Origin of the sequence: Flectobacillus major DSM 103, from assembly GCF_000427405.1 — a bacterium.
In the GTDB taxonomy this organism is placed as follows: domain Bacteria; phylum Bacteroidota; class Bacteroidia; order Cytophagales; family Spirosomataceae; genus Flectobacillus; species Flectobacillus major.
The window spans coordinates 4,783,967-4,899,309 of the sequence record NZ_KE386491.1; the positions used below are offsets into that span (position 1 = coordinate 4,783,967).

The following is a 115,343-nucleotide window of genomic DNA, read 5'->3' on the forward strand; positions in this document are numbered from 1 at the left end:
AAGCGTGCAACTACTTGATATTTAGGAGCTAAAACATCTACGATTTTGCCCTTGCCTTCATCGCCCCACTGCAAACCCAACAATACATCTACTGCCATTTTTATTACTTTGTATCACAGGCTAAGGCCCGTATTTTAGAGTTACGAAAAATTACAGGCCATAGCCTGCGGTACGAAATGAGTGGCAAAGATAAGTAAACTTAAAAGAAAAACCCTGCAAGATTAGGGAAATTTGATAAAAGCTATATGCCTTATCGTTTCTTGACTAGGGGTGTTTGCTTGTTTGCCAAGGTTATTCGTTATTGACAGACAACTGCTGTTGCAAGGCTTTTTTGTGTTCGCAATCAGTTTTGGTACACGACCCATAAAAAATTAATGAGTGGTGCATCACATTAAATTGAAGCATTTCGCCTACCATAGATTGTATCGTTTGGACACGTGGGTCGCAAAACTCAGTAACATGGTGGCAGTCGGTACAAATAAGGTGGTCGTGTTGACGACGGCCATAAGATTTTTCGTACTGGGCTATATTTCTTCCAAACTGATGTTTTGTAACAAGGTCACACTCAACCAATACGTCGAGGGTATTATAGACCGTTGCACGCGAAACCTGATATTTCTTGTTTTTCATAGAAATATAAAGCTCTTCCACATCGAAGTGGTCGTCGCGTGAATAGATTTCTTCCAAAATCGCAAAGCGTTCTGGTGTCTTTCTCAATCCTTTATTTTCAAGATATGCCGTAAAAATTTTCTTTACAGACTCTAAATTGGCGTTTGATGGCATTGTTCAAGTGCTTCTGTGCTTAGTAATTTTTTTAACAAATAAATGTTAATATTTTAATAAACACTCAATAATTCGTGAAGATTCATTTTTAGACTAAATCCATTTAATCTTACAAATTAACTGAATTTCAGATAAAAATGGAAATTTAGTTTTATGTGATTTGTGGGAAGATAATCTATCTGCTTGCTCTAAGCCTTAGGTAGTTTCTGACATTTGTTACCGAACCTAGTGCTAGGAGGCTTTGCTGGAAAGGAGGCTTATTAGAGAGTTTGGTTAAAATAAGCCTCCTTGGGTATTATTCGCCACGTACAATTTCGACTACACCACTTACCTGTTCAAGCGATACAACGAGTTTTTCAAGATGAACGGTATCGTTGACCATTAGAGCGATTTTCCCTTCAAAAATACCATCTTTTACTCCAATCGAAAGGTTTTGGATATTCACTTGGAGTTCTTGCGAAATCACCCGTGTAACATCGTTCATAAGCCCCATACGATCGGTACCTTTGATAATAAGGTGAGCCACAAACGACATATTGACTTTTGATGCCCAAACTGCCTTTAGTACACGGTCGCCGTGTCGTGACAACAGCTCTGAGGCATTCGGGCAAGAGGTTCTATGGATTTTGATACCTTCGTTGATAGTGACAAAGCCAAATACATCGTCGCCTGCAATAGGATTACAGCATTTGGCCAATGTATAGTCGATTTTGTCCATATCCTCGCCAATCAAAATAGCATCGGCATCCTTGCGGTCGCCATGAAGTTTTTTGAGTTCCTTTACAACATTTTTGGTGTTGGTTAATGGCTCTTGAATAGCTTTGGCTGCTTGTTTGCGTTCATGAGCCTCACGGTCGGACTTCCATTTTTTGAGTTCGTCGAGTTGGATATAGCCTTTTCCAAAACGATAAAATAAGTCGTTGGCATCTTTGGCATTGAAATAGGCTCGGAGCTGGTTGGTCACTTCCAATGTAAGAGTATTGACACCAATAATCTTGAGGCGGTGCTCAATCATATCACGCCCCATTACCACGTGTTGTTTGTTGGCCTCCTTGATATAATCCTTAATTCTGGATTTGGCTTTTGTTGTAACAACATAATTGAGCCAATCTTCAGAAGGCTTTTGTTTCGACGAAGTGATACACTCAATAATATCTCCCGTTTTTAGCTTATAACTGAGTGGTACTAGTTTGGTATTTACTTTAGCTCCTATACATCGAGCCCCCACTTCTGTGTGGATTTCAAAGGCAAAGTCTAAGGCTGTAGCACCATCTTTGAGTACAATAAGCTTTCCTTTTGGTGTATAAACAAATACCTCTTCGTTGTACAAGCTACTACGAATGTCGTCGACAAGTTCGACAGCCGATTGTTGTGATTTATCTGAATTGTCTAAGGCTTCACGAATTTGCGAAAGCCACGATTCAAAAGCTTTATTGGTACGAGTATCGTTACCCTTGTATTTCCAGTGGGCGGCAAAGCCTTTTTCAGCAATTTCGTCCATCCGTGTGGTACGGATTTGTACCTCTACCCATCGTCCTCGTTTGCCAGAACTCATTACAGTAGTGTGCAACGATTCGTAGCCATTTGATTTAGGGTTTGAAATCCAGTCTTTAAGGCGGTCGGGATTGGGTTTATAATGGTCGGTAACCATAGAATAAACAGCCCAGCAAGCCGATTTTTCTTGTTCTTTGGGTACTTCCAAAATTACCCGAACGGCAAAAAGGTCATAGATTTCGTCAAAAGGAACATGGTTCTTTTTGAGTTTATTATAAATAGAAAAAATGGATTTAGGTCGCCCTTTGATCACATGCTTGAGTCCAAGGTCTTGTAAGCTTTTTTCGATTGGTCTGATAAAGTTCTGGATGAATTTTTCACGAGACGCTTTCGTTTCTTTGAGCTTTTTGGCAATGTCTTTATATACCTCTGGCTCGGTATATTTGAGGCACAAATCTTCTAGTTCCGACTTAATGGCATGAAGCCCCAAACGGTGAGCGAGTGGTGCATAAAGGTAAAAAGTTTCTGAACTAATTTTGAGTTGCTTGTCACGAGCCATGCTTACCAAAGTACGCATATTGTGCAGGCGGTCGGCTAGTTTGATGAGAATAACCCTAATATCGTCTGATAGGGTCAAAAGCATCTTTCTAAAGTTTTCGGCTTGTTGCGATGAGCCATATTCAAAAACACCTGATATTTTGGTGAGGCCATCTATAATTTTAGCTACTTTTTTGCCAAATTTTTCTTCAATTTCATCAAGAGTTATTTCGGTATCTTCTACAACATCATGCAAGAGGGCACAGATAATCGAGGTGGCCCCTAGTCCAATTTCGTCTATACAAATTTGAGCAACAGCAATAGGGTGGTAAATATAAGGTTCACCCGACTTACGACGCATATCTTTGTGTGCGTCCATTGATATCAAAAATGCTTGTTTGATTAATTTGGCATCGTTATCTTGTAGATAAGGTTTTGCGGATAAAAGCAATTTCCTGTACCGTTTCAGAATTTCTTTTCTTTCTAGTTCTAAGTCTATCGCTACTGCTTCTACGGACATATCGGCTTAATGGGGACTAAGTGATCAGTATATATTTAGATTGTTTTTTGTGAGTAAAACGGCCAATTTTAGCGTGGTCTAGGCTCAAAATAAGGGCTAATTACATATACTAAGTTAAGAATTTTAAGAGCAAAAACAAATAAAAAAGCTCGTATTTGCGGTACGAGCGTTATGAAAGTAAGTTTTCAGGACTTATTTAAGTTTGGGGCACTTGATAGATGGCGTGATATGATATACCAGTTTGATAGTTGTTAATAAATAGCTATCATTGATTTTAGCCGTAGAATTACGGGTAAAGTTTCGGTCAAATCCATCTGGATTAACAATGCTGTTTAATGGAAAATTTGGGTCGGCATAAAGGGGATTACCTACTGCGGCAAACCATGCTCGAATACCGGGCTCTCGGTCATTCCCTGTTCTGATAGCATACTTTTCTAGTTCTCGGTGGCCAAAAGCAAAAGCGGTCAGATTACTGTTCTGTAGGTCATCAGGATTGGCATACGCTCCCCCAATGTCGTCGAGGTAGTCGGTAAAACTGTATCGTAAACTTACTTCAAAGCCAATGTCCCATGTTTTATTTAGTTTGTACGAAACCCCCGCACCTAATGGAATACTTGCCGAAATAAGGCTATAGGGTTGTGCATATCCTGGCAAGCCCTGTCCTTCTGTACCAAGTGGCTGTAGGCTTACCCATTCTTTGGGTTGTATGTCGTTGAGGCCACTTGGAGCCATGGCTACGGGGTTATGGTGAAAAATAGCCAAGCCACCAAACAAATAGGGTATCCATTGAGGGCGGTTGTACGAATTTCGGTTTTCTTTAATGATATTATAAACTCCCATTACCGATAATTCTTGGAGGTCGTTTCTAAAATGAGCATTTCGCATAAATAGCTGTTCAAAACCTGCCTTTCCTTGAAAATGGTTGTCATCGCCAGCAATTCTTACCCAAGTAAATCCAAGGCGTAATGCCCAATGGGGTGACAAATGGCGTTGAAAAGCAACACCTGCATTCCAGCGAATATCTTGAATAAGCGAAGGTACAACATTGGTGTATGGAGCAATGTCGCCAAAATAATGAGAAGTACCCAGCCCAAAAGCTAAGGACGAATGCTTTTCGTATAGTTTTTTTCTTTGCGGCTCTCTGTTCTTTTTGAACGAAAAGAAAGACTGCGAATGAACGTCTAATATAGCGATTACACTTAGAATGACGCTAAAAAGGTAAAGTTTTCTCATTATTATAGGATTTGCTATAACATATTAAACGAGGTTGTTTCTTTTTTATGTTAAGCTTAATACTAATTTTCTGAAAACAAGTTCAGAAAAGAGTATGTGGTTTATTTATAGTTCAAGTAAGTATGCAAAATAAAATATGATGCTTTCTGAGGCAACGCTAGAAGGCATAAGGTGTTTTTTATCACTTAATAAATGGAGGTGCTTGGAATATTGGGGTAAAGGTGCTGGTAAGCATCGCGAATTTTTGTCAAAAATAACAAAAAAGTTGTTTAGACAAATTGGGGTTTATGATAAGGCTATAATACAAAAACAAAAAATGTATGTTTGTATAGACGCTCGTTTTTCCAATGAAATTGTTCAAACTTGTTTCAGGATAAGTTTGAAATCTCTGAAACACTACTCGTAATCAGGATATTACGATTAATTAATTTTCAGAATCCCTACCCTCTCAAACGTATTTACCTATTATCTGGCAATTATTCTTACCAGATAATAGGTAAATTGTATTTCATGGAGTTTTTGATTCAGTTTTATAAAACGTAGCCATTCTCTTTATCCACCGATATTTTTGAGGTTTTGTTTAGCAGCTTCGTTGTTGGGCTGGAGGCTAAGTACTTGCTTGAAGTCGCGAATAGCCCCTTGGCGGTCGCCAAGTTGTTGGCGAGCTAGGGCACGGTTAAACCACAAAAGGGGGTCGTTGATACCTTCTTTATCGATAAGGTTGTTATAGGCATCAAGAGATTTTTGTACATTGCCTGTTGCCAAATAAGCCGCTGCCAAGAAAGTACGACTTTGAAGGATTTTTTTATTGGGCAAAGTCAAAGATTTTTCAAAATCAGGTAATGCTTTTTGAGGTTGCTGAAGGGTAAAGTAAGCAATCCCTCGGTTCATATAGGCTTCGCCAGTTTTAGCTCCTCGGCGAATTGCCTCATCAAAATATTTTAGGGCAGTTGGTGTATCGCCTTTCATACCATAAGCTGTACCGAGGTTTTCCCAAGGCCCCGAATCGTCTTTATAGCCTAATTCAATAGCTTTGAGGTTATTTTGAATCGACTCATCAAGTCGCCCTTCTTTTTCACCTAAGTATTTACCCAAAGTATGGTAGGCACGGTAGTCGTTGGGATATACCCGAATAATTTGTCCGAATAGAGTTCCTGTATTTTGCCAAATAGCTACTTGTGATTTGGTCTGGAAAAAGCAAAAACCTACAAAGGCAAAGCCCATAATCCAAACAGCTTGTTTGAGTGACGCATTTTTTTCGGCAATGGTTTGTAGTCCCATGCCTAGTAAAAAAAATAAGCCTATATAAGGAATATAAGTGTAGCGGTCGGCCATAATAGCAGCTCCCACCGAAATAAATTGTAACACCAATGCTACTGTAACAGCAAAAAAGCCGATGCTAAAAAATACCAATTTTGAGCGTTTGTATAACAAAACTGTGGCCACCAAGGTAATAAGCATAATAACCAAGCCAATTGAATAGAATTTGACATTGGGGCCTGTGGATTCGTAAGGATAAAAGGCTGATAAATTTAGGGGCAAAAACAAATGATAAAAATACATCAAGAAACCATAGCCAGCGTATTGTAAACGTTGAAACAAACTAAATACTTGTAAATTGAGGGCTGTGCGTTGTTCGCCAATAATATGAATAGTGCCATGAAAATCGCCTCCACTCTGAATGTTTGTAGCAATAAGCCCAAAAAGCAAGGAACAAATGAAAAATGGAGCTTTTTCGAGGACAGATTTCAGGTCAAATTTACGGTTTCGCCAGTAGTCAAGTAAAAGTAATACAACAGGTAATACCACTGCCTGAGCCTTAGAAAGGCACGATAAAAAGAATAGGATAAAACTCCATATAAGGTATTTTTTCTGATAACCTTTATCTATGTAATACAAATAAGCAATACTCGATGCAATAAAAAACAAGCCGTATAGTACATCTTTTCGTTCTGAAACCCACGTTACTGACTCGACCCTCATAGGATGTATCGCAAATAGAAGAGCCGCAAAAAAGGAAGGGAGGAGTTGGCGACCTGATAGTAATAATACCAACCAAAAAACCAATAAAACATTGACAGAATGAATCAGATAATTGGTTACAATAAAAGCCTTGGCCGATTCAACCCCTGAAAGGCTAGCGTTTACCATGAGCGACCAAATTGTAAGTGGGTGATAGTTGAGGGCTACATGGCTTTTGAAGGCTTCGGCCCAATGTCCTTTAGGCTGAGTAACAAGGTAGTTGTTTTCGATATAAACGTGGTCGTCCCAATCTACAAATTGATTTTTGAATCCTCCCGAAAAAGCGGCGAATACCACAACAAGAAGTATCACAATAGCGAACCATTTGGCTATAGGCTGTGCTTCAAAGGCTATTGATGTGCTGGCAGGAGAAGGTTTTTCTTGAGCAAAGGCTTTAGGCGACAAACTGTTAGGCTTGCTTGTTTTTTGTTTTTTTGACATAATAGATAAATAATTGTATGGTTTTCAGCTAAGTAAGTGTTGTCGGGTTTCTCTACAATAAAGCAGTAATTATGCAAAAATTCTGGATTCGGCCTAATAAATCATGATGAGTCCTCAAAATTTCACATTAGCACTTCTACTTATATAGGCTTTGCCCCTAATCATTTTACAGCATGAGGTATCAACTACCATTAGGCCATGTACTAGGTTTTAAATCTACTTCAAATAGCATTCCAAAATACAAAAAGTAGAAAAATTTTAGAGGTAAGATATCGGCTTTCAGATTTATTCGGTTTGTTCTACTTGTATAAAGGAAGCAAAGCCATTTTAGCTCTATTCCGAAATTCTCAACCTGAAAAAGCATTTAAACTTTCGTGTACATTTATTTTAAAAAAACAGGAATAATTTTTTACTTTTCATGTAAAGTAACCATCTTTTTCAAGATTTTTGTTGCCAACACTTCATCAAATAACTCAAATGAAATTTACACTAAGAGCTTTTCGGTATGGCGATGAAGAATCTATCGCTTTTTATGCCAATAACTCCAAAATAGCCCAAAATGTCCGAGACAGCTTCCCCAATCCTTACACCATCGACGATGCTACTTGGTGGGTGAGTTTCAACCAAACGATAGCTCCACCACTAGCATCTTTGGCTATTGATGTCGATGGACAAGTAATAGGAGGAATCGGTATTATAGTGGGTACAGACGTACATCGCTGTTCGGCCGAAATTGGCTATTGGCTAGGAGAGCCGTATTGGGGCATGGGTATTATGACCGAGGCCGTTAGGCAAATGGTAACCTATACATTTACACATTTTCAGGAAATAGAGCGGATTTATGCAGGTGTATTTGATTATAACAAGTCTTCTATGAAAGTGCTAGAAAAGGCAGGCTTTACCTTAGAATCTATTCAGAAAAAAGCGATTATCAAAAATGGCCTTGTATTTGATAGTTGGGTTTTTGTGCAGTTGAGGCAATAACCATACTAAAAAACAGATAGTGCATTAGGCCAATATATACTACCTAATGCACCAACAAAACCGCAATTATTTATATATCAAGGCCACACACTGAGCCGCAATACCTTCTCCACGGCCTACAAAACCAATATGTTCGGAAGTAGTAGCTTTTATAGCAAGGTCTTCTTCGTCGATATTCATTACTTGGGCAAGTACAGTTTTCATCTGAGGAATATGTGGGTTCAGTTTGGGTACTTGCAAAATAATCGTTACATCGACATTGTTTACTTCCCAACCTGCTTCACGAATCATTTCCATGACCTTTTTGAGCAAAATCTTAGAATCCACGCCTTTCCATTGAGGGTCTTTATCAGAAAAATGGTAACCAATATTTCGCATATTGGCGGCCCCCAATAAGGCATCACAAATTACGTGGCAAACAATGTCAGCGTCCGAATGACCGACAGCCCCATGCGTATGAGGTACTAAAATACCCCCAAGCCAAAAATCTCGTCCTTCTTCCAGACGATGTACGTCGTAGCCTTGTCCTACTCTAATCTTCATAATAATATCCAATTCTTAATTGATGTAATGGCCTATTTGATAGGCTATTGAACTGCACGGTAATACATAGTTGAGCAATGGTTAGGGTCAAAAATTGCCTTAGCTTGTTGGCTGAGTTCGTCGAGTGTTACCGCCTGAATTTTTTCAGCCTCTTGATTTACCCATTCAACATTGCCAGCATTGGCCGCCATAGCCAAATTCATAGCCCTATTGAGCAGCTCTACCTCCGAAAATACCAAAGTTGACTCAGCTTGGTTTCTAACTTTATTTAGTTCTGTTTCGTTAATAGCATTTTGGGTAAAATCTTGTAATAAATCATTGATAGCGGCATCGCCTTCTTCAATACTTATACCTTGGTTGAGATTACCCTGTATTACTACCAAGCCGGGGTCGAGCGAAGATGTAACATAGGCATTGATAGAGTTGAAAATAGAATGTTCTTTTACCAACTTATTATACAACCTCGATGACTTGCTACGCCCTAAAATATCGCTTGCCAAGTCGACAGCATGAAAGCCCTCGGCATAACGAGCAGGCGTATGATATACCTTGTATAGGGCATCTAAAGGTACTGGTGCTTGGGTTTCGAGAAAACGAGCAGCCGTTTGCTTGGGTTCTTGAGGCAGATTTCTGACAGGAGCATTCCCAGCAGGAATAGGCTCAAACCACTTTTTACACAATTGCTTGACTTGTTCAACCGTGACATCGCCAGCTACCACCAATACGGCATTGTTAGGCAAATAGTGTTTATAGAAAAACGCCTTTACGTCGTCCATGGTAGCATTTTCTATATGCGAAATCTCCTTGCCAATCGTTGCCCACTTGTAGGGGTGAGTGGTATACGCCAAAGGACGAAGTTTGAGCCAAACATCGCCATAAGGCTGATTGAGGTAACGTTGTTTGAACTCTTCAATAACTACTTTTTGTTGTACTTCCAAAACCTTTGGGTCAAAAGACAGCGACAGCATTCGGTCAGATTCCAACCAAAAAGCTGTTTCTAAATTGGCCGACGGAAGTGTAATATAATAGTTGGTAATATCGGGCGAGGTAAAAGCATTGTTTTCGCCCCCAACCAATTGGAGATGAGTATCGTAGGAAGCAATATTTTTTGAACCTCCAAACATCAAATGTTCAAATAAATGAGCAAAGCCTGTTTTATTTTCATCTTCATCGCGCGAGCCAACATTATATAATATATTTACCGCCGCAATGGGCGTAGAGTGGTCTTCATGAACATACACCTTGAGGCCATTGTTCAACATAAAATGTGAGTAGCTTATCATATTTCTATTGGGCTAAAACTATCTGACATCCTGAATGTTAGTAAACCTCAGGAATGGTATTCAGATAAGTTTTGGAAAAAAAGTTCATCAATAAGTGGTGAAAAGTACTGGTTCAAGACAATAATAACAACAAATGTACATAATAAGGTTTGATTTGTATTAAAACACTTATCCTCATATATTGCTAATAGTATAGACTCCATTATAAATTGCATCAAGCCATAATGTATAACATGAAAAAACTTTTTTTTTCTCTACTTCTCCTCAATACGCTGTTTGTTTTAAAAATACATGCACAGATTTTATCAGACCCACAAGCCCGCCAGCAAATTCAAATAGGGTTAGAAAAAATGTATTCCTACGATTTTAAGGAATCGGCTGATACTTTTTTGAGGTTAAAAACCAAGTACCCTCAGCACCCTGTGTATTATACACTTATGGCTATCCAAACCGAATTACAGTATTTTCCTTTAAAAGAATACCCATCTCACCAAAAAACATACTTGGCGTATCTCAACCAAAGCAGGGCATTGGCAGAGGCAATGCTCGACAAAAATGAAGATGACATTGAAGCCAATTTTTTTGAATTAGCCACATTGGGTTACTTGGCTGCTTACGATGCCGATAATCAGGAATTTATGAAGGCCGTTGGGGTTGCTAAAAAAGCTTATACATACCTGAAAAGAGGCTTGGAGTGGACAGAAAAACAGCCAGAGTTTTTGTACTCGTCGGGTATTTATAACTATTATCGAATAGAATACCCCGAAACCCATTCGTTAATTAAGCCATTTATGTTCTTTTTTGCAGATGGTAACAAAAAGTTAGGTTTACAACAATTGGATTTAGCAACACGAAAAACCATTTTTGTAAAAAATGAAGCTACTTTTTATGCGGGTTATGTTTATATGAAATATGAATCGAACCCCCATAAAGCATTGACTTACAATAATATTTTGATAGAAAAATATCCTGATAATTTATTGTACCAAATGCAACGAGCCGAAATTTTGACCGCAGTAGGCAAATATGAAGAAGCAGAGGTATATGTAGATAAACTCATGAAGCAAAAAGGAGTGATGTTTCAATGTGCCGCCCACATATTTAAGGGTATACAAGCCGAAAAAGAACATAAAGACGACCGTTTGGCAGAAAGCTATTTGTTAAAAGCCCTAAAAATGCCTTACGACGAACGTTTTACCAAAGACTATCACGCAGTAGCATATTTGAGTTTAGCAAGAATAGCGAAGCGAGCAGGACAACCCGACAAGATGAAGGAATATGCCAAAAAGGCCAGTAAATTAGCCGAATACAAATCGACGCTAGCCGAAGCCAAGAGTTTATTAAAATAAATCATCCCTACTATCTATTGAAAAAGGTAGTGGGGATGATGGTTTATGGGCATACTATTTTAGTATTGCTAAAATAACCGTCATTATTCACTGTTACTCTCCAACAAGACCCATCTGGAGATTTTAGGATAATACCTTTGGATGGATTATCAATGTAAACATCGCCATTGGTTATTTGAAGTTTACTGGAGGGGGTAGATGTTCCGATACCAACGTAACCGTTACTATCGATAAGCATTCGTTCATTGGAGTCGCCATTTTGAGCTGTACCTGTCATGAATTTAATAACACCTTCAGGAGTATTACTAGAACCTGCACGAAGAATTAATCCCGACCCTGTAGACCATAGCTGTCCAAAATTAGCATATTTTAATCCATAATAGTCGGTACCATAACTTGCCGAAGCATGATTCAAGAAAGTCGAAGAATTACTAATTCCAGCTTTGATTTGAATATTAGTTACAGAAGCAGTACTTTCTTGTGTATTTTTAAGGAATAAATAGGTTCGATTATCATTTAAAGGGTCACCGCCACTATTACTACCTTCTAGGGTAAGTTTGTAGTCGGGGGTAAATGTGCCAATACCTACGTAATTTGAGAAAGAAATTTTGTCTGAACTTTGACTAAATGCCGAAGAGGATAATGATAATAATAACCCTAGTACGATTATTCTGGGTAAAGTTTTCATTTTTGTAACTAAATATTAAAGTATATACTTATATTATAATACCCCTAAATTATTCATATAAATTGAATATTTTTGTAAAAAAACTACAAAATTTCATGCGTATGAAATGTAGAATTTGTGAAAATTCTAAAGAAAATAAATCATATCAGGTTAGAGAGATGATGTTTGGTACACGAGATACTTTTGAGTATGTTGCCTGTGCCAATTGTGGCTGTGTTCAAATAAAAGATTATCCATTAGATGTAGGAAAATATTATGCTCCTCATGGCAAAGCCTATTATTCCTTCCAGCCAAGGCATAAGTCGAGCTGGGATAAATGGATAGAGCGTAAGCATTTTGAGCAGGGTATAGGTAAAACCTCTATTGTTGGAGCTTTATTACAGTGGAAAAGAGGAACATACCAAGTAAGTGACTGGATGCGGCTGTCGGAAACGAAGCCTGAAAGTAAAATCTTAGATATTGGTTCTGGGGTAGGCAATTTGTTACTAACCTTGGCAGGGTTAGGTTATCAAAACTTATTAGGAATTGACCCTTTCGTAGATAAAGATATCGAATACCCTCAAGCGAATATTAAGGTGCTGAAAAAGAGTATCGAAGAGCTTGATGGCGAGTATGATACCATTATGCTACATCATGTATTCGAGCATCTACCCAATCCACAGGCAGCTTTAGTACATATAGCTAAATTATTGCCCAAAGGAGGAAAGTTGATTATTCGTATTCCTGTGGCAGGAGCATACGCTTGGCGTACTTATCAAGAAAATTGGGTACAGCTAGATGCTCCTCGCCATTTTTATTTGCATACCGAAAAGAGCTTGGGATTATTGTTACAACAAACAGGGTTTGTCATAGACCAAGTTGTTTTTGACTCAGGAACTTTTCAATTCTGGGGTAGCGAGCAGTTCAAAAATAACGTAGCTACCAATAGCCCCGATTCATTGAATAAGCTATCTAATCGTTTGAAAGTAATCCCCATTTTGCGAAAATATAAGAAGCAAGCCCAATTATTGAATGAGGCAAAAGATGGCGACCAAGCGTGTTTTTATATTCGTAAACTTTAATAATACGCTTTTTTATGCTAGAAAATATTTGGGTAATTGTAGTGCATTATAATGGAGAACAGTGGATAACGCAATGTTTGGACAGCTTAAAAATATACGCTCATGAGGCTCGGGTTGTGGTGGTAGACAATAATTCTCCGATAAAAATAGGAGTAGATATTATTAAAAAGCAATATCCAGAAGTACACTTACTAGAGAGTAAAGAAAATATAGGTTTTGGACGTGCCAATAACCTTGGAATAGCACTAGCTTTGCAAAATAATGCCTCTCATGTCTTTTTATTAAACCAAGATGCGTGGATTTTACCCAACTGTTTAGAACAACTCTATCATGTGGCTCAGGAGTACCCAGAGTATGGTTTAATTAGTCCTATTCACTTCGATTCAACTCAACAAGAGCTTGATGGAGGGTTTGCCCATTATGTTTGGCAGAGTACTGGATTGTCAACCAAAGAGGCTGTTTGTGCAACTACTCACCAAAAATTATATGAATTAGCTTTTGTTAATGCAGCAGGATGGTTTATTTCTCAAAAATGTCTTGATATTGTGGGCGGATTCGACGAGCTATTTTTTATGTATGGTGAAGACGTAGACTATATCAATCGGGTTAAATATCATCAATTTAAAGTTGGGTTTACACCTTTGGCTCATATTTGCCACGATAGAGAAAATCGTAGCAAAAAAGTAAACCCCAAAGAGTTGTCTATTTCAGAGCAATTTCAGGTAAAGGGTCAGCTTTTAGCATTACTAAAAAACATTAACTACTCATTTGTTCAAGCAATGTTTATGTTTGGCTTTCATAGCCATCGGCTAATTTGGACAGAAATAAAAAGAGGGTATTTTAAAAGAGCTGTTTTGGTATTCAAACAAGTGTGGAGATTGCTAGCTGGGTATCCAGCCATAGCTAAGTCCAATCGCCAGAATAGGCAAAAAACAAGATTATTTAAAAATTAGTATTCAACAAAATAGAATAAACCCTCAAGGTTATTCTTTCCTTCATGGGCATTATCATTCGTCAAGGATTAAAAAATTCGGTCGTAACGTATGCGGGTACGGCGGTTGGCGTTTTAAACGTACTTGTTATTTATAACAAATTTCTGACACAAGAGCAGTTTGGGTTGTATGCTTCTGCTATGGTGAGTTTCACAACGGTATTTGCGTCTTTTGCTCAGATTGGTCTTCCTCATATTACAACTCGGTATTTCAATCGGTTTTGTAATGATGATACTCGGCACAATGGTTTTTTAGGTTTTTTGTTGGTAACACCGCTTATTGGCTTATTCATATTTACTATTCTGTACCTTTCGTTGCAGGGTGTTTTTAATAGTATTTATGAAAGTAAATCGCCTTTGCTGATTCAGTATTATTATTATATGCTTCCTCTTACTTTTTGTATAGCGTATATTTCGGTATTGGAGTCGTATTCAAAAGTTCACCTTCGTATTGTTGTTCCTGCTATTATTCGCGAGTTGGGGCTTCGGCTATCCAATGGGGCGTTGGTGATAGCCTTTGGTTTAGGCTATATTTCTTTTGAGCAGCTCATTGCTATTACCATTTTTACATACGTTTTGGGTATTGTAGCTTTGTTATTGTATATCAAGCTATTGGGCAAGTTGTATTTGACCATTGACTGGCAGATTTACAAAAACCCTCTCTTCAAAGAGATGTATCAGTATGGTTTGTGGGTTTTGCTGGCAGGGGCAAGTTTTACGTTGATTCAGCATGTCGAAAAAATTATGTTGCCTGCTTATGATGGAGGGCTCAATACTACGGCTATTTTTGATATAGCCTCACGCATAGCCTTGGTAATTGCTATTCCTCGCAATGCCATTGCTTCTATTAGCTTACCTCTTTTGGCCGAATCTTGGCAGAAAAATGATATTGCACACATAGAAGAACTCTACAAGAAATCCTCCTTGATTTTGTTTATTGTTGGGGCCTTTTTATTCTTGGGGATTTGGTGCAATGTCGATGAAATTTTTGAGTTATTACCCAAAGCTGATATTTATTCGCAAGGTCGTTGGGTAGTGTTTTTCTTTGGTCTTAGCAAAGTCATCGATATGGCTACGGGGCTTAATTCCGAAATTTTAATCAATTCTAAATACTATCGTTACGATTTGGCATTTTATGTACTTTTGGCCATCTTGATAGTTATTACCAACCTGATATTGATTCCGATTTATAGCTTCAATGGAGCAGCTTTGGCGGCTCTTACGTCGGTAGTGGTGTACAACGGAACGAAATTCCTTTTTATCAAAATCAAACTTGATTTACAGCCCTTTACTTGGGATACCGTCAAAGTATTGGCCTTATTTTTGGGGACATATTTTTTAGTATTGCTTGTTCCTCGAATAGGCACTGGTTTTGTTGGAAATGTAACTACTATCGTGATTCGTTCGGTGATTATTTGTGTAATATTTGGTGGAGGTGTTTTGTATTTTAATATCTCGGACGATGCTACCAAGACAGTAAAAAGTATTTTGCGAAAATTAAGAATTATGAAAAAATAGTAGTAATTGTTTTAGCAGAAGGTATAGAGTGGTAAATAAGGGTATTTAAGGTGTTGATAATGAGAGCGAAACCCTTGTTTTCCCGATAATAAAAAGTATTATGAAGGTTTTATTCACATTTGGCGGACTGCCACATTATTATAATTTGGTACTTAATCGACTCAACCAAGTTGAGGGGCAAGAAATTGTTGTGATTGCTCCTAAAAGCGACGGCAAAAGTGTTGGGGCAGGGGTACATCAAACTTTGGAAGGAATAGCGTTCAAAGTGCATTTTTTGGAAGAATACAAAACTCCTTGGGGAAAGCCTTTTTTTAAGAACTTTCTCGCAACAATAGAACAGGAAAAGCCCGACGTTATTGTTACTATTTGGCCTTATATTCTCACTTTTGTATATAACCCTTGGCTGTTATGGAAAATTAGAAGAATGGGTATCAAATTGATTTTGAAGGAAATACCTTTTAATATTCCTAAGTTTCAAGAGGCTTTGGACTATTATGCCAAGGGTGGAGCCGTAACCGAAACCCTCAAAACTGAGCTGAATCCCAATAGCCTAGCATTTAAGTTGAAATATACTTTGCTGAAATATACCTATCAACGGGCGTTTAATTTGGTAGATGCTCATGTGGATTATACTGAGGAGGCTTTCGAGATTTTTGGAAGTTATGGTGTACCCAAAGAAAAAATCTTTATCATTTACAACTCTCCTGATACGGATATAATCTTTAGAGAAAAAGCCAAAATAGAAGGTGTAAATACCGTTTTGCCAGACAATCCACTACGGCTTTTACATGTTGGGCGTTTGGTGAAATGGAAACGAGTAGATATGCTGATAGAGGTTTTTGCCAAGCTTTTACAGCAATTTCCGACGGCCAAACTCGCCATTGTTGGTACAGGGCCAGAACTTGAAAACTTACAAAAACAAGCTTACAGTTTGGGTATTCAGGAGCAGGTTGAGTTTGTTGGTGCAGTTTATGAAATGACTCAGCTTGGACAATACTTCAATGCTTCGTTGGTGTATGTGTTGGCAGGAATGGGCGGCTTGTCTATCAACGATGCTATGTGTTTTGATAAACCAATCGTGTGTTCGGTGGCCGATGGAACAGAGAAAAAGTTGGTTCGAGATGGTTACAATGGTTATATTTTCAAGGATGGCGATGCCGAAGATTTGTACACCAAGCTAGCATCGATGTTGGCTAATCCTGAAAAAACACGGGAAATGGGTCGGAATTCGGGTAATATTATCAACAAAGAGGTGAATATCAATGTGGTTATCAACAACTACGGGAAAGCCTTCAGGTATGTTACCAATCAGCCCACAAAATAATTAAGAAAGTTACAAAACAGCAAACCTCAAATGAGTAGTATTGGCCTGATTATCATAGTATTATTTATTAGCCCACTCATTTGTTCAATAACTTATCAGGTATGTTATTTGCCCTAAAATATTTTTTAAAATATCCTTATCATTATTTGCGTACGCCCGAAGCCAGAGAAATGCTGACATTGATGGCCAAAATTGGTACTGTGCCACGTTATCAGGCTCGAACAGTACGTTTTCAGGGATGTACCTTTACTGTACCCGACTGTATGTCGTTTTTGTTTCAGTACGAAGAAATATTCTTTTCACAGAGTTATCGCTTTGCCAGCAAAAACCCTCGCCCAGTTATATTAGACTGCGGGGCAAATATTGGTACAAGTTGTTTGTTTTTCAAAAAAATATATCCACAAGCTCAAATTACAGCTTTTGAGGCCGACCCACAGATAGCCGCTATTTTGACCCAAAACTTAACCTCTAATGGTATTCAAGATATTAATATTGTCAGTAAAGCCGTTTGGACACACAGCGACGGCATCGACTTTGTAACCGAAGGTTCAGACGGAGCGTCGATTTATGGCGAAGGCGAAAAGCAGCATATCGAATCGGTTCGGCTAAAGGGTTATCTACAACAATATGCCCAAATAGATATGCTAAAAATGGATATTGAAGGAGCAGAAGTAGAGGTTTTTAAAGACTGTCAAGACGATTTAGGCCATATTAATCATATTTTTATTGAGTACCATTCGTTTCCGAACAGACCACAGGATTTGGATGTATTATTGAGTATTTTGACTAAAAATGGCTTTCGTTATTTTATCAGAGATGCCCAAGACCGCCCAATTCCTTTTATTAATCGTACCTATAGCAATAGCCCATCGATGGATTTACAATTAAATATATTTGCTGTTAAATCATAACATGGTTTAAATAGTATGTTGTTGATTATTATCAGGATTTACAAGATTTTAGCGTTAATGGAATGTAGAAAACAATCTTTTAGCCTTGATGTTGCGGCTATTTAAACTTTATTTTATCAGGCCGAAATAAGATTAAATAGCCTTATTGTTGACGTTTATTTATTACGAATATATATTTCCTCTGCTTTTAGCAATCCATTTCAACAATAATTCTCTTTTCTATGAAAGTATCCGTTAATAGTAATCTACAATCAGCGTACAGCAATCAGTACCTCAACGAAACAGCACAATGGCGAGGCTTGGGGGCTATTCAAAAAGCCCAAAATATCAAAGATATTACCCAAGGATATACTTTCAATAAGGTATTGGAAGTAGGAGCAGGCGATGGCAGTGTATTACTAGAACTTAGCAAGGTATCGTTTGCCAAAGAGTTTTCAGCTTTAGAAATTTCGGAAAGTGGTGTGGACAAAATCAAAGAAAAGCAGATTCCCAATTTGGTATCGGTAATGTTATTTGATGGGTATTCATTACCTTTTGCAGACAAATCCTTTGATTTGGTGATACTGACGCACGTTCTAGAGCACGTAGAACACGAACGCCTCTTACTAAAAGAACTGCATCGGGTAGCAAAGTATTTGGTCATAGAAGTACCTAAAGACTATAGGTTTGGGGCAGACAAAAAGGTAAAACACTTTTTGTCGTATGGTCATATCAACCTTTATACACCTACATCGTTGAAGTTTTTACTAAAAACCGAAAACTTTATTATCCATCGCGAGCTTACCCGCCTTTATAACAAAGGTACTTTCTTGTTTGGCAAAACCTCTTTTATACATCGGCTAAAGGCTTATCTGGTTTATTATTTCAAGTATGTTTTTATCAATACGCCTTTTCCGTATATCAATCATAAATTTATTAATACCATTACCTTGCTGGTAGAAGCCGAAAATACCAGTATCTCTATTTTCTAAACGCTATGGAAACAAAGAATGCCTTTATTGAGCAAGCCAACCTTGGAGAAAACAAACTTTGGCAATATATAGTAGGCTTTGTGGTGGTACTATTGGGTTTAATCCTATTTTCGTATCCACAAGTACTTGTTACCGACCTTCATACCCAAAAACCTACGGTGGCTTCTCACTGGTATTTGATGATAGCTATTTTGAGCTTTATTGGAGGTATTTTGGCATTATGGTTTTGGCTTTCGCAAATGCACCGCAGGCCATTAGTATCGCTAATAACTCCCAATAGTAGCGTGAATTGGACACGGGTGCTGTATTCGGGCTTGTTGTGGTTTGGGTGTACTGTTGTTATAGAAATGGTTTTTTATGGTTTTGACCCAAGTATGTATCGTTTTAGCCTAAACTTAGAGCAATGGATACCTACATTTGTGGTAGGAATAATATTTATTCCTATTCAATCATCGTGCGAAGAGTTGATTTTCAGAGGGTATTTATTGCAAGGTATTGGTTCTCGAAATATTGTGGTGGGGGTACTCGTAAGTTCTATCCTGTTTGGGCTTATGCACAGTTTTAACCCCGAAACCCAGAAGGTGGGTTTTGCTTTGGCCATGAGTTATTACATAAGTGTAGGGTTATTTTTTGCCCTATTAACCTATTTTGACCAAAAAATGGAACTTGCTTTAGGGATTCATGCTTCTAATAATATCTATTCGTTTCTGTTTGTTTCGTATCCCGATAGTGCTTTGCCTTCACCATCTGTGTTTTCGTTAACGTCGCTTAATTTTTCTTTGATGATTTTGGGCTGGGGTATTGCTGTTGTATTATATGTGCTGATTGCCAGAAAGGTGTTTCATTTGAAGTTTGGGACAAACTAAAAATCACTAAGCAGAGTAGATACAAACCAGAGGATTATTCTACTATTTGGCAAAATTTAAAATTGAGTAGAAGCCCCATTTTAATCGCTCAGTTACCTCTAAAATTACATATTATTTTATATCGTCATTATCAGTAGCTATGCAACTATCAGAAATCTGGATTTATCCTATAAAATCATTGGGTGGTATTCGTCTAACACAAGCAAACATTTTGGAAAGAGGTTTGGAAAATGACCGCAGGTGGATGCTTGTTGATGAAAAAGGTGTTTTTTTGACACAACGACAGTTTGCTCAATTGGCCTTATTTCAGCCAAGTATTCAACATGGGCAAGTAACCGTTGTCCATCGTCCTAGTAATGAGGCTATTATTTTTGGTATCAACGAATATTTGGCCGAGCAATTTGATGTAATAGTGTGGGACGATACCATGCCTGCCAACGAGGTGAATACAAAGGTGAGTGATTGGTTTTCAAAAAAACTAGATATGTCGGTACGTTTGGTATATATGCCCGATACCACAGAGCGAAAAGTAGACCCTCAGTATGCCTTGAATACAGCCGATATTACGTCTTTTTCAGATGGTTATCCTATCCTTATTATAGGCCAAGCCTCTTTGGACGACCTCAATAATAAACTTTCTTCGCCTATTCCGATTAATCGCTTTCGTCCAAATTTTGTCTTTACTAGTGGACAGCCATTTGAGGAAGAAACATGGCATGAATTTACGATAGGCACAACTACCTTTTGGGGAGTAAAACCCTGTTCAAGGTGTATTATGACGACAGTCGACCATGAGAAGGGAGAAAAAACAGGGAAAGACCCACTTTACACTTTGTCGAAATACCGAAAAGTAGGTAACAAAATATTATTTGGTCAAAACCTTTTGATTGGAAACACAGGAACTGTAACTGTTGGTGATGCTATTGTGGTACAATCAACTAGAGTTTTACCAAAGTTTAAAATAGATTAACCCCTATTCAAAACAGAAGAAGTCTGGATATTTACCAATATCCTCTGTGGCGTTAGGGCAACTGAATGAGGAATACCAATATCTTGAAAATATTGAATTATTTAAGCTTAGACGTAGCTCTGGGTGCAATGGTTTGTCATGCCACATTCACGAAGCTACCCGATGGGCATCATTATATAGACAGCATTAGTACCTATTTGTTGGGCGTGTCGGTTTTTATTATTTATACCCTCGACCGCCTGCTTGACAATAAGAAAATCGGGCAAATTCCTACACAACGCCATTTGTTTCATAAACAGTTTGAGAAACCCCTCAAGTTGGCAGTGGTGTTGAGCCTTTTGGCAGGATTATTATTACTAAGCAAAATTTCGTACCCAACGCTAATGCTTGGTTTTAGTATTAGCTTTATTACAATAATCTATTTGTCTATTGTCAGTAAGCTCTCGATAGATAGCATTCTACAAGCTTATAAAGAACCAATTACAGCCCTAGTATATGCAGCAGGTGTATGGGGTACAGCTATGGTGCAACACCCACACGAATTATCGCTGGCAGATTGGATGATTGGACTAGTTTTTTTGTTAATTGCTTTTCAAAACCTATTATTGTTTTCTACTTACGAGCAAAAAAACTTTCCTCAAGTACATTCGTTGGCATCGGTGTGGGGCTTTGAGAGGTCTAAAAATATCATTCGATTATTGTTTGGATTGGTGTTATCAATAGCCCTGTGGAATTATTATGGTATAACGTCTAGTTTTCAGAAAAACATATTTGTCATTGAAACGGCCATGAGCTTAGTGCTGTTTGTGGTGTGCAATATAGAGTCTTTTTTTATCAAAAATGAACGGTATCGTTGGATTGGCGATGCCATCTTCTTTTTTCCTATCTTACTTTTAATATGATGAGTAAACCACCACCACCCCATGAAATAAAGGTTAGGCAGTCGCCGTATATTGCCTTAAAATATCCACAGTTTGTGGCATACATGTTTGCCAATAGTCTTTTTACTATGGCTTTATTGATTCAGGAAGTAATTCTTGGATACGAGCTTTACAAAATTACGCACGACCCTCTTGCTTTGGGGCTTATAGGTTTAGCAGAGGCTTTACCCTATATTTCACTGGCATTATTTGGCGGGCATTTTGCCGATCGTCGCAACAAAAAAACCATCTTGATGGTAAGCTTATCGGTGATTATATTGGGGTCAGTCATTTTGGTATGGGCTACACATTCTAGTGCAAAGCTAGCACATGAGCAAATGCTCTTTTTGATTTATAGCGTTATCTTTTTGATTGGTTTGGCTAAAGGGTTTTATAGCCCAGCGTCGTCGTCGCTCAATCCCTTTTTAGTACCTATCGAAGTATTTGCCAATGCAACAACGTGGTCGAGTTCTTTTTGGCAGGCAGGGGCTATTTTAGGGCCAGGGTTGGCAGGGTTTCTTTATGCGTATTTGGGTTTAACGCATTCTCTTTGGGTAGTTACGGGGTTGCTGTTGGTAGTGATGATTCTTATTAGTACAATCACCGCACCGCCAATTCCTGAGCAAAAGGAAGAAAAAGTTAATATTTTCAAGAGCCTGAAAGAAGGTATCGTGTTTGTTTTCAAAACCAAAATAATATTATATTCTATTTCATTAGACTTGTTTTCGGTATTATTTGGTGGGGTAATAGCCTTGCTACCTATTTTTGCCGAAGATATTCTAAAAGTAGGAGCAGAGGGCTTGGGTATTTTGCGGGCTGCTCCATCGGTTGGGGCTATACTTACTATGTTTGTTATGGTATATTTCCCTCCATTAAACAACGCTTGGCGAAACTTATTGCTAGCAGTAGTAGGCTTTGGCTTAGCTACATTGGTATTTGCATTATCTACCAATTTTTGGTTATCGGTCATAGCTCTATTTCTTACGGGAGCATTTGATAGTGTTAGCGTTATTATTCGTCAAACAGTACTACGCTTTTTTACACCCGACGAAATGCGAGGAAGGGTATCGGCTGTAAATGGTATTTTTGTAAGTTCATCCAACGAGCTAGGAGCATTTGAGTCGGGCTTATTGGCCAAGCTGATGGGTACAATACCATCGGTGGTATTTGGCGGAGCTATGACTGTCATCATCGTTTCGGTGGTGTGGCTTCGTTCAAAAGAACTTTTCAAAATGAAAATAGCCCATTGATAAAACGAAGGAATATTTTGTACGGTTTTCTTCTAAGATTCTAAAAGCTGTTTAAATCAAGAAGAAAAGTTTTTGATTCAAAATATTATCTTTTTGCTAATTCATTCTTGTTCTTTGCCAACGAACTCACGCTTTTATAAAGGGGAAGGTTGAGTAACTTCCTTCTAAATATGGTGAAAATTGGCACGTTATTTGTTTTTTAACTAACAATTTCATTGCTCTTGATGAAAGACAAATACCCATAAAGTAGTTAAATATAAAGTATATAATTGTTTGTTGGTGAGGCTCAAACAATTTTTGTCGCCACTAAATGCCATTATTGTTAGGGCTAAATAATCTTATTAATATGTCAACTTTATGTCTTACTTACTTTGTAAAAACGATTTAGCCTAAGAAATCCCATCATGAAAAAACAATTTAAAATATCTTATTATGTATCGTTGTTGTTTCTTTTGTCGAGCCAACTGTCGTTTGGTCAGGCAAAATTGAAAGCTGCCAACAAGGAATACGAGCAGTTGAGTTATGTCAGTGCTATTAAGTTGTATGAGGAAGTGCTAAGCGATACCAAGCTAGATGCCAACATAAAGAAAGAAGCCCTCAAAAAACTGGCCTATAGCTACAGAAGAGTTCAAGACGCTAAAAATGCAGAACGAGCTTATGCCGATTTATTGAAGAATTATCCTGATGTAGAATCAGAGAATTATTTGTATTATGCCCAAGCTTTGGCTTCAAATGGCAAATACCGTGATTCACAAAAATACTATTCTATTTATGGCGAAAAGCAAACTGCCGATATGCGAAGCAAACGCTTTACGGTATCTTATATGGACATGAGTCGCTTTTACCGAGACTCATCGTCGTATCAGCTTGAATTTTTGCCTATTAATTCCCCACAGGCCGATTTTAGCCCAATGTATTACAAAGGTGGTTTGGTGTTTTGTTCGGCTCGTGATGAATCGGGGGCTATTAAACGTGTTTATAGTTGGAATCAAACGCCTTTTTTAGATTTGTATTTTGTACCCGACACCGCACAGCTTACTAGCTCCACTGTAGTACAGAAGGCCGCGGCATTGGGTGGGCTGTCGGCAAGTAATAGCAACAAAACCCTAAAAGCCGACGGAACAGCCTCTAACAAAGTAGAAGAGTTTAGCCGTGTTATCAATACCAAATATCACGAAGGGCCTTTGGCTTTTTTTAAAGGCGAACAAAAAGCTATTTTTACCAGAAATAACTTTAACAAAGGCCGAGCAAAGGAGTCGAAAGATGGCACTACCAAATTGAAACTCTATATTGCCGATTATGTAAAAGAATCTTGGGCTAATATTAAAGAACTTCCTTTCAACTCTGATGAATATTCGTGCGGACACCCTGCCTTAGCTCCAGACAATACCAAGCTTTATTTTGTGTCGGATATGCCAGGAGGATATGGTGGTACTGATATTTATGTGGTCGAATACAACGATGGCAATTGGGGTACACCTGTCAATATGGGCAAAGAAATCAATACCGAAGGTAATGAGATGTTTCCTTTTGTGGATGCCAATGGAAATCTCTATTTTGCTTCTGACGGCCATGAGGGCTTGGGTGGGCTAGATGTATTTTATGCCGAAATGAAAGATGGTATCGCTTACAAAGGCATCAATAATTTAGGAGCTCCTATCAATTCTGAAAAAGATGATTTTGGTATTATTACCGATACGGGTCGTAATACAGGCTTTTTTGCCTCAAACCGTAAAGGTGGTATGAGCGATGACAATATTTATAGCTTCAAACGCATCTGCCGTCCGTTAACTTTGATAGTGTATGATGCGGCTTCAAAACAACCTCTCGAAAATGTAGATGTTCGTTTGGCCGTCAATGCCGAAAATCGTGAGTTACGGGTAACAGGTATCGACGGTGCTACAACGATTTGCTTGGAGTCTAATTCTGAATACGAATTCAAGGCTATCAAAGAAGGTTATCAAATGAACTCGGTGGCGTATTCTACCAAAAGCAATAGTGTTCAGAAAACTACCTTAGAACTATACCTCGAAAAAGCACCAGTTTCTATACTAAAAGGTGTTGTAAAATCGGAGGTAAACCAGCAGCCAATAGCAGGGGTACAGGTTACGCTTGAAAATGAAAACGATAAAACGAAGCAAACAGTAGTAACAGGAGCAGATGGTGGATACGAGTTTCAGGTAAAACCTGGTGCCGAACATAAGCTTACAGCTAAAAAAGACAAATATGCTACCAACAGAGAAAATATTGCAAAAGTGAAAAAAGGTAACCCTACTATCGAGAATATACAAGGAATGTACGGTGAAGGCGATATTTTTAAGTTGAATAATATCTACTACGACTATGGAAAGTTCTTTATTCGTCCAGATGCGGCTCGTGAGTTAGAAAAAACGCTTTTGCCGTTATTAGTAAAATATCCAGAGATGAAAATAGAGATTCGTTCACATACAGACGCCCGTTCTAGCGATAACTTCAATATGCAACTTTCGGCTAATAGAGCCAGAGCAGTAGTTGATTATCTTAGCCAACGAGGGATTTCTCCAAGTCGTATGATTTCAAATGGCTATGGCGAAACAGAATTGGTAAATGAATGTGTCGATGGTGTAGTATGCGATGAAAAGCAACATCAAGAAAACCGAAGAACAGAATTTAAAATTATTTCGGTAAAATAACAAAAAGAAAGGCTGTAATTACTACAGCCTTTCTTTTTGTTATTTGAACAATACTAATATTACAAGCCTTGTGCAGTGCGTTGAATAAATGCGGTAAGGTCGGCACCAGTCAATAAATTTTGAGATAACAACGCCAAATCGTACACTTGTTTAGCCAAACGTTTTTGCTCGTCGGACTCTGTTGTTTGCAAAATTTTGCTAATAGATGGGTGGTTGGCATTAATCGCAATTACATAGTTGTTTGGCATTGCACCAAACATACCCATGCCACCGCCACCAACACGAGACATGTCGCTCATACGACGCATAAACTCATTTTGTGTAACAATTGCAGGGAGTTCATCTACCGACATAGCTTCTACCTGTACTGATTTGGTTTTATCATTGATAACCTCTTCAAATACCTTTTTCACGTCTTCTTTTTGGCTATCAGATAATACAGCTTCAAGGGTAATCCCTTTATCGATAAGCTTTTCAATTGTATCGGCATCTACACGTTTTAGGCTTGTTTTTACCAACTTGGTTTCTAACATATTGATAAAATGGCCATCCAAAACGAGGTCAAGCTTCAGTACATCATAGCCTCTTTTAGTAGCAGATTGAATGTAGCCATCCTGAGCCTTGATGTCGGTAGCATACAAATATACCACCTCGTCGTTTTTATCTTTCTGGTTTTCCTGAGCAAACTCAGCGTATTCATTAAAAGTATAATACTTACCTGTAGTACTTTGCAACAAACAGAAATCTTTGGCTTTGTCATAGAACTTTTCGTCTGAAATCATACCATATTTCACAAAAAGGCCAATATTTTCAAATTTCTCCTCAAATCCAGCTCTATCATTTTTGAATAAGTCGCTCAATTTTTCAGCTACTTTTCTAGTAATATAACTGTTGATTTTTTTCACATTTGAATCAGCCTGCAAGAAGCTTCTCGAAACGTTCAAAGGAATATCTGGTGAATCAATCACACCATGTAACAACATCAAGAATTCTGGAACAACATCTTTTACCTCGTCGGTAATAAATACTTGACGGCTATATAATTGGATTTTTTCACGTTGAAGCTGAAGTTCATTTTTTACTTTAGGGAAGTAAAGAATACCTGTTAAGTTGAAAGGGTAGTCAACATTGAGATGAATCCAGAACAACGGTTTTTCCGACATCGGGTACAGCTCTTCGTAGAATTTCAGATAATCTTCATCCGTTAATTCAGAAGGAGCTTTGGCCCAAATTGGATTAGGATTATTGATAGTTTTCTCCTCAAATTCGATTTCGATAGGGAGGAATTTACAGTATTTATCAAGAATTTGCTGTAATCTGAAGTTTTCGAGGAACTCTAGTGAATCTTCGGCAATATGCAGAACAATGTCAGTACCTCGGTCTTCACGAGTACCTTCCGACAATTCAAATTCGGTAGATCCATCGCAAGTCCATTTGATAGCTTGGCTACCTTCTTTAAACGATTTGGAAATAATATCCACTCGTTCAGCTACCATAAATGCCGAATAAAACCCTAGTCCAAAGTGTCCAATAATAGCTTTTTCGTCGCCTTTATCTTTGTACTTTTCAATGAATTCGGTTGCACCAGAGAATGCAATTTGGTTGATATATTTTTTTACCTCATCGGCGGTCATACCTATTCCCGAATCTGAAATAGTAATAGTTTTTTCGTCTTTATTGAGGTTAACTTTAACTTTTAATTCGCCCAATTCGCCAGCATATTCGCCAATAGCCGAAAGGCGTTTGAGTTTTTGAGAAGCATCGACAGCATTAGAAACTAATTCACGAAGAAAGATTTCATGGTCAGAATAGAGGAACTTTTTAATAATCGGAAAAATGTTCTCGGTATGAATCGAGATATTACCTTTCTCTTGCATAGTCATTTTGTCATTGTTTAAGTGTTACTAAACGCTACTGAGTGTTGCAAAACCCCACGGTTTTTATGGCAACGATATACCTAACACTTTAACAAATTCAATTCCACAAGAGGATACTGTGTCAAATTGGCAGAAATAAAATCGTAGAAAGCGACATAATATTTTGGGTACATATCCTTGATAATATGCAAAATGTTGATTTACTTTGCTGGCATTAAGCTAATATCGAATAAGATAGGTGCTTCGCTCGCAAATTGAATTTATATATATTCCTTTCATTAACCAATTGGTATTCCTTTCGGATAACATAACTACTTTTGTAGGTTGTTTTTCGTGTCTTATCTGTTTCATGTATTTTCAAAAGTACCATTGTTCTTGAATACTTTGGCACAGTTTTCGCTATACGGCAAAACCTTTTTGAGTTTTGTAAAAATTAGTGAAGTGTGTTCGGTAGTAACCAAGAAATAAATTATTCTAAATGATTAAATTTAGAGTAAATACCTGTATATAGGTTGTTTGGAGGTGTTTGTATATTGACATACTTTAATAGAGAAAAAAAGTAGCCTTTTTGGCACAATTTTGGAGGATTTCTGGAATAAATCATTGTGTTGAAAGACATTGATGTTATTTAATCTTGAGCGTCCAAAGTTTTATAAAAAAGTGGTTGACAAAACAAGATTTTATATCCTCCTAAGTAATTAGTTGAAAAATTTTAACAAGAAAGCAGATGAAAAGAACTTCTACGTTCTCGAATAGCCTTTTGGGTCAGTCGAACATTACTTTTTCATCCTATGCTGAAGACCAGAAATTACAAAATTGTGGATTCAGTGATTGCAATACAACATTAATAACATTGACACAAGCCAAACCTGTGTTGGTAAGTGAATATTTGCTATTACTGAAAAAATCACAGCCTATAGGTACAAATTTTGCGTCAGATCTTGTTAATAGTACTCCTTCCAATTGCTCAGCCCTTATCAGCAGTGAACATAGTCCTAGTAGTGAATATTATCAATTAAACATACAGCAAATGAATCTTTTTACTTATCTGACACGAGCGGCAAGTTTTTTCGTTCGACCTCATGTAGGGAAGTTCATGAACACAGTTCATTCCTTCTACAATATGGTGTTGAATACCGCTTTTGATTTGAACGCTTTTGGAGGGTTTACTCCAAACCAAAATAGCGTTTTATCAAATAAGGGCAATTTGTTTTCCTTCGGTCGCACTTTGAACGGATATTTTTCTACACTTCGCTTTACCCTAGCGTTATTATTTCTTACCATATTTACTGTATTTGGAGCAAAGGCTGGCTTGCCCGACCTTTCGCTGACTAATTCTGTAAGCAATGCAAACCCTAGCCCTGGCGATGTAATTACTTATACTATTAAATTAAAGAATAGTAATCCAGACAAAGCAACTAATGTCATTGTAAAAGATTCTTTACCATCGACTGTATCATTTGTGAGTGCCAATCCTGTTTCGGGTGTAGGTACTTATAATAGTACAACGCAGCGGTGGACAATCGGTCAGGTGGCAGGTAATTCCGAAATTATCCTTGAAGTTAAAGTGAGAGTTAAGGATGGCGATGCTGGTAGAGGTGTTGCCTATTCGAGTGCAGAGGTAATTCAGCAAGGAGAAGCCGATAGTGATTCGACCCCCAACAATCATAACCTAAATGAGGATGACCAAGCTGCTGTATGCTTCTCAGTCCCGATTTATTTTTATACGGGCAACCTTTTTACTCTTTCAGTGCCTAGAGGATATACTAATGTAGTTTGGACTAAAAAAGTAGGGGAGTCGGGTGTCTCTGTGCCTATTACCAGTGCTACAGCAGGTGTTTATGTTAAAAATGATTCTTTGTTTATAGAAGGAGGCATTACTCAGTATACCGAGTTTGCCTTTACGGCTATGAATGCCACTTGCCCTATTTCAGGATGCTGCCCTGTAAAATTCCTTCCTGGGGCTATGGGTTCTATTGGTGACTTGGTTTGGCGTGATGATAACGGTAATGGTGTCAAAGACTCAGCCGAGCCGGGTATTGCTGGTGTAAAAGTAGATTTATATTCAAGCACAAATACTTTTATTAAAACAGTAACTACCAACGCTTCGGGTATTTATACTTTCGACAGCCTTCAGTCAGGTACTTATCAAGTAAGAGTTACAGCTCCAACAAAAAGTCAGTTTACAAAAGCTAATCAAGGTACTGATGATAAGCTCGACAGTGATTTTGATTTCCTAGGGCGTAGTCATTTGATTACTATCAATGTTAATTTGGCTGTAACTGATACTTTACGCAATAACCCTCATGTAGATGCAGGTATTATACCACTGGGTTCTATTGGCGACTATGTATTTAACGATAATAATAAAGATGGAATCCAAAATACAGGTGATACACCTGTAGCAGGCTTGAAAGTAATCTTGCTAGATAAAAATGGTAATGAAATTTCATCTACCAATACCGATAACAATGGTAAATACGAATTTATCGTTCCTAGTGGAGAATACTACGTGAAGTTTGATAAACCTGCAGGTTCTTCTTTTACACAAACGGGTAAAGGTACACCTTCAACAGACTCCGATGCGGGTGCTGATGGAAAGAGCTCGTTGATTGTAATAGATGCAACTAAGCCTGTCAATGATCCAGCACGCGATAATAAAGACATCGATGCAGGTATTATTCCTGTATGTAATGTTGGTGCGGGTACATTGTTGGCATCTGGTGGCGGAACACCACTTTGCTTACCAACAGGAGGCTCGTTGACCTTAACGGCAACTGTAGGCACATCGCCTGTAGTGCCAGCAGGGTTTAGTATCAAATATTTATTGACAAAAGGCTCGAATTTGGTAATTCAGCAAACAGCTAATTCTCCTTCGTTCTCTGTCAATGCTGCTGATACATATAAGATTCATACTATAGTATATAATGCTACAGAACTGAACTTGCCAACTTATATTTTCAACGGCGTTACCAGACTTTCTGATTTGCAAGCCACAATAACGACACTTGGTACTTGTGCTGCCGTGGATGTAACAGGAGCTAGCTTCAATATTAATTCAAATCCAGCCGCCCCAACAGTGTCAGGAAGTACTATCTGTGCAGGGGAGAATGTTAGCTTGACAGCTTCGGGTGGTACGTCTTTTAGTTGGTATACATTGCCAACAGGCGGCACTGCATTTGCAAGCACATCTACAGTACAAGTAACCCCAACGCAAACTACCAACTATTATGTTGAGTCGACAAGCAATGGATGTGTGAGTTCACGTACGAGCGTGACAGTAACCGTTAATCCAAAGCCAGCTCAACCAACCGTCTTGGCGAGTTTGACGAATGCTTGTAGCCCAGTAGCCAAAACCACTGCCAACTTGAATGATGCCTTGAAGAGTACAGCATCAACTACGAATGGTGTATTTGAATGGCGAACAGGCAATAGCCCAAGCTCTGCCTTGGTGATAGACCCAAGCTCAGTAGTAGCAGGGACTTATTATGTTTTTGAAAAATCTACATCAAATTGCTACAGTGTAGCAGGAGTAGTAACAGTTACAATTACTAATTGTGACTGTCCAAATCCAGCGTCAGTACAGTTAGCGAGTTTGGTATCACAATGTTCGGGTACTTTCACTCAGTTGCAATTAGGAGCGACCTTGGGTGGTGGAGCAACCAGTGGAACATGGACAACCAATGGAACAGGAACCTTTGACAATGCCAATAGTCTTACTGCTAAATATACTCCAACAGTAGCAGACGAAAATAGAGGTTCAATCGAATTTACATTCACAACCAACGACCCAGATGGTAGTGCGACAGCATGTTCTGCAATTTCAGCCAAAACAATTTTCACTTACAAAGCGAAGCCAGCTGCCCCAACAGTATCAGGAAGTACTATCTGTGCAGGGGAGAATGTTAGCTTGACAGCTTCGGGTGGTACGTCTTTTAGTTGGTATACATTGCCAACAGGCGGCACTGCATTTGCAAGCACATCTACAGTACAAGTAACCCCAACACAAACTACCAACTATTATGTTGAGTCGACAAGCAATGGATGTGTGAGTTCACGTACGAGCGTGACAGTAACCGTTAATCCAAAGCCAGCTCAACCAACCGTCTTGGCGAGTTTGACGAATGNTTGTAGCCCAGTAGCCAAAACCACTGCCAACTTGAATGATGCCTTGAAGAGTACAGCATCAACTACGAATTGTGTATTTGAATGGCGAACAGGCAATAGCCCAAGCTCTGCCTTGGTGATAGACCCAAGCTCAGTAGTAGCAGGGACTTATTATGTTTTTGAAAAATCTACATCAAATTGCTACAGTGTAGCAGGAGTAGTAACAGTTACAATTACTAATTGTGACTGTCCAAATCCAGCGTCAGTACAGTTAGCGAGTTTGGTATCACAATGTTCGGGTACTTTCACTCAGTTGCAATTAGGAGCGACCTTGGGTGGTGGAGCAACCAGTGGAACATGGACAACCAATGGAACAGGAACTTTTGATAATGCCAATAGTCTTACTGCTAAATATACTCCAACAGTAGCAGACGAAAATAGAGGTTCAATCGAATTTACATTCACAACCAACGACCCAGATGGTAGTGCGACAGCATGTTCTGCAATTTCAGCAAAAACAATCTTCACTTACAAAGCGAAGCCAGCCGCCCCAACCAACCTATTTGCTTTAGCTAAAATATGTTTGGGTGAGTCAAATAAATTGACAGCAGCGAGTCCAGGTAATACAATTAAATGGTATACAACATCTTCGGGTGGCACAGCATTAGGAACAGCTACCGATGCAGGGTTTGTTGTAACGCCAAATAATATTGGAACATATACTTATTATGCTGAAGCAACTAATTCAGAAGGATGTACCAGTAATCGTGTATCAATAAGCTTCTTAGTAGAACAGTGTGCTACAGAATTGGCGGATTTAACGGTATTGAAAACAGTAGTCGAATCACCAACATCTCCATCGGCACCGTCATATTTATTAGGCCAAAAAATTACATATTCTATTGTTGCTAAAAATATAAGTACTGTAAATGCAACAGAGGTAAAAGTTAAAGACATCTTACCTTCAAGCCTAACATTTGTGAGTGCGTCACTTCCTGAATTTAGCAATACTACAGGAGAGTGGACTATCGGTAGCTTGGCAGCAGGAGCACAAAAAACACTTACTATTGAGGCAACTATCAATAAGGTTGGTTCAATCGTTAATGAAGCTAAGGTGTCGGGAGCTAATGAAGACCCAACCAAATTAGCCAATAACAGCTCTACTATAACCATCAATGCTATTGATTTAGCCGATTTGAGCTTAGTTAAAACAGTATTGAATAGTACGCCAAACTTGAATGAGGTTATCGACTATAAAATAGTAGTGGCTAACGCTGGGCCAAATGCAGCTACTAATGTAGCAATTCAAGATGTTTTACCAGCAGGTTTAGAGTTTGTATCAAGTACAACATTGACCAATAATGCAGGAACGCTTACAGGAACTATTGCTAAAATTGAAAAAGATGCTAAAGTAGAATTTACTTTCAAGGCAAAAGTAACCACGGTAGGTAAAATCATTAATGCTGCTCAAATTACTAAGTCGGACACCAAAGACCCTGATTCAACCCCGGGCAATGGTACAGATAAAAATGAAGATGATGATGATAGTGTAGAAATCAATTCTTCAAATGCTTGTAATATAGCTGCACCTGTATTGGCATTTAGCAAAACACAATTATGTGCAGGCGATGTACTAACAATCACAGCAACAGGATGTACTAATGGCAATATCGTATTACAACCAACAGGCGAATCCAAAGCGGGCGGTTCTAATGCTGTATTCACTGTTTCTCCAACCTTAACAACAAGCTATTTTGCTTATTGTCAAGAAGGGTCTTGTAAGAGTCCGCAGTCGGTAGCAACTACTGTAAATGTAACGAATATAGTATCACCAACATTGACTGCTTCGACAAGCAAAATTTGTTTGGGTGAGTCTACAACATTAACAGCAACTGGTTGTACAGGTGGTACTATCGAATGGCAAACAACTGCTAAAGAAACAGCAGCATCAATTACCGTATCGCCTAGCATAACAACAACCTATAAAGCTGTTTGTAAACAAGCAAGTTGTACAAGTGCTTTGGCATCGATAGATATAGTAGTAACGCCTAAACCAACATCTCCAGTAGTAGAAGCCGATAAGTCTTCAATTTGTGCTGGACAGTCAGTTGTGCTTACGGCTATTAATTGTAATGGTAATATTAAATGGAACTCTGGCGAAACTACCGCTACTATTACAGTAACACCTACAGCTACAACTAGCTACACAGCTACTTGTACTGTAAACGGATGTACCAGTGTAGTGTCTACTCCAGTAAGTGTTACTGTAGCTCCAATTGTAACACCAGATGTTACAGCTTCTACAACAGGTATTTGTGGGGCAGGTTCTGCAACCCTCACCGCAACAGGTTGCACAAGTGGAACAGTTAAGTGGTATGGTGGTGCACAAGTATTGACAGGAAGTACAATAACTGTTACTCCAACCATTACAACAATCTATACAGCTACTTGTACGCAAGGAGCTTGTGAGTCACCAAGGTCAAAAGCATTAACAATAACAATAGGAACACCAGCTCCTCCTGCGATTTCACCAGCTTTGACAGCTACATGCTTAGGAGGCTCTGTTGTATTAAAAGCGTCAGGCTGTACAGGAGGTACAATTTTGTGGTCGAATGGTGCCACAGGAGCTGAGATTACGGTGTCACCTACAACAAATACTGTTTATACAGCTATTTGTAAGCAAGGTACTTGTGAAAGCGTTGTGTCAAATACAGCAAGTGTAACAGTTTCTGATTTTGCAAAACCTTCTATTGCAGCTAATAAAACAAATATTTGTCTTGGTGAGTCTGTTACCTTAACAGCTACTGGTTGTAATGGTACAGTGAAGTGGTCTGATGGCCAAACGGGTGCATCGGTAACAGTAAAACCAACTACAAATACTAATTATACCGCTACTTGTGAGTCGTCGTCTTGTAAATCTGATGTGTCAAATGCTGTAGCTATTCGAGTAAATACCAACATCAATGCTCCAATTATTGTGTGTGGTGATGAAGAAATTTGTACAGGTCAAGAAGTATTATTCATTGCATTAGGCTGTACAAATGGTACTGTGAAATGGTCGGATGGACAAACAGGAGCAAACATTACCGTAAAACCATCCCTTACAACAACCTATTCAGCAACGTGTTCTTCTGGAACTTGTGAAAGTCCTAAGTCTAACGAGAAAATAATTGTTGTGAAACCAACGGTTGCTCTAGCACTTACAGCTCTTGCTGATAAAAGCAACATCTGTACAGGTGCAGAGGTTACTTTGACTGCAACAGGATGTATCGGTGGTAATGTAACTTGGACAGGTGGCCTAACGGGGGCATCTATCAAAGTGAAGCCTTTGGTATCAACAACTTATACGGCTGTTTGTACTGATGTACCATGTGCAACAGATGCCAAAGCAAGTGTAACAGTGAATGTTGCTTCTGATATTACAAAACCAACTATTATAGCTAGCACTACTTCGACTATCTGTGCTGGTTCAGAAGTAACACTTACTGCAAGCAACTGTGCTTTAGGAGTATTATGGAGTACTGGCGATAGTACTAAGGCTATCACAGTGAAACCAACCGTAACAACAACTTATACAGTTCAATGTAGAGCAACAGGTTGTGGTGATGTAAGTGCAAAAACTTCAGACCCATTGACAGTTAATGTTGGCGTAGGGGGTTCTCCTACTATTACAGCATCAACAACAACGATTTGTGCAGGAGGCCAAGTAACCTTGACCGCTACAGGCTGTACGGGCAATATCGTTTGGTCAAATGGAAAAACAACAGCAACAATAGTAGAAACATTGACCGCCACAACAACTTATTCGGCAACTTGCAAGGGTTCGACCTGTACAGGTGGCGAGTCAAATAAAATAACCGTAACAGTTGCTCCAGCTCCAGTACCAATTATCAATAAAGTATGTGTTTGTCCTGGTGACTTGTTGTGCCCAGGTAGTGCTATGACACTTGTTGCTGAAGGATGTGAAGGTGGTACTTATAAATGGTCAGATGGATTTGTTGGGGCTATTCATACCATTGCTCCAATTGTAACAACGAGTTATACTGTAAAATGTGCAATCGGAACATGTGAATCAGTTGCTTCGGCAGTAACTACTATAAATGTAGGTACACCTTCGGCACCTGTTATTTCAAGCAACTTAACTGCTGCTTGTGCTAGTTCTGCAATTACATTAACAGCCAAAGAATGTGCTGCTACAGTAATTTGGAGTAATGGTCAGATTGGTACATCAATCACTGTAACTCCAACTGTAACAACAACCTATACTGCAATTTGTAAATTAGATAAGTGTGAAAGTAAAAACTCAAATGAAGTAACAATAACCATTGGTACTTCAGCTAGCAAGCCACTTACTCAAAACTTGGTAAATAGCTGTCCTCAGACAACCGTTAATTTGGCCAGTGGAGTGCTTAGTACAGTGTCGAATGGTGGCGTATTTGAGTTCCATACAGGTAATACAATCGCTTCAGCATTGGTAACTAATCCAAGTGCAGTAGCTACAACAGGTACATACTATGTATTTGAAAAATTGAGTTCAGGTTGTATTTCATTACCTGCTACAATCAATGTATTCATCAATCCTGATTGTTCAACAAGAGATTGTTCTCAAAGTCCTGCTACAGTAACAGCTGGAGCTGACGCATCGGTTTGTGATACAAAATCATATAAACTGAATGGAGCATTTGCAGGAGCAGCTTCTAACATTGTTTGGAAATCAACTGGTACAGGTACATTCGACAACCCACTATTACCAAGTGCAACCTATACAGCGTCATTGGCTGATATTACCGCTGGTAAAGTTAAGCTATATCTAACATCGAATGACCCAGACGGAACAGGCCCATGTGTAGCAGCTATTGATACAATGGTTCTTACTATCAATGGTGTGGGTATCAAACCAGTTATTAATGTAAATGGCGACTTGAATGCTTGTGCTGCTGATTCAATTACTTTGACTGCTATAGCTGGTTATCAATACAAATGGTATAAGGTAGGTTCAACTACACCAGTTTCAACAGCTCGTATTATTAAAGTAAAAGGATCTGGTAGCTATTATTATACAGTAAGTAATACAACAGGATGTAACTCTGTGCCTTCAGACACAGCAACAGTAAACCCTGTGGCTACTGATATTACGGCTCCTGTTGTAACAAGTATTAAGATTGGTGCTGGTCAAACTACCGATTTAACCAAACTGGTGCAGTCAACTACACCACAAGGTGCAACATTAGTCTTTAAATTAGGCAATACGCCAACTTCAAGTGACGTACCTTCGCCAACAACGGCTGGGCTAGGCACATACTTTGTGTATTACAAAACAGCACAAGGATGCTTCTCGAAAAGCTCTATCATCACAGTTGGACTCGACGGCCCTATTGTACTTGATCTAGCAGATGCCGCAGTTGTGATTACAACAAATAAAGCTATTTATGCAGTAGGTGATACTGTAACAACAACGATCACTATAACTAATAAAGGCCCAAAAACAGCGAAGAATATCAGTATGACAACGACTATTCCTGGTACGATTACTTATGTAAGCCAAACAGGAGGGTTAACTTTGTCGGGTAATACATTGAAAGGTGTTCTTGATAGTTTGGTAATAAATGGCACTAAAGTGTACACTTACAAATCTGTCGTGAAGAGTCCTGCCGAAACTACAGTTACTGCTTCTATTGTAACTGGTTCGGTTGACCCAGAAGCATTCAACAATAAGAGTAGTGCTGTCTTTAATAAAGGTGTGGTTGACCCTAAAGTTGCCGATGTAGCAATTGCGATGACTACAGATAAATCAACAGCTCCAATTGATGGTTTGGTAACATTTAAGATTACTCTAACCAACAACGGTCCTGCTACTGCAAAAGATTTGTCAGTGTTAAGTGCAATTCCTTTGGCACTAGAGTATGTGTCTGCCAATGGTTTAACAAAAGATGGAAACTACCTGAAAGCAAGCTTTGACTCATTGCAAAAAGGTGCTTCAAAAGAATTTACTTATGTAGCAAAAGTAAAAGTGATACAAGCTGTAACGGCAACATCTTCGGTAACGTCAAGCCTTGACCCTAACCCTACCAACGATGAAGCAAGTGCAACAATTCAAGGTGGTATCGGAACAGATGATTCGGCAGACCTAGTGGTATCACTTAGTGCAAGTAAATACTTGATTGCTAAAAACGATGAGGTAACCTTTACCGTAAAAGTTCAAAATAAAGGGCCGAAAAGTTCAAGCAATATCGAGTTAAGAAGCTTATTGTCGAAAAGCTTATCGTATATCTCAGGTGGATTAACTCAGTCTGCGGACTCGCTCAAATGGGTGATAGCTTCTTTAGCAAGTGGAGCATCAGACAGTATTACTTATCGAGTGAAAGTATTGAAAGACACCACTATTACAAGTACTATTGCAACAACTAAGTACTCAACCATCGACCCTGTTTTAACTAACAACTCGGCTACGGTTACTTTAGTGTCTGCATTAGATACAGCGTATGCCGACTTGAGCGTGTCTAAAACAACATTGACAACAACAGTACTGAAAGATACAGAAGTAACTTACACTATTAAGTTGACTAACAATGGAGCAGGCAATGCTACTAATGTTGTATTGAAAGACTTCCTAGTAAGTAATTTACGATATATAAGTGGAGACTTTACCTCGTTTGGCAAAACCACAGCAGGCGATTCACTGAAGATAGATGTCCCTTCTATTGGCAAAGGTGAAACCAAAACGTTCACTTACAAAGCAAAAGCTATTACAGAAGGTAAGGCTGTCAATACAGTTATCGTAACTAAATCAAGTAAACCAGATGTAGCTACAAGTAATAATACAAGTACTGTGACTGTCGATATTGTGAAAGACATCAATGTAGCTTGTAAACTTGGATTGGCTCTAGCAGTAATAGATACAGCCAAAGTTTCGGATGGTGTCTACAATGTAACGTATCAATTGATTGCTAAAAATGCTTGTAGAGATACATTACGCAATATTAGCTTGATAGATAGTATCGGAAATACCTTTAAGTCTCCTGTAACATTTACGATAAAAAGTAAACCAAATGTAAATGCTGGCTCAAACTTGATTGTGAATGATGCCTTTGGTAAAGACGATCCTAATTTGGTGAAAACAGGAAGTTTCATGGTGCCAAATCGTGTAGATACCTTGAAATACACAGTTACACTAACCTTGGGTGGAAACAAAGGCCCATTCTATAGCCAAGTGGATGGAAAAGGTACACAACCAAATGGTACTGTGCTTACAGCTAAATCAAGTGCTGGAACCAATGTAGATGCCGCTCCAAGTAAAACTGTCTTGAGATTCGACCTACCTCCAACCTTAATTGGGATAGCCAAAGAGGTTGTATTGTCAGGTGTAAAACGTGATTCGGCATACCACTGGACAGTCCCTTATATTATCCGTGTTGTAAATATGGGCTCGAACCGAATTACAAAACTTAGTGTAGTCGACGACCTAGATGCCGTATTTACTTCAAAAGGAGCAACTATCTTGGGCAAACCAACAGTCTCTGTTGCTAGACCGGGCGTAACAGTTAACACTAAATACACAGGTTCAGGCTTAAATATCGACTTATTGATTCCAGATTCTTCAGCTCTAGTGGTTGGCGATACCGCTGAAATATCATTAGTAGTTCGTGTAAATACCACGGCAGCCACCGATACAGTTTTCAGTAACGTCGCCATAGGGGTTGGTACAGGTTCAGACTTGGTGACTTCAAGAGATGTTTCAACTGATGGTAAAAACCCAGATGCAAATGGAGATAAAGACCCTCGTAATGATAATGTCGCAACTTCGGTAACCTTGAAAGACCCAGCTACTCCAGTAACAGGAGGAGTAATAGGCTTAGCCTTATCTGCAGGAAAACCTGAATTACAAGTTGCCGATAGTACTTACAATGTGAAGTTCAAATTGCTAGCTAGAAATTATGGTACAGATACCTTAAAAAATGTTATTTTAGCCAACAATATTGCTTCTAATATTGGTACACAAGTAACATCTTGGAAGTTGGTAGGTAAGCCAACACTCATAAATGGAAAAGTAACAATGGATACCTTATTCAATGGTATAACCGATACAACCATTACTAAAGTTGGCGAAAGATTATTGTTGGCTAAAGGTGATAGCGTAGTAATAGAATATACCTTGAATATCAGAAAACCACTAGCCGATACCATTTATACTCAAGCTAGTGCAAGAGCCCGTACATTGGCCGATAGCTCAGTGTTCGATTTGTCAACAGCAGGTACAAACCCAGATACCAATGGCGATGGTAACCCAAGTGAAAAAGCTAAAACACCAGTTATCTTCGATGCAAGTGCCGTATCTGACGAACTATTTATCCCTGAAGGATTCTCACCAAACGGTGATGGCAATAACGATAAGTTTGTGATTCAGCCATTGAAAGATGAAGAAAGAATCGAATTTAAAGTGTACAACAGATGGGGTAGTTTGGTTTACGCATCTAGCGATTACAAAAACGATTGGGGTGGCGAATCTAACCAAGGTGTGAAAGTAGTAGGACAAGGCGAAGGATTACCAGACGGAACCTACTTCTATAGTTTCACCAGATACAATAGAACAACAGGCGTGGTGATTCCATCAAAAGGTAAAACTACTGTAGTAAGGTACTTCACTATTGCTCGATAAAAATAGAAAATGTAACTACCGAATAGCCGAAAGGCTGTTCGGTACTCTCTAAGAAATTAATATAAGTTCTTTTGATTGACAAAATCTAAGTAGCGGATTGACTCCCTAAGTCATTTGAAGGATTCATCATTTTAAACAAATATCCAATGAGACGCCAAAGTTTGCTTTCGATAGCTAAATACATAAAGGTGCTTACGTTTGCGGTGTGTTTAGCTAGTATTTATACGGCTCAAGCTCAGCAAGAGGTTCAGTATTCACAGTATATGTTTAATATGCTTGCGGTAAACCCTGCGTATGCAGGTAGCCGAGATGTACTCAGTATGACTGGACTATATCGTCAGCAATGGGTCGGCATTGAAGGGGCTCCAACTACACAGTCTTTTACGATAGACCTACCCGTGAAAAGAGAAAAAGTAGGTATTGGTTTGCAAGCCTATCACGACCAAGTCGGTGTTTTTAATAATACAGGCGTTTACCTTTCTTATGCTTATCGTGTAAAAGTATCTCAACGTTCTACTTTGGCTATGGGGGTTCAGGCAGGAGCTACCAACCTTGTGGGTAGTTTGATGGGAGTACAAAGAACACTTGCCAACAACGATATTGACCCTGCATTTGCAGGTAATACCAGCAAATGGTTGCCCAATGCGGGTACAGGGCTTTACTTGAGTAATGACAGAGGCTACATTGGTATTTCAGTACCCAATTTAATTCAAAACCAATTGCGAGATTATACAGGAAATGAGGATACATTGAAAAAAGCTCGTCAAGAACGTCACTATTTCCTTATGATGGGCTTTGTAGTACCATTGGGTAGTTCGTTAGCACTTAAACCATCTTTGTTGGTAAAAGCTACTCGCGATGCGGCGGCCTTCGATTTTAACCTCAATTTGTGGATTAGAGACAGAGTAGCTGTAGGAGCTTCTTGGCGAACCAATAACCAAAAATTTACTTCACCCTTTGCCAACCAAAATGGAGATGCCGCTATTGGTATGCTAGAAATTCAGGCAAGTGACCAGTTCCGTATTGGTTATGCTTACGACTTTATGCTGAATGGTCTACAAAGTGCTCAAAAAGGTAGCCACGAAATCATGTTACGTTATGAATTTGGCTTTAGAAAGGCTAAAATCCTTACACCTCGTTATTTCTAGGATGAATAGCCAAGTATATAGGTTGTTTGTACTTTATATACTGGATAAAATTTTCCGCCCAAATTGTAGTTGTCATAACCGTTTAGAAAAATGATTAATTTCAAGAAAATCGGCCTAATATTTCTTATTGCATTGCTTGTAGTATCAAAATTATCTGCCCAGTCACTGAAAGATGCCGAGGCTGAGTTTGATAGATTGAGCTATTTGAATGCAGCAGAAATGTTTGAACATGTGCTGAAAGGTAAACTTTCTGATACTGAAAAGCAGTCTGCTAAAGTTAAATTAGCTTATTCATATCGTCAGATTCATGATTCGCAAAATGCGGAAAGGGTCTATAAAGAATTGTTGGGTGGTACGGCCGATTTCTCTTCCGACCCCAAAGTATATCTTTATTATGCCCAAGCTTTGGCAACAAACGGAAAATACAAGGAGTCTCAGGAAATATATGAGAAATATAGCAAACTATCGGCCTCCGACAAACGAGGCTCTGGTTTTCAGAAACTCTATAAAAATGTTGAAAGCCTTAACCGAAATGCAGTTTGTTATAAAGTTGAATACCTCAACCTAAATACAGATAAGGCTGACTTTAGCCCGATGTATTACAAAAATGGTTTTGTCTTTAATTCGGGTAGAACCGAAGGCGTAGCTTTTAAAAGGGTATTTGCTTGGGACAATTCAAGATTTTTGGATTTATACTATTTGTCTGATATTAGCAAACTTACTACAACCCAGCCCGCGGGTGTAGGAGGAGCTACTGCCAATAATGAAAAAAAAGTAAAAGCTCCTTCGTATGTAGGCGATGACGAATATACTGCCCCTACACCCAACGACTCCAAAACAATAGGAACTTATGGTGGTGTCATGTACAAAGGGTATGGAGGGTATACCGAAACCCCAGTTACACAAAGCGAAGTATTTAGTAAAACACTCAATACCAAATACCACGAAGGGCCTCTGACTTTTACTAGCGATGCCAAAAAAATCTTGTTTACAAGAAATAATTATAACTCGGGTAGCTTTAAAACTAGTAACGACCGTATAAACAAACTCAAAATCTACACAGCCGAAGATACCAAAGGTGATGGCAAATGGGCAAATGTCAAAGAAGTATCATTCAATAACAACGAATACTCTACAGGACATCCTGCTTTATCAAAGGATGATAAATTACTCTATTTTGTTTCGGATATGCCTGGGGGCTACGGCGGAACAGATATTTATGTAGTAGACTATAACAATGGCAGTTTTGGTGCTCCTGTCAACCTTGGCCCCGAAATCAATACTGAAGGCAACGAAATGTTCCCGTTTGCTGATGAAAAAGGAAATCTCTATTTTTCATCTGATGGACACCCTGGATTAGGGGGATTAGATATTTTTTTTGTAGAACTGACTAATGGTACTAAGGTGAAAAGTAAAATCAAAAATCTTGGTACACCTATGAACTCCAATCAAGATGACTTTGGAATTATTACCGATGGCGAGCGTAAGCAAGGTTTTATTAGCTCAAACCGTAAACGAGGTGGTGCCGACGACGATATATATCGCTTTACACGTGAGTGCGACGAAAAACCTGAATGCCGAGAACTTAAAGTAATTGTATTTGATGCCGAATCAAAACTACCACTTGATAATGCCGATGTGGAGGTGTCTGCAGAAGGAAAATCTGAAATGAAAAAAACAGATTCAAATGGGACATTTAAAATTTGCTTAGATGAAGATAAATCTTATCTATTAAAAGCATCACGAGAAGGATATTTGCCAAATACAGTTGGCTATGCTGCCAAAGACGATAAAAACCAACAGTCAACACTAGATATTCCATTACAGCCACTTAAAGATGTGGAGGCCGATTCTTCATTAGCTAAAATGAATCCATCAGGAACGCCTAACCCAGCTTTACCTTGCAAAGTAACAACACTCCGAGGTCGTGTAACAGCTAGTAAAGATAAACGCCCGATAGAAGGTGTTGTGGTTACATTGAAAAATGAATGTGATGGTACAATTCAGCAAGTTGTTACTGGCCCCGACGGGCGTTACCAGTTTGATATTTGCGAAGGTTGTGATTACGATTTAGAGGCAGCCAAAGAAAACCTTGGTTCAAAAACTAATAAAATTAAAAAAGTTGGTAAAAACCCACCTGATTTTATCAATTCTAACTTGAGTATGTTTGAAGAAGGTGATGTGGTTTCTATCGATAATATTTACTACGACTATGGTCGATACAATATCCGTCCAGATGCAGCCAGAGAACTAGAAAAAGTGGTGGCGTTGATGAAACGTTATAAGAAAATGAGAATCGAACTTCGCTCTCATACCGATAGCCGTTCGTCTGCCGAGTTTAATCAAACTTTATCTGAAAACCGTTCTAAATCTGTGGTAAATTACCTGCGTAAACGTGGTATTGCAACCAATCGCTTAGAAGCCTCTGGCTATGGCGAAACCCAGCTTTTGAATGAATGTGCCGACGGTGTAGAATGTACCGAAGAACAGCATCAAACAAACCGTAGAACTGAATTTAAGGTTATACAGATGCAATAAACAAGCTTGATGCCAAAACGAGAGTCCGTGTTGAAGTTGTGTAACTTTTGCACGGACTTTTGCTATTTAATGACGTTTCAAAATAAGGTTATAACGGCCTCTTCAAGGCCTATATTTAACATAAGTAAGTGTCAAAATATTAATATCTTGATATTTGTTTGTAATTAATTGGTTATGAGTGGGTTGTGTAATTGTTGCTTGGTCGGTACAGTTGTTAGTACTTTGGTAGGGCTATCTATTATTCCAAAGGTATATACTAGACCTATATTTGAATTATTTTAATATTATTTCATGAAAATAGACTTGATATGGCACTTTTTATATAACTTTTCCGTTATATTTGTAACGAAATATAATTAAAATAAGAACAAAAATGGAAACACTCGGATATTTAGCAGGAATATTGACAACCGTTGCATTTATTCCACAAGTAATACAAATTTATAAGACAAAGTCAGCCAAAGATGTGTCGCTGGCCATGTTTTTACTTTTTACCTTAGGCGTTACCATGTGGCTTATTTATGGTATCAAAACAGCCGCATTTCCTGTAATTGCAGCCAATGCCGTTACTTTACTGTTGTCGTTGGTGATTTTGTATTTTAAATTCAAATACAGAAAAACAGTATAAAATAATCAATAGTTTATTGTAGCCAATCCTAGAACTACGATTCCTAATTACAGCAATTTTTGGTCTTGTCGTGAAGCCTTTCTGCCCAGTCGGTAGAGCGGCTTTTGTGTTTTATAAGCTTTTCTTTTGATTTAATAAGCATTGATAGTAATTTTCATTTTCGATTGTTTTTTATGCCAAATGATTCTATCAATAATCTTATTATGAACAAACCATCCTATCTTGTCAAACTCTTGCTATGTTTTATCTGCTTATATTCACTAAGTGCCACAGCACAGCAAGACCAGCTATATCTTACATATCCATTTTTACCTATGACCATCAACCCCGCCTATGCAGGGGCCAAAGAAGTTGTGAGTATGGCAGGTATTTATCGAAAAAGACCCTTATTTAGTGCCAATGGCGTAGCATCTACAACCCAGCAGTATTTTAACTTTGATATGCCGATTGCTCAAGACCGTATGGGAATAGGTTTTCAGGCTTATAATGCCGATCAAGCTGTAGGAATAGGAGGGAATTTGGCTGGTAATTTGGGCTTATACGGCGATTTTGCCTACCGTTTTGATATGCCTTCCGATGCTAAACTGGCCATAGGCTTACAAGCTGGTATAACGCAAGTTCCAGCAATATTTGTAGGTACAAACAACGGTGGTACAAGGTTTCGGTCGAGTTTGGGTTTAGGAGTATATTATAAAAACGATGATTGGTATGCTGGGTTATCAATGCCCAATATCAACGCAAGCGACAATTATGCAAGTCCTATGTTTTTGACATTGGGCTATTTATTTGACATTGGCGATGACCTAAAGCTAAAAGCAGGAACGCTAGTTCGTAGAATATCAAACGATTTGGTAAGTAGTACCGAGGTAGATTTTAATGGTGTGCTTTGGGTAAAAGAACGTGTTGGTATTGGCGTTTGGTATCAAAATACAGGCTCAGAGTTTGTTAATAAAGCTGTATTGGGGGCATTAGAAATCCAATTGAGTAAAATGCGAATAGGCTACTCGTATGATTTTAATGGAGCAAATTCAAATGCTGCCACTGGCTCGCCAGCCAATCAGGGTTTTCATCAAATCATGCTACGTTTTGACTTTGATGCAGGAAATGGTAAATCGGCATCGTTTAAATATTTCTAAATCGGGCTTCTGATGCCTTGGCTTGTATTTCCAACTCCACAAAGGTTTTTCTTCGCGGAGTTGGAAATAAGCCTCCCAAAACTTACTTCATTTTTTCCAGAGCAGAAGTGAATTTCTGGGTATCAATTTTCTCTTTTAAGGCCAACTCATAAGCTTTTTGTTCTATATCTAAAGCTTTTTGTTTATTACCCATCTTGAGCATCAATTGGGCATAAGAATGAAAATAGTCAGGATTTTGTACCAATTCTATAGCACGCTGAATCCAAGGAATAGCCTTTTCTAGTTTTGCGGTATTATCAACTTGCTCATAAAAAGCTTTTACTACATCGTTTAGCTCGTTGGCCGTTAGGCGGGCAAGCGTGTATTTACCATTTTTCTTGATATTTTGGTATAACGGAGCTCCTACACCTACAGAATCTTTGATGCCTAATTGATATGCTTGCATCATTTTCTCATATTCCCACATATCTTGTTTTCGGATACTCTCTACCTGAACAAACATCACATATTGGTCTAGGTAAACTTCAGCTGCATCCACAAACTTAGGAATATCTTTGATAGCCAAGTAAAACGTAAGTTTGTTTTTATCATTGACCCTGTCGGCCGAATTGGGTAATGCCCGCAAATTGGCTTGAAGAGCTTTTTCAAAGAGTTTTGTATTTTTTGTTTCGATAGCCTGATAAAAGAATTCGTTGATACTGGTAGAGAAAGCCTGATTCACCTTTTCTGTACCACCTTCAAACAAACCCTCTGCCTTTTCTCGGTATTTCAATAAGATTTCAAAGGCTTTACCATCAATCTTAAAACCATTGTTAACAATCAGACGGAGTGTTTTGTCGGCAGAATGTTGAATCGGCGTAAGCTCTTTTACATATTCTTCTACCAAATTCATGTTGTCCAAATTGTATCTCGAACGTTTGGCAATGTATTCATACAAAAACTCAGGATCACGTTTGCCCTCGTTATACGTTTTGTCAAGAACATAAATAGGTTTTGCATCCGACTGGTTGAGCAACACAAGGTCGGCTTCCTTCGATAAATCTACAGGCCCCAAATAGCCTTCTTGTTTATAGACCAAATTTTCGGTAGCATCTACAAAGAGGCAAGTAGGGTACGAGGTAATATTGTATCGTCGTGCTAGGGTAACACCAAACCCCTTTTCGGCATCTATTTTATAGTTGATAAATTTTGCGTTGAATTTGTCGCCCACAGATGCTTCCGAGAACGTTTTTTTGTCCATCTCTTTACAAGGTCTACACCAAGTAGTATAAATATCAACAAAGATGAGCTTATTCTGAGCTTTGGCTTGGTTCAGTACATTTTGCCAATCGTCTTGCCGAAAAATAATCCCCTGTGAGAAGGTCTGAGTATTGACCAAAACAAAGGCAATAAAACAGATTTGCGACAGGTAATTTGATTTCATTGTTTTTAATGGGTTAAATAAGGAAAAATCACTGTGGTATCTAAATCCGATATTCTCATGAATGTATGTAAGAACCAACCTATACAGATGTGTTTGGTTCAAGAAATAATATCCGAAAATATTATAATTTCTTCATACTGGCTATATATTCTTCAATAACTTCCAGTGTACTATAATGAAACAAGCTATCTAAACATATCACAACAACTAGATTTGTACCAAAGATAATCTTTGTAAACCAACCTAACTAATATACTGAAAAGTCTTGATAAACAGCTAGTCAGCTTAAAAAAACTTCCATAACGAGCTAGAGTAATGTTATGATTAGATACCCTTGGCCGCACAAATTGAATATTGAGCTATGAGTTTTGTAGTATTTGTGCAAAAATATATAGATAAAACACAACAATGGCCTCAGGAGTCAGGATAGCCCTCCTGATGGTATAATTCGTTTTTGAAAAATAAAATTTTGTATTGGGAATATTCTTTTTTACCAACAAGTTTATTGGACATAAGCGGGTTGGGTCAAAAACCTGTTTGCAAGCCCAATGGCTGGGTAAATAGCCAATACGAAGGTTTTAAAAAATAAGAAATAGTTATTGTATTGGTAAAAGAAGAGCCAAATACGTGCCAAATTTAGCCCAAGGAAGTATCGTTTTGATAAAAAATAAGAAGCATATCTATTTCATAACTAAAATATAATCAAGCCTGCTACAAGCTAAAGTGCTGACCATGTTCATATTTTTCATAAAAAAATGCTAAACAAGACCATCTATGTTTACATTTGCATTATAAAAAAAGTAGGGACTTCGTAGGAGAATAGGCTTTGGACAAAACTAGCAAAAGAGTTGTTATTTAGGGTAAAAATTGTACTTCTCTAAGAAATGAAGAAATTTAGGAGTGTTATTTTGACTACTATATTAATTTGGCAAAATTCCTGCAAAAAACAAATAAATTTTTATGTTTTAATTAGCAGGCATAGCGTAACTTTGCCAAAATTATCCCGATAATTTTGATATATTAAATCCAGCAAACCAATCTCTTTTGTACTTTATTCGTGCACTATGTAAGATACTTTACGAATAAGTTTAACAAATATAACGATTAACGCCAGTTATGGACCAATTTTCATACATTGCCAACGCCGATACTGCGGTAATTTCAGACTTGTACGAGTCGTACCAGCAAGACCCTAATTCGGTTGATGTCAGTTGGCAGAACTTTTTCAAAGGTTTTGATTTTCATGCTTCTTGGAGTGGCAATGCCAGTGCCAATGGAGTAGCGTCGGGGGTAGCCCCAGCAACAGCCGATGCTTCAATGATTCAAAAAGAAATGTCTGTAATCAGCTTGATTAAGGCATTTAGATCAAGAGGACATTTGTTGGCAAAAACCAACCCTGTTCGTGAACGCAAAGACCGTCGTCCACGCCTTGATTTGAAAGATTATGCTCTTTCAGAGGCAGATTTGGACACTGTATTTCAGGCAGGCGGTTTCCTTGGAATAGGCCCTGCTTCGCTCCGTAAAATTGTAGAATCATTACATAAAATTTATGCAGGTTCTATTGGGTTTGAATATTCTTATATCAGAGAGGCAGATGTAAAAGAGTGGCTTCGCAACAAGATTGAGAAAGAAGCTTTGACTTTTAATCCGTCGGTAGAAGAGAAAAAACAAATTCTTCAAAAATTAAACGAAGCGGTTGTTTTTGAAAACTTCCTTGGAACAAAATATTTAGGTCAAAAAAGATTCGGTTTGGAAGGTGGCGAAAGCACCATCCCAGCTCTTGATGCTATCATCAACCGCTCGGCTGAATTAGGCGTAAAAGAAGCAATGATTGGTATGGCTCACCGTGGTCGTTTGAACGTACTAGCCAATATCATGCACAAATCTTACGCGGCTATTTTTGATGGTTTTGAAGGTAATATCCCCGACCAAATTCATGGCGATGGCGACGTAAAATATCACCTTGGATATTCTTCTAAACATATTTCTCCATCGGGTGCCGAAATTTCATTGAAATTAGCTCCTAACCCTTCTCACCTAGAAGCCGTAAACCCATTGGTTGAGGGTTTTTGCCGTGCAAGTGCCGATGCTCATTATGAAAGCGATTACGACAAAGTATTGCCGATTTTGATTCATGGCGATGCGGCTGTAGCAGGCCAGGGGATTGTCTATGAAGTAACTCAAATGGCAAAACTCCGTGGTTATGAAACAGGAGGAACTATTCACTTTGTGATTAACAACCAAGTTGGTTTTACCACCGACTTTGAGGATGCTCGTTCGGCTATCTATTCGACAGACGTTGCTAAAATTATTGACGCACCAGTTTTCCACGTCAATGGCGACGACCCTGAAGCAGTAGTGTTTGTTTCTAAAATGGCTGCCGAGTTCCGTCAACAGTTCAACCGTGATGTGTTTATTGATATGGTTTGTTACCGTAGAAATGGCCACAACGAATCGGATGAACCTAGATTTACACAACCTACATTGTATATGAATATCACGAATCATCCCAACCCTCGTGAAATTTATACGCAAAAATTGATTACTCGTGGCGATATTGATGCTCAGTTGGCTTCACAGATGGATTCTGAATTTAAAGCTGAACTTCAGGCTCGATTAGACCAAGTAAAACAAAAAATTCGTCCAGAATATGTACCTCTAAAATTGGATAATCGTTGGGCCGACCTTCGTTATGCAACACCAGAGGATTTTGAGAAATCGCCTAAAACAGGAATCTCGAAAGAAACAATTGATAAAATTGCTGAAGCTTTAACCAAATTGCCAGCAGGTTTTCATGCCTTAAAGCAAATTGAAAAAGTATTGGCCGACCGTAAGGCATTCTTCCAAAATGGTCAATTAAACTGGGCTACAGCCGAAGCATTGGCGTATGGTTCATTGCTTTTAGAAGGAAAAGTGGTTCGTGTATCGGGTCAGGATGTACAAAGAGGTACGTTCTCGCACCGTCATGCTGTATTGCATGATGCCGAAACCAACGATTCTTATACTTCATTGAACTTTATTGAAGAAGGCCAAGAACAACTTCAGATTTATAACTCATTATTATCTGAATATGGTGTATTAGGGTTCGATTTTGGATACGCCTTGGCCAATCCAGATGCTTTGGTTATTTGGGAAGCTCAGTTTGGTGACTTCTCGAATGGAGCTCAAACCATGATTGACCAGTTTATTTCTTCTTGCGAGTCGAAATGGGGTACAATGAACGGTTTAGTGATGCAGTTGCCGCATGGCTATGAAGGACAAGGCCCAGAACACTCAAATGCTCGTCCAGAACGTTATTTGCAACTAGCAGCCGAAGAAAACATCGTAGTCGCTAACTTGACAACGCCAGCCAATATTTTCCACGCATTGCGTCGTCAGTTGGCATGGGAGTTCCGTAAGCCATTGGTGATTATGTCTCCAAAATCTTTGTTCCGTCATCCAAAAGTAGTTTCTCCAATCGAAGAATTCATAGATGGATCATTCCAAGAGGTTTATCCCGACACATTTGCTGATGCCAAAAAAGTGAAAAAAGTGTTGTTATGTTCGGGTAAAGTATACTTTGATTTGTTGGAAAAACAATTGAAAGACGACCGTAAGGATGTTGCCATTGTTAGAATCGAGCAGTTGCATCCATTCCCAACAACGCAAGTAAACGCCGAATTGGCCAAATATCCTAAAGCAAAAGTATACTGGGTACAAGAAGAACCAGAAAATATGGGATATTGGTCGTTTGTTATTCGTGAATTTGGTTGGAAACCGTTTGAAGGTTTAGTTGCTCGTAAAAAATCAGCATCACCTGCAACAGGCTTCTTGAAAGTTCATAACGAAGAGCAAGCTGCATTAGTAGAAAAAGCATTTGCTTAATAGAATAAAACTTCCCGAAAGTTGAAAACTTTTGGGAAGTTTCCGTTATTTGCCAATAGCTATTGGTACAAAGAATAATACAGAACATTTTACATAAATTGAAGATTGGGTTTGAAAAAACTTCAAAATCTGAATTCTAAAAGATAAATTAAAAAAATGGCAATCGAAATGAAAGTTCCGCCAGTAGGCGAGTCGATAACTGAGGTCACTATTGCCTCATGGAATAAAAAAGATGGGGATGTCGTGAAAATGGATGAGGTGCTATGTGAATTAGAATCAGACAAAGCTACGTTTGAATTACCTGCCGAAGCGGAGGGTGTATTGAGAATCGTAGCAAAAGAAGGTGATACCTTACCTATTGGTGCAGTTATTTGTACTATTGAGGCGGCGGGTGTAGCAACTGTAGCTCCAGTAGCAGCTCCTGCTCCAGTAGTAACGGCGCCTGTTGCTGCTCCAGTGGCTGTGGCTACAGAATCAAAAGTTATCGAAATCAAAGTTCCTGCTGTAGGTGAGTCTATTACTGAAGTAACGGTTTCTTCTTGGAACAAAAAAGAAGGCGATACCATCAATATGGACGAAGTGCTTTGCGAGTTAGAATCGGACAAAGCTACTTTTGAATTACCTGCTGAAGTGGCTGGTGTTCTACATATCGTTGCCGACGCTGGTACAACTTTACCAATTGGAGGCTTAGTAGCTACTATTACAGTGGGTGCTGGTGCAAGTGTTGCAGCCCCTGTGGCGGCAGCTCCTGTAGCTCCTGTAGCTGCGGCTACTTCCGAGGCCAACTATGCTGCTGGACATGCTTCGCCTGCTGCAGCTAAAATTTTGGCTGAAAAAGGTGTTGACGCTGCGGGTGTACAAGGCTCAGGTGTAGGTGGAAGAATTACCAAAGAGGATGCTCAAAATGCTCAGAAAGCTGCTCCTGTGGCTGCTCCAGTAGCTCCAAAAGCAGAAGCTCCAGTGGTAGCGGTTGCTTCGATAGGCTTGAGAGGCGAAAGAAGAGAAAAAATGACTTCGCTTCGTAAAACAGTAGCTCGCCGTTTGGTGCAGGTGAAAAATGAAACAGCTATGTTAACTACCTTCAACGAGGTAGATATGAAGCCAATCATGGATTTACGTGCCAAATACAAAGATAAATTCAAAGAAAAACATGGCGTAGGCTTGGGCTTTATGTCGTTCTTTACAAAGGCTGTTTGCGTTGCTTTAAAAGAATACCCAGCCGTAAATGCTTCTATTGATGGCGATCAAATTGTTTACCACGATTTCTGTGATGTATCTATTGCGGTATCTGCCCCAAAAGGATTAGTTGTGCCTGTAATCCGTAATGCAGAACAGTTGTCGTTGGCAGGTATCGAATCGGAAGTAATCAGATTGGCTACCCGTGCAAGAGACAATAAGTTAACTTTGGAAGAAATGACTGGCGGTACATTCACAATTACCAATGGTGGTGTATTTGGCTCGATGTTGTCTACTCCAATTATCAATGCTCCACAAGTAGCAATTTTGGGTATGCACAATATTGTTGAGCGTGCTGTAGTAGTAGGTGGCCAAGTGGTGGTACGTCCTATTATGTATGTGGCTCTTTCTTACGACCACCGTATTATCGACGGTCGTGAGTCGGTAAGTTTCTTAGTACGTTTAAAACAACTATTAGAAGACCCTACTCGTTTATTATTAGACGTTTAGTTTTTATAGATATTCTTTTGGCAAAGACACGTAATGCGTGTCTTTGCTTTTTTGATTAAAATACTTTGAATAACAATGCTAAGCCAGCAATCGGGCTGGAGGTATATTACAAACAGCTATTCATCAATAACTAATTGTTTTTTACCCATTAAGCCAATTGTTATTAATCAGAATAGTGAACTTTTTTCTGATTACTTCTATTACAAATTTACCAACTATTGATAAAGAGCTATTTGGCTCACAACTAGAAATTAAAATATTATGCAATACGACGTAATAGTTATCGGCTCTGGTCCTGGTGGTTATGTGGCCGCCATTCGTTCAGCTCAATTGGGCTTAAAAACTGCTATCATCGAAAAATACTCGGTATTGGGCGGTACATGTTTGAACGTTGGATGTATTCCTTCAAAAGCATTGTTGGATTCATCAGAGCATTTCTACAATGCAAAGCACTCATTTGCTGAACATGGTATTGAAATAGATACGCCAAAAGTGAATATTGGTCAGATGATTAATCGCAAAAAGGGCGTTGTTGAGAAAATGAACAACGGTATCAACTTTTTGATGAAAAAAAATAAAATTACGGTTTATAATGGTTTAGGTTCATTTGTTGATAAAAATACAGTGAATGTAGCCAAGCTAGACGGTACTTCTGAGCAAATCACTGGTAAAAATGTTATTATTGCTACTGGTTCAAAACCAACTGTTTTACCATTTATTCCTGTTGACAAAAAACGTGTCATTACTTCTACCGAGGCATTGAATTTACAGGAAGTACCAAAACATTTGATTGTAATTGGTGCAGGTGTAATTGGTGCTGAATTGGGTTCGGTATATGCTCGTTTAGGCTCAAAAGTAAGCTTTGTAGAATTTGCTGATTCTATGATTCCTACTATGGACAAAACAATGGGTAAAGAGCTTCAAAAAGCTATCAAAAAATTAGGAGCTGATTACTACTTTAGCCACAAAGTAACGGGGGTTGTCAATAATGGCGACGACGTTACTGTAACAGCTAAAAATGCCAAAGACGAAGACGTTCAAATTACTGGCGATTATGTTTTGGTATGTATTGGTCGTCGCCCTTATACCGACGGACTAAACCTTGCTGCTGCGGGGCTTGCTGCTGACCAAAGAGGTAAATTGGAAGTAGATGAACATACCCTCCAAACCAATGTAGCAGGTATTTATGCTATTGGCGATGTTATTCGTGGAGCTATGTTGGCTCACAAAGCTGAAGAAGAAGGAGTATTTGTTGCAGAAACAATTGCTGGACAAAAACCTCATATCAACTATAATTTGATTCCTGGCGTTGTTTATACTTGGCCAGAAGTGGCTTCGGTAGGACAAACCGAAGAGGAATTAAAAGCATCTGGACGTGCTTATAAAGCTGGTTCGTTCCCATTCAAAGCATTGGGTCGTGCTACTGCTTCTATGGATACCGATGGGCTGGTGAAGGTTTTGGCTGATAAAGCTACTGACGAAATTTTGGGCGTTCACATTATCGGTGCAAGAGCCGCCGATATGATTGCAGAAGCTGTTGTTGCAATGGAATACCGTGCTTCGGCAGAGGACGTAGCTCGTATGTCTCATGCTCACCCAACTTATACCGAAGCAATGAAAGAGGCTTGCTTGGCTGCTACCGAAAATAGAGCTATTCATGCTTAATTGCCTTTGTAGGGGAGTGAAAGTAAGGTGTGGTAAAATAGTTTTAGCATTATTCGTTAATCTCTCGTTACAAAATAAGGTTAAATTTCAGAATTAAAGAGCTGATTGAGTATTAATTACGCTCAAAACTCTGCACTGATATTGATGCCCTCGTCAAGTAATATTGGCGAGGGTATTTTTATGTCAAAAATATTGGGCTCTGATTTAACCCATAAATATTGAGAGACACAGGAATGTATCAGCTTAGAATAATGATGATAAATATCATTATCGCTATATTATTTTTTTGAAACTGATGGGCTTTTTCTTAGCTTTGGGCTTTCGCCACTAGCTTGTCAAGAGCTAAGGTATTAATTCTGTCCAAAAAGCATCATGAAAAAACTAACTATTCTCGCATTATCATTTTCTGTAATTGTAGCGTGTAAATCCAATACAAGTTCTGAAAAACAACAAGATACTACACAGGCGGTTGCTCAAACTGATACCACAGCAATACCCGTAGGTGAAACTTTGTGGCTCGATGATGTAATTGCTTGTGGTGATTATGATGGTTTAGTGAAAAAGTATGGTACCGAAAATATCGAGAAAAAAGCTACCGTTACCACTGGTGAGGGTTCGTTTGAAGTAACCAAGCTTTATCCAAATACAGTAAAAGAAGTAGAGATTTATTGGAAAGATGGTAAAGAGTACAAAAAAATCCAAGATGCCTTAGCAAGGTTACAGCTCAGCGACGACAAACCTTTGTTGGGGTCGCCTTGGGCTTCAAAAAGTGGTATTAGGCTGGGAATGAAGTTATCGGAAGTAATAAAAGCCAACGGAAAAACCTTTACCATTACGGGCTTAGGCTGGGATTTGGGTGGAATGGTTGTTAGTTGGGAAGGAGGTACACTAGGAACAAGAAATATCAATGTTCGTTTTGATGACTATAGTACCAACAATGGTGGCCTTTCGTCTGAGCAATATGCCGATATTTCGGGCGATCGGGAGTTTGATGTAAACCACCCTTCTATCCAAAAGCTTGACCCTATTGTAAGCCAAGTATCGGTGTTTGCTAAACCCGAAATAGATAAGGCTTTGGGAAATAAAATGTTGAAGCAAGTAGAAGAAAAACAAATGCCCAAGCATTAATTATTTGCAGAGCTATCGAGCTTAGTCTCGGTAGCTCTGCAAATATGTTTAAAATACTTGATTGATAGGGTTATTTTCTTGAAATGCCAAGATATTTCTATAGAGAATATCTACAATACGTTGCCGAGCTTCAAAGCTTATCCAAGCATTGTGTGGTGTAATAATACAATTTTTTGCCATTACAAGGGGGTTATTGATGCCAGGAGGTTCTTGAGTTAGCACATCCAAGGCTGCTCCAGCAATAATACCTGTATTAAGGGCATCGGCAAGGTCTTGCTCAATAATAAGCTGTCCACGAGAGGCATTGATAAGATAGGCACTTTTTTTCATGGTAGCGAGCAATTGACTGTTTACAAAGCCAGTATTGTCGGGTGTGGCGGGGCAGCATAAGGTAATAAAGTCACTTTCTGCAAATACTGCTTCCAAACTTTTGGCTTCAAAAGTTACCGTTTTGGGACTTCTCGAATAGTAGATAACTTTCATTCCAAATGCTTCTGCAATACGACCTGTTTGTTCGCCAATACGACCCATCCCAACAATTCCCAATGTTTTATGAGCTAGTTCAATGATAGGGGCATGCGAAAAACACCAGTCTATTGCAGTAGCCCATGCTCCATTTTTTACTGATACACTATTTTTGCCTACATGGTTGCTGAGTTCGAGCAAAAGAGCAAAAATATGTTGAGCTACCGAGGCCGTGCCATAGGCAGGTACATTACACACTACAATTCCCTGTTGCTGTGCCGTTTTTGTATCAATACTATTATAGCCTGTTGCGGCTACTGCAATAAGTTTGAGCGAAGGCAAAGCCCTGAGCGTATTGGCATCAAAAGGCACTTTATTGGTAATCACCACTTCGGCCTCTTTACAACGTTCAAGCACCAAATCTTGAGGTGTTCGGTCATAGTATATTACGTTGCCGAGTGAGTCAAAATAGTGTTTGTCAATATCATTGCTGTGAAGTGTAAAGCCATCAACGATAATAATTTTCATAGCATATTTGTCAAAAAGGTTTATTTCAATTTTTCATTTTCGAGGTGTCGAGTAGCATCTCTTTGAGTTTTTTTATCCAGATTTTTCTGGAGAGCTGCCGTCAAATCTATACCCGTTTGGTTGGCGAGGCATATTAATACAAACAAAACATCGGCCATTTCATCGCCCAAGTCTTTGTTTTTATCTGATTCTTTTTCCGACTGTTCGCCATATCGGCGAGCAATAATTCTGGCTACTTCGCCTACCTCTTCAGTAAGCATAGCCATATTGGTAAGCTCGTTGAAATAGCGAACACCAATAGTTTTTATCCAATTGTCTACTGTATCTTGTGCTTCTTTGATTGTCATGTTGATATTTTTTATGGGGCAAAAATACTAGAACCTTGTTATAAGAAGGTTTTTTTAGTACATATTCTTCTTGAATATAATCGATGCTTAGGCAATATACCAAGAACCTTCAGCAACAAGTTGGGTTTTTCCACCCACATTGATTTCGTACTGATTGTCTTGAGCCGTTCCATTGATATATAGATAAGAATTACGGTTCATTTGGAAACCTTGTTCTACGATAGCATCGAGCGGACTTTGTTGGTATTTGAGAAGATAAGCCAAAAAACATCCATTGGCACTGCCTGTGGCAGCATCTTCCGAAACCCGACCGTTTTCCAGTAAAATCATTCTGGTGTTAAAGTCATGATTGGGTTGGTATGTTTCGGTGGTGAAAAAGAACAAAGACGTAGAATGCCCCGTGGTACTGTTAGTTCGGTATTTGTTTCTTTTAAAAAGAAATTGTTGAATAGTCGCATAGTCAAAGCGGAGGCTTTCCATTGCTTTCAGATGAGCCAAAGGAATAATAATATAAGGCAATCCCGTACTAATCTCTTGAATAGGCAATGACGTGTTGAGGTATTCGGCAGGAATGCCTAGCTCTTGTGTTATGGTTGCATGAGCAAATGTTTCTCTGAATTCGGGTTGAGCCTGACGCATGGCAAGAATACTCGTATCAATATTGTTGGGCTGTGCAATAGTTATTGCTATATCGCTATGTGCCAATTCCAGTGTTAATGTTGAAGGAACATGAGGTAATAGAAATTTAGCAATAATATAGCTTGTACCAATAGAGGGATGTCCTGCAAATGGTACTTCATGTTCAGGCGTAAAAATCCGAACAACAAACCGATTATTACCTTTATCTTTTTTGATAAAAGTAGTTTCGGCAAAGTTGATTTCGGTGGCCATTTGTTGCATCAAGCTATCCGAAATTTGATTTTCTAAATCCATAAACACAGCCAACTGATTTCCTTCGTATTGTTGGGTTGCAAAAACATCGACGATATAATAAGGTATTTTTTTCATGGTATCAAAAGAGGAATAAGTCGGATTATTAAAGTTTTGTTTAAGTTTTTTGGATGTTAACTTGGTGATAGTTAGGTTTTTGTGTTTTGTACTGGGTTTTGGTATTTTTATAGATATTGTTTTTATGCCAAAAGCAAGAGGAGAGGTTCTGAAAGATTGGACGAACGGGCTTATACCCCAATAGTATTACACTACCTTTTTACAAAATTCTATTATGAATATTGCCTAATTCTTCTTTGCGAAAATCGGGTTGAAGATAGTGTAACCTACTACAGTTTTGACGATGATAGATTGGCTTTTGGGACTTATATTCGGTTTTTGCTGTCGATAATAATGGTTACGGGGCCATCGTTGATGAGAGATACCTGCATGTCGGCTCCGAATGTACCTGTTTGGATAGGCTTTCCCAAATCTTTTTGTAATTGTACAATCATTGCCTCGTACAAAGGAATAGCCACATCGGGGCGGGCGGCTTCAATAAAACTTGGCCTATTGCCCTTTTTGGTAGAAGCATGTAGTGTAAACTGGCTAACCAGTAAAATATCGCCTTGAATAGCGGTAATATCGAGGTTCATTTTTCCTTCATCGTCCGAAAAAACACGCATTCCCACAATCTTTTTAGAAAGCCACTCCAAATCTTCTTGGGTATCGTTGTGGGTAATACCCAACAAAACTAAAAAGCCTTGTTTGATAGCACCTTTTAGCTGTTGGTCGATACTCACAGAGGCTTCCGAAACACGTTGTATTACTGCTACCATACTATAGTAAAAATCAAAAAATGGATAAAAAAGCTTTTATAGTAAAAAATAAACAATCATAAAATAAACACCATAACCCAGCAAGTCGTTGGTAGTGGTAATAAATGGCCCAGAAGCTACCGCAGGGTTAATATTGAAGCGGTTGAGTACCAAAGGCGTAATAGTTCCCATGAGCGAGGCCAGCATCACAATCGAGAAAATCGAGAGGGACATCACTAAAGAAATATTGTTTTCGTGTTCTAGTACCAATGTTCCTAAAAAGGCAAATGTAGCGGCAATCAAGCCGTTCATTAAGGCCACTACTAGCATTTTCCGCAGGCGGTCGCCCAAAGAGGTATTAATCCCCGATTTGTCGGCCAAACTCTGAACAATCAAAGCCGAAGATTGAATTCCGACATTGCCCCCTGTAGAGCCTATCAGTGGAATAAATGCTGCCAATGCAGGAGTATTAGATACTTCACCGTCGAAAATACCGATAATTTTGGCCGCCATAAAGCTACCTGTCATACCCGCCAAAAGCCAAGGAAGGCGTGAACGTACCAACATCCATACAGAGTCATCTTCTTCTACATCTTCCGAAATACCAGCCATAGCTTGGACATCTTCTTGGGCTTGTTCGGTAATAAAATCCACCACGTCGTCGATAGTAATACGACCCAAAAGGCGGCCTTGGATATTTACCACAGGTACAGCGTCGAGGTCATATTTCTGCATAATATCGGCTACTTCTTCGCCTTTGGCGGTAGTTTTTACCGAAACAATATCTTCCGTATAAATATCGGCAATTTTAGACCCCCTTTTGGCCAAGATAATTTTCTTCAAAGAAGCCCTTCCCAATAAGGTATTGTCATCGTCGACCACATATACCGAATACACATTTTCAACATCTTCGGCTTGTCGTCTAATTTCTTCTACACATTCAGTAACACTTTGCTTTACATTGATTTTTACCAACTCTTTTTGCATCAAGCCCCCTGCACAATCTTCATCGTAGTGCATAAGGTCGATAATAAAGCGAGCCTGTTCGCGGTCTTTTAAAAAAGCTATTACTTCTTCACGGATATTAACGGGCTGCTCGTTGAGCATATCCACAGCATCGTCCGAGTCGAGGAGGTTGACATATTCCGCAATTTCTTGTGAAGAAAAGTTTTTGAGAAATTTTTTACGGTCGTTGGGGTCAAGGTTTACGATGATTTCGGCGGCCAATTTGGTGTCTAAAAGTGTTACCAAATAGCGAGATTCATCGCCATCTAATTCATATAAAATAGAAGTGATATCAGCCGGGAATAGTTCTTCCATCTCAAGTTTGATAAAAGTATCATCTTGTTGAGAAATTGCTGCCTGTATCTTTTCTAAATACTCTTTCGTTAGCTCAAAAGGCAGATGTTGATTCGTTAATTCCATTGCTGATTAATAGAGATAAATGAGGCTTTGGACAAAAGCATATATCGAGAAATACCAAATTTGAATAGAAAGTCTTATTTTTCAAATAACTTTCAGAGAATATAATGTTTCCTTAATGTTGTGTATCAATAAATTGAGGGAATAAGGTAACTAATGGTTTGATAATCATATAGATAAATTAATTATTACAGTTGTTTTACTGTTCGTCACTGTCTGGGTCTACTATAAACTCTTGATGATAGAATTTTGTTAATAGCAAAAACATTGAAATCAAAATAGGGCCAAAAATCAAGCCCATAAATCCCCAAAGTTGTACGCCAATAATAACCCCAAACAACGTAATAAGTGGGTGGGTATCGCCTAGTTTATTTTGTAGCCAAATCCTGAAAATATTATCGACCGACCCAATCACAAAGAACCCATAAAGGAGCATAATAGTGCCTTTGATAGGCTCATTGTTGGCAAATAACAAAATCGAAACGGGTATATAAGCCAACGCCGACCCCAAAATAGGAATCATCGAAACAATACATGTAACAAAAAACCATAACCAAGCATTAGGTACTCCCAAAATCAGGTATATCAACAGCCCTGTTGCCCCTTGAATAATCCCAATTACTGGAATTCCGATGGCATTAGAAAATACCAGCTTGTTTAATTCTGCCAAAAGAGCCTTGGCATTGTCAAGGTTTAGAGGGGTAATATTCAGTAATGTTTTTTCTAATAGCTCTCGTTCTTTGAGCATAAAATACAACATCAGGTAACTTAAAAATATACCCGTAATGCTATTTAAAGTACCATTGAGTACTTGGGTAGCCCCTTGGGTGAGCCAGCTAGCAACCTTGTCTAACGATTTTTCATCCAAGATATTGAGGTTATATTTTAGTTCCAATTGCTCAATAAAACCTTTTACCGTTTTGAAAAAAGCTCCATATTGGTCGAGAGCCAGCGTATGGCCATCAAATAAAACCTGTGCCACAAAATACAAGGGCAATAGCAAGGTAAGAAACGACCCTACCATAACAATAGCAATAGCCACATTTCTCGAAAGTTGCCAACGTTTTTCCATTGTAATAACCCAGTTGCCTAGCAAAATATTGAGGGTATAAGCTCCCAATAAGGCAGGAATAAAGCTATTGAGATGGAAAACCAAAAGCCCCCCCAACACAAAAATACAGGAAAGCAGGGCTATTTGTCTAAGTAAGGTATTGGAAAGGGCTTGAAATTTCATGTTATTCTTCGTCTTCAGAAGTAGCGGGTTCGTCTTTTATTTCAATAACCTTTGTACCAATCATATTAGTTAATTCAACAAACTCGGCAACGCCCAATTGTTCGGCTCTTTTACTGAGCAATGGATGTTCGGCAATTTGCATAGCCCTGAGGGCATTTCTCAAGGTTTTGCGACGTTGATTAAAGCCCATTTTTACCACTGCAAAAAACTTCTTTTCGTCGCAACCCAAATCGGTAACATTATTTCTTTTTAAGCGAATTACACCCGAATTTACTTTTGGAGGTGGGTCAAAAGCCCCAGGCCCAAGCGAGAAACTATATTCAATATCATAAAATGCCTGTAGCAAAACACTCAAAATACCATAATCTTTATTGCCTGGTTTTGAGGCAATACGCACGGCTACTTCTTTTTGGAGCATTCCCACTATTTCAGGGATTAACTCTTTGTTTTCGAGTACTTTAAAAAATATTTGAGATGAAATATTATACGGAAAGTTACCCACAATGCCAAATATCTGCCCGCCCATTAGTTCACGGAGGTTGATATGCAGAAAGTCTGCCGAATGAATACGAGGAGTGAGGCTTGGGTAATGTACTTTGAGGTATTCGACCGACTCACGGTCGAGTTCTACCACCGATGTTTCGTATTCGGTATGTTGCAACAAATATTGAGTTAAAACGCCCATACCAGGGCCAATCTCTAGGACTTGGTTGTAACCACCATGACAAGACATCAGCTCTACAATTCGCTGTGCTGCCGATAAGTCACGCAAGAAATGCTGACCTAAGTTTTTTTTTGCTCTTACCTTCTCCAAATTATCATTGAATCTTTATGTCATTGGCCATGCTTTTGTACAAAGCTTAGATACCAGACGACGCATCTTTAAATTTATTCCATAAAATTACGCCGAATTTTGTAGTTTTAAGGTATAATCCCTTTGAGAATTGATAAATAGATGTCTCCTCAAAGCAAATACGTGACAAGTTGAGTATGAATCTCGTTTAAACCTAACGAGCAAGCACCTCTTGTCGAGCGGTGTTGCTCAAAACCATATTAAATCCAATCACAATCCTTAATCTCTATTCTGAATAATTATGCGTTGGTCTCATAAAACGAAAGAAGAACTAATTTTAGAAATACGTCACTTAAAGAAAGAATTGAATGTACTGGAAAGTAACGAAAAAGCTACAACCACTGCCAATACAATTCAAGATTTAAGGAAAACCGTAGAAAGTCTCAATCTTTTTGGGATGATTTTAGAGGAAGATGGTACTATTATCTTCTGTAATTCGTATGCCATTAAATTGTTGGGATGGACTTCGGAAGAGCTCGTTGGCGAAAATTTTTTTGAGTTTCTTGTTCCTGAGCAAGAAAAGGATGCCCGTATAGTAGCCTTTAGTACCGCCATGGAAAATGGGGGTATTTTCGACCAAAAAGAGCGTACTATGGTAGCCAAAAATGGGCAACTTAGGCACGTAGAATTGAATTCTGTAATTTTCAATGATTTTGATGATGCCAAATATTTAACCATTATTGGCGAAGATATTACCGAACGCAAGAAAGTAGCCGAGGCTTTGTCTCGCTCCAATTCGCAGCTCCAAGATTTGGTTAATAATACTTCCGATTTAATTCAAATTATTAGTATTTCGGGTCGCTTTTTGTATGTCAATAAGTCTTGGCAAGAAAAAATGGGCTACGAGTCTGACGAGCTGGCTAGTTTGAATCTGCGAGATGTTTTGCACCCTGATTTTGCAGAAGAAACACTTAAAAAGTTTGAAAGAATCAAAAATGGCGAAAAAATCGCCGATTTTGAAACGGTTTTTAGACGAAAAGACGGCCGCCGCTTATACCTTTCGGGTTCGGTAAACTGCCGTTTTGAAGGCGAAAAAGCTACGGCTTTTCGTTGTATTTTCCACAATTCAACGGCCAAAGTACGTGCAGAAAGAGCCTCAAAGCTTTATGCAAGTATTGCACAAGCCGCTATCAACTCAACCGACCTCGACGATTTATATTCTAATATTCATAAGGAATTGGGCGAGGTAATCGATGTAAAAAACTTTTTTATTGCCCAGTACGACCCACAACAAAGCTACTTGTATTTTCCTTATTATGTAGATGAGTATTTTGATAGTAGGGTGCATTTTACCAAACGCAAACTAGGAAATGGCCTTACCGAGTACGCTATTGCAGCCAATCGCCCGCTGATGCTTTACGATGAGCAGATTGAAGAGCTAGGCCGAAGTAAGCAAATTTACTTGTACGGGGTTGTGCCTAAAGTGATGCTTTGTGTTCCTCTCAAAATTGGCGACCGCACTACAGGTATTATTGGGGTGAAGTCGTATGAACGCCAAAATAAGTACGAGCAACGTGACCTTGAATTACTTGACTTTATTTCGGGACAAGTGGCTTTGGCAATTGCCCGTAAGCAAGCCGAAGATGCTTTGGCTCGTGAAACCGCTCGTTTGAATGCTATTTTTGAAGGTAGCTCGCACTTGATGTGGTCGGTAAACCGCAAAATGTTGTTAACGTCTTTCAATCAAGAATATTCGAGGTTATTGGAAAACCGTATCAAGGTGCGTCCACAGTTGACTTTTAGTACCGAGAAGCTTGGTTTTCAAATGGTAAAACGAGATGACCGCAAAATCTTGGAAGAGAAATACAAAGATGCTTTTAGAGGCGAAAAACAGCATTTTGAAATACAACTCGAAACAATGGAAGGCGACGAAAAATGGGTAGAGATTTACCTAAACCCTATTTTGCTGACCAATGGCGTAATCGAGGAGGTTTCGGGTATTGGACGTGATATTACCGACCTCAAAAAATACCAAGAAGATATTGTAAAAGCCAAAGACGAAGCCGAACGCTCGTTGAAGGTAAAAGAACGTTTCTTGGCCAATATGAGCCACGAAATTAGAACGCCAATGAATGGAGTTATTGGGATGATTGACCTCCTGAACGATACCCAATTGGATACAGAACAGAAAGACTATGTGCTGACTATCAAAAAATCGTCGGAAACCCTTTTACATATCCTCAACGATATTTTGGACCTTGCCAAAATTGAAGCAGGGAAAATGGTGCTGCACGAAGCCCCAATTGTGTTTAAGGATGTATTCGACCGATTATTGGCTTTGTTTTCGCAAATCGCTACCAACAAAGGAAACCGTATTCACTGTAATTTTGGCTCGGATATTCCCGAGTTTGTTATTGCCGATGAAACCCGACTGCTACAAATTTTATCAAACTTAACTTCCAATGCCCTGAAATTTACCGAAAATGGTATCGTGGATATCAATGTAAGTTTGGTGAAAAAAAGAGGGAAATTCAATCGTATCAAGGTAGAAGTAAAAGACTCAGGAATAGGTATTACCGAAGAGAACCTCAAAATGCTATTCAATGCATTTCAACAAGTAGATAACTCTACCAAAAAGTCATTTGGGGGTACAGGGCTTGGGCTGGCTATTTCCAAAGAGCTTTGCCGTTTGATGAAAGGCGATATTGGCGTGGCATCAGAGTGGGGGCATGGTAGTACTTTCTGGTTTATTATCGAAATCAAGCAAACCGATATTAGTCCTGTTTCTTTCAAAAAAGCAGAAGAGCAGTTTCAGGTACTCAATCATTTTGTCGACTATCATCCGCATTTGTTGCTGGTAGACGACAACGCCACTAACCGCAAAGTAGCTAGCGAAATCTTGCGTAAATCGGGTTGTGAGGTTATTACAGCCGATAGCGGTAAAAAGGCTATACAGCTAGTAGAAGCCTCGGCTATGGATAGACCTTACGATATGATATTTATGGATATTCAGATGCCCGAAATGGATGGTTTAGAAACAACGGCTTACTTGCGAAGTCTGCCTATGTCTTTACCTCCCATTATAGCCATGACAGCCTATGCCATGAAAGAAGACCGTGACCGTTTCTTGGCTGCAGGCATGAATGATTATGTAGCCAAACCTATTCGAGCCGAAATATTGGTAAGAAAAGTACAAGAATGGATAACGCTCAATAAAGCCAAAAGCCTAAAAACCAAGGTTGAAGCGGTGAAAGTTCCAGAACCTGAACCCATAAAGCAGGTGGAAGAGCCTCTAATAGAGCCTATTCAAACACAAGAATGTCCAACGGTGTCATTGATTTCGGATTTTGTTATTTCTGATATTTTCCCAGTGATAGACACCGAGATTATTAAACAACTTTCAGATAGCGTTGGGGGAGATATGGGTTTTGTTGCTTCTATCTTGGAAGGGTTTGAAGAGGAAGCCGAAGAACAAATCAAAAATGCTATAGAAGGTTATTATGAAAATAATTGTAAAAAAGTACAAGGTGAGTTACATACCCTAAAAGGAAATTCAGGAACACTTGGAGCAGCACGATTGCACGAAATTACAATGCACATAGAAGTAAAAGCCAAGACCTGCAATTTTGATTATTTTGAGTCTGAGATGAAGATATTACATGATGAATTTGAGAAATTTAAAGAAGCATATCGAAAGTTAACAACTTAGATATGAAGTCATCTTGACTTGTTGCTAGGATTGCTCAAAACTAAAAAAGGTTGCTGATATGTGTTTTGCGAACCATATTAAAGCAACCTTTTTATGTACTACCTACTCAGCAAAGATATAATAGACGCTGAGATTTTTTATAAGCTAAAGACAGGTAATCGTACTATGGTATACCGTGGTATTTATTGCCTGTAGATAGCTTATTCGGTACTTTATGTATAGTGGCAGTACCACCCAAAACAAATTATCGCCAATATTGCCCCTAATAAAAGAAACGCTACTGACGATAACTGGTCTAGCATTTTTGACGAAGAACTCTACAAAAAGAGGTAGCCAATAGAAAGCTTTACGTAATTAAAATGCTCTTCAACAACAATATTTTTTGTATCGCTATTTCAAGACAAGACACATATTTTCAAATTAAAAGAGATTTTACGCTTCATATTTTTAATTTGTTAAGAATTTCAACCTCGCATTTGAACCCTGAATAATAGAGCCTTGTAGTTCCAGATTCTTTACAAATCCTGTAGTATTATTGGGTAAACTAACTACGTGACTTTTATTTATAAGAATGTTTTCAGTAATCGTTGGAACTGTTCCACAAGACCATGTAGCAGGATTGTCCCAATTAGCAGTTTTAATACTTTGCTGTTTGTCGCCTACATTGATTTTTATAGGGTCAGATTCTACAGAGCAAGCCTCTTGGGTAATTTGGAGTGTGTAAGTACCAGATTCTGTAATAGGGAAAGAGTAAAGAGAAACATTATTGGTATTGGGAATGTTTACTCCATCTTTTTTCCATTGATAAAAATCAATATTCGACAAAGATGATTTTGGACTTAAGGTTGTATATGTGTGATTACAAACTATTGTACCTTGCTTTGATTCGAGAATTGGTTTTGTTAGATAGTTTCGAGTTATCACATTTACATCTTGCGAATACCCTACACAAGTTCCAACTGTCACTTTTAGCTTATAAACTCCATCAGCATAGGTGTTATAACCGCTTGAAACAGCCCCGCTAATAGGGCTATTATTTTTATACCATTGAAAAGTGGCACCCAGTAAATTATAAGTGTTTAAATAATAATAGTAATTAGGTGTACAAGTAATGGTATCTGCATCAGTAGAAATGGTATAAGTTGGAGTATTACTAGCTACAATATCAATGGAATTTGAATAAGTAATGCTTGTACCATTTGTTATTTTTACCCGATAGCTCCCTGACTGAGAAGGGATGTATCGATAATTTGTTTGAGAAGGAATATCAACTTGGTCTTTCTGCCATTGATAATTTCCACAAGCCAAACCAGAAACATATAAATATGATGCTGTACTACCTGTACAAATATTTGGGCTACCGTAAATTTTGATAAGACTTGAAGGTGTAACACCAGTAGTTACAACCACAGGCTTTGACATAGCAGTACAATTACCTTGCGTTACTTTTAATGAATATATACCAGAACTTGAAGGACTATAATAATCATTAGTAGCATTAAGAATCGGTTCTCCATTTTTTTGCCATTGATAACTATAAAGGTCATTGTTTGGAAAATATGTACTCAAATAGACGCTATAATTAGTGCAAGCAAATGCAGAATCGCTGTTGTTTAGCAAAGTAGGAATTATATTACTGAATGTATATTGGCGAGACTCAATATAATTATAATTACAATTAGTATCTGAGCTTGTTAATGAATATGTACCTGACTGAGACACTGTTAGAGAGTTTGTATTATTGGATAAAGTAACACCATCTTTTTTCCATACATAAGTAGTGCTTTCAGAATTATATCTTGCCTTTAATTCAATAGAACTTCCTGCACATTGAAAAGCACTAATAGAATTAGCAAAGCCTCCTGAATCCTTAGTTAAATATACATTGGTACTTGTTGATGTTGCATTGCCACAGCCCGTTACAGTCGCCTTTACGGTATAAGCACCCAATTGATTGGTAATATAAGTTGCAGCGGTAGCTCCAGCAATTGTGTTTCCGTCTTTCTGCCATTCATAAATTACATTATTAGTAGTAGGTACATTTAGTTTGGCATAGAGTTTTATAGAACTTCCCGAACAAATAGAGAGGAAAGAGCTTCCTACTGCATCTTGTATTAATGCGGTTAAATTATTAAAATATATCACCGCACTCGGAGCACTCACTTGTGTAGGATTCTGAGTATCAACAATTCTTAATTTATAATTATAGGTTGTTCCTGAAGAATAAGAAGGTAATGTAAAATTGATAGGACTACTACTACCTCTTCCCAAAACGGTTGGATTTGTATTAAAAAAACCATCACTATTCGATAGCTGTACAGCGTAAGTTGTTGCAACTCCCGACGGTGTGGTAAAGCTAATTGAGCCAGTTTGCCCAGAACAAAAACTTGTTGCAGATAAACTATTGATGGTTATGCTTGGGGCAACTACTGTTATAGAGGCAACCGCCTGACCAACACAACCTTGTGTGTTGCTTGCAAAGGCGGTATAAGTTCCTGAATTACTCAATCCAATATTAGAGATAATAGGGTTTTCTACAGAAGAAGAATAACCGTTAGGCCCTTGCCATGAAAATGATGAAATAGGCAGATTATAAGTATTAGTTTGTAAAAAAACATTTGAGCCAGTAGTTGTCACAATGGAGGGTTGAACAATATAAAAAGGCACATCATTGGTTACTTTAAGTACAGCAGAATTTGATAAAACCATTCCACAAGTTCCTATTACGGATACGCTGTAATTTCCTGAATCTGAGAATTTTAAACTCCTAATGGTTAAAGTTGAAGTATTTGCTCCATTGATATTTTGTCCATCTTTTTTCCATTGATATGTTAGAGTACCACCACCCGTAGCCACAACCGAGAATGTTACAGTCGACCCCATACATTTTGTCTGTGTTAGTGGCTGATTAGTAATAATGGTTGGCGTATTACAAGTACCAATAGTGACAGTTGCACTACCCGATGTAGTACCTGTACCACATGACCCAATCACGGACGAGATCGTATACGTTTTTGTAGCAGTTGGGCTTACTGTAACCACATGAGGGTTTTTAGAAGTGGTAACTACCGTTCCGTCAGATAAGGTAAATATCCAAGGACTTGCTCCTGTAAAGTTGACATATACATTTGCTGAGCTACCCGCTGAAATTGTACTATTCCCGCTTACTGTTGCAGTGATGGGTTCACCAATGGTTATTTTTAAAGGTTCAGATTCTACAACACAACTGCCTTGTTGGACAGTAGATGTGTAAATGCCTGACTCTAAAATACTTACTTGGCTTGCACAAGTATTGAATGTGATGCCATCTTTCTTCCACACACTACACAAATACGGGTAAAGCCCTTGATTATAATAATCTAGTTTAACTATATTGTTTGCACAAAGGTTGTTTTGAGGCGTTGAGTTTAAACTAAATTTAGGCAAAGTCGTTTCCACAAAAATAGGTTTTGACATAATTACGCATGAGCCAGATGTTACTTGAAACGTATATGAACCTTTTTGAGAAGCATAAAAATAATTTGATGTTGCCCCACTAATCGCTATATTATCTTTATACCATTGATAAGTTCCTGATTGGTAATTTCTGGGGTAAATAGCTTGAGGCGAATCAGAACAAATATAAACTGTATCTTTCTTGTAATCATAATTTCCCGCAAGATAAAGAGAGATTTCTCTATTACTATTTAATGAAACGGTTAAGGGCTTAGAAGTCGTACTACAGCTTCCTTGGGTAAGCGTTAGCGTATAACTACCATCTTGGGTTACCTCATAGCCAAAACTTGTACTCACTGTACTTCCAGATTTTTTCCAATTATAGGTAATATTTTGGAGTCCAGTATTGGGGGACAGATAAATAGAACTTGGATTACAATAACTCGAATAAGATTGAGTAATCTTAACAGAATCTAAAGTAGTAGAAGTTTTTATTTCAAAACCCTGTGAGATCGTTTTGCAACTTGCCTGTGTTACTTCTACATTATAAACGCCAGCTTGAGTTATGGTCAAGTTGTTAAAGGTTGCTCCACTAATATTTACATTATTTCTTTTCCATTGATAAGTTGTTGCCAGATTTGGACTATAAGTAACATTATTTACATAAGCGTTTGTTTGTCCCCCTGTACTACAAATCGTGCTTTCATCAAATGAAGTAGTGAAACTTATTGCAGAACCAAAAGTTAAAAGATCACTTTCTCCTTGGGTACTACAAGTATTTGTACTCGAAGATTTTACAGAATAAGTACCTGATTGTGTTGCAACATAAGTTCTTTGGTTTTCGCCACTGATTAATAAACCATTTCTAAACCATTGATAGGTTTGATTATCTGTCCAATCTGGCAAAGTCAAACTTGCTTGGCCGCCTATACATTGAATAGCACTACCATTCCTTTGTAAGGAATAACTATTCTCTCCTGTTGTGGTACTAACTTGAACACCAGAAGAAATAACCGTAGGGCATCCCCCTTGTGTTATAGCTATACTATAATTCCCGCCTGTAGAAATTGTATATTTAGCATAATTTCCCCCTGAGCTAATATTTACGCCATCTTTTCTCCATTGAAAGGTCACATTTGTAGAATCTGTAATATTCGTTTTTACTGTTGCGGTATTACCAGAACACATAGTAAAATAAGTATTACTGACCGATTCATTGTATTTATTCAAAATAGTTGGGCTATCAATTGTACCAATAGTTATTGCTGAACTTATATTGCTGGTAACAATGGAGTTATAAGAAAATAATCTAATTTTGTAATTCTGTCCATAAGGTAAATTATTGGGCAATGTTACCGAAAACGAGCCAGTATTAGCACTTTGGGTAACCCCTCCAACAAAAGTAGGATTGATGAAGTCTCCATTTTTATTGGATAACTCTACGAAGATATTACCGTAATAATAATTGTTATTGTAATTAATACTTCCTGAATTAAAGTTTCCTGTACGGCTATAATTGATGGTAAGTTGACGGTTGTTTCCACAGAAGGTAGTTCCATTAATACTAGTTAGTGAAAGTGTTGGTGGATTGGTATTACTAACCGCAAAATTACTAAAAGGGGTTTCCGTGGTTTCACTGGAGTTGGTTTGGCTTACGGCACGTACCAACCATGAATAAGTATGCCCTACTACAAGGCTACGAGTCTCAAAAGAGGATAAATCGCCCACGGGAGCATAGTCGTAAAGGATTGTTAAAGTTGTTAAATCCACTACTTTAACAAAATAATTACAAGCATTTGCATTGTTATTTTTGTTCCAATAAAGACTTACCGTAGTACCATAAACCACAGCATTATTGATAGGACTTGATAAACTTGGTGCCGAGATTGCGGCTAAAGTGTTAAAGCCTTTCCCAGTTTCTTTGTTTGCTACTTCTCGGTATTGAAAACCTATGGGTGGTGCAAGAACAGAATCTTTTTGCACACGGATTACTGAATCAGGCTTGTTTTTTATTAAAGAATCAAGTTGGGTAGTATAACTGTTAGCAAATAATTGAGGGAGAATAAGTAGTAAAATGACAATGGAAGTGTAAATTTTTTGCATGGATGTAAATTAAAAGTGATACTTAGGTGAATAATTAAAGTATAAAGTAACAATTTTTTGAGGAGTAGTTTTACTTATCTAATCACAAATATGTTACCGTTTAATAAATCCGATTATGTTTTTTTAAGGTAAAACTAAAGATTAACGATACCTCTTTTGTTATATACTAAGTTTGATTTATAGCCTTCTTATATCTTTTTGCAATAAGAAGAATAGCCCTAACTGCTTAATTCCTAGAATCTATTCAACCACATACAAAGGATATACTATGCTTTAGATAATTAGAATATTCTTCCATAACAATACTTTTGGTATCGCTATTTTAGGACAAGACATGAATATAAAAAAGGAGAAGGTTGTTATTTTCCCTTTTTATTAGAAAAATAGATTATTGTATCATTTTGTTACATTGAATGCTGAAAAGTTATGTTTTGGTATAGCGTATTAAAAGATTGTATATTTCTAATGTTGTATATAAGTGTTAGGGTGTTGTTTTTTGTGTAATAGTTTGATTATTAGTGGCTTGTTGATGAGTGATGTGTTTTTGGATACTATTTTTGATAGGATTTTATTGATAGCCGTTTGAAGGTATAATATTATTGCATGAGATTCGCTTTTGCAAGCCGTACAAAAAAATGGTTTGAGATATGTATATTTGGTTAGTCAATATTATTTAATAAGAGATAATTGGGGTTTTAGGCTCTGATTCAAAATATTCATTAATTATTTTCTAACTAAAAACTATAAAAAATAACCTAATGCGTACAATTACAAAAGTTCAGTTAATGGCAATGATGTTCCTGATGTTTTTTACATGGGGTGCATGGTATGGTCAAATGGGGAAATACCTCTTTACAGGCTTACACGCTAGTGGCGACCAAATCGGTAATGCTTATGCTACATTTTCAATTGCGTCTATTATAGCACCATTCTTTGTGGGTATGATTGCCGACCGATTTTTTGCTGCTCAAAAGGTAATGGGGGTTTTGAATTTGCTTGGAGCTGTTATCTTATATTTCTTGATTCAAACCGATAACCCTGATACGTTCTTTTGGTATATATTAGCTTATACCATGACTTTTGCTCCTAATTTGGCCTTGTCGAGTTCGATTGCCATGAATCAGATGCGAAATCCTGAAAAAGAATTTCCTTCGATTCGTGTATTAGGAACAATCGCTTGGATCATTGTTACCAATATTATTGGTTTTTATACCCTAGGCGACAAAGTGACAATCTTCCAAATTTCGATGGTAACGTCTATTATCTTGGGTGTTTTTGCTTTCTTTTTACCAAATACACCTCCCAAAGCTACAGGCAAAGCTTCTATTGGCGAAATTTTGGGGACAGATGCTTTTGTATTATTCAAAGACAGGTCTTTTTTAATTTTCTTTATTTCTTCTGTTTTGGTGTGTATTCCTTTGTCGTTTTATTATGCTCATGCCAATTTGTCTTTAACCGAGTCGAATATGACGAATGTAGAGAACAAAATGTCGCTTGGACAAGTTTCAGAGGTATTTTTTATGTTATTAATACCATTTGCTTTAAGTAAATTTGGTATCAAAAAAATGCTTATTGTAGGCTTGGTAGCATGGATTATCCGATTTATTTGTTTTGGCTATGGCGATGGTATTTCATCGGAATGGATATTGTACATTGCCATTGTATTGCACGGTGTTTGTTATGATTTCTTCTTTGTTACAGGGCAAATCTATACCGACAATAAGGCAGGCGATAAAATCAAAAACTCAGCTCAGGGGCTTATTACTTTGGCAACTTACGGGATTGGTATGGGGATTGGCTCGAAAATTTCGGGTATTGTACTTGACAAATACACAACTATCGATGCTGCCACTCAGGCTACTATTCATAATTGGACTTCGGTATGGATGGTTCCTGCAGGTATTGCGGCTGTAGTATTGGTATTATTTGTGATTTTCTTCCACGATAATAAGAAAACAGCATAATTTTTCTTGTTGATATAAAATGAAGGCAGGCCTACCAAAGGCCTGCCTTTTTTGATAAAAATCATATTTTAGCGAAATGCTTATCATTCTGATTGTCAGTTTTTTGAACGAAATTTAGGAAGTTAAAAATGATTCGGAAAACAAAACAAATCAATACTATGAAAAAGATACTCGTGCCAACCGACCTTAGTAAAATATCACTTAAAGCCCTTGATGTTGCTGCCGATTTGGCTCGACACAACGGTGCCGAAATAATCCTTTTGCAAGTTAAGGTGTTTCCATCGGCAAGTTTGGGTACTTATTATTCAATGGGGGTAGCAGTGCCATTTGATACAGCATGGAAAGAAGTATTGCAGGAAGCAGAACAACAGCTACAGCAGGTAATAGACCAGCCTAAATATGAAGGAATAAAGATAAAGGGTGTTGTCGAGGAAAGTGTTGAGAATATCGAAACTACTTTGCTCAAACACAAAGCTGATTTGATTGTGATGGGGTCGACAGGAGCAACGGGTATCAAAGAGGTTTTTGGTGGGTCACATTCTGAAGCCGTGGTGCGTCATGCACACTGTCCGGTATTAGTTATCAAAGGAGATATAGAGAACTATACTATCAGACGAGTATTGGTAGCTACCGACTTGGGTAATACCGATTTTATGAAGAAGGCCCTTAAATGGCTCAACCTTACCGATATACAATATCATTTTGTATATATAGACACAGCTATGAAACAGGTAAATTATGTTGAGCTAAAAGCCGAAATGAAAACAATAGCTCACCAGCTCAAGCTAAAAGATTATCATTTTGAAATCTGGAACGCTACCAGTGTAGAAGAAGGAATATTGGATAGTGCACACGAAATAGAAGCCGACTTGATATTGATGTACACTCATGGGCGTACAGGTTTGGCTCATTGGTTGAAGGGAAGTATTGCCGAAGATGTAGTAAATCACTCAGACATACCAGTGATGACAGTGATTTAGATGGCATATCTTAGCAAATAAACATGAGTCATCTCGAATTTTTAGGTCAACGAGGCGGTCGAAAAACTAATTTCGACCGCCTTGTTGATTAATAGCACAATGGTCTACAATAAATACACACAAGAGGGCTCTATTTTAAATTATCCCATAATTCGGGATAATTCATGTTTTTGTGAGGAAAGGTTTGGCGTAAAAAGATTTTTAGCCGAGCCAAAAGGCGTTCTTCATTTACACATAGAATTTGTATACCATTCGTGCAGTGTGTGGCGTTATAAAGAAGAATAGTACAAAAGTGTTATTTTGGGCAAGATAATGTCAAAGAGGAAAGGGCTTTAATAGAAAGGAGTCTGGAATTAATTAGAATTGGATTACTTAAACTTGTTTTTTTAGCGTCTTAGAGTAGCTTGATATATTTTTTTTTTATATTTGTGTTAGTCAAACTACAAAAAGTACCGCCAAGTCTTTTTCTTTATGTTATATTAAAAATGTTTCTTGTTGCAGGGCAAGACTATTTTAGTACTATTTATGTAACTTATTTTTGATACTTATCTTGAAATTTTTAATGAAAACACACAAATTACTATGAAACGAGTTGAAGATAGAATCAGGGTACTAATCGCTGAAAGGGGTATGACTCTTCTTCAATTAGCTATTCAATCGAATATCACTGAGGCTACGCTTCATGCCATCCTTAACCGCAACGATGCGAAATACTCGCAGTTGATTCGTATGGCAAGAACACTCAATGTGACAGTGGCTTATTTAATGGGAGAGTCTGAATTTCAGAATATTTCAGACGTACAAGAAACACAAGCGGGCTATGTTGTATTAAAAACTGAAGAAGTTTTGGATATGCAACGTAAAATTATTGATCTACAAGCTAAACTATTGGCTAAATTCACAGAAAGTGAATCTTAGCTATTAGCTCAAATAAGGAATTATCAATCGTTTGTGTAATTACTTATTGATTAGAGCATTGCTATTAAAAATATTCATTATATGTCAAAGCCTGACCTTAGGGTCAGGCTTTGGTGTTATTATTACCAGTAGATAGGGCCTTTACCAAGGTATTTCTCTGCAATTGGTAAATAATAAGCTTTCATTTCATCTAAGTTGTACAATTTTTGTGATTTTGTATATAAGTCATACTTATTAAAATCCTTGATCCATTCTTTGTATTGGTCGTCTTTGGCATTGGTAATTTTGGTATAACTACCGCCAGTATGCCAAGGATAAAACGAGTGATAACGAACCATTACCATACCTTCTTCGGGAATAGTGTTTTCGGAATGATTTTTGAGTACTTGGTACAAATATTCGTCGTGTCCCCAAGCTAGCTCTACGTTGTCCAAGCCGCATCCTTCTTCATAAATACCCAGTTCGGTATTATATTGCTCTAATTGCATATCAGGGTTCAGTTCATTAAACTCTGGGTATACGCAGCTATCAGGAAGTTTGCATCCTACCACAAATACGTCGCCTACCAAGCCCCATTGTTCAGCCTGAGATGTACCATCTTCGTCGCTTCCCCATAGGTACATCGCTTTACCAAGGTCATGAATCAAACCCACCAGTTGCATCCAGTCGGGGCGGCCTTCTGCACGCATAGCTTCGGCCGACTGCAAAAGGTGTTGTACATTAGGCAAATCCAAATCGGGGTCGCTTACATCAATCAAGGCATTGAGCTTTTCCATTGCATCCCAAAGGAGCATCGGTTTGTCGAATGTCAGATACTTCGCTTTCATTTTTTGTACATAATCGTAGGTCTGGTAAAGCCTCATTTTACGATAATGTTCTTTTACAGCAGCAGTAATATCGCCTTGGTTATAGTTGCGAAATTCGGTTTTTTCTTTTTCCAAAGTTTCCATTATGTACAATTTTTTCTTTTAAAATTACTGATTTTCTTTTAAAATACAATAAGTCGTATTTTCTACTCATTCTGAAAAATAATCACCTCCAGCCGTAACCATGAAAATATGCTTAGGAAGGATAAAATAATATTATTCAATTAGCAAAGAATAGGGGAAAAGTTTGTGCTATTTGTCATACTCAAAACCATCAATTGAAATGCCCTTATCAAAAAATCCGTTGCCCTCAGAGAAAGTAACGAATAACAGCAAGATAAAAGCATAAATGGTTTAAAATAATCTTATAGTCCTTTAAACACTAACAACAATGAACATGAAAGTATCTGTTTTTGTATTATTTTTATTATTAAGCCAAGTATCGTTTGGTCAAGAAAGGGTTGCTACTCCTGTTTTATACGAATTTTCGCAGGTAACAACTATCGAGTCGGTTGTACCCGGAGGGTTGGGGCGTTCACGAATGATTACTTCTGGAAAAGATGGAGCTATGGAAGAAGTAAAACTAGAGAATTTCTTTAGTTTTGTTGGTATTAATTTTGAAAATGTAAGAAACAACGACAAAACTATTACCGATAAAATCACTAGAATGTATGAGGAAGGCTGGGAGCTTATCAATACGGCATCGGGTGTTTATAGTGCCGATAAAAGTACAGGGATTTTTATTACAAGGTATTTGTTTAGAAGAGTAAAGGTATCTTGAAAAATACATAACCAAGGTGCTAGCTGTTGAGTTAGCACCTTGGTTATAAGGTAATTATCTACACATTAATATCGCCAACCATATTTTCAGGTTTAACCCACTCATCAAATTCTTCGGCTGTGAGGTATCCTAAAGCAATAGCGGTTTCTTTCAATGTTGAACCATTTTTGTGGGCAGTCTGAGCAATTTCAGCCGCTTTGTAATACCCAATTTTGGTATTCAAGGCTGTTACCAACATCAAAGAGTTATTCACGTGTTTTTTGATATTTTCGTGAAGTGGTTCAATACCCTCAGCACACTTATCGTTGAAGGCCACACAAACATCGCCAATCAAACGAGCAGAATGTAAGAAGTTGTAAATCATGACAGGCTTGAATACGTTCAATTCAAAGTGACCCATTGAGCCACCAATATTGATAGCCACGTCGTTACCCATTACCTGAGCCGCTACCATTGTCATAGCTTCGCATTGTGTTGGGTTTACTTTGCCAGGCATGATTGAAGACCCTGGCTCGTTGTCAGGAATATATATTTCGCCAATACCCGAACGAGGGCCCGACGACAACATCCTAATATCATTACCGATTTTCATTAAGCTAGCCGCAACTGTTTTTAATGCACCATGAGCTTCTACGATAGCATCGTGAGCAGCCAAAGCTTCAAACTTATTTTCAGCAGTAATAAAAGGGAAACCAGTTAGGTCGGCAATATGTTTGGCTACATTAACATCATATCCTTTTGGGGTATTGATACCAGTACCAACAGCAGTACCACCCAAAGCCAATTCAGAGAGATGAGCAAGTGTATTGTTGATAGCACGTAAGCCGTGGTCGAGCTGTGATACATACCCAGAAAACTCTTGTCCTAGGGTAAGTGGTGTAGCATCCATGAAGTGAGTACGACCAATTTTTACAACATTCTTAAATTCTTTGGCTTTACGGTCGAGTGTATCACGCAATTTTTTGATACCCGGAATAGTCACTTCCAACAAAATTTTATATGCAGCAATGTGCATAGCTGTAGGGAAGGTATCGTTTGAAGACTGTGATTTATTTACGTCATCGTTTGGATGAATAAATTTCTGTTCGTCTAATAGCGAGCCACCATTGATTACGTGAGCACGGTAAGCAATAACCTCATTACAGTTCATATTCGACTGAGTACCTGAGCCAGTTTGCCATACTACCAATGGAAATTGGTCGTCCAATTTCCCTTCCAAAATTTCATCACAAACTTGAGCGATAAGATTCCTTTTTTCTTCGGCCAACACACCTGCATCAAAGTTGGCATAAGCTGCTGCTTTTTTGAGGTATGCAAATGCTTTGATAATCTCCTTTGGCATCTTATTGATGTCTTGGGCGATAGGGAAATTCATGATTGAACGTTGGGTTTGTGCTCCCCAATAAACGTTGGCAGGCACTTGTACCTTACCCATCGTGTCTTTTTCTATTCTGTATTCCATTGTCAAAATTGAGAATTGATAATTGGTTTCGCAAATCTTGCGAATTGGAAATTTTTAAATCACAGCAAAGGTACATTACAAATATGTTGGATGGGAATGATTTTTATTTTTTTGTGGTAAAAATTGATAGGTTATTGCCGAGCTTAACAGAATCGCGAAATCGGTAGACTTTTGTATACTGATAAATAAAAAATACTTAGTTTGGCCTTGATAAAATGGTATAAAATACTTAAATTGTAATAAAACAAAAATCCCAGGTAACCATATATTTACCTGGGATTATAACTCTTGCTTAATGAAAAACAAGAGAGTGGTGTTCCACTTTTTTCACCTTAACTAAATTAGTTCTTTGGGGCTCGATTTTCTTCGAGCTCTTGTATTTTTAGTTGCTTTTGGTCGATTTGTTTTCGCAATTCTACCATTTTTGCATTGTTATCTTCTATTGTTTTTTTAGCATCATCCATGCGTTTTTGAGCCTTCTCTATCGAACGCAATGATTCTGTGATACTTTTTTCAAGCTTAGTATTGGTTGTTTGGAGTTTGTTGAAGTCTTTTTCGGCTTTGCTCAAAGATTTACTTTTCTCTTCAAGAAGCCCCGAAAGGTAATCGTATTGATAGCGTTTTAAGAAACTCTCTAGTTTAAACGATAATTTAGAGAATTCGCTAGGAGCATTATTTTGACCTATAGGACTGTTGTCCGCAAAAGTCGTATGAAAATATACTTTTAAAATATTACTGTCTTCTGCTCCCTTCTCAACATACATCTTACTATTGACAGATACTGTACTAATATCACTCATCACAAAGTCTAACGCCGATACACTATTTCCTCTACGCTTAGTTTTGGCTTTATAGCTATCTTCCAAAAGCTTGCACCACGCTTTTTGGAACGACTTTTTATCCCCTTTTATTACTGAAGAAAGAACTTGATTCCCTTCATAACTTGCTTGGCTTATTTCTTGTGCAAAACCAATGCTACTTTTTAGTATGGCCAAAACTAGGACACACAAAAATGAAAAATGTTTAAAATTCATAGGCTTTATATATGTTTAAGTGCTTGTCCCAACATATTATTAGTAGATAACTATCTATAATAAAGAGACTTATTTTAGCAATATCTACTCATCGATATTGACAATTCGTGGTGTAAATCTTAAATAAAGTACTTGTTGTTAGCTTTAGTTAAAATTTATACTACAAACTTACAAACCGTAGATGATGGAAAAGTTAGAATGAGATTAGAATTTTATTAGAATTCAAAAAGAGCTGTCTGTAAGGAATTTCTAAGGTGGCTGTAATATGACTATAAGTTGCTAGAGGTACTTTTAGTTATAACGTTGTTTATTAACTAAAAGCACTAAAACTATGCAAAATGTTTCAGTAATTATTCCTGCATTGAACGAAGAAGCTACCATTTCGGAGGTAATCCGTAAGGCATTTAACTCACCGTATGTCAAAGAGGTATTTGTGATTGACGATAATTCTCACGACAATACGGTATCGGTGGCTTTACTTTCGGGGGCTTGTGTGATTGGCAGTACTGTGCAAGGCAAGGGTATTTCGATGCAAGATGGCGTAACGATTGCTTCGGGCGAAATACTCGTTTTTCTGGATGCCGATATTCCAACTTACCCTGAAAATATTATAGACCTGTTGGTTCAACCTTTACTAGACAATAAAGCCGACTTTATCAAAACTTGTTTCGACCGTCAGGCGGGGCGTGTTACCGAGATTCTGGCCAAACCTTTACTCGATATTTTCTTTCCCGACCTTACTTCTTTTTCACAGCCGCTTAGCGGAATTGTAGCAGGCAAAAAAAGCTTTTTCGATAATATTGTTTTTGAAAATGATTATGGCGTAGATATTGGCCTATTGATAGATATGAAAAGGCAAAATGCCAGAATCGAGGAGGTGAATATTGGCTATGTCGAGAACAAAATGAAGCCTTTGCAGTCGCTCAGCAAAATGGCCAAACAGGTAACAAAGGCTATACTGAACCGAACTGAGCCCGAAATAACCTATCATTCGGCTGTACAAATGAACGAAACCGAGATGCTGAAAGGTAAAATAGAACAAACAAGGGCTAAAAAGCTAGTGATTTTTGACATGGACAGAACCATTCTGGGCGATAGTTTCATTCAGACAGCCGCCAAACGGTTTGGTTTTGAAAAAGCTTTGCGTAAAGTTGGCCTAGAGTATTCTAATGCTGTTATTCGTACCAAGGAAATCGCTAAGCTTATGAAAGGGCGTACTGTAAAAGAGATTTTGGAAGTAGTAGACTCGATGAAGATTACGCCAGATTTTCAGAAAACAGTAGAAAATCTCAAGGCAAGAGGCTATGTAATAGGTATTATTAGCGATAGCTATTCGCTAGTAACCAATCATATCAAGCATCAGTATAATCTTGATTTTTCGGTGGCAAATGACTTAGAATTTTGGCGAGGGCATACTACTGGTGAGGTCAAAATACCGTCTTTATTTTTTAGACATCATCATTCTTCTTGCAAACATGAATATTGTAAAAGCCATGTAATTGGTCAATTGGCCAAAAAACTTGGCTTACTTCTGGACGATGTAGTAGCCATAGGCGACGGTGAAAACGATGTGTGCATGGTTGAGCAGGCTGGGTTGGGTGTGTCGTTTTGTGCAAGCTATCCCGCACTTGAGCATTCGGCCGACATAGTGTTGCGAGAAAGACTATTTATGCCTGTACTTGAACATATTAGATAATGCAGCTTAAATATATTTGCTTAGAGTCAGGATTCTGAAGGATAATTTGGAATATTAACGGATATTCCAAATAGTGTTAATAACAAAAAGAAAATGCTCCTAAGAATAGGAGCATTTCTGTTTTTAGTGGAATAGGCAATTTAAAATCTGTTAGGTATAAATAGAAGTGTTGAGTTACAAGTATTGTTTTGAAGTTAAAGGGTTAATGGTTTGGTAATTAATTGAAAAAGAGTAGAGCTGTGCAAATTTTGGGGCTAGTGAATAACTTTTGTCGCTAATAAAAAATGACTAAGTTGAAGAATATTCACCATTGGAGAGCTATGCCTCTAAGAAAACTCTTCTAAGCGAAATTTACCTGTGTTGATTTGGCCACTATCGTCGTGTTTACTTACCACTGTTCTGATTGGATACGGAATTTCGATATTTTCCTTTTGGAATCTTTTATGGATATTCTTGATAAACTCATGTCTAATCAAAAACTGGTCTGCAAAGGTTTTTGCCCGCATAATCACCGTCATTTTGATAAAAGAATCTTCAAACGAGTTGAATCGTACAATTGGCGTAAAGTCCTTTACGGCCCCGTCCAATGCCATTAGTGTTTCGCTAGCTACCTCAATCGATAGCTGTTCTATCTTTTCCAAATTGTTGGTATAGGACACATTGAGGCTAACCGTAGCAGGTACTTCAAGGTCGGGGAAATTAAAGTTTTTGAGAATATTGGTCGAAATTTTTGAATTAGGCACAATCACGATATGGTTAGAGATTGCCCTAATTGTGGTATTGCGCCAAGTAATATCTTCGATATAGCCTTCCTCGCCCGACGAAAGCTGTACATAATCTTGAGGTCGTATTTTTTTTGATACCAACAATTGCAAGCCCGCAAATAGGTTAGATAGAGTATCTTGTAAGGCCAAAGCTACTGCCAAGCCACTGACTCCCAGTGCTGTAAGTGCAGGAGCTACCGATACGCCAACACTATGCAGAATAGTTACCAGCGCTCCAATATAAATCGTAACCCTAATAATATTGGTAATAATAGAAGAGGTAGGTACGGCACCATTTACCTGAGGCATTTTTTTGCTTGCAAGTGTAGCAAAAAAATAGGCAGCACCACGAGCTAGCATAAAAATAGATAAAATATGAGCAAAGCGTTCAAAATAAAGCTCATAAGGAGCAAGGCGTATACCTAGGTATTCGACACCAAGTTCAAAAAATATCATTGCCAAAATAGAAGTGGCATATTTATAGACACATTCCAATAATATATCGTTGAAGGTAGGTTCTCCATATTCGTAGATACCCTGTATTCTCCTTTTTAATAATGATTCTATTACTTTGCCAATGAGCCCGCCCGCTAAAATCCAGCCAAGCAAGACTATTAATACTAACCAATCTGTCATAATTTTTAATATTTTTCAATTTTATAAGAATCCAACGGACTAATACCATTGTGTAAACGAATAGCCAAGATTTACTGAATTTGAGGAGAATCGAGAAAAGCAATTGTAGCTTATAAATGAGTAATTTACGACAAGAAAAAATCAGATATTCACAAAATAAACTCCTCAGTACATTGAGCGTGATTGATATACAAAGTGACCACTTTTGCCTTAAATGCTGATTAATTTGGAATTAGAATTGAATTAGAATTGATTTTCAGGAGATTGTGAGACTGGACAGAAGCGAAAGAGGTTGTTAAAGAATTGAAGTTTGGAATAATCTGGAGCTTTACTTTTTTATGACATAGTGCTTTCAATCAAGCTATCGTAACTCAATGTGCATTTGAAAACAGTTTTTTATCTTAAAATTTCTGTTGTTAATGAGTATTTCAAGAAATGGACTATTATGACCAAAGTAGCTTTACAGTAGAGCCACATACCAATATTTTAACACAAATTTATCGAACAAGAAGGCATAAAGTAATAATTAATCCATCAATCCCCATGTCAAAAGGAATCGGTACTTACAAAATCACTTTATACCTTGTATTGCTGTACTAAATCCAATGTTTTCGTCTGAAAAACCAAAGTACGCCCGTCGACGATAGGAGCATCAAGACAAGTGCCAAATAAAACCCATAAGGATGTAATATGGTTGGCATAACTTGGTAGTTCATCCCAAAAATTCCTGCGATCAAAGTAGGAGGCAGAAATACAATGGTTACGACCGTAAAGATTTTGATAATCTGGTTTTGTTCAAGGTTGATTAAACCCGTAAAAGTATCTTGGAGGTATTCGAGCCGTTCAAAGTTGAAAGTTGTATATTCGGTCAATGAGCCAATATCTTTTAGAATAATCCTGAGCCGTTCTCTATAACTGTCTGGAAACAATCGGCTTCGTTGAATACTTGACAATACACGCTGTTTGTCGATAATACTTTCACGAAGCATCATGGTGTTTTCTTGTAAGGTATTGATTTTGAGGAGGATTTCTTGTTTGGGTTTTTTCTCGTTTGACAGCGACTTACTGATGGTTGTGATTTCTCTAGATATATTTTCGAGCAAATCGGCATCGGCTTCTATCCGAGTTTCGAGCAATAATAAAAAGACATCCACCCCTGTTTCAAAGGGTTCTTCATAAACCCTCATTTTCTTGACAGTATCAGCAAATGTTTTGGAGTCTCCTTGTCGATAGGTAAAGAGAATCGAGTTTTTAATCAGGAACGAAACAGGATAACTATGATAGCCATGTTGGTCAATTTTCGAGAAATTGGAGTTGGCCACCATCATATCACCTTGTTCAAAAAAGCGGGCACTGCTTTCAATTTCTACAATTTCTTGTGGCGTTTGGAAGCTCACCAAGCATTTGGTTTCTACCCATTCTTCTTCTTCGGCAGTGGGCGATTGTAAATCTACCCAAATCAAATTAGAAATCTGCGAGAGCATTCTCACATCGTTTTCTTTTCTAATTTGTTTTTTTTCCTTATAAAATATTCTAACCATATCATTTTTATTTGAGCTTACTACCTTTGGGTATTGGGCTTTTGGTAGAAAACCAAGGGCTGAAATATCAAGAGGTTTTTGCCTTTGGTTTTACTAAATAGCTATAATACTAATGGACATTTCTAAGATACCGAGGTTTAAGGCGTATCTTCAGAATAGTCAATTTTTTCTGCTCGATGCTTGGAGGTTACCCGCCAATATTCATCATATACCGATTTATAAATTATCTCGACAGTGGCCTCATTATAAAAGAAATTATGCAAAAACTGGGCATCTTTTTCGGGAAAAGACGACGATAAAAACTCTATAACGTTGCCCGAAGACACAACCATTTGTTCTATATTGCCATAAAAATTTAAGGGGCGGTCTTTGAGTACGCTATTTTCAAAGGTATTAATGAATTTTTCGACACCCTTTTCGTAATATATTCCTTTGTAGTAAATACCGCATTTTACAATAATTGCAGGGCCAATACCATCATTTACGATATTAAATGCGTATTTGCTTTTGCCAGGAATACCCCAAAAAGCAGGCTGAGCAATATGCAAATGCGGCCATACCGAAGCCTTTTGTTCTTTGAGTGTAAGGTGGGTTTGATAAATACAAATAGAAATAGACAAAACGCTGGTAACGATGGCACAAATAGCCATAATTCGGTCGGTGCTCCAAGCTGAGGTCTTTTTTTCCATAAATACCATTTGTTCAGATTTTGCTCAAAATAAGCAACATCATGCACTATTACAAATTCAATGGCACATTTCTAGGTTGGTAAGGCAGGACAATACCACAAAATAATCCAATAAAAATTACCATTTTCGGGTACAATTAGGTAAATTATCTATCCAATCATAACTAAATTATCTCTTTATAATCAGGTACTAAGGCTTGACTTTGGTATTTCATCCTCAAACTATGTCTGCAAAAAACAAACTAAATCTCTTTGATACCACTATGTTGGTGGTAAGTTTAATTATAGGAATGGGTATTTTTAGGAATCCTGTCGAAGTAGCCAAATCGGCACAAACACCTCTGATTTTCTTTCTAGCTTGGATATTGGGCGGTATTGTTAGTTTCTTGGGCGGCCTTACCTATGCCGAAATTGGTTCAAGGTATGCGGTAAAAGGTGGTTTTTACAAAATATTTTCTTATTGTTATCATCCAGCCTTTGCCTTTATGGTCAATTGGATGCTGGTGATTTCCAATGCAGGAGCTACTTCGATTGTAGCCATTGTGGGTGCCGAATATATCAATCCTATCTTGATGCCTGAATCTCTTCAGAACCCTACAGGCATAAAAATCACATCGATTTCTACCATTGTTATTTTGTACATTATCAATTTTATTGGTATTCGTTTATCGGCCAAAACCCAGAATGTTTTGTCGATGATAAAAATTGTACTGATGGCCTTATTGATTCTGACTATTTTTGGGAATCACCCTACACCTCAAAAAACAATGCCCTTATTGGCAAGCGAACCTTGGACACCCATCGATTACCTAAAAGCCTTAGCGGTAAGTTTTATTCCTATCTTTTTCACTTATGGGGGCTATCAACAAACCATTAATTTTGGAACAGACATCGAAAATCCCGTCAAGAATACTCCCAAAGGAATTTTTATTGGCTGTAGTTTGGTAATGGTACTGTATCTAGCTATCAATTTTGCTTATTATAAAGTATTAGGTATAGAAGGAATAGCCCATTCGTCGTCGTTGACTGCCGATTTGGCAAAAGTATTTTTTGGTGAAATAGGCTTTAAGTTTACGTCAGTATTACTCTTTATTTCGGTACTGACGTTTGTTAATTCAGCCATGTTGACCAACCCAAGGGTATATTTTGCTATGGCCGAAGATGGTGTTTTGCCAAGTGTTTTCAAAAAACAAAACGAGCAAACACAAGTACAAGAGTTTGCATTAACGGTATTTGCTTCATTTTTGATATTATTTTTATTTTTTGCTGATTCGTTTAAGGAGCTACTTAATTACGTTATGTTCTGCGACTCTATAGGTATGATTACTTCGGCTTTTACTATATTTCTGCTTCGCAAAAAGGTTAAAAATCTATCGGCCGAGATTTATACGATAGGTTTTGGGAAAGTATTATTTCCTGCCATTTTTATTGTTACTTATACTGTAGTGGCAATCAGTTCGTTGGCCGAAAATAAAGAAAACTTACCCACAGCAATTGGACTATTCTTAGGGGGCTTACCCTTGTATTACATCATCAAAAAGGTACTAGAATTAACCCAAAAATAGCTTTTGATATAATACATCAGTGAATAATTTATGTGCCAAGAATAAACCTTTTTTCATTTTTTTGACTAATACTAATAGAGGCTTGTCTCGCAAGGGCTAAGTCTAGCCGTAAATATGGAAGATTTATCGTATATCATTAACCAACTAGGCGAGGAGCGAGAGCTATACTATAATGCAATAGCACCGCCTATTATTCAAACATCCAATTTTGCCTTCAAAGACTTTGCGAGTATGCGGTCAACATTTGAAGATGAATATGCTGGAGATTATATTTATACAAAAGCTAAAAACCCAACAGTCGATATTCTCCGCAAAAAGCTAGCAGCATTGCAAGGTGCGGAGGATGCCCTGATTACTAATTCAGGAAGTTCGGCTATTTTTTGTTCTATTTTGGCCAACGTGAAGGCTGGTGACCATATTATTTCGGTACGAAAACCCTATTCTTGGGCTGTAAATATGTTGGAGGTAGTATTGCCCAAATTCAATGTGACGCATACTTATGTCGATGGCCGAGATATTAACAATTTTATAACAGCGTGCCAGCCCAATACCACCTTAATTTATCTGGAATCGCCCAATTCGTTTAGTTTTGAATTACAGGATTTAGCAGCAGTTGGTAGCTTTGCTCAGTCGAAAGGTATTACAACTATTATCGACAATAGTTATTGTACACCTTTATTCCAAAATCCACATGCTTTGGGCATAGATTTGTGCTTGCATTCGGCAACAAAATATATTTCGGGGCATTCCGACACTGTGGCAGGTGTGATTACAGGCTCGAAAGCACGCTTAAAAAAGATTTTTGACTCTGAATTATCAAACTCAGGTACAAGTATTTCGCCTTTCAACGCTTGGCTGTTGCTTCGAGGCTTACGAACATTAGAAATTCGATTGCAAAGAATTTCGGAAAGTACTCCTCGGGTAGTACAATTTCTGAAAAATCACCCTTTGGTAGAAAAAGTAATTTTTCCATTCGACAAAGATTTCCCCCAATACGAATTAGCTCGTCAACAAATGACAGGGGCTTGTGGTTTGTTCACAATTGTATTGCCTCCTGTGTCGTACCAACAAATAGAAGCATTTGCTTTGTCGTTGCAGAATTTTTTATTGGCTGTAAGCTGGGGTGGCCACGAGTCGCTGGTGATGCCCAAAGCAGCAGGGATAAAGCCCGAAAATTATGAAATAGATAATCCAGAACATCGTATGGTACGCTTGTATATTGGTCTGGAACAAGTAGAAATATTAATCAAGGATTTGGACAACGCCTTGTCGGTGTTGCAACGTAACTAAACGCCAAAGCCTTTTAGTGTGTACAACAAATTTAGTAGAATGACAGAGAAACAAATTGCCTTTATTTTTGACATGGATGGGGTTTTGGTAGACAACCTCGAATACCATGTAATTGCTTGGTTAGAGTTTTGTGCCAAGAAAAATATTCCGCTAACACGGGAAGAGTTTTTTCAGAATTTGAATGGAAAAAATGCTCAAGATACCATGAATTACTTTTTCAAAAGAGAGGTTGAACCAGAATTGGCTCATACCCTCAACGAAGAGAAAGAAGTAATTTATAAAGAAATTTATCGCCCTCACGTAAAACCTGCCGAAGGATTAGTCACCCTGTTGGAATCGCTCAAAGCCAAAGGTGTAAAATTGGCTGTAGGTACGTCGGCACCGCAAGGGAATATTGATTTTACCTTAGATAATGCAGGGATTCGTCATTATTTCGATGAAATTGTAGACTCATCGATGGTAACAAATGGAAAACCAGCTCCTGATATTTATTTGAAAGCGGCCGAAAAACTGGGTGTTGCTATTGACAATTGTATTGTTGCTGAAGATGCCATGCAGGGTATTCAGGCTGGCCTAAGTGCTGGTATGAAGGTAATTGGTATTACAACATCGCATACAGCCGAAGAGCTGGCTCATACACATTTGCAAGCTCCAAACTTTACGGGTATAACTTACGATACTTTGGTTGAGCTTTTGGCAAGGTAAAGGCAAATCTAAAAGAAAAAAGCCTTGCAATGGTTAACCGTTGCAAGGCTTTTTTGTTGGTAGGAAGTTATTGGATTTCCAAGAACTGTCCGACAATACACTGCTTATTTTGAAAATCATCAAATACTACACTATTACTAACTCTTGTTTTTATTCCAGTACCAATAAAAAGGTAACCCTGTTGCCATAAGGCCTAAACCTATCAGAGCCTCGTGTGGTCGTTCTACCAATGTATTGAATAACAAGGCTATACAAAACAAAATAAAGATGGCAGGAACAAACGGATACGCAATAACCTTGTACGGGCGTGGTGTATCAGGCATTTTTTTACGTAAAATAAATACCCCCAAAGTGGTAGCTCCATAGAAAATAAATGCTGCAAAAATCAACATATCGGTAAGCTGATCGAATGTACCCGACAATACCAATAACGATGACCAAACCGCCTGAATGTATAATGCCCTAGATGGAGTATTGTACACAGGATGAATATAATCTACTTTTTTGAAGAACATATTGTCTTTGGCCATGGCATAAAACAAACGAGATGCCAACAAAATAGTACTACTGGTACAGTTGAAAGTAGTCACTAAAATGAGGCACGAAATAAGAGTACCCCCCCAAGGTCCCAGAAAATGCTTCACTACAGCAACAGCTCCAATGCCATTTTTGGCTTCATAAATATTAATAAACTCGTCGATAGGCAAAATGTACAGATAAACAAAGTTCATCATCAGATACAAAGCCATAATAATGAGTGTGCCAATTGTCAGTGCAAGTGGCAAATTGCGTTGAGGATTCTTGATTTCGCCACCAATATACCCCACGCTATTCCAGCCTTCATAGCCCCAAAAAGCACTCAAACAAGCCAATGCCAATGCTTTGAAAAGCGTTGAGCCTGACATTGATTCTGGATTGTAACGTACACTATTTTGTTGAAGATGCTCCAAACTACCCGAGCTAGAAAGCAATCCCAATGTAATGATTAACAACATGGCCATTACCATCAACGAAACCAAAGTGGTACTTAGTTTTTCGCCCAATTTCATACCCTTATTATTAAAATAGGTCAGGAATACAATCAGGGCAATAGCGATGAGCTTTATGCCAAGGTTATCAAAAAAATGTAAGCCAAAAATACTGATGTCCGAAAGTTCTTGAGAAGAGTTGGGAATAGGAATTAAGCTATTGATAGACTGTGCAAATACATAAGCAATCGAGGCAATAGATGCCGTACGAATTACCGCAAAGTTGGTCCAGCCAAAAAGGAATGCAAAAAAACGGTTATAGATTTTGCGGTAATACACAAAATCACCTCCAGAGTCGGCCAGCATACTGGCTACTTCGGCGTTGCTGAGTGTACCCGCCAAGCTGATTAAGCCAGCGGCTAGCCATGCAAAGAGTACCAAACTAGGCGATTGTAGCTCGTACGACATAGGGGCGATTTTTTTGAAAACGCCTGTGCCTATCACAGAACTAATCACTAAAACGACGGCCGAAGTTAAGCCAATGGAGCGTACAAGTTTACCTTGATTTTCAGGAGGGTTTTGCATAAAATGGGTCTAAATGTTTAGCTTTTAGCATAGTCCTTGCAAAGGCTTGCTAAAATAGAAAAGGTTATGACTGTAATAATCAACTACAATGCAAGGTAAGTAAGCCTACCAGTCAGCTATATACAATAGGAAATAATTATCGGGGTTTTTGTTACTACACACTTATTAACTTACTGAATTAACTCTTTAAATTAAGCATAAACGATTGGACTTACAAATGCCTTATAGCCAAGGTAAGCAATAATGGCTAATAGAATGGCCAAATCGGGGCAATAGGGCATAAAAATGGCTGTAGGGGGCTGTCACGGTACAGACCCCTACAGGTAGTTTGATAAGCATTAGGAATTGTTATAATTTTACTAAATTTTATCATATAAACCCCACTACAGAACAGTGAAGAAAACTTTACTTATACTTTCTTTTTTGATTTTTCATTCAACCTTATTCTTTGCTCAAAAAATCAATGAATCGGTTCAATATCATATCAAACCCACCACTTCTAAAATCGTAATTGATGGAAATCTTGATGATGCCGCCTGGAGTACTACTGAAGTAGGCAATGACTTTTGGATGATTACCCCCAACGATACATCCAAAACAAATGCTCAAACCGAGTTTAGAATGACTTACGATGACCAATTTTTGTATGTGGCCGCTATTTGTCATGAAAAAATAAAAAACAAAACCTTTGTAGTAGAATCGTTAAAACGAGACTTTTCGTTTGGCAATAACGATAACCTTTGGCTTATATTAGAACCATTCAACGACCTTACCAATGGCTTTGTATTTGGGGCCAATGCCGCAGGGGCTCAGTTTGATGGGATTATTTCGGAAGGAACAAACCTCAATGCCAACTGGGATAATAAATGGTATTCTGAAACCAAATATTTGGGTGATAAGTGGATTTTGGAAATGGCTATTCCTTTCAAAACCCTACGCTACAAAGCTGGCGAAACTCGTTGGGGACTTAATTTTAGCCGATTAGATTTAAAATCAAATGAAAAATCAAGTTGGGCTCGTATTCCTCGACAGTTTTTTAGTATTACTTTGGCTTATACAGGTGTTTTGGTATGGGATACGCCACCTCCAACGCCCAAAAATAATATTTCGATAATTCCATACGCTTTGGGTGGTATCAACAAAAACTATAGCCAAAATACCGATGCTTCGTGGAGAAAAGATATTGGGGTAGATGCCAAAGTGGCGGTATCTTCGGCTCTTAATTTGGACTTAACCGTCAATCCCGACTTTTCGCAGGTAGATGTAGACCAGCAAGTAACCAATCTCGACAGATTTGAATTGTTTTTCCCTGAAAGAAGGCAGTTTTTTCTCGAAAATTCTGACCTATTCAACAACTTTGGTTTCAAAAATATTCGTCCTTTCTTTTCTCGACGCATTGGCTTGGGTGTTCCTATTCGTTTTGGGGCTCGTTTGAGCGGTAAAATCAATAACAACCTCCGAATTGGTTTGATGAATATGCAAACAGGAGCAATTGATGACGAAAATCGCCCTGCACAGAATTTTTCAACCTTGGTACTACAACAAAAAGTGTTTTCTCGTTCTAATATTGGGATTATGTTTCTCAACAAAGAGTCTATTAATTTTGACGAAAAAGCAGGAGGCATTTTTACCAAATACAACCGTAATATTGGTTTGGAATATAACCTAGCATCGCCTAGCAACCTGTGGACAGGCAAAGCCCTATTCCTGAAATCCTTTAGCCCACTCAAAACCAATACTAGCGACGAATACGTACAGGCTCTGAATGTGGCTCATAATGGCAAAAACTGGGTATTGCAGTGGCAACACGAATATGTAGGAAAAAGCTATAATCCAGAGGTTGGGTATGTGCCGCGTGTAGGATATTTTAAAATAGACCCTGTGGCTACGTATTTGTTTTATCCTAAAAACTCGACTAGTCCAATATTTGCCCATGGCCCTACCGCCGAATCGGTGAACTACTGGAATATGAATAGCAAATTAACCGATAATACCAATATTTTGGCTTATGCCTTTCAGATGAAAAACAGAAGCTCATTGTCGGTATGGACAGCCACCGATTTTGTGAAGCTTCAGTTTAAGTTCAACCCAATGAACCCTTATTCAAAAGCTCATTATGTAAGCGACCAAAGCGAGCATTCTTGGCGTTCGGCTGGCCTCGACTACCTTTCTACTCCCAAAAAGCTCTTGACCTATTCGGTATCTACACGTGTAGGAGGCTATTATGGCGATGGCAAACGTATGGCTATTACAGGTTTGATAGGTTATCGTTTTCAGCCGTATGTAAGCCTTTCGGTTGGGGCCGACTATAACAATATTAAAGATGTAACCGTTATTGATGCCACTACCGAAGAAACCACCCGACAATCAACAGAGTTTTGGTTGGTTCGTTCTAAAGTAGATATTACATTTACCAATAATTTGTTCTGGACTACGTATTTTCAGTACAACGAACAGCAAAAAAATGTAAACCTCAATACCCGTTTGCAGTGGCGTTATAAACCCGCTTCCGACTTGTTTTTGGTATATACCGACAACTACGTACCTAATAGTTTTGGTATAAAAGACCGTGCTTTGGTACTAAAACTTACTTATTGGTGGAATGTCTAAAAAACAAAAAAGTATGAACCAATGCAAAATATCACAAAACCTTATGTTACTATAGAATACTGTCCCAAATGCCAATGGCTAATGCGTTCGGCTTGGCTAGCACAGGAGTTGCTAACTACCTTTGTCGATGATTTGGAGGAGGTTCGCTTGAAACCTTCTTTGGTATCTGGGCGTTTTCAGATTGGTGTCAACGATACTGTAGTATTTGACCGTAAGCGAGAGGGGCATTTTCCCGAAGCCAAAGAAATAAAACAAATTATCAGAGACATCGTTTGTCCAGAAAGGAGTCTGGGGCATTCAGACAAAAAATAGCACTAAATCCATTGTTAAGATGAAAGCAAACAACCTATTATTATTAAGCCTATCCTTGTTTTTTGGCTGTGGCAACAAAAGTTCTAAAGCAGACACCGAAGCCAACGTTTCGGAAGTCGCTGTGATTTCCTACAACCTGAATAAGCCTAGCCAAAAGTATATTTTGCCTAAATCACTAGATGAAATATCAGGGCTTTCGTTTTATAAAGACCACCAATTGGCCTGTGTCAACGACGAAGAAGGACGTGTTTTTGTGTATGATTACCAAAAAGAAGCAGTAGTCGACAAAATAAAATTTGGTAAAGCAGGTGATTACGAAGGGGTAGAAGTAGTTGATAATGAGGTATTTGTTTTGAAAAGTAACGGTATGGTACATGGCTTTAAAATAGGAGAAGCTTTTGAGCGAGATATTGACTGTACGCATCCAGATGTAAAAGAATATGAAGGCCTAAGCTATGACCCCAAGAAAAAATACTTGCTTTTAGCAGCTAAAGAAAGAGTGAAGTCGAAAGATGATATAAAAATGATTTATGCTTACAGCCTGACAAGCAAAACCTTTTTTAAGTACATCGGTATTCCCGAAGCAAAAGTAAAAGGCGATAATGGCAACAAAGATTTTAAGCCATCGGGTATTGCTATTCATCCCCTCAATCGTGATATCTATATCTTGGCATCGCAAGGAAAAAAACTCTTGATTTTGGCCGACGATGGGCATAAAAAAGCATTAATCAGCCTCGACCCGTCGTTGTATCGCCAGCCCGAAGGGATTTGTTTTAGTCCCCAAGGCGAACTTTTTATTGCATCGGAAGGAGCAGGGCAGGCGGGATATATCTTGCGTTTTGCGACGAAAGGCGACTAGAACCTGCCGTTGGTGGAAAATTCTGAAAAACTGTGCGAAATTTGTAGAACTTTCGCACAGTTTTTCGTTTGTATTAATGAAGCGAAAAATGTTTCCTTTCAATCAAACCAATTTTACAAGATGAAAAAGTTACTCTTATTATCACTTTTTGCCTTAGTGGCTTTTATGGGCAATGCTCAACACAAAGACGACAAATCGAAAAGACCATCACCTCCGGCAGTTGCTTCGGCTACTGTAAATGGAGCAAGTATCAAAATTGATTATAGCCAACCAGCTGTAAAAGGCCGTAATGTTTGGGCTGGCGACCTTGCCCCTTATGGCAAAGTATGGCGTACCGGTGCAAACGAAGCTACTGTTTTTGAAGTATCCAAAGACGTAACAGTAGAAGGAAAAGCCTTGAAAGCTGGAAAATATGCCTTGTTTTCGATTCCTAATGAAAAAGAATGGGTGATTATTTTTAATAAAAAATCGAATCAGTGGGGTGCATACGACTACAAAGAAGCAGACGATGCTCTAAGAGTAATTGTTCCAGCAAAGGCTCATGATTTTACAGAAAGATTTACTATTTCGGCAGCTAATTCAGGCAAAGTTACTTTGGCCTGGGACAAAGTTGCGGTAGATTTTACCGTAAAATAAAGCTAGTAACCATATAAAGTGACTCTTATACCTTTTTAGGGATACCCGCTCGGCGGTGCTAGTAATATAAACATGAGTTATCCCGAATTTTAGGTAATATTAAAAGAGAATATCTATTAGTATTTGTTGAGATTCATAAGGCCGTCAAGAGAACATTGAAGAGGCTTTTCAATTGCTCAAATGATAAAAAAATAGGAGCTAGGCGTTCGAAAAACTATTTTCGAACGCCTTTTGCATGTTAAATCTCAGCATTGCATCTCTATGGGTGAAAATCATATTCAAAAATAATCACCCTTTTACTCTATTATCATTCACTAAATTAGGAGTGACTTATGTTTGTGTAGATTTTAGCCAAGAAAATTACTGAAATAGACGAATATTTTTTAAAAGTCTTTACTTTCAGTTAAATTTGAGAAACTAGCCCAAAGTCATCTTAATAAGGCTAGCCTTGTTATTACAACAATGAAATATATATTTCTATTAATTTCTCTTTTATTCTCAACCACTATCAACGCTCAAACATTCTCTGCTCAAGTAGACCCACCTACTATTGGCAAGGTTTGTCCAGACTTTAGTGTGTCTATCATTACGCCTTCAGGAAACGAAAAAAATATTCAGCTTTCAGCTTTACGAGGCAAAGTTGTTATTCTTGAATTTTGGGCTACCTATTGTGCCCCATGTATTCCTTCATTGAGTCATTTTGAACGTATCAAAAAGCAGTATGGCGATGCCGTAGAAATTATTGCTATTTCCGACGAGAATCGCGATAAAGTGGATACCTTTCTGAGTAAACGGAATTATCCTCATATTTTATTTGGTATGGACTGGGGGCATCGCCTAAATGAATTATTTTTTCACCATTTTATACCTCATACCGTTGTTATCGATAAAAAAGGTGTTGTGAAAGCCTTTACTTCTCCTGAAGAAATTGATGCCGATATTGTAGGAAAGCTGGTGCGAAATCAACGAGTAGATATAGTAATGAAACAGGAGTTTCAACAACAAGCTACGGCCACCAGTACCGTGTCGTCGGGTAGTGTTGTCAAGGCTAACCCAGTACAGGTTAGTAACCCCAACGAGCTACGGATTCAGCTAGGACAGTACGAAGAAGGACGCAGTACAGAATTTATAAAAGAGTCGGAAAACGAGTATAAATTTATTAATTGTACGCTTTTATTGATATATCAAATCTTGTATGAACAGAAGGCTAGTAGGCTCAAAGTAGAGCTAGATAACATGGCTAAATATACTTCAGAGCCAGCCAATCAATATTGTTTGAGTGTACATGTACCAGAATTTTTGGGCAAAACGGTCAAGGATATTGCTATTGTACAATTAGAGCAGCTATTTCCGCTACGAGCCAAAATAGAACCCCGTAGCCAAACAGTGTTGGCACTGGAACGCTCAGACGCTGCAGTAACCGTATCCAGTACCGATAGTACAGGGATTATTCAGAAAGGGTTGACAATAAAAGATTTAGTGAATTTTTTGGAAAGTAACCCACATTTGGTAAACAACTTGTCGGTGGTGAATAATACAGGTTTGGCCGATAGCACATTAATAGATTTAGATTGGTTTCAGAATTATTCAGACAGTGTGTCAAACAAGCTCAAGACGCTTGGTTTGAAAGCAGTAGAAAAGACCATGAACCTAGATTGTCTGATATTTTATGAAGATAAACGTAATCTTAAGGATACGCCATAACGCTAATTTGAGATAGAATCTGTAAATTGGCAATCTGTTAGCGATACAAAAGAAACGCTTTGTTACGAATTTATTGTTGTATTTTTCTTAGAGAGTTGTTCAATAATAAGTATTTTTACATAAGAATTTCCTTGTCAAATAGGAAAATTACCATCAAAAATCCGAAATCATTTTTTATCTTTACCCCGAAAATAATCAATTATTTACCTAAAAAATATGAAGAAAGTCCTCATCGCTGAAGATAGCTCAGTCATTCAAAACCTTGCTAAAAAGATTTTGGAATTCCAAAACTTTGAAATCCATTCTGTGAAAAATGGCCAACAGGTATTAGATGCAATGGAAAAAGAAGATTTCGATATTTTGTTGCTAGATATAAATATGCCTGTAATGGACGGTATGGAGTGTGCTAGAGCGGTGCGTTCGTTGAAAGACGAAGCCAAAGCGAAAATTCCAATGATTGCTATTACTGGAAATGCACGTAACTATACAATGGACGACTTCAAGGCTGCAGGTTTTGATGATATGTTGGCTAAACCATTGAACTTTGATTCACTGGTGGCTCAAGTAAAAGCTCTTACAGAGTAATATTTCCCTTTACCCCTTTGTCCTCAAATCAAGGTAAAGCCCACCAAAGGATTAGCATGCCAAGTTAATCCTTTGGATTTTCTTGTTTAGTGATGTTAGGTTGGCAACAACAACCTAATTCCCCAACTCCTTTTCTACATGAAAATTACCTTTCTTGGCACTGGTACTTCGCAGGGTGTTCCTGTAATTGCCTGCAATTGTGAAGTGTGTCGCTCATTAGATTATCGTGATAAACGTTTGCGTGTTTCGATTCACATTGAAGTGGATGGAAAAAGCTTGGTGATTGATGCTGGCCCAGATTTTCGTCAACAGATGTTGCGTGAACGTATCCATCAGCTTGATGCTGTCGTTTTTACACATGAACACAAAGACCACACCGCAGGGTTGGACGATGTAAGGGCGTACAATTTTTTCCAAAGAAAGGATATGCCTGTTTATGGCCGTGAGCAGGTTTTGGAACAAATCAAACAAGAGTTTGCTTATGCCTTTGCCGAAATAAGATACCCCGGCATTCCACAAATTAATCTTAATACTATTACCAATAAACCCTTTGAAATAGAAGGAGTTAAGCTGACACCTATCGAAGTGTTGCATTTTAAGCTTCCTGTATTTGGCTACCGAATTGGCGATTTTACGTATATTACTGATGTAAACCATATTTCGGACGAAGAGCTACAGAAAGTGCGTGGCTCGAAGGTATTGGTACTTGGAGCTTTGCGAAAAGAAAAGCACTTGTCGCATTTTTCGCTTTCCGAGGCATTAGAAGTGATAGCAAAAGTAGCACCCCAAAAGGCTTATATTACGCATATTAGCCACCAAATGGGCCTGCATAGTGAGGTAGAAGAAGAGCTACCAGCCAATGTTCGTTTGGCGTATGATGGTCTTAAAATTGAGTTATAAAAGGAGACGCTAAGGTAGGTTTGCTCAGAGAAAGGCTTTTGAAAAGAAAAAGGAATTGAAAGTAAAACCTTCAATTCCCCTTCGTAGCTGAATGATTACTGTAGCGTAGTTTATAATTGATGCTTGCTTATCCTTTATAGAATATCCATTTTGACATTTCTTTCCAGCTTGGTTTTTTGCCATACATCAAAATACCCACACGGTAAATTTTGCCAGCCAACCACGTTGTTCCTACAAAGCCCAAAACCAATAATGCCAGTGATAGGGCTATTTCCCAGTTAGATACCCCAAATGGTAAACGAACCATCATGTCGATAGGAGCAGTAAATGGAATAATAGAGGCCCAAAATGCCAGTGAACTATCAGGTTTTTGGATAATAAACTGAGCCAAGATAAACGATAAGATAATCGGAATTGTGACGGGAAACATAAATTGCTGTGCTTCTGTTGGGCTTTCGACAGCCGAGCCAATAGCAGCAAACATCGAGCTATAAAGCAGGTATCCGCCAATATAATACAACAAAAAGCAAAGAATCATTTTGCCTAAAGATACGTTCTCGATAGTTTGTGTAATGCCACTCAATGGGCTTTCTTCTTTGACACTTGTTTCAAATTTCTTGATTTCCTCTTTGCTCAATCCTGCTTTTACTTTGGCCTGTACTTTTTCTTCGATTTTGCTACTCATAATAGATGTAGCAATACTAGACGCTCCAAAGGTTAAAACTCCCCAAAGCAAAAATTGAGTAAGCCCCACCATACCAACACCAATAATTTTGCCGAGCATCAACTGAAATGGACGTACCGACGAAACCATCACCTCTATAATACGGTTGCTTTTTTCTTCAATAACACCATTCATTACTTGCGAGCCATACAAAAAAGCCGAAATATAAAGTAACATTCCGAAAAATCCACCTAGAATCATGGCTCCGCCAGAATTGCTACTTTTTTCACCGCCGTCTTCGCTGAGGGTAAATGTTTGAGCATCTATATTAATTTTGTTGTCTTCCAATACCTTGAGGTTGATACCTGCCTGAGTGAGTTTTATGTTGCGGAGCTCACTCTGAATTTTGCTTTGAATACCATGTTGTGTGCCAATACCAACGGTTTTTTTACCAATAATTTGTACACCTTTTGGATTAGAAATAATATCTTTTTCGATATGTACCAATACATCATCTTTGCTTTTGATGAGGTCTTTTTTAGCTTCTTCAAAAGTTTTATTTTTGAAAATATAGGTAAAATCGCCTTCAGACTTGATTTTGTCTTTGAATAGGCCACTTTCGTCAATAATAACGACATTTTTGCTGTCGTCTGAGTTGAGGAATAAATACACAGGAATGGTGTATACCGCCGCTATAAGAAAAGGTACAAGGATAGAGGCTATCCAGAAAGACTTCTTTTTTACCCTTGTTGTGTATTCACGTTGTATAATTAATAAAATCTTATCCATGTCAATATGATTTAGCTTGTTTTGGTAAAAGTTGAAAAGGTTATTATTGTTTAAAGAATGGCATTGGCATCTTTGCCCACAACCTTAATAAATATTTCATTGAATGAAGGAATATTTTCGTTGAAACCTTTCAGTTCTACTTGCTGAATCACCTCGCTAATAAGTTGGTTTATACCTACACCGTTTTCTAAGCGAATATGGGCCCTTTGTAAACCATCGCCTAAGTGGGTTTGGCTCAAAATCTGGAAAGAAGCAGGAAGGCTAGTGAGGTTACCTGTAAAGTCGAGGGTATAGGAGTTGTCTCTAAAACGATTTTTAACTTCTTTCTTTTCGCCATGCAATACTACTTTCGACTTATTGATTAAGGCAATATTGTCGCAAAGTTCTTCTACCGACTCCATACGGTGTGTAGAAAATATAATAGTTGAGCCTTTTTGTTTTAAGGCCAAAATTTCGTCTTTGAGCAAATTGGCATTAATAGGGTCAAAGCCCGAAAAGGGTTCGTCCAAGATAATCAATTTGGGGTCGTGAACAATAGTAGCGATAAACTGGGTTTTTTGCTGCATCCCTTTCGACAAGTCCTCAACGTTTTTGCCCCACCATTCTTTAATATCGAATTTGACAAACCATTGTTTTAGCTTTTCGGTAGCTTCGCTTTTCGACATTCCTTTGAGTTGGGCAAGATATAACAATTGCTCGCCAACTTTCATCTTTTTATAAAGGCCACGTTCTTCGGGCAAATAGCCAATATCTTCAACATGTTTGGGTTGTAGAGGTTGGCCATCTAGCAAAATTTGACCTTCGTCGGGTCCTGTAATTTGGTTGATAATACGGATTAAAGATGTTTTGCCCGCACCGTTGGGGCCAAGCAGGCCAAAGATAGAGCCATGTGGCACTTGAATACTAACGCCACTAAGTGCAGTGTGGTCGGCATAACGCTTTACAACGTTTTGTGCCTCTAAGATATAAGACATAGGATACTGGTTTAGTTTTGGGTATGAGTCGCTTGGTAGCACTGATAATTACACTACAAAAGAAAAAGAGTTTGCCAAAAAGTGTTATTTTTTTTGACAAACTCTTTTATTATAATGATAGAAGGCTAATTATGCGATTTCTTCAGGAGTGGTTTCTGCATCTTCGGGAGTACTTTCTGGAGCGGAATCTTTTTTGCTAGCAGCTTTTTTAGATTTCTTAGTAGATGGTTCTTCTGTCGTAGATTCAGCGTTGGTAACAAGGGCAATTTTGGCATTAAGTGCTGTTTTTTCAGCTTCTTTAGCTTTGGCTTTTGCTACTTTTTTCGATTGTTCTTTTACCTTTTCAGCAGCTTTTTTTTCAGCTTTTTCTTTGGCTTCTTCTTCTTCTTTTTGAAGCTTAGTGAATTTTTTTACTACATCTTCAGTGGCTTTGTCAACAGCTTTTACTAATTTTTTAGCACTTTTTTCATTCAAACCTTTCAGTTTAGACAAAACGCTCGCTGATATTTCATCGAAAAGTTTCTTTTTATCAGATTTCATAACGTATTAATATTAAAATATTGTTAAATAATTATTAAGAAATCGAAAGTATAAAAATGCCCAAAGGGAAAAAAGTTTTTTGTGTTAAGTTTTCAATTTGGGCAAAAAATTTAACATTAGAGACTGATTTGTGTCGATGAAACTCAGTATGTCAATCGATTACTAAGTTATTTCATAATACCAGCTACATAATGCCAACTAATAATACCAGCAGTTACCGAAATATTCAGTGAATGCTTAGTGCCATATTGGGGTATTTCGAGGCACAAATCGGCTTGTTTTACTACCTGTTCGTTTACGCCAAAAACTTCGTTTCCAAAAACAAAAGCATACTTTTGGGCTTGGGTAGGTTGGAAGTCCAACAATGAGGTACTACCTTCTACTTGTTCAATTGCGGCTACTATATATCCTTGTGCTTGTAATTGCTTGGTAAGTTCTACGACATCCGACGCATATTCCCAAGCTACCGTTTCATCTGCACCGAGGGCAGTTTTTTGGATGTCTCGATGAGGAGGCGTTGCGGTAATACCACATAAATATACTTTTTCAACCTTGAAGGCATCGGCTGTTCTGAATACCGAGCCTACGTTGTTCATACTACGAATATCGTCGAGTATCAAAATATAAGGAAGCTTTTCAGTTGCCTTAAACTCTTCGGCCGACAAGCGATTAAGCTCTTCCATTGATAATTTACGCATAATTTTCTAATTATTATAATTTATGCAAAGGTAAGCTTTTCACATCTGAAAATAACCAAATTTGATACAAGGTATTGGAAAATGCCATTTTGGGTTGGTGGTTTCGGAATATGGGTAGTGCGGTGGTCTTGCTGATTTAGTATTTCTGATGTGGGATTTGGGTCAAATGGCTATATTATTGATTTTGGCCGTGTAATAAGACTAATAAATCAGAAATTTTGCCATTTTTTATCCCGCTAAAATACGCACGATAAGCATACTTATTGTAGGCTTGATATTGTGGGTTACCAATCAACCGCAGTTTTTAGTATGATAAAAATCATTTTTGAGGAAGTACAATCGGGGTAGTTTTGAGGAAATATTTGGAATGGCTATGGCTCAAAATCTTATTCAAAAATACAACGTTCCTGGTCCTCGATACACCAGCTACCCAACAGTACCCTTCTGGCAAGCATCTACTTTTAGCGAAGAGCATTGGCTCGAAAGTCTGAAAAAGAGTTTTGCCAAAAGCAATGCCAGCGAAGGAATAAGCCTTTATATTCATTTGCCTTATTGCGAAAGCTTGTGTACTTTTTGTGGCTGTAATAAACGTATTACCCGAAACCATCAGGTAGAAAAACCTTATATTAATGCTTTGTTGAAGGAATGGCGTTTGTATTTGGCAATATTGCCTACCAAACCCAAAATAACAGAGATTCATTTTGGTGGAGGAACACCTAGCTTTTTTAGTCCCGAAAATTTGCAGTTTTTGGTAAAGGAATTGCTCCAAACTACCGAGCTGTCGGACGAAATAGCATTTGGTTTTGAAGGACACCCCAATAATACCTCAGCCGAACACCTTCAGGTATTGTACGATGCAGGCTTCCGACGGGTAAGTTATGGCGTACAGGATTATGATTTTACCGTACAAACGGCTATTCATCGTTTTCAGCCTTTCGAGCAGGTCGAAAAAGTAACACAACTTAGTAGAGCTATTGGCTATCAGTCTATTAGCCATGATTTGGTATTTGGCTTGCCTTTCCAGACGTTGGCTAGCATGACCGACACCATTCAGAAAACCCTACTTTTACAACCCGACCGTATAGCCTTTTATTCGTATGCTCATGTGCCTTGGATAAAAGGCAATGGCCAGCGAGGCTTTAAGGATGATGACTTGCCAAGCCCCGAACTCAAACGGCAGTTGTACGAATTAGGTAGAGCTTTGTTAGAAGCCAATGGGTATCAGGAAATAGGTATGGATCATTTTGCCCTAAAAACCGACTCGATGTACAAAGCTCAAATAGCAGGAAAACTCAATCGTAACTTTATGGGCTATACTACTACCCAAACCAAGGTGTTGATAGGATTGGGGGTATCGTCGATTAGCGATTCATGGACCGCTTTTGCTCAAAATGTAAAAGAAATAGATGCGTATTTGGCCATGCTCGAACAAAATCAATTGCCTTTGCATCGTGGACATATCCTGAATGAAGAAGACCTTTTTATTCGTGAACAAATCCTGAATTTGATTTGCCGTTTTCACACAACTTGGCAAAACAACGACTGGACTTTGACCGAAAAAAAGGCTTTGATAGAACGACTCACCCCTTTTGTGGATGATAACCTTATTATATTGCACGATAATAGCGTAGAAGTATTAGACGCAGGAAAGGCATTTATTCGCAATATTTGTATGGCTTTTGACAAAAGGATGATTCGTGAAAACCCCAAACATCAATTGTTTTCTAAAACCATATAGTAAAATAGCGTTGCTCGCAAACAAACAGCGGGTAACGCTATTGCTCTAAAAAGCCACTCAACAAGTTTTGCCAACCGTAGATTTATTTATTATCTTTGAAATAGATTTCATGTTTATAACTGAAAACTTCAATGATACAACCATTCTTTGTTATTCCTCTGGTGTCTCCTAAGGGCTTGTTCTTGAATATCAAGGACAGAGACGCTTTCTTGTATTCTGCTTAATCGACTTATTTCTTGGTAGGCTATGCCCAAAAAATCATTTTACAACATTTATGACGGTAATACCTTGGTATGTTTGTGGGTTATATTGCCTATATAGCATATAAGTAGGAATGCTAAATGGTGAGTGCTAAGGTGTGATTTTAAATAATTGACTGTTCGTTGATTATTGCTAACCTTATTTGGTACGTTTACTTAGTACTAGTAAATAAGTAATATATTGCTTGTTTACATTCCTATACTTGTATGGCCATACACAAGGTTTGCGGTTGTATGTTATTTTGTATTATCATGAAAACCATCATCGAACCATTCAGAATCAAGGCTGTTGAGCCAATCAAGTTTACTACCGAAACCGAGCGTAACCATATTTTGCAAGAAGCTGGGTATAACCCATTTTTGATAAAAGCCGAAGATATTATCATCGACTTACTTACCGATAGCGGTACTTCGGCCATGAGTGCCAAGCAGTGGGCAGGTATCATGGATGGCGACGAAAGTTATGCGGGTTCTCGTAGTTTTTATCGTTTTGAAGAAATGGTAAGGCTTATTACGGGTATGAAGTTTATTATTCCAACGCATCAAGGACGAGCTGCCGAGAAAATATTATTCTCGATAGTAGGCGAGCATGGCAAGGTAATTCCTAACAATACACACTTTGATACAACTCGTGCCAATATCGAGTTTGCAGGAGCAGAGGCCGTCGATTTGCTGAACGAAGCAGGAAAGCACCCCGAAATAATTGCTGATTTTAAAGGAAATATGGACATCGAAAAGCTTGAAGCATTTATTCAAGAAAGAGGTGTCGAGCATATTCCGTTGGTAATGGTAACAGTGACCAACAACTCTGGTGGAGGGCAGCCAGTATCTATGCAAAATATCAAAGATATTCGGGCTGTTTGTGACCAATACGGTTTGCCTTTGTTTATCGATGCTTGTCGTTTTGCTGAGAATGCTTATTTCATCAAAAAACGAGAACAAGGATATGCCGACAGAAGTATTTTGTCGATTTGTCAGGAAATGTTTAGTTATGCCGATGGTATGACCATGAGTGCCAAAAAAGATGCTTTGGTCAATATTGGGGGCTTTTTGGCTATGAACAATCAAGAGCTAGCAATGCAGTGCCGTAACGTACTGATTGTTACCGAGGGTTTTCCTACGTATGGAGGCTTGGCTGGCCGCGATCTAGAGGCTATGGCACAAGGATTAGAAGAAATTTTGGACGAAAGCTATTTGCATTACCGAATCAGAAGTGTAGAATATCTGGGCGATAAACTTTTAGCGGCTGGCGTACCGATTATTGAGCCAACAGGGGGTCATGCTATTTATATTGATGCCAAACGATTTTGCCAGCATATTCCTTCCTACCAGTTTCCAGGGCAGGCTGTATCAGTAGCCTTATATCAAAAAGGAGGAGTGCGGGCTTGTGAAATAGGAAGTGTAATGTTTGGTAAATACGATGAAAATCAACAATTGATACCCCCTCCAATGGAGTTAGTACGCTTGGCTATTCCAAGGAGGGTTTATACCCAAAGCCATATTGACTATGTGGCAGAGGTAATTATAGAGGTATTCCAAAACAGAAATAGCCTCAAAGGGTATCAGATTGTGTACGAAGCACCCATGTTAAGACATTTTACTGCAAGATTTGCCCCTTTGGCTTAATTGCCTGTATTACCGAACATGGGCCATTCTGAATATTTAGATCAAACAAGGCGGTCGAAAAACTAATTTTGACTGCCTTGTTTGATTAATAGCCAATAAATGCCTTATAGTTGTGTGCTTTTTTTCCGAATAGGGTACGATTTAAGTCGGAAAAAAGTACAATGGTCTGCCTCGTGGATTCCAATCAACACAAACAAGAGGTCTTTATTTTAAATTATCCCAAAATTTAGGATGACTTATCTTTTGTGTTAAAACACTGGTAATGAATTGATATAGTTTTAATCTATATTTATATTTAAACTATCAATTTGATTTATATTTATAATTAAAACAACTTTGTGACAGAAAATAAAATGATTTAGTAAGTCACAAACACATGAAGAAAAACTTAACCACCGTAGCCTTTGCTGTATTGACAGCAGCTAGTGTAACAGCTCAAAATCCACTAACTACCAATACGGGTGTTCCTGTAGGCGATAACCAAAACTCAAAAACAATAGGACAAAATGGTCAGGTACTTTTAGAAGATATTCACTTGATTGAAAAATTAGCTTCATTCGACCGTGAGCGTATTCCAGAGCGTGTAGTGCATGCAAGAGGCGTTGGGGCTTATGGTGAATTTGTTACCGATGCCGAATTTTCACGTTATACCAAAGCCGCTTTGTTTAGTACAAAAGGAAAAACAACACCTGTTTTCGTTCGTTTTTCAACAGTAATTCATGGTAATGGCTCGCCCGAAACCTTGCGTGACCCACGTGGATTTGCTACCAAGTTTTATACAGAACAAGGCAATTACGATATCGTAGGCAATAACCTCCCTGTGTTTTTTATTCGTGATGCCATTAAGTTTCCAGACATGGTACATTCGTTGAAGCCGTCGCCTATTTATAACAAACAAGACCCAAACCGATTTTTTGACTTTTTCTCGCATATTCCCGAATCAACACACATGCTAACACGTGTGTATTCTGATTATGGTATTCCTGCCAACTACCGCCAAATGGACGGCTCAGGGGTTCATGCTTATAAATGGATCAATGCCAAAGGCGAAGTGAGCTACGTAAAATATACTTGGAAAACCAATCAAGGGGTAAAAAACCTTACTGCCGACGAAGCTGCAAAAGTACAAGCCCAAGATTTTCAGCACGCTACCGTAGATTTGTATGATAACATCAAAAAAGGCAATAATCCTTCATGGGATTTGTATGTACAAATTATCAAGGCAGAAGATTTAGATAAATTTGATTTTAACCCAACCGATGCCACCAAAATTTGGCCAGAAAACTTAGTGCCTTTGGTAAAAGTAGGTAAAATGACTTTGAACAAAGTGCCTAGTAATTTCTTTGAAGAAGTAGAACAGGCTGCTTTTGCCCCTGCCAACTTGGTGCCGGGTATCGAAGCCTCAGAAGATAAATTATTACAAGGTCGTTTGTTCTCATACACCGATACTCAGCGTTACCGTATTGGGGCTAATTTCCAACAGTTAGCAATCAATGCTCCGAAGGTACAAGTGAATACACATAACCAAGATGGAGCATTGAGCAACCGTAAAAAAGCCTCTGACGTAAACTACCAGCCAAGCCAATCGGCCGAAGGTTTTAGTGACAACGAGCAATATGAATATGCTGTTTCAAAGTTTACCAATGTAGCTACAATGCAAAGTAAAATTACCAAACCCAACGATTTCAAACAAGCAGGCGAATTTTACCGCTCTTTGTCTGAAGCCGAAAAGGCAAGCCTTATCAAAAACCTTTCGGGCGATTTGGGTGTGGTAAAAAACAAAGACATTGCTCGCAAAATGGTAGGCCATTTCTACCTTGCCGATACCGATTACGGTACAAGACTAGCCAAAGCACTTAACTTTAGCCGCGAAGAAGTAGAGGCAATGTTCAAAAAATAGGCTACACTATACAAGATTTTATCAGAAATGTATTACTCAAAAGTGAATAGCAAAGTATTCGGGCAGGAATAACGACCTAACAACTTCGGCGTAATACCGATTTGATAAAATCTTTTTAATATCACTTTATTTAAAAGGCTATTAAGGCCAGAAGCTATTTGGAACCATGCAAACTATCAAAGTAATCTCGCTTTCATTCAAAAATGCCGATGTGGCTACTAGAGGACAAATACAGTTTTCGGATGAAGAAACGCTACAATTTTTGGCGCAGTTTCAGCAGCATACCGATATAAAATCGCTTGTACTTTTGTCAACCTGCAACCGTACCGAATTATATTTTGAATCTAGCCAGTTTACCAGTCAACAAATGATAGAAGCCATGTTTTCGTTTAAAAATGTATGGATAAGCGGGCATTTACTCAAGGTTATCGAAACCTCGGAAGATGCCAGTCAATATATCATGGAGGTGGCTTCTGGCCTGCAATCGATGGTGGTAGGCGACAAACAAATTATTCAACAAGTAAAAAAAGCCTATTTATTCAGTCAAGAAAAAGGCCTAATTTCGGGTGTATTTGAACGACTTTTCCAACAAGTATTTAGGGCTTTTAAAAGAATTAGTAATGAAACTAATTTTTTGAAAGGCTCACAATCTACAAGCTATTTGGCCGTAGAACACGCCAAAAGGCTAGTAGGTAAGCAAGCCAAAGTATTGCTGATAGGAGCAGGCGAAATAGCCAAAGATGTAGTAAAATACCTAACCGCTCAGGGATTCGATAATGTAGTGGTTACAAACCGAACTATTGCAAAAGCTCAGGCGATAACTCAGCAATATGAAAATTATTATTATTTGCCATTCGAGCATCTATCAACCTACTTCTCTACATTCGATGTGGTGATTTCTAGCGTTGGGGTCAAAGGGCTAATTCATGAGGCATATTTCCAAACAGCCCATTATCCCAAAGTTCTAATAGACTTGGCCGTACCAGCAAGTATTCAGATAGATACCAATAGCCACAGCGATATAAAACTGATTAATATCGACCAGCTTGCCGAAAGAATTCATGAAAATAAAGTGCTGAGCCAACAAGCTATAGCTGAAGTAAATACCATCATAGAACAAGAACTAGGTCAGTTTTTAAAGTGGTTTGCTACATTGCCCGTCAATGCTTTCTTGGCTTCGTTGAAGCAACACTACAAAAGTATCCTGACCGAAAAACTCAAGCAACACAAGCAAGACCTTCCCGAAGGTGTAATAGATAGTATGGTGGCAGCATTACTAAAAGCCCCAGCCGTAGGGCTCAAAAGCATGGCAGTACAAGAATCTGTAGCTTCTATCGAGCAGCTTACGTCTATTTATCAATTACAAAATCATTTGAACTAGCCAATTTTTAAGATGAAAAATATCGCTTTTGTATGTATTTTTAGTGTATTATCATTTGTGTCAAAAGCTCAAGTATCTATTTGGGATGCCAGCCGAAATGGTGATATTGCTTCCGTAAAAGAGCTAATACAATTGGGTGTTTCGATAAATGCTCAAGATTCAAAAGGTTTTACACCTTTGATATTGGCCGTTTACAACGAACACGAAGAGCTAGTGAAATATCTATTAGAAAAAAAGGCATCGATCGACCTCGCCGACCGTTCGGGCAACACGGCACTGATGGGAGCAGCTTTCAAGGGTTATACAACAATAGAGGAACTATTGCTAAGAAACAAAGCCAATCCCAATATACAAAATGGCAACGGAGCTACAGCCCTAACCTTTGCGGCTACTTTTGGGCATACACCCATTGTAAAGTTATTGTTGCAATATGGTGCTGATAAAAATTTGAAAGATAGATTTGGCAAAACAGCCCTTCAAAGTGCCGTTTTACAAGAAAATACAGCAATTGTATTGCTATTGGGCAAATAAAATTGCTGATTACTGGACAATGAGAAATCCTAAAAATTAGATTGTCCAGCAATCAGGCAAAAGGTAGTTTATCTATTATATTATGGCTCAAAAGCGGTTAAACTTTCATGGTTTTCCATCGGCCTTTTTTGAAAAAATAAATCCCCAATACAGCCAGAATAGACTCGCTCACAGCAATAGAAATAAATACGCCTAATGGCCCCATTTTCAAATACTGGGCCAGTAAATACGCCAACGGAATTTCGATAAGCCAGAAACACACAAAATTCATCAGTGTAGGTGTGCGGGTATCACCAGCCCCATTTAGCGACTGCCCAATGACCATACCATAGCCAAAGAAAATGTATCCCAAGCTCATTACTTGCAAACAAAGTACACCCACTTCTACTACTTTGGGGTTATTGTTGAAGACACCAATAAAGTTTTCGGCAAAACCAAAAAACAGCAAGCCAATCATAACCAAGAAAATCATGTTATAAAACGCCGTTCGCCAAACCGAAGTTTCGGCACGTTCGGGCTGACCTGCCCCAAGATTTTGCCCTACCAGAGTTGCGGCAGCATTGGCCATTCCCCAAGCAGGCAAAATCGTAAACACAATAATTCTGATCGCAATAGTATAACCAGCTACAGCGTCGCTACCAAAGCTTGAAATAATCCGAGTAAGGAAAATCCAGCTAGCCGATTGAATCAAGAATTGTCCAGTACCACCCGCTCCGATACTCAGAAGGTTTTTGAGAATAGCAAAATCGGGCTTAAACAAACTCAGTTTGATTTGAATATTACCATTGCCTTTTTGTAAGCCATAAATCTGATATATTACCCCAATACTACGCCCAATAGTAGTAGCAATAGCCGCTCCTTCTACGCCAAAGTGTAAAGCCAAAATCAAGATAGCATCTAGGCTCATGTTGATAATATTAGCCAAAATAATAGAACGCATGGCTCTCGAAGCGTCGCCAGCACCACGCAAAGCTCCACTAAGTGTATATAACAAAATAATAGCAGGACTACTCATAAACATAAGTCTAGTAAAGCCTACACCTTGTCGGATAAGGTGTTCTTCGCCGCCCATAATTCGCAGAATATCTTCGGCAAAAATAGCCCCAGGAATACCCACCAAGGCCGCCAATACCAGCGAAATTAGTACTACTTGTGCTACAGCATGGCCAGCTTCTTGGCGGTTGCCTTCCCCAACCCTACGCGACACAATGGCTGTGGCAGCAGCACTCAGGCCTATTGCCACCGAATAAATGAGCGTTAGTACAGACTCGGTAAGACCCACAGTTGCAATGGCCTCGATACTAATTTTGGATACAAAAAAAGCATCTACAATTGCAAACAGAGCTTCTCCTATCATTTCAAAAATCATCGGAATGGATAACAAGAAGATAGCTCGGTTGATACTCATTTGAGTATAGTTTTGTTCCTCACCACGCATTGCATCGAGGAATAAATCAATGTATTTTTTCATTGATGAACAAGAAAATAAGAAATGTAAAATGATATAGCTTTCTGGAAAACAAAAAAAGCACTACAAAGCTGTGTAGTGTTACAAAAAAGAAGAGATTCATCGCCAAGTAGGGATGAGTAATTATAGAATCATGGGCTTTTGGTGGCAATATGCCTTTTTAGAAGTTTCGGGGGCAAAGGTAAAAATATTTTTAAGACAAAATCTAGCCTTCTCTTAATTATTTTTCAAACTATATTTATTTAGCGAAAATTCGCTTAGATATTAACTTACGCTATTATAGTTTTGCATCATCATTTCGATAAAATCTTTTCTTATAACAAAACAAACTCTTGAAATTAGTATATCATGGTACAAGAACTCACTTATGAAACGCAATTGAGTAGTTGGATTGAGGACGAAAAAGCAGCCCTCGAACTGGTCAATGTTGTTGGGAAGCTCTGGTTTGAAAAGTCGGTAGAGCTATTGCTATTTAGAAGCCAAATGTTTGACGTAAGTTCTTCAGGGTTATTGAGTTTACATGATTATGCACAAAATTTTGTTGGTCAAGCTATTACTGTACAAGTTACCTTGGCATTGGCACAGGCTATCCACGAAATAGAAATTTCGCCTTCTCGTATCGACATGGGGCGTTTGGGTAGTGAGTGGCTGCAAGAGAAAGATTTTTATGACAATACCAAACAGTTTGTTGTAACCAAGTTAGAAGATTTTATTGGAAAAGACCGCTTGAATCTTGTTCCCAAAGATGTTGTATTGTATGGCTTTGGTCGTATTGGTCGCTTGGCGGCTCGGATGCTTGTGGGTATGGCGGGTAAAGGTGAGCAGTTGCGTTTAAGAGCAATTGTAACCCGAGACCACACCGCTCAGGATATTCACAAAAGAGCTGATTTACTCAGAAATGACTCGATTTATGGTCCTTTCCCGGGTACTGTGGCTGTTGATGTAGAAAATAGATGCCTGATTATTAATGGGCAACGTGTACAAATGATTAATGCGTCGTCGCCAGACCAAATTGACTATACGGCTTTTGGTATTGAAGATGCCCTTATTATTGATAATACAGGGGTAAAACGTGACCGTGAAGGGTTGAGTAAGCACCTTAAATCGAAAGGAGTAAGTAAAGTATTGCTGACAGCACCGGGCAAAGGCGATATTCCGAATATTGTGGCAGGGGTGAATAGCTATGCTTACGACGAAAACGAAACGATTTTTTCGGCAGCATCTTGTACTACCAATGCTATTGTACCGATTTTGTCGGTGATTAATCAACAAATTGGTATAGAAAGAGGACATATAGAAACGGTACACTCATATACCAACGACCAGAATCTTTTGGACAATTATCATCCAAAATCAAGAAGGGGGCGTTCGGCTGCACAAAACTTGGTAATTACCGAAACGGGTGCCGACAAGGCCGTTGCCAAGGTAATTCCTGAATTGGCTGGAAAACTCACTGGTAATGCTATTCGTGTTCCTACGCCTAATGGTTCACTGGCGGTATTAAACTTACAGGTTGCCCGCCCGATTACTAAAAAAGAGGTAAATGAAATTATCAGAAATGCCGCTTTGTCGGGCGATTTGGTAGAACAAATAGAATACTCATTGTCGGAAGAATTGGTTTCGTCCGATATTATAGGAAGTCCTTGTGCGGCTGTTTTTGATAGCCCAGCAACGATTGTTTCACAAGATGGCAAAAGTATCGTACTCTATATTTGGTACGATAACGAATATGGCTACACACGACAAACCCTGAAAGTTGCTAAGAATATTTCGGGTGTTTTAAGGTTAATGTATTATTGAGTTAGTTTGATGGTTTGGGTCAATTAATGAACCGTATCATTTGTTTAAGTAAAAGGGATAGATAAGTCAAAAAGCCTTCAAGTTATTCTTGAGGGCTTTTTTGTTACCAAAAAAAAAGTATTTGAGGTGATTGCCTTAGTTTGTTTTAATATTTATTTCTTTTGCACAAAATCACACGACTCACACATTAAAGCTATGCTACCTACTTTCTTAGAGGTTTCTATCTCATTGACTTTCTTCTATTTTATTGCCAGTATGTTTATTTCTGGTATTACCGAGTTTATCAATAGTCTTTTTGAAAAAAGGCATAAATTCCTTTGGCATGCCCTCAACAAAATAGGCGGAACAATTGAAGGGAAAAGAGTCGTTGATATTTTCTCGACAACGGTTTTGATGAAACACTTTTCAGATGGTACTACTTTTTTGTGGAGAAGGCCAGTGTCATATATTCAGCCCTCACTATTTGTACAAGTATTGCTCAACGAGCTTACCAATAAAGCTGATGCACGTGTAGAAGACATCGAATATTTCAGAGAAGCGATTCTAAAACAACAAGGTGAAATCAAAGATTTACTGCTAAGTTTGGTAAAAAAATCCAATACACAAGAAGAATTTCAGGCTAATATCGAGGCTTGGTACAATGCCTATATGGAACAAATTTCGTATTGGTACAAGCGTTATAATCAGCGGGTTGTATGGGCTGTTTCGATAGGATGTACCTTGTTGTTTAATCTTGATACCATAAAAATTACATCGGCTATTTACAATAACCCAGCATTGCGAGCTACAATGGTGCAGCAAGCCACCAATGTAGCACAACAATCTCGTTATCAGGATTTTGTTGTTGCCGAAAATGTAGATTTTATGCAGCAAGTTGGCCAAACAAATCCTTCTTTGCTGAGTCCACAAACAGCAAAAGATAGCCTAAAACTAAAAGAATTATTCATTCGTTATCAATACCAAAAAGCCAGTGATTTGGGTATTCCGATAGGTTGGGGAGGTGTTCACAGTGCTAGCGAACTGAAGGCCACAGTGGGCTCTATCCAAACCGTATTGGGTTGGATAATTACAATCTCGGCTTTGTCGTATGGAGCACCATTCTGGTTTGAAGTTTTGGTGAAATTAGTAAATATCAGAAATGTATCTAAGCGTCCAGAAGTAGCAAAAGCCGAAAGTAAAAAGGCTAATTAAGGCTATTTAGGGCTTACAACAAGCCCTAAATAAACTTTGGCTCAGATACTAGGCAATTGTTTTTACCTCAGCAAATTGTTCTTGCAATTCTTCGTCTAAAACAGGCGTAATCGTAATTACTACCGATTTTGAGGTAGGTGTATTGCTAACATCAGCTACGCTAGTGATAGGTACTAAAACATTGGCTTCTGGAAAATACGTAGCTACGTTTTGAGATGGAATCAGATAAGGCACTACAATGAACCGTTCTGCTTTACGATAAACATTGTCGTGAAAGTTATGTAAATCTACGATTTGATAGGGCTGCAACTGAGCTTTCTCTATATCGGTTTGATTCATAAAAATGATTCGTCTTTCTTGATAAATACCTCTGTATCTATCGTCTAACCCATATACAGTAGTATTGAACTGGTCGTGAGTTCTGATTGTCATCATTAGGTATTCGTTGTCTGCTAAGTTTAGAAAAGTAATAGGACATACCTTAAAATTAGCTTTTTGGGTAGTAGTATTAAAAATACCGTCTCGTGGGCCATTGGGTAGATAAAACCCGCCTTCTTGCCGTACACGATAATTATAGTCCTCAAAACCCGGAATAGTTTGTTCTATCAAGTCACGAATATGGTCGTAGTGGTCTACGAGTTTTTCCCATTGGATAGTACTCTTGGAAAAGGTTTTAGCGGCAATATGAGCTATAATAGCAGGTTCGCTCCATACTGTTGGAGCTGGTGGTGTTAAATTTCCTTTTGACATTTGAACAACGCCCATCGAGTTTTCGGTACTGACAAACTGAACTCCACCCGCCTGGCGGTCTTCGTCAGAACGACCAAGAGCTGGCAAAATCAAGGCTTTTTTACCATGAACCAAATGGCTACGGTTTAGTTTTGTCGAAATTTGAACCGTTAACTGGCAGTTGCGTAACGCCTGAGCGGTAAATTCGGTGTCGGGAGTAGCCGATAGAAAATTGCCCCCCAAAGCCATAAATACCTTTCCTTTGGTTTGGTGCATGACCTTGATAGCGTTTACAACATCATAACCGTGTTTTCGAGGAGGAGTAAAGCCAAATACTTCTTGGATTTTTTCTAGAAAAGCCTCACTTGGTTTTTCATAAATACCCATTGTACGGTCGCCTTGTACATTGGAATGTCCTCGTACAGGGCAAGTACCAGCTCCTTTTTTGCCGATACTTCCTTTGAGCAATAGCAAATTAACTAGTTCCTGAATGGTCAATACCGAATTTTTGTGTTGGGTAAGCCCCATAGCCCAGCAGGCAATAATTCGTTTGTGTTGAGCCAGTACATCGGCTGCTTCCTTAATCTGTTGTAACGGAATACCGCATTCATTGGCCAGTTGTTGGAGGTCATTTTTCAATAAATCCTCTAAAAAGGTATCGAAGCCAGTAGTATTATTTTGAATAAAATCGTGGTCAAAAACGGTATTAGGATTAGCTTGTTCTTGTTGAGCCAGTAAAATCATAATAGCCTTGAGCAACGCTAGGTCGGTATTGATTTTTATTGGTAAGTATATATCTGTTAGCTGAGTGCCACTACCCAGCATATCGGCAATATGTTGAGGGTGTTTAAAAGCCAATAGCCCTGTTTCAAATAAAGGGTTTACACTAATAATTTTAGCTCCACGGTGTTTGGCTTCTTCCAATGCTGTCAACATCCTAGGGTGGTTTGTACCGGGGTTTTGTCCTAAAATCAGAATTACTTCGGCATGGTTAAAATCCTCTAATGTAACCGAGCCTTTGCCTAACCCCAGAGATTCTACCAATGCCGAGCCACTCGACTCGTGGCACATATTAGAGCAGTCGGGAAGGTTATTAGTACCAAATTGGCGAACAAAAAGTTGATACAAAAAAGCGGCTTCATTAGAGGCACGCCCAGAGGTATAAAATATAGCGTCGTTGGGCGATGCCAGTTCGTTGAGGTTATCGGCAATAAGCTGAAAAGCATCTTCCCAAGTAATTTTCTTATAATGTGTTTGTCCTTGTTCAATCACCATAGGATGCGTTAAGCGTCCTTGTTGGCCAAGCCAGTAATCTGATTTTTGCGAAAGTGCTGCTACCGAATAACGCTGAAAAAAGACAGGGCCAACTTTGAGCGTTGTGGCTTCTTCGGCAATAGCCTTAGCTCCATTTTCACAGTATTCTGCTACCGACGAGCGTTCGCCATCGGGGTCGGGCCATGCACACGAGGGGCAGTCTATTCCGCCTTTTTGGTTTAGGGTTAGCAATACCTTAGTACCTCTGGCTATATTCATCGCTCCAAAAACATGTTTGATAGCATTGGTAACGGCTTTTACACCTGCAGCAACTTTTTGGGGCTTACCTTGCTCCAAGCCTGTAAAGGTAAGTGGTGGTTGGGCTGCTATATTTTTAGTATTTTTCATGATACAAAATAGTTTTCTGAAATATAAATACGTTCGTGTCCTGCATAAATATTGAAATGGTTATTGCGTAAAAAGCCTATTAGGGTCATTTGAAATTGTTGAGCTAATTGAATTGCTAAACTAGAGGGGGCTCCAATGGCTACTAAAATAGGAATACCAGCCATAAGGGCTTTTTGGACAAGCTCAAAACTAAGCCTTCCACTCACCAGCAAGATGGTATTGTTGAGTGGATTATTTTGTAAAATACTAGCCCCAATCACCTTGTCGACGGCATTGTGTCGTCCTACGTCTTCTCGGATACAATGCAATTGGCCTTCGGTATTGAATAGCCCTGCGGCATGGAGTCCGCCAGTGTGCTGAAAAACAGCCTGTTGT

77 protein-coding genes (2 of these 77 running past the window's edge) are annotated in these 115,343 nt (G+C 38.3%); 45 read left to right on the plus strand and 32 right to left on the minus strand.

The window, feature by feature from the left end; genetic code table 11:
• The 5 genes from FLEMA_RS0155200 to FLEMA_RS76355 all read right to left on the minus strand — a co-directional run.
• Positions 1-98: the 5' portion of an adenylosuccinate synthase gene (locus FLEMA_RS0155200; RefSeq protein ID WP_026997273.1), read on the minus strand. 1,183 nt of this gene lie to the left of the window's left edge; only the first 98 of its 1,281 coding nucleotides appear in the window; the start codon lies at positions 96-98; its stop codon lies beyond the left edge, outside the window.
• Between the two features lie 193 nt (positions 99-291).
• Positions 292-783 carry a Fur family transcriptional regulator gene (locus tag FLEMA_RS0155210; protein ID WP_026997274.1) on the minus strand — a complete coding sequence of 164 codons (492 nt, stop codon included), beginning with the start codon at positions 781-783 and terminating at the stop codon, positions 292-294.
• A gap of 295 nt (positions 784-1,078) precedes the next feature.
• Positions 1,079-3,334, minus strand: a complete 2,256-nt coding sequence (locus FLEMA_RS0155220; protein WP_026997983.1) for a RelA/SpoT family protein — start codon at positions 3,332-3,334, stop codon at positions 1,079-1,081.
• 192 nt (positions 3,335-3,526) lie between these two features.
• The gene (locus tag FLEMA_RS74325; RefSeq protein ID WP_052354282.1) at positions 3,527-4,567 is read right to left on the minus strand and encodes a DUF6089 family protein; all 1,041 of its coding nucleotides are present in this window, start codon (positions 4,565-4,567) and stop codon (positions 3,527-3,529) included.
• A gap of 552 nt (positions 4,568-5,119) precedes the next feature.
• Positions 5,120-7,030 (minus strand): tetratricopeptide repeat protein, encoded by a 1,911-nt coding sequence (locus FLEMA_RS76355; protein WP_052354284.1) that lies wholly within the window; start codon positions 7,028-7,030, stop codon positions 5,120-5,122.
• Positions 7,031-7,507: 477 nt separating this feature from the next.
• Between FLEMA_RS76355 and FLEMA_RS74345 the strand changes: the two genes are divergently transcribed.
• Positions 7,508-8,014 carry a GNAT family N-acetyltransferase gene (locus FLEMA_RS74345; protein ID WP_044173666.1) on the plus strand — a complete coding sequence of 169 codons (507 nt, stop codon included), beginning with the start codon at positions 7,508-7,510 and terminating at the stop codon, positions 8,012-8,014.
• 66 nt (positions 8,015-8,080) lie between these two features.
• Here the strand turns inward: FLEMA_RS74345 and ispF are convergent, their stop codons facing one another.
• Positions 8,081-8,557: a 2-C-methyl-D-erythritol 2,4-cyclodiphosphate synthase gene (gene ispF / locus FLEMA_RS0155290; RefSeq protein ID WP_026997277.1), complete on the minus strand. Its 477-nt coding sequence runs from the start codon at positions 8,555-8,557 to the stop codon at positions 8,081-8,083.
• A 44-nt stretch (positions 8,558-8,601) separates the two neighbouring features.
• Positions 8,602-9,840 carry a M16 family metallopeptidase gene (locus FLEMA_RS0155295; RefSeq protein ID WP_026997278.1) on the minus strand — a complete coding sequence of 413 codons (1,239 nt, stop codon included), beginning with the start codon at positions 9,838-9,840 and terminating at the stop codon, positions 8,602-8,604.
• A 233-nt stretch (positions 9,841-10,073) separates the two neighbouring features.
• On the opposite strand from FLEMA_RS0155295, the gene FLEMA_RS74350 reads away from it, so the two are divergent.
• On the plus strand, positions 10,074-11,189 hold the full coding sequence (locus FLEMA_RS74350) for a hypothetical protein (RefSeq protein WP_052354286.1): 1,116 nt from the start codon (positions 10,074-10,076) through the stop codon (positions 11,187-11,189).
• Between the two features lie 43 nt (positions 11,190-11,232).
• Here the strand turns inward: FLEMA_RS74350 and FLEMA_RS0155330 are convergent, their stop codons facing one another.
• Positions 11,233-11,877: a hypothetical protein gene (locus tag FLEMA_RS0155330; protein WP_026997280.1), complete on the minus strand. Its 645-nt coding sequence runs from the start codon at positions 11,875-11,877 to the stop codon at positions 11,233-11,235.
• A gap of 101 nt (positions 11,878-11,978) precedes the next feature.
• On the opposite strand from FLEMA_RS0155330, the gene FLEMA_RS74355 reads away from it, so the two are divergent.
• The 11 genes from FLEMA_RS74355 (at position 11,979) to FLEMA_RS74405 (ending at position 25,331) form a co-directional block, all read left to right on the plus strand.
• Positions 11,979-12,938: a class I SAM-dependent methyltransferase gene (locus FLEMA_RS74355; protein WP_218918549.1), complete on the plus strand. Its 960-nt coding sequence runs from the start codon at positions 11,979-11,981 to the stop codon at positions 12,936-12,938.
• Between the two features lie 14 nt (positions 12,939-12,952).
• Entirely contained in the window at positions 12,953-13,891 is a 939-nt protein-coding gene (locus FLEMA_RS74360; RefSeq protein ID WP_044173673.1) for a glycosyltransferase family 2 protein, read from the plus strand.
• A gap of 44 nt (positions 13,892-13,935) precedes the next feature.
• Positions 13,936-15,447 carry a lipopolysaccharide biosynthesis protein gene (locus tag FLEMA_RS74365; RefSeq protein ID WP_052354288.1) on the plus strand — a complete coding sequence of 504 codons (1,512 nt, stop codon included), beginning with the start codon at positions 13,936-13,938 and terminating at the stop codon, positions 15,445-15,447.
• Positions 15,448-15,547: 100 nt separating this feature from the next.
• Complete coding sequence (locus tag FLEMA_RS74370) at positions 15,548-16,771, plus strand: glycosyltransferase family 4 protein (protein WP_044173676.1); 1,224 nt, start codon at positions 15,548-15,550, stop codon at positions 16,769-16,771.
• A 101-nt stretch (positions 16,772-16,872) separates the two neighbouring features.
• Positions 16,873-17,682 (plus strand): FkbM family methyltransferase, encoded by an 810-nt coding sequence (locus FLEMA_RS74375; protein WP_044173678.1) that lies wholly within the window; start codon positions 16,873-16,875, stop codon positions 17,680-17,682.
• A 221-nt stretch (positions 17,683-17,903) separates the two neighbouring features.
• The gene (locus tag FLEMA_RS74380) at positions 17,904-18,653 is read left to right on the plus strand and encodes a class I SAM-dependent methyltransferase (RefSeq protein ID WP_044173680.1); all 750 of its coding nucleotides are present in this window, start codon (positions 17,904-17,906) and stop codon (positions 18,651-18,653) included.
• Between the two features lie 5 nt (positions 18,654-18,658).
• Positions 18,659-19,519 (plus strand): CPBP family intramembrane glutamic endopeptidase, encoded by an 861-nt coding sequence (locus tag FLEMA_RS74385; RefSeq protein ID WP_044173682.1) that lies wholly within the window; start codon positions 18,659-18,661, stop codon positions 19,517-19,519.
• Positions 19,520-19,658: 139 nt separating this feature from the next.
• Positions 19,659-20,489, plus strand: coding sequence for an MOSC domain-containing protein (locus tag FLEMA_RS74390; protein WP_044173685.1), 831 nt, complete (start codon positions 19,659-19,661; stop codon positions 20,487-20,489).
• Positions 20,490-20,554: 65 nt separating this feature from the next.
• Positions 20,555-21,391 carry a hypothetical protein gene (locus FLEMA_RS74395; protein ID WP_044173688.1) on the plus strand — a complete coding sequence of 279 codons (837 nt, stop codon included), beginning with the start codon at positions 20,555-20,557 and terminating at the stop codon, positions 21,389-21,391.
• The gene (locus tag FLEMA_RS74400) at positions 21,388-22,659 is read left to right on the plus strand and encodes an MFS transporter (protein ID WP_374755629.1); all 1,272 of its coding nucleotides are present in this window, start codon (positions 21,388-21,390) and stop codon (positions 22,657-22,659) included. The genes FLEMA_RS74395 and FLEMA_RS74400 overlap by 4 nt, the downstream gene beginning before the upstream one ends.
• A 404-nt stretch (positions 22,660-23,063) precedes the next feature.
• A complete protein-coding gene (locus tag FLEMA_RS74405; RefSeq protein ID WP_144080163.1) occupies positions 23,064-25,331 on the plus strand; it encodes an OmpA family protein in 2,268 nt (755 codons plus the stop codon).
• A 59-nt stretch (positions 25,332-25,390) separates the two neighbouring features.
• On the opposite strand, the gene htpG is transcribed toward FLEMA_RS74405, so the two are convergent.
• A complete protein-coding gene (gene htpG, locus FLEMA_RS0155690) occupies positions 25,391-27,208 on the minus strand; it encodes a molecular chaperone HtpG (protein ID WP_026997984.1) in 1,818 nt (605 codons plus the stop codon).
• Between the two features lie 1,123 nt (positions 27,209-28,331).
• On the opposite strand from htpG, the gene FLEMA_RS74410 reads away from it, so the two are divergent.
• The 5 genes from FLEMA_RS74410 (at position 28,332) to FLEMA_RS74425 (ending at position 45,421) form a co-directional block, all read left to right on the plus strand.
• A complete protein-coding gene (locus FLEMA_RS74410; protein WP_445451873.1) occupies positions 28,332-39,971 on the plus strand; it encodes an Ig-like domain-containing protein in 11,640 nt (3,879 codons plus the stop codon).
• Positions 39,972-40,117: 146 nt separating this feature from the next.
• Positions 40,118-41,119, plus strand: a complete 1,002-nt coding sequence (locus FLEMA_RS74415; RefSeq protein ID WP_081681391.1) for a PorP/SprF family type IX secretion system membrane protein — start codon at positions 40,118-40,120, stop codon at positions 41,117-41,119.
• A gap of 90 nt (positions 41,120-41,209) precedes the next feature.
• Positions 41,210-43,657 carry a carboxypeptidase regulatory-like domain-containing protein gene (locus FLEMA_RS74420; protein WP_044173695.1) on the plus strand — a complete coding sequence of 816 codons (2,448 nt, stop codon included), beginning with the start codon at positions 41,210-41,212 and terminating at the stop codon, positions 43,655-43,657.
• Between the two features lie 373 nt (positions 43,658-44,030).
• Positions 44,031-44,285 carry an SWEET family sugar transporter gene (locus FLEMA_RS0156150; RefSeq protein ID WP_026997304.1) on the plus strand — a complete coding sequence of 85 codons (255 nt, stop codon included), beginning with the start codon at positions 44,031-44,033 and terminating at the stop codon, positions 44,283-44,285.
• 203 nt (positions 44,286-44,488) lie between these two features.
• Positions 44,489-45,421 carry a PorP/SprF family type IX secretion system membrane protein gene (locus FLEMA_RS74425; RefSeq protein WP_159102732.1) on the plus strand — a complete coding sequence of 311 codons (933 nt, stop codon included), beginning with the start codon at positions 44,489-44,491 and terminating at the stop codon, positions 45,419-45,421.
• Positions 45,422-45,503: 82 nt separating this feature from the next.
• Here FLEMA_RS74425 and FLEMA_RS0156190 read toward each other — a convergent pair whose 3' ends face one another.
• Positions 45,504-46,844: a thioredoxin fold domain-containing protein gene (locus tag FLEMA_RS0156190; protein ID WP_044173701.1), complete on the minus strand. Its 1,341-nt coding sequence runs from the start codon at positions 46,842-46,844 to the stop codon at positions 45,504-45,506.
• A gap of 1,116 nt (positions 46,845-47,960) precedes the next feature.
• On the opposite strand from FLEMA_RS0156190, the gene FLEMA_RS74430 reads away from it, so the two are divergent.
• The 4 genes from FLEMA_RS74430 to FLEMA_RS74445 all read left to right on the plus strand — a co-directional run bounded on the left by FLEMA_RS74430 (position 47,961) and on the right by FLEMA_RS74445 (position 55,187).
• Positions 47,961-50,708, plus strand: a complete 2,748-nt coding sequence (locus FLEMA_RS74430) for a 2-oxoglutarate dehydrogenase E1 component (protein WP_044173703.1) — start codon at positions 47,961-47,963, stop codon at positions 50,706-50,708.
• A gap of 156 nt (positions 50,709-50,864) precedes the next feature.
• Positions 50,865-52,394 (plus strand): 2-oxoglutarate dehydrogenase complex dihydrolipoyllysine-residue succinyltransferase, encoded by a 1,530-nt coding sequence (gene odhB / locus FLEMA_RS74435; protein ID WP_044173704.1) that lies wholly within the window; start codon positions 50,865-50,867, stop codon positions 52,392-52,394.
• 261 nt (positions 52,395-52,655) lie between these two features.
• A complete protein-coding gene (gene lpdA / locus FLEMA_RS74440; protein WP_044173707.1) occupies positions 52,656-54,059 on the plus strand; it encodes a dihydrolipoyl dehydrogenase in 1,404 nt (467 codons plus the stop codon).
• Positions 54,060-54,431: 372 nt separating this feature from the next.
• Positions 54,432-55,187, plus strand: coding sequence for a hypothetical protein (locus tag FLEMA_RS74445; protein WP_044173709.1), 756 nt, complete (start codon positions 54,432-54,434; stop codon positions 55,185-55,187).
• A 48-nt stretch (positions 55,188-55,235) separates the two neighbouring features.
• Here FLEMA_RS74445 and FLEMA_RS0156395 read toward each other — a convergent pair whose 3' ends face one another.
• The 7 genes from FLEMA_RS0156395 to rsmA form a co-directional block, all read right to left on the minus strand.
• A complete protein-coding gene (locus FLEMA_RS0156395; RefSeq protein ID WP_026997311.1) occupies positions 55,236-56,180 on the minus strand; it encodes a D-2-hydroxyacid dehydrogenase in 945 nt (314 codons plus the stop codon).
• Between the two features lie 20 nt (positions 56,181-56,200).
• A complete protein-coding gene (locus tag FLEMA_RS74450; protein ID WP_044173712.1) occupies positions 56,201-56,527 on the minus strand; it encodes a nucleotide pyrophosphohydrolase in 327 nt (108 codons plus the stop codon).
• 87 nt (positions 56,528-56,614) lie between these two features.
• Entirely contained in the window at positions 56,615-57,535 is a 921-nt protein-coding gene (locus FLEMA_RS0156410; protein WP_026997985.1) for a PhzF family protein, read from the minus strand.
• A 305-nt stretch (positions 57,536-57,840) separates the two neighbouring features.
• The gene (dtd, locus tag FLEMA_RS74455) at positions 57,841-58,293 is read right to left on the minus strand and encodes a D-aminoacyl-tRNA deacylase (RefSeq protein ID WP_044173714.1); all 453 of its coding nucleotides are present in this window, start codon (positions 58,291-58,293) and stop codon (positions 57,841-57,843) included.
• 36 nt (positions 58,294-58,329) lie between these two features.
• Positions 58,330-59,676, minus strand: a complete 1,347-nt coding sequence (mgtE, locus tag FLEMA_RS0156440; protein ID WP_026997986.1) for a magnesium transporter — start codon at positions 59,674-59,676, stop codon at positions 58,330-58,332.
• 217 nt (positions 59,677-59,893) lie between these two features.
• Positions 59,894-60,928, minus strand: coding sequence for an AI-2E family transporter (locus tag FLEMA_RS0156450; protein WP_026997313.1), 1,035 nt, complete (start codon positions 60,926-60,928; stop codon positions 59,894-59,896).
• Position 60,929: 1 nt separating this feature from the next.
• On the minus strand, positions 60,930-61,742 hold the full coding sequence (gene rsmA / locus FLEMA_RS74460) for a 16S rRNA (adenine(1518)-N(6)/adenine(1519)-N(6))-dimethyltransferase RsmA (RefSeq protein WP_044173717.1): 813 nt from the start codon (positions 61,740-61,742) through the stop codon (positions 60,930-60,932).
• 280 nt (positions 61,743-62,022) lie between these two features.
• Between rsmA and FLEMA_RS74465 the strand changes: the two genes are divergently transcribed.
• Complete coding sequence (locus FLEMA_RS74465) at positions 62,023-65,430, plus strand: PAS domain S-box protein (RefSeq protein ID WP_052354290.1); 3,408 nt, start codon at positions 62,023-62,025, stop codon at positions 65,428-65,430.
• Positions 65,431-65,877: 447 nt separating this feature from the next.
• On the opposite strand, the gene FLEMA_RS74470 is transcribed toward FLEMA_RS74465, so the two are convergent.
• The gene (locus FLEMA_RS74470) at positions 65,878-70,968 is read right to left on the minus strand and encodes an immunoglobulin domain-containing protein (protein WP_044173720.1); all 5,091 of its coding nucleotides are present in this window, start codon (positions 70,966-70,968) and stop codon (positions 65,878-65,880) included.
• Positions 70,969-71,726: 758 nt separating this feature from the next.
• Between FLEMA_RS74470 and FLEMA_RS74475 the strand changes: the two genes are divergently transcribed.
• From FLEMA_RS74475 to FLEMA_RS74485, 3 genes are all read left to right on the plus strand, one after another.
• Positions 71,727-72,932 (plus strand): nucleoside permease, encoded by a 1,206-nt coding sequence (locus tag FLEMA_RS74475; RefSeq protein WP_044173722.1) that lies wholly within the window; start codon positions 71,727-71,729, stop codon positions 72,930-72,932.
• Between the two features lie 158 nt (positions 72,933-73,090).
• Positions 73,091-73,912 carry a universal stress protein gene (locus FLEMA_RS74480; RefSeq protein WP_159102733.1) on the plus strand — a complete coding sequence of 274 codons (822 nt, stop codon included), beginning with the start codon at positions 73,091-73,093 and terminating at the stop codon, positions 73,910-73,912.
• 582 nt (positions 73,913-74,494) lie between these two features.
• On the plus strand, positions 74,495-74,830 hold the full coding sequence (locus tag FLEMA_RS74485) for a helix-turn-helix domain-containing protein (RefSeq protein WP_044173727.1): 336 nt from the start codon (positions 74,495-74,497) through the stop codon (positions 74,828-74,830).
• Between the two features lie 122 nt (positions 74,831-74,952).
• On the opposite strand, the gene FLEMA_RS0156675 is transcribed toward FLEMA_RS74485, so the two are convergent.
• The gene (locus FLEMA_RS0156675) at positions 74,953-75,780 is read right to left on the minus strand and encodes an inositol oxygenase family protein (protein ID WP_026997987.1); all 828 of its coding nucleotides are present in this window, start codon (positions 75,778-75,780) and stop codon (positions 74,953-74,955) included.
• Positions 75,781-76,087: 307 nt separating this feature from the next.
• On the opposite strand from FLEMA_RS0156675, the gene FLEMA_RS74490 reads away from it, so the two are divergent.
• The gene (locus FLEMA_RS74490) at positions 76,088-76,477 is read left to right on the plus strand and encodes a hypothetical protein (protein WP_218918550.1); all 390 of its coding nucleotides are present in this window, start codon (positions 76,088-76,090) and stop codon (positions 76,475-76,477) included.
• A gap of 58 nt (positions 76,478-76,535) precedes the next feature.
• Here the strand turns inward: FLEMA_RS74490 and fumC are convergent, their stop codons facing one another.
• Together fumC and FLEMA_RS74495 are read right to left on the minus strand one after the other, a co-directional pair.
• Positions 76,536-77,939: a class II fumarate hydratase gene (gene fumC, locus FLEMA_RS0156700; protein ID WP_026997988.1), complete on the minus strand. Its 1,404-nt coding sequence runs from the start codon at positions 77,937-77,939 to the stop codon at positions 76,536-76,538.
• Positions 77,940-78,280: 341 nt separating this feature from the next.
• Positions 78,281-78,973 carry a coiled-coil domain-containing protein gene (locus FLEMA_RS74495; protein WP_044173731.1) on the minus strand — a complete coding sequence of 231 codons (693 nt, stop codon included), beginning with the start codon at positions 78,971-78,973 and terminating at the stop codon, positions 78,281-78,283.
• Between the two features lie 331 nt (positions 78,974-79,304).
• On the opposite strand from FLEMA_RS74495, the gene FLEMA_RS74500 reads away from it, so the two are divergent.
• Positions 79,305-80,669, plus strand: coding sequence for an HAD-IB family phosphatase (locus FLEMA_RS74500; RefSeq protein ID WP_044173734.1), 1,365 nt, complete (start codon positions 79,305-79,307; stop codon positions 80,667-80,669).
• Positions 80,670-80,995: 326 nt separating this feature from the next.
• Here FLEMA_RS74500 and FLEMA_RS76360 read toward each other — a convergent pair whose 3' ends face one another.
• The 3 genes from FLEMA_RS76360 to FLEMA_RS74510 all read right to left on the minus strand — a co-directional run bounded on the left by FLEMA_RS76360 (position 80,996) and on the right by FLEMA_RS74510 (position 84,299).
• Positions 80,996-82,069 carry a mechanosensitive ion channel family protein gene (locus tag FLEMA_RS76360; RefSeq protein WP_052354292.1) on the minus strand — a complete coding sequence of 358 codons (1,074 nt, stop codon included), beginning with the start codon at positions 82,067-82,069 and terminating at the stop codon, positions 80,996-80,998.
• Positions 82,070-82,665: 596 nt separating this feature from the next.
• Positions 82,666-83,610 carry a magnesium/cobalt transporter CorA gene (gene corA, locus FLEMA_RS0156790; RefSeq protein WP_026997322.1) on the minus strand — a complete coding sequence of 315 codons (945 nt, stop codon included), beginning with the start codon at positions 83,608-83,610 and terminating at the stop codon, positions 82,666-82,668.
• Between the two features lie 137 nt (positions 83,611-83,747).
• Positions 83,748-84,299: a hypothetical protein gene (locus tag FLEMA_RS74510; protein WP_144080164.1), complete on the minus strand. Its 552-nt coding sequence runs from the start codon at positions 84,297-84,299 to the stop codon at positions 83,748-83,750.
• 223 nt (positions 84,300-84,522) lie between these two features.
• Between FLEMA_RS74510 and FLEMA_RS74515 the strand changes: the two genes are divergently transcribed.
• The 3 genes from FLEMA_RS74515 (at position 84,523) to FLEMA_RS74525 (ending at position 87,858) form a co-directional block, all read left to right on the plus strand.
• Positions 84,523-85,863: an APC family permease gene (locus FLEMA_RS74515; RefSeq protein ID WP_044173739.1), complete on the plus strand. Its 1,341-nt coding sequence runs from the start codon at positions 84,523-84,525 to the stop codon at positions 85,861-85,863.
• 114 nt (positions 85,864-85,977) lie between these two features.
• The gene (locus FLEMA_RS74520) at positions 85,978-87,153 is read left to right on the plus strand and encodes a trans-sulfuration enzyme family protein (protein ID WP_044173740.1); all 1,176 of its coding nucleotides are present in this window, start codon (positions 85,978-85,980) and stop codon (positions 87,151-87,153) included.
• A 39-nt stretch (positions 87,154-87,192) separates the two neighbouring features.
• Positions 87,193-87,858 (plus strand): HAD family hydrolase, encoded by a 666-nt coding sequence (locus FLEMA_RS74525; RefSeq protein WP_044173742.1) that lies wholly within the window; start codon positions 87,193-87,195, stop codon positions 87,856-87,858.
• Between the two features lie 137 nt (positions 87,859-87,995).
• Here the strand turns inward: FLEMA_RS74525 and FLEMA_RS0156915 are convergent, their stop codons facing one another.
• Positions 87,996-89,411: an APC family permease gene (locus FLEMA_RS0156915; RefSeq protein ID WP_026997325.1), complete on the minus strand. Its 1,416-nt coding sequence runs from the start codon at positions 89,409-89,411 to the stop codon at positions 87,996-87,998.
• 393 nt (positions 89,412-89,804) lie between these two features.
• On the opposite strand from FLEMA_RS0156915, the gene FLEMA_RS74530 reads away from it, so the two are divergent.
• The 7 genes from FLEMA_RS74530 (at position 89,805) to FLEMA_RS74550 (ending at position 97,017) form a co-directional block, all read left to right on the plus strand.
• Positions 89,805-92,021 carry a DUF5916 domain-containing protein gene (locus FLEMA_RS74530; RefSeq protein ID WP_044173745.1) on the plus strand — a complete coding sequence of 739 codons (2,217 nt, stop codon included), beginning with the start codon at positions 89,805-89,807 and terminating at the stop codon, positions 92,019-92,021.
• Between the two features lie 21 nt (positions 92,022-92,042).
• The gene (locus FLEMA_RS0156975) at positions 92,043-92,333 is read left to right on the plus strand and encodes an Rdx family protein (RefSeq protein WP_044173746.1); all 291 of its coding nucleotides are present in this window, start codon (positions 92,043-92,045) and stop codon (positions 92,331-92,333) included.
• A gap of 19 nt (positions 92,334-92,352) precedes the next feature.
• Positions 92,353-93,192, plus strand: a complete 840-nt coding sequence (locus tag FLEMA_RS74535) for an SdiA-regulated domain-containing protein (RefSeq protein WP_044173748.1) — start codon at positions 92,353-92,355, stop codon at positions 93,190-93,192.
• Between the two features lie 120 nt (positions 93,193-93,312).
• Complete coding sequence (locus FLEMA_RS0157000; protein WP_026997333.1) at positions 93,313-93,828, plus strand: DUF2911 domain-containing protein; 516 nt, start codon at positions 93,313-93,315, stop codon at positions 93,826-93,828.
• A 462-nt stretch (positions 93,829-94,290) separates the two neighbouring features.
• Positions 94,291-95,532 (plus strand): TlpA family protein disulfide reductase, encoded by a 1,242-nt coding sequence (locus tag FLEMA_RS74540; RefSeq protein ID WP_044173750.1) that lies wholly within the window; start codon positions 94,291-94,293, stop codon positions 95,530-95,532.
• Between the two features lie 216 nt (positions 95,533-95,748).
• On the plus strand, positions 95,749-96,117 hold the full coding sequence (locus tag FLEMA_RS74545; RefSeq protein ID WP_044173751.1) for a response regulator: 369 nt from the start codon (positions 95,749-95,751) through the stop codon (positions 96,115-96,117).
• 138 nt (positions 96,118-96,255) lie between these two features.
• Positions 96,256-97,017 carry an MBL fold metallo-hydrolase gene (locus FLEMA_RS74550; RefSeq protein ID WP_044173752.1) on the plus strand — a complete coding sequence of 254 codons (762 nt, stop codon included), beginning with the start codon at positions 96,256-96,258 and terminating at the stop codon, positions 97,015-97,017.
• Positions 97,018-97,144: 127 nt separating this feature from the next.
• On the opposite strand, the gene FLEMA_RS0157095 is transcribed toward FLEMA_RS74550, so the two are convergent.
• From FLEMA_RS0157095 to FLEMA_RS0157130, 4 genes are all read right to left on the minus strand, one after another.
• Entirely contained in the window at positions 97,145-98,470 is a 1,326-nt protein-coding gene (locus FLEMA_RS0157095) for an ABC transporter permease (protein ID WP_026997989.1), read from the minus strand.
• A 50-nt stretch (positions 98,471-98,520) separates the two neighbouring features.
• Entirely contained in the window at positions 98,521-99,444 is a 924-nt protein-coding gene (locus tag FLEMA_RS0157100; RefSeq protein WP_026997990.1) for an ABC transporter ATP-binding protein, read from the minus strand.
• A gap of 129 nt (positions 99,445-99,573) precedes the next feature.
• The gene (locus FLEMA_RS77005; RefSeq protein WP_044173754.1) at positions 99,574-99,984 is read right to left on the minus strand and encodes a hypothetical protein; all 411 of its coding nucleotides are present in this window, start codon (positions 99,982-99,984) and stop codon (positions 99,574-99,576) included.
• Between the two features lie 167 nt (positions 99,985-100,151).
• Positions 100,152-100,682 carry an RNA methyltransferase gene (locus FLEMA_RS0157130; RefSeq protein WP_044173756.1) on the minus strand — a complete coding sequence of 177 codons (531 nt, stop codon included), beginning with the start codon at positions 100,680-100,682 and terminating at the stop codon, positions 100,152-100,154.
• A gap of 373 nt (positions 100,683-101,055) precedes the next feature.
• Between FLEMA_RS0157130 and hemN the strand changes: the two genes are divergently transcribed.
• From hemN to FLEMA_RS74580, 5 genes are all read left to right on the plus strand, one after another.
• Positions 101,056-102,420 (plus strand): oxygen-independent coproporphyrinogen III oxidase, encoded by a 1,365-nt coding sequence (hemN, locus tag FLEMA_RS74560; protein WP_044175246.1) that lies wholly within the window; start codon positions 101,056-101,058, stop codon positions 102,418-102,420.
• Between the two features lie 512 nt (positions 102,421-102,932).
• Complete coding sequence (locus FLEMA_RS74565) at positions 102,933-104,306, plus strand: tryptophanase (RefSeq protein ID WP_044173757.1); 1,374 nt, start codon at positions 102,933-102,935, stop codon at positions 104,304-104,306.
• 376 nt (positions 104,307-104,682) lie between these two features.
• Entirely contained in the window at positions 104,683-106,206 is a 1,524-nt protein-coding gene (locus FLEMA_RS74570) for a catalase (RefSeq protein WP_044173758.1), read from the plus strand.
• Positions 106,207-106,372: 166 nt separating this feature from the next.
• A complete protein-coding gene (gene hemA / locus FLEMA_RS74575) occupies positions 106,373-107,587 on the plus strand; it encodes a glutamyl-tRNA reductase (RefSeq protein WP_044173760.1) in 1,215 nt (404 codons plus the stop codon).
• A 12-nt stretch (positions 107,588-107,599) separates the two neighbouring features.
• Entirely contained in the window at positions 107,600-108,118 is a 519-nt protein-coding gene (locus FLEMA_RS74580) for an ankyrin repeat domain-containing protein (protein WP_044173762.1), read from the plus strand.
• Between the two features lie 97 nt (positions 108,119-108,215).
• Here the strand turns inward: FLEMA_RS74580 and FLEMA_RS0157305 are convergent, their stop codons facing one another.
• Positions 108,216-109,589 (minus strand): MATE family efflux transporter, encoded by a 1,374-nt coding sequence (locus FLEMA_RS0157305; RefSeq protein ID WP_026997991.1) that lies wholly within the window; start codon positions 109,587-109,589, stop codon positions 108,216-108,218.
• 345 nt (positions 109,590-109,934) lie between these two features.
• Between FLEMA_RS0157305 and FLEMA_RS74585 the strand changes: the two genes are divergently transcribed.
• Both FLEMA_RS74585 and FLEMA_RS74590 read left to right on the plus strand, forming a co-directional pair.
• Positions 109,935-111,386, plus strand: a complete 1,452-nt coding sequence (locus FLEMA_RS74585; RefSeq protein ID WP_044173763.1) for a glyceraldehyde-3-phosphate dehydrogenase — start codon at positions 109,935-109,937, stop codon at positions 111,384-111,386.
• Between the two features lie 195 nt (positions 111,387-111,581).
• On the plus strand, positions 111,582-112,577 hold the full coding sequence (locus tag FLEMA_RS74590) for a hypothetical protein (protein WP_044173764.1): 996 nt from the start codon (positions 111,582-111,584) through the stop codon (positions 112,575-112,577).
• A 48-nt stretch (positions 112,578-112,625) separates the two neighbouring features.
• Here FLEMA_RS74590 and FLEMA_RS74595 read toward each other — a convergent pair whose 3' ends face one another.
• Positions 112,626-114,968, minus strand: coding sequence for an FdhF/YdeP family oxidoreductase (locus FLEMA_RS74595; protein ID WP_044173765.1), 2,343 nt, complete (start codon positions 114,966-114,968; stop codon positions 112,626-112,628).
• Positions 114,965-115,343, minus strand: partial view of a formate dehydrogenase accessory sulfurtransferase FdhD gene (gene fdhD, locus FLEMA_RS0157385; RefSeq protein WP_026997349.1) — the final stretch only. 485 nt of this gene lie beyond the right edge of the window; the window shows 379 of its 864 coding nt (coding positions 486-864); the start codon falls outside the window, past its right edge; the stop codon is at positions 114,965-114,967. The genes FLEMA_RS74595 and fdhD overlap by 4 nt, the downstream gene beginning before the upstream one ends.

Coding starts and splice junctions, on each gene's coding strand:
- FLEMA_RS0157100 (WP_026997990.1), bottom strand. CDS start 99,444: ATGTCTTATATCTTAGAGGCACAAAACGTTGTAAAGCGTTATGCCGAC.
- FLEMA_RS0157305 (WP_026997991.1), bottom strand. CDS start 109,589: ATGAAAAAATACATTGATTTATTCCTCGATGCAATGCGTGGTGAGGAA.
- FLEMA_RS74430 (WP_044173703.1), top strand. CDS start 47,961: ATGGACCAATTTTCATACATTGCCAACGCCGATACTGCGGTAATTTCA.
- FLEMA_RS0155220 (WP_026997983.1), bottom strand. CDS start 3,334: ATGTCCGTAGAAGCAGTAGCGATAGACTTAGAACTAGAAAGAAAAGAA.
- FLEMA_RS74370 (WP_044173676.1), top strand. CDS start 15,548: ATGAAGGTTTTATTCACATTTGGCGGACTGCCACATTATTATAATTTG.
- FLEMA_RS76355 (WP_052354284.1), bottom strand. CDS start 7,030: ATGTCAAAAAAACAAAAAACAAGCAAGCCTAACAGTTTGTCGCCTAAA.
- FLEMA_RS74525 (WP_044173742.1), top strand. CDS start 87,193: ATGACAGAGAAACAAATTGCCTTTATTTTTGACATGGATGGGGTTTTG.
- FLEMA_RS74595 (WP_044173765.1), bottom strand. CDS start 114,968: ATGAAAAATACTAAAAATATAGCAGCCCAACCACCACTTACCTTTACA.
- FLEMA_RS74360 (WP_044173673.1), top strand. CDS start 12,953: ATGCTAGAAAATATTTGGGTAATTGTAGTGCATTATAATGGAGAACAG.
- FLEMA_RS74550 (WP_044173752.1), top strand. CDS start 96,256: ATGAAAATTACCTTTCTTGGCACTGGTACTTCGCAGGGTGTTCCTGTA.
- FLEMA_RS0156190 (WP_044173701.1), bottom strand. CDS start 46,844: ATGAAATCAAATTACCTGTCGCAAATCTGTTTTATTGCCTTTGTTTTG.
- FLEMA_RS76360 (WP_052354292.1), bottom strand. CDS start 82,069: ATGACAGATTGGTTAGTATTAATAGTCTTGCTTGGCTGGATTTTAGCG.
- FLEMA_RS74405 (WP_144080163.1), top strand. CDS start 23,064: ATGAAAAAACAATTTAAAATATCTTATTATGTATCGTTGTTGTTTCTT.
- FLEMA_RS74395 (WP_044173688.1), top strand. CDS start 20,555: ATGAGGAATACCAATATCTTGAAAATATTGAATTATTTAAGCTTAGAC.
- FLEMA_RS74580 (WP_044173762.1), top strand. CDS start 107,600: ATGAAAAATATCGCTTTTGTATGTATTTTTAGTGTATTATCATTTGTG.
- FLEMA_RS74365 (WP_052354288.1), top strand. CDS start 13,936: ATGGGCATTATCATTCGTCAAGGATTAAAAAATTCGGTCGTAACGTAT.
- FLEMA_RS0156975 (WP_044173746.1), top strand. CDS start 92,043: ATGCAAAATATCACAAAACCTTATGTTACTATAGAATACTGTCCCAAA.
- FLEMA_RS0157095 (WP_026997989.1), bottom strand. CDS start 98,470: ATGGATAAGATTTTATTAATTATACAACGTGAATACACAACAAGGGTA.
- FLEMA_RS74470 (WP_044173720.1), bottom strand. CDS start 70,968: ATGCAAAAAATTTACACTTCCATTGTCATTTTACTACTTATTCTCCCT.
- FLEMA_RS0157130 (WP_044173756.1), bottom strand. CDS start 100,682: ATGCGTAAATTATCAATGGAAGAGCTTAATCGCTTGTCGGCCGAAGAG.
- FLEMA_RS74385 (WP_044173682.1), top strand. CDS start 18,659: ATGGAAACAAAGAATGCCTTTATTGAGCAAGCCAACCTTGGAGAAAAC.
- odhB (WP_044173704.1), top strand. CDS start 50,865: ATGGCAATCGAAATGAAAGTTCCGCCAGTAGGCGAGTCGATAACTGAG.
- FLEMA_RS74345 (WP_044173666.1), top strand. CDS start 7,508: ATGAAATTTACACTAAGAGCTTTTCGGTATGGCGATGAAGAATCTATC.
- FLEMA_RS74375 (WP_044173678.1), top strand. CDS start 16,873: ATGTTATTTGCCCTAAAATATTTTTTAAAATATCCTTATCATTATTTG.
- lpdA (WP_044173707.1), top strand. CDS start 52,656: ATGCAATACGACGTAATAGTTATCGGCTCTGGTCCTGGTGGTTATGTG.
- FLEMA_RS74445 (WP_044173709.1), top strand. CDS start 54,432: ATGAAAAAACTAACTATTCTCGCATTATCATTTTCTGTAATTGTAGCG.
- FLEMA_RS74585 (WP_044173763.1), top strand. CDS start 109,935: ATGGTACAAGAACTCACTTATGAAACGCAATTGAGTAGTTGGATTGAG.
- FLEMA_RS74495 (WP_044173731.1), bottom strand. CDS start 78,973: ATGAATTTTAAACATTTTTCATTTTTGTGTGTCCTAGTTTTGGCCATA.
- FLEMA_RS74540 (WP_044173750.1), top strand. CDS start 94,291: ATGAAATATATATTTCTATTAATTTCTCTTTTATTCTCAACCACTATC.
- FLEMA_RS74480 (WP_159102733.1), top strand. CDS start 73,091: ATGAAAAAGATACTCGTGCCAACCGACCTTAGTAAAATATCACTTAAA.
- FLEMA_RS74535 (WP_044173748.1), top strand. CDS start 92,353: ATGAAAGCAAACAACCTATTATTATTAAGCCTATCCTTGTTTTTTGGC.
- FLEMA_RS74390 (WP_044173685.1), top strand. CDS start 19,659: ATGCAACTATCAGAAATCTGGATTTATCCTATAAAATCATTGGGTGGT.
- FLEMA_RS74510 (WP_144080164.1), bottom strand. CDS start 84,299: ATGGAAAAAAAGACCTCAGCTTGGAGCACCGACCGAATTATGGCTATT.
- FLEMA_RS0155210 (WP_026997274.1), bottom strand. CDS start 783: ATGCCATCAAACGCCAATTTAGAGTCTGTAAAGAAAATTTTTACGGCA.
- FLEMA_RS74490 (WP_218918550.1), top strand. CDS start 76,088: ATGAACATGAAAGTATCTGTTTTTGTATTATTTTTATTATTAAGCCAA.
- ispF (WP_026997277.1), bottom strand. CDS start 8,557: ATGAAGATTAGAGTAGGACAAGGCTACGACGTACATCGTCTGGAAGAA.
- FLEMA_RS74485 (WP_044173727.1), top strand. CDS start 74,495: ATGAAACGAGTTGAAGATAGAATCAGGGTACTAATCGCTGAAAGGGGT.
- FLEMA_RS74475 (WP_044173722.1), top strand. CDS start 71,727: ATGCGTACAATTACAAAAGTTCAGTTAATGGCAATGATGTTCCTGATG.
- FLEMA_RS0156395 (WP_026997311.1), bottom strand. CDS start 56,180: ATGAAAATTATTATCGTTGATGGCTTTACACTTCACAGCAATGATATT.
- FLEMA_RS74570 (WP_044173758.1), top strand. CDS start 104,683: ATGAAGAAAAACTTAACCACCGTAGCCTTTGCTGTATTGACAGCAGCT.
- FLEMA_RS74420 (WP_044173695.1), top strand. CDS start 41,210: ATGATTAATTTCAAGAAAATCGGCCTAATATTTCTTATTGCATTGCTT.
- hemA (WP_044173760.1), top strand. CDS start 106,373: ATGCAAACTATCAAAGTAATCTCGCTTTCATTCAAAAATGCCGATGTG.
- FLEMA_RS74590 (WP_044173764.1), top strand. CDS start 111,582: ATGCTACCTACTTTCTTAGAGGTTTCTATCTCATTGACTTTCTTCTAT.
- FLEMA_RS0155330 (WP_026997280.1), bottom strand. CDS start 11,877: ATGAAAACTTTACCCAGAATAATCGTACTAGGGTTATTATTATCATTA.
- FLEMA_RS0156410 (WP_026997985.1), bottom strand. CDS start 57,535: ATGAAAAAAATACCTTATTATATCGTCGATGTTTTTGCAACCCAACAA.
- FLEMA_RS74565 (WP_044173757.1), top strand. CDS start 102,933: ATGAAAACCATCATCGAACCATTCAGAATCAAGGCTGTTGAGCCAATC.
- FLEMA_RS74355 (WP_218918549.1), top strand. CDS start 11,979: ATGAAATGTAGAATTTGTGAAAATTCTAAAGAAAATAAATCATATCAG.
- FLEMA_RS74350 (WP_052354286.1), top strand. CDS start 10,074: ATGAAAAAACTTTTTTTTTCTCTACTTCTCCTCAATACGCTGTTTGTT.
- hemN (WP_044175246.1), top strand. CDS start 101,056: ATGGCTCAAAATCTTATTCAAAAATACAACGTTCCTGGTCCTCGATAC.
- FLEMA_RS0156915 (WP_026997325.1), bottom strand. CDS start 89,411: ATGCAAAACCCTCCTGAAAATCAAGGTAAACTTGTACGCTCCATTGGC.
- FLEMA_RS74520 (WP_044173740.1), top strand. CDS start 85,978: ATGGAAGATTTATCGTATATCATTAACCAACTAGGCGAGGAGCGAGAG.
- FLEMA_RS0156450 (WP_026997313.1), bottom strand. CDS start 60,928: ATGAAATTTCAAGCCCTTTCCAATACCTTACTTAGACAAATAGCCCTG.
- FLEMA_RS74545 (WP_044173751.1), top strand. CDS start 95,749: ATGAAGAAAGTCCTCATCGCTGAAGATAGCTCAGTCATTCAAAACCTT.
- htpG (WP_026997984.1), bottom strand. CDS start 27,208: ATGCAAGAGAAAGGTAATATCTCGATTCATACCGAGAACATTTTTCCG.
- FLEMA_RS0156675 (WP_026997987.1), bottom strand. CDS start 75,780: ATGGAAACTTTGGAAAAAGAAAAAACCGAATTTCGCAACTATAACCAA.
- dtd (WP_044173714.1), bottom strand. CDS start 58,293: ATGGTAGCAGTAATACAACGTGTTTCGGAAGCCTCTGTGAGTATCGAC.
- FLEMA_RS74380 (WP_044173680.1), top strand. CDS start 17,904: ATGAAAGTATCCGTTAATAGTAATCTACAATCAGCGTACAGCAATCAG.
- FLEMA_RS74400 (WP_374755629.1), top strand. CDS start 21,388: ATGATGAGTAAACCACCACCACCCCATGAAATAAAGGTTAGGCAGTCG.
- FLEMA_RS74425 (WP_159102732.1), top strand. CDS start 44,489: ATGAACAAACCATCCTATCTTGTCAAACTCTTGCTATGTTTTATCTGC.
- FLEMA_RS0157000 (WP_026997333.1), top strand. CDS start 93,313: ATGAAAAAGTTACTCTTATTATCACTTTTTGCCTTAGTGGCTTTTATG.
- FLEMA_RS74500 (WP_044173734.1), top strand. CDS start 79,305: ATGCAAAATGTTTCAGTAATTATTCCTGCATTGAACGAAGAAGCTACC.
- FLEMA_RS74465 (WP_052354290.1), top strand. CDS start 62,023: ATGCGTTGGTCTCATAAAACGAAAGAAGAACTAATTTTAGAAATACGT.
- FLEMA_RS74325 (WP_052354282.1), bottom strand. CDS start 4,567: ATGAGAAAACTTTACCTTTTTAGCGTCATTCTAAGTGTAATCGCTATA.
- FLEMA_RS0156150 (WP_026997304.1), top strand. CDS start 44,031: ATGGAAACACTCGGATATTTAGCAGGAATATTGACAACCGTTGCATTT.
- corA (WP_026997322.1), bottom strand. CDS start 83,610: ATGGTTAGAATATTTTATAAGGAAAAAAAACAAATTAGAAAAGAAAAC.
- FLEMA_RS74415 (WP_081681391.1), top strand. CDS start 40,118: ATGAGACGCCAAAGTTTGCTTTCGATAGCTAAATACATAAAGGTGCTT.
- fumC (WP_026997988.1), bottom strand. CDS start 77,939: ATGGAATACAGAATAGAAAAAGACACGATGGGTAAGGTACAAGTGCCT.
- FLEMA_RS74450 (WP_044173712.1), bottom strand. CDS start 56,527: ATGACAATCAAAGAAGCACAAGATACAGTAGACAATTGGATAAAAACT.
- FLEMA_RS74515 (WP_044173739.1), top strand. CDS start 84,523: ATGTCTGCAAAAAACAAACTAAATCTCTTTGATACCACTATGTTGGTG.
- FLEMA_RS77005 (WP_044173754.1), bottom strand. CDS start 99,984: ATGAAATCTGATAAAAAGAAACTTTTCGATGAAATATCAGCGAGCGTT.
- FLEMA_RS0155295 (WP_026997278.1), bottom strand. CDS start 9,840: ATGATAAGCTACTCACATTTTATGTTGAACAATGGCCTCAAGGTGTAT.